This is a genomic window from Pelomicrobium sp. P1, from assembly GCF_052805615.1.
Map to the genome: position 1 here is coordinate 55,915 of NZ_JBRBEM010000002.1, position 110,283 is coordinate 166,197.

A 110,283-nucleotide genomic window follows, 5' to 3' on the forward strand; every position below is an offset into this window, starting at 1 on the left:
TTGTAGAGCGCCTGGCGCTGGCGCGGCAGAGCGTCCACCTCCTTCTCCACGAAGCCTCGCTCGAGAAACCAGTGGGCCGTGCGGGTGGTGAGGACGAAAAGCTGCTCGAGCCCCGCCCGCCGGGCGCGGGCCTCCACCCTCTTCAGCAAGGCGTCCCCGTAGCCCCGGTTCTGGTAATCCGGGTGCACCGCCAGGCAGGCTAGCTCCCCGGCCTTCTCGTCCGGGAAGGGGTAGAGGGCCGCGCAGCCGACGATCATGCCGTCGTGCTCGGCCACCAGGAAGCGGTCGATCTCCCGCTCCAGAAGCTCCCGCCCCCGCTTGACCAGAATGCCCTCCGCTTCCAGGGGCTCGATCAGCTTGAGCACCCCGCCGATATCGTCGATGGTGGCGCCCCGCAGCGCCTCGATGGGGCCCGCGGTCACCAGGGTCCCGGTGCCCTCGTGGGTGAAGAGCTCCAGCAGGATGGCCCCGTCCACGTGCCGGCTGATCAGGTGGGCGCGCCCCACCCCTTCCCGGCAGGCCCGGACCGCCTCCTCCAGGTGGCCGCGGGTCTCCCCGGCGAGGAGGCCCGGTTTCTTGAGCAGCGCTTCCGCGTCGCTCGCCGTCAGCTCCCGGGCGAGCTCCCCGTCCTCTTTCGGGACCCCGGGGGCGTCCCCGAGGAAGATGAGCTTCTCCGCCTTGAGGGCGATGGCTGACGCGGCGGCCACGTCCTCCATCGCCAGGTTGAACGCCTCCCCGGTGGGGGAGAAGCCGAGGGGCGAGAGCAACACCACTTCGCCGCCGGCGAGGTGGACGGCGATGGCTTCCGCGTCCACTCGCCGCACCTGCCCCGTGTGCAGGAGATCCACCCCGTCGATGACGCCCACGGGCCGGGCGGTCACGAAGTTGCCTCCGGCCACCCGGATGCGGGCCCCGGCGCCAGGGGATTCGGTGGACAGCAGGGCCTCGATCTCCAAGCGCATGCGCCCCACCGCCTCCTTGACGCACTGGAGGGCGAGCTCGTCGGTCACCCGCAGGCCCTGCACGTAGCGGTCCTGGGCGCCCCGCTCCCTCATGCGCGCCTCGATCTGGGGGCGGGCGCCATGCACCAGCACCAGGCGGATGCCCAGGCTCGCGAGCAGGGCGAAGTCATGGGTGAGCTCGACGAACTTCCCGTCCGCCACCGCCTCGCCCCCGAACGCCACCACGAAAGTGCGGCCGCGAAAAGCGTTCACGTAGGGGGCGACCGAACGGAACCAGCGCACGAATTCGGGGGCGGGATGGGGGGCCGCGGCTTTCATCGGTTCTGCTTTCTCGAATTCAATCCCTTGAATTGTAACGGAGACGGCGCCAACGCCGGGTCAACGCCAGTCGCCCCAAAGGGCCTGGATCGCCGAGAGGGCCGCCACCGCCGCGGTCTCCGTGCGCAGCACCCGTGGCCCGAGCCGGACCGGCTGGAAGCCCGCTCCCGCCGCATCCCGCATTTCCTCCTCGGTAAAGCCCCCTTCGGGGCCCACCAGCACCGTCACGGCGTCGGTGGGGGGATCCAGCCGTGCCAGGGGCGCTGGCGCTTCCGGCGCCAGCAGCAGGCGCCACTCCCCCGGGGAAGGCGGTCCCGCCTGCCCGAGCCACGCCCGGAGGGACAGGACCGGGCCGATCTCGGCCAGGCGGTTGCGGCCGCACTGCTCGCAGGCGGCGACCGCCACCCCTTCCCAATGCTCTCGGCGCCGCGCCGCCCGCTCGGGTGCGAGCCGCACGACGCTACGCTGGGCCGCCAGGGGCTGGATCCGGACCGCCCCCAGCTCCACCGCCTTCTGCACCACCCAATCCATTTTTTCCTGGGCGCACAAGGCTTGGGCCAGGGTGAGCGCTAGGGCCGGCGCGGGGGCCGCGGCGCGCCACTCCATCACCTCCACGTGTACTTCCCGGCGGCGGACGGCGGCCACCGCCCCCAGAGCCTCGCCTCCGCGGCCGTCGAACAAGCCCACCCGGTCGCCCACCTTGAGCCGCAGCACCCGGGCCGCGTGGTGGGCGGCGGACGGCGGCAGCGTCACCCGGGCATGGCCCCGGGCGAGGGCCGGGCAATAGAAGCGGGGAAACGCCATCGGGATCAGCAAGAACGGCGCCATGATAAACTAGAAAATAGCCTCAAACCCGGGCCGCGCCCGGCGACTCGAAAGCGAAAACATCCTTGACGAATCGAAGGCGAGCATGGCGGCGACCGAAACCCCGGTATGCAACTTCGGCTGGAAGGCGGTGGACTTCGACCTGCCCGGCGTGGACGGCAAGCGCTACAACCTCTCCTCCGTGCGCGGGCCCAACGGGCTACTGGTCATGTTCATCTGCAACCATTGCCCCTACGTGAAGGCCGTGCGGCCGCGCATCGTGCGTGACTGCCGCGAGCTCAAGCAGTACGGCATCGGCGCGATCGCCATCATGTCCAACGATCCGAGCGAGTATCCCGAGGACTCGTTCGAAAACATGGTGAGGGTGGCGAAGGAGTTCGACTTCCCGTTTCCCTACGTGCTGGACGAGACCCAGGAGGTAGCCCGGGCCTACGGGGCGGTATGCACTCCGGACTTCTTCGGCTTCAACGCCGATCTGGAGCTGCAGTACCGGGGTCGGCTGGACGCTTCGCGCAAGGAAGCGGCGCCCGAGGGCGCCCGCCGGGAGCTGTTCGAGGCCATGGTGCAGATCGCCAAGACCGGCCGAGGGCCGCGGGAGCAGATCCCCAGCATCGGCTGCTCGATCAAGTGGAAACAACGCTGAAGCCCGCGCCGCAAAGCTCCCTGCTCGAGGCAGTCATCGAAGCGGTGCGCGAAGTCGCACGCAAAGAGATCCTTCCCCGCTACCTCAAGGTCGCCCACCAGCGCAAGAACGACGGCAGCCTGTTCACCGAGGCGGATCTCGCTGCCCAGGAGGCCCTCTCCGGGCGCCTCACCCGGCTCCACCCGGCGCCCCTAGTGGGGGAAGAGATGACGGCGGCCCAGCAGAGCGAGCAGTACCTGCTGGGCGCCGAAGGACTGTGGTGCGTGGATCCCATCGACGGCACGTCCAACTTCGTGAAGGGGCTGCCCTACTTCGCCGTGTCGGTGGCGCTGCTCAAGCGCGGGCGGCCGGTGCTGGGGGTGGTCTACGACCCGGTGGCCGAGGAGGCGTTCTACGCCGAGGCCGGCCGGGGCGCGTTCCTGAACGGGGAGCCCCTGCCCATCCGGGAGCCCTCCCCCAGCTTGGCAAGCGCCCTCGCCAGCGTGGACCTGAAGCGCCTGAGCCCCCGCCTCGCCTGCGAGCTGGCGGCCTCGCCCCCCTATATGTCCCAGCGCAACTACGGGGCGAGCACCCTGGAGTGGTGCTACACCGCCGCGGGCCGCTTCGACGTCTACCTGCACGGCGGGCAGAAGCTGTGGGACTACGCCGCCGGCTGCCTCATCCTGGCGGAGGCGGGCGGGGCCATGGGCACCCTCACCCACGACGACTTCTGGGCCGACGACCTGTGGCGCCGATCAGTGGTCGCCGCCCTGGACCAGCGGGTCTTCCGGGAATGGAAGACTTGGCTGCGGCAAAGGCTGTGACGCCCATGCCCCTCGCCTCTTTCCTCCCGGGCCTGGGGCGCGCTTTCCGCCTCCTGCGCGATCCGCCGCTTCCCCTGCTCCGCTCGCCGGCATGAAGATCATCATCCTCGGCGCCGGGCGGGTCGGCGCCTCCGTGGCCGAAAACCTGGTGGGGGAGCGCAACGACATCACCATCGTGGACACGGCGCCGGAGCGGCTCAAGGAGCTCCAGGACCGGCTGGACCTGCGCACCGTGACCGGCAACGCCGCCTACCCTTCCGTGCTGGAGTCCGCCGGCGCCGAGGACGCCGACATGCTGCTCGCCGTGACCCAGAGCGACGAGGTCAACATGGTAGCGTGCAAGATCGCCGCCAGCTTCTTCAACGTGCCCACCCGCATCGCCCGCATCCGCTCCACCGAGTACCTGGCCAAGCCCGAGATCTTCGGACCCGAGCACTTCGGCATCGATAGCCCCATTTGCCCGGAGCAGATCGTGACCGACCACATCCTGCAGCTCGTCGAGATCCCGGAGGCGCTGCAGGTGGTGAACTTCGCCGACGGCAGGGTAAAACTGGTGGCGCTCAAAGCCTTCCGCGGCGGCCCCCTGGTGGGCCACGCGCTGCACGATCTGAGGAAGCACGTCCCCCACGCGGACACCCGTGTGGTGGCCATCTACCGGCAGAACCGACCCATCGTGCCCGAGGGCGACACAGTCATCGAGCCCGGGGACGAAGTGTTTCTGATCGCGGCCAAGGAGAACATCCGCACCGTCATGCGGGAGCTGCGCCAGCTCGACCGGCCAGTGCGCCGGGTGATGATCGCCGGCGGCGGCAACATCGGCACCCGGGTCGCCCGGGCCCTGGAAAAAAGCCACCAGGTGAAGCTGATCGAGCACAACAAGAAGCGCTGCGAGCTGCTGGCCGCCGAGCTGCACGGAACGCTGGTGTTGAACGGCGACGCCACCGACGAGGAGCTGCTGGAAGCGGAGGCGGCGGGAGAGATGGACCTGTTCTGCGCCCTGACCAACGACGACGAGAACAACATCATGGCTTCGCTCCTGGCCAAGCGCATGGGCGCGCGCAAGGCCATTTGCCTGATCAACCGCCCGGCCTACGTGGACCTGGTGCACGGGGGCGAGATCGACATCGCCCTGTCCCCCTCCCAGGTGACCATCGGATCGCTGCTGGCCCACGTGCGCCGGGGCGACGTGGCGGTGGTGCACAGCCTGCGCCGCGGAGCGGCGGAAGCACTGGAGCTGATCGCCCACGGCGACGCGTCCACCTCCAAGGTGGTGGGCCGGGCGGTGGGCGACATTCGGCTCCCCCGGGGTGCCACCATCGGCGCTATCGTGCGCAAGCTGGAGCGGCCCGTGGTGGAGCGCCTGGACGACACCACCGCCGAGGAGCGCAACGAGCAAGTGCTGATCGCCCACCACGACACGGTAATCCACCCGGACGACCACGTGATCCTGTTCGTGCCCAACAAGCGCATGATCCCTAAGATCGAGAAGCTGTTCCAAGTGGGGCTGGGCTTTTTCTAGCCTCCTCGTCCCGGGTCCGACATGAAGCGCCTGCTGCGGGTCCTCCACGCCTTCAGCCTGGTGGCGATGCTGTTCGCCGTCACCATGCTGCTGCCGCTCCTCATCTCCTTCCTCACCCGCGACGGCGCACTCTACATCTACGACCAAGCGGTGCTCGCGACGCTCTCCACGGGCGGCGTCCTGTGGCTCGCCACCCGCCGCGCCCGGGGCGAGGTGGAGGGCCGGGATGGCTTCCTGCTGGTGGCCATGGTTTGGTCGTTGCTGCCGGTGTTTGGGGCACTGCCCCTCATCTTTCATGACCCCTCGATGGGCTTCACCCGGGCCTATTTCGAAGCAGTCTCGGGGCTCACCGCCACCGGCGCCACCGTCATGTCGGGGCTGGACGGGCTTCCCATTTCCATCAACATCTGGCGCGGCCAGATGCAGTGGCTGGGGGGCATCGGCGTGATCGTGCTGGCGGTGGCGATCCTGCCCATGCTGGGCGTGGGCGGGCGGCAACTGCTCAAGGCCGAGATCCCAGGCCCCATGAAGGAGACCAAGCTCACGCCCCGCATCGCCGAGACGGCCAAGGGCCTGTGGCTGGTCTACTTCCTGCTGACGCTCGCCTGCCTGGGCGCCTACTGGGCGGGAGGGATGCCGTTCCTGGACGCCCTCATGCACAGCTTCACCACCATGGGGCTCGCGGGCTTTTCCAACCACGACTCGAGCTTCGGCCACTTCGACTCTCCCCTGTTGGAGGCGATCGCCATCGCCTTCATGCTGATCGCCGGCATCAACTTCGGCTCCCACTTCCTGGCCCTGCGCCGACGCAGCCTCTGGCCCTACGTGGGCGACCCCGAGGCCCGCTGGTTCCTCGCCCTGATGGCGGCGGGGGTGCTAGTGGTGGCCCTGCACCTGTGGCTCTCGGGCACCTACGGCGATTTCCCGACGGCGCTGCGCTACGCCGCCTTCAATACGGTGTCGGTGGCCACCACCACCGGCTACGCCACCGCCGATTTCGGCCAGTGGCCGGCCTTCGCCGGCTTTTTCATGCTGTTCCTGGCGAGCTTCGCCACCTGCTCCGGCTCCACCGGGGGCGGCATCAAGATCATCCGCGCCCGGCTGCTCTACGCCCAGGTCTACCGGGAGTTCGTGCGCCTGGTGCACCCGAACGCCGTCTCGCCGGCGAAGATCGGCCAGACGGTGGTTCCCAACCACATCATCTTCGCGGTGCTGGGATTCTTTTTCATCTTCATTGCCACCCTCACCACCATGACCCTGCTTATGATGGCCAGCGGCCTGGACGAGGTGACCGCCATCTCGGCGGTGGTGGCGACGCTGTGCAACGTCGGCCCCGGCCTGGGCGCGGTGGGGCCGGCGTCCAACTTTTCCGTGCTCAACGACTTCCAGATCTGGCTGGGCAGCATCGCCATGCTGCTCGGCAGGCTGGAGCTCTTCGCCCTGTTCCTCCTGCTCACGCCGGTGTTCTGGCAGCGTTAGGTCGCGCGGAGGTCTCCCCGATGAACCGACTGCTGGTGGTCTCCCGTCTGCTCAGCCTGGTGATCGTCATCTTCGGCCTCACCATGCTGTTTCCGGTATTGGTTTCCTTGATTTACGACGACGACGGCCTTTACGCCTACATCAAGGGACTGTCCATCTGCCTGGTGGCCGGCGGACTGCTTTGGCTCGCCACCCACCGGTACACGCGCGAACTCCAAGTGCGGGACGGCTTCCTGCTGGTGGCCCTGGCGTGGCTCGCGCTGCCCGCCGTCGCGGCCGTTCCCTTCATGCTCCATTTCCCGCAGCTTTCCTTCACCGACGCCTACTTCGAGGCGGTGTCCGGCCTCACCACCACCGGTGCCACCATCTTCGAGGGATTGGACGGTTTCCCGCCCTCCATCAACCTCTGGCGCGGGGAGCTGCAGTGGCTCGGGGGCATGGGCATTCTGGTGCTGGCGGTGGCGATCCTACCCCTGCTCGGCGTCGGCGGCAGCCAGATCTTCAAGGCCGAGACGCCGGGCCCGATGAAGGACACCAAGCTCACGCCGCGGATCACCGAGACCGCCCGCGGCCTGTGGCTGGTGTACTTCATTCTCACCCTGGCGTGCATCGGCGCCTACCGGCTCGCGGGCATGGGGTGGCTGGATGCCGTCATACACGCCTTCACCACCTTGAGCCTGGGCGGCTATTCGACCCACGACGCGAGCTATGGCTTTTTCGCCTCGCCGGCGATCGAGGCGGTCACGATCCTGTTCATGCTGCTCGCCGGCCTGAACTTCGGCAGTCACTTCCTGGCGTTCCGCCGCTTGAGCTTCGCGCCCTACCGGCACGACCCGGAGCTGGGCTGGTATTTCCTGGTGCTGGCGGCAAGTTGCGTCGGGATCGCCCTGTACCTGTGGCTCGCCGGAACCTACGCCGACTTCGCCGCCGCGCTGCGCTATGCCGCCTTCAACACCGTGTCCATCGCCACCACCACCGGTTATGCCAACACCGACTACAACCAGTGGCCGATCTTCGCGTCCTTGTGGATGCTGTTCCTGGCAAGCTTCGTCTCCTGCTCCGGCTCCACCGGCAGCGGGATCAAGATGGCACGAGCGCTGTTGCTGTACAAACAGGTGTTCCGCGAGATGACCCGCATCATTCATCCCCAGGCCGTCGTGCCGGTGAAGCTGGGGGGCAACGTGGTGCCCAACACCGTGATCTACGCCGTGCTGTCCTTCAGCTTCCTGTGGATGGCCTCGGTAGTGGTCATGACCCTGCTTCTCTCCGCCTCCGGGCTGGAGATCGTGAGCGCCTTCACCGCGGTCATCGCCTGCATCACCAACACCGGCCCGGGACTGAACCAGGTGGGGCCCGCCACCAACTATGCTTCCCTTACCGACTTCCAGACCTGGGTGTGCTCCTTCGCCACGGTGCTGGGCCGGCTGGAGCTGTTCACCCTGTTCATCCTCTTGAACCCCGCTTTCTGGCACAAGTAGCGGACCCGCCCCGATCCCGCTACCATTGCCTTGTATGCACCGCACAATCCGGAACGTGTTTTCTGCGCTCGATAAGAAAGGGCCGCGCCCGTGAATCGGGCTTTGCGCCAGGACGCCGCGGACGGCGCCGATTGGCGGCGCCTCTTCGATCCGTTCGGGGTCGTCGAATCTCTAGAAGAAGTTCGGCAGGCCTGGCTGGCCCATCCTGCGGAGCTCGCCGAGGCGCTTGTGGAAGCTGCCCGGGGCTTCGCCGAGGTCAACATCCAAGTGCTCAACCTCGCTGCCTGGACCGGGGGGGGCGGCACCCACGAGGCAGTGGCCGAAGACGAGCGCTTCGCCGACCCGCTCTGGTCCGCGGTGCCGGCGTTCGCCCTTATTCGCGACAACTACCTCCACTTCACCCACTGGCTGGAGGACGCCATCTATCGCACCCCCGGCGTGCCGGCGCGGCAACGGCGCCGGGCGGCGTTCTGGGCCCGCCAGTGGCTGAACGCCATCGCCCCCACCAACTTCCTTCCCACCAACCCGGTGGCCTTGCGCAAGGCCGCCGAGAGCGGAGGCATGAGCCTCGTCCAGGGCTGGCGCAATTTCTTGGACGACCTGCGGGCGGGCGACGTGCAGATGGTGGACCCGAGCGCCTTCCGTGTGGGGGTCAACCTGGCCACCACCCCCGGGGCGGTGGTGTTCCGCAACGCCCTGGTGGAGGTGCTGCACTACCGGGCCACCACCGAGCGGGTGCGGGAAATCCCGGTGCTCATCGTGGCGCCGTGGATCAACAAGTACTACGTCCTGGACTTAAGACCGGAGAACAGCCTGATCCGCCACCTGGTGGACCAGGGCTTCGACGTGTACGCGACGAGCTGGAAGAACCCGGGCCCGGAGCTGGCGGACAGCACGTTCGACGATTACATGATCGATGGGGTGCTGAAGGCGATCGATGTGGCTCGAAGCATTTCCGGCGCCCCCCGGGTCCACGCCGTGGGCTATTGCCTGGGGGGCACGGCCCTCGCCGCCCTCATGGCCTGGCTCCATCGTCGCCACGAAGACAATCCCGGCGAGCACCCGATCGCCCACTGGACCCTGTTCGCCTCCCTGGTGGACTTCTCCCGGCCCGGCGCCATCGAGGTCTTCATCGACGAGGAGAGCGTCGAGTTCCTGGAGCGCCTGATGGCGCACCAGGGAGGCCTGGGGGGCCGGCAGATGGCCTGGTCGTTCCGCATGCTGCGGCCCAACAGCCTCGTCTGGCGCTACGTGGTGCACGGCTATCTCTACGGCGAAAAGCCCCGCCCCCTGGACGTATTGTATTGGAACACCGACACCACCCGGCTGCCCCGCGCCATGCACAGCTTCTACCTGCGAGAGTTCTACCTGGCCAACAAGCTGGCCCAGAAGGACGCCCTCGAGCTGGCGGGGCTGCCCATCGATCTGGGACGCATCCGGCAACCCCTCTACTGCGTAGGTTGCGAAGAGGATCACATCGTGCCCTGGAAGGCGGCCTTCGAGGTCTGCCGCCTGGTTTCCGGGCCGGTGCGCTTCACCCTTTCCAGCTCGGGACACATCCTCGGCATCGTCAATCCTCCCGTGGAGCCGTCGAAGCGCCATTACTGGACCGGGGAGGCCGCCGGGGAAGCGCGGGCCGAAGAGTGGCGCCAGCGCCAGAAGCGTCTGCCCGGCACCTGGTGGCAGGATTGGATTCCCTGGCTCGCCGAGGAATGCGGCCCCCTCAAGGCGCCGCCTCCCCTCGCCACGGCAGAATACCCCCAGCTCGCCGAGGCCCCGGGCGACTACGTGCTGGAACCCTAGCGGCTCACGCAAGTCCGCCCCCCAGGGCGCGGGCAGCAGCGCAAATTGTGGCGTTCCGGCCAGGGGACTACAATAATCGCATGGGGTCCATCAATCTCACTCACCACTTCCTGATCGCCATGCCCAACATGGCGGATCCGTTTTTTTCGCGGACCCTGACCTACATCTGCGAGCACAACGAGCAGGGGGCCCTGGGGCTGGTGGTCAACCGCCCCATCGATATGACCCTGGAAGCGTTGTTCGAGCAGATCAGCGTGCCTCTCGCCCGGGAGGATCTGCGCGCAGTCCCGGTGCACTTCGGCGGGCCGGTGCAGATGGACCGGGGTTTCGTCCTCCATCGTCCGGTGGGCGAGTGGCAGTCCACCATGCCGGTGCAGGACGACATCGGGCTCACCACGTCCAAGGACATCCTCCAGGCGGTGGGACGGGGCGAAGGGCCCCGCAGCCTCCTGGTGACCCTAGGCTACGCCGGCTGGGCGCCCGGGCAACTGGAGCAGGAGATTTCCCAGAACGCCTGGCTCACGGTGCGGGCCCAACCCAGCGTCATTTTCGACCTACCCCCCGAAGAACGCCTGCCGGCAGCCATGGAGCTGCTGGGCATCGATTTCGCCAGGCTCTCCGACGACGCCGGGCACGCCTAAGGCGATGCATCCGGAGCGGGGCACCGTTCTGGCCTTCGATTTCGGCGCGAAGCGCGTCGGCGTGGCCGTGGGCGACGCGGCCCTCAAGCTCGCCCATCCCCTCACCGTCATCCATGGGGAGGGCAGCGCCCGCCGCTTTCAGGCCATCGCCGCCCTGGTGCGGGAATGGTGCCCGGTGCTGCTGGTGGTGGGAGCCCCCGTGCGGGAGGACGGCACCGCCCACCCCATGGGAGAGCGCTGCCGGCGCTTCGCCCGGCGGCTCGCCGGGCGCTTCCGGCTCCCGGTGGTGGTGGTGGACGAGCGGCTCACCTCCTGGTCGGCCGAAGAGGCCCTGATCCGGGCGGGCGCCTCCCCCGGAAAGCGGCGGGCTCTGCTGGACGCCGCCGCGGCTCAGACCATCCTGGAAAGCTACTTCGCCGAGCCGCATCTCGCCAAAAAACCTTGATAGAATCGGCCCTTTCCCGGCGAGCGAGACAGGGCCCCATGGGGATCACCCAGCTTCCCGAAGTCGGCGAGCTTCTGGCGCGGCTCGAAGCGGCCATGCGCGCCGAGGTGAGCGAGAACACCGCCCTGGTGGGCATCCACACCGGCGGCGTGTGGGTGGCCGAGCGGCTGCACGCGGCCCTCGGCATCCGTTTCCCCCTGGGCACCCTGGACGTGTCCTTCTACCGGGACGACTACGAGCAGCGGGGACTGCACCGGGAAGTGAAGCGCTCCTCCATTCCCTTCGAGGTGGAAGGGCGGGACCTCATCCTGGTGGACGACGTGCTATACACGGGGCGCACCATCCGCGCCGCCATGAACGAGCTGTTCGACTACGGCCGGCCGGCCCGCATTCGCCTCGCCGCCCTCCTCGACCGGGGCGGGCGGGAGCTGCCCATCTGCCCTCAGTTCGTCGGCGCCCAGGTCGCCCCCGCCCAGGACGAGCTGATCGCCTTGATCCGCACCGAGAACGGCGAGCTGCGCCTCGCTATCGAGCCCAGGCAGTAAAGGAGTACGGGCGGCCCCTTCAAGCGCCCCTTGGTCAATGGGCGGGGTTGCCCTAAAATCTCGCAACCGCCGCCCGCGCCCATGCAGCCCAACCCCCAGCTCAACCACGAGGGTGCGCTCCAGCACCTGCTCACCATCGAAGGGCTGCCCGCTTCCATTCTCACCCACATCCTGGACACCGCCGACTCCTTCGTCGGCGTGACCGAGCGGGAAGTGAAGAAGGTGCCCCTGCTGCGGGGCAAGGCCATCTTCAACCTGTTCTTCGAGCCTTCTACCCGCACCCGCACCACCTTCGAGATCGCCGCCAAGCGGCTGTCGGCGGACGTGGTCAACCTGCACATCGCCGTCTCCTCCCAGACCAAGGGGGAGACGTTGCTGGACACGGTGGACAACCTCTCGGCCATGCAGGCGGACATGTTCGTCGTGCGCCACGCCCAGAGCGGCGCCGCCCACCTGATCGCCCGGCACGTGAAACCCGGCATCCACGTGATCAACGCCGGCGACGGGCGCCACGCCCACCCCACCCAGGCGCTCCTGGACATGTACACCATCCGCCACTACAAGAAGGACTTCCGCGCCCTGCGGGTGGCGATCGTGGGGGACGTGCTCCACTCCCGGGTGGCCCGCTCCCAGATCCACGCCCTCACCACCCTGGGGGTGGCGGAAGTGCGGGTGGTGGGCCCCCGCACCCTCATTCCGACCCTGGTGGAGCGCATGGGGGTGCGGGTGTACCACGACATGCGCGAAGGGCTGCGGGACGTGGACGTGGTGATGATGCTCCGGCTCCAGAACGAGCGCATGCACGGCTCGTTCCTGCCGAGCCCCCAGGAGTATTTCAAGCACTGGGGCCTCACCCACGATAAGCTCAAGCTGGCGAAACCCGACGCCATCGTGATGCACCCGGGGCCCCTCAACCGGGGCGTGGAAATCGACTCCAGCGTGGCCGACGGCCCCCAGTCGGTCATCTTGCCTCAGGTCACCTTCGGCATCGCGGTGCGCATGGCGGTCATGAGCATCCTGGCGGGGAACTAGGACGGATGGACCGCAGGGGCACGGAGCCTCCAGAGGAAAAGAAGATTCTTGAAGAAATTTTTCCGCGCTCCTGGGGCTGACGGGTCATGAAGATTCACGTCAAAGGCGGCCGCCTGATCGACCCGGCGAGCGGCGTCGACCGGATCGCCGACCTCTACGTCGCCGCGGGCCGGGTGGCCGCCGTGGGGGAGGTCCCGGAAGGCTTCCATGCGAACCGGGTGATCGACGCCGCGGGTCTCATCGTGTGTCCGGGGCTGGTGGACCTCTCGGCCCGGTTGCGGGAGCCGGGGTACGAATACAAGGCGACCCTGGAGTCGGAGATGCAGGCGGCCATCGCCGGCGGCGTCACCAGCCTGGCCTGCCCCCCCGACACCGATCCGCCCCTGGACGAGCCGGGGCTGGTGGAGATGCTCAAGCACCGGGCCCGGCTGCTCAACCAGGCCCACGTCTATCCCATCGGCGCCCTCACAGTGGGGCTCGCGGGCGAGCGGCTCACCGAGATGTCCCAGCTCGCCGAGGCGGGATGCGTCGCCTTTTCCCAGGCGGACGTGCCCATCGTCGACACCCTGGTGCTCATGCGGGCGATGCAGTACGCGGCCACCTTCGGCTTCAGCGTCTGGCTACAGCCCCAGGATCCGTTCCTCGCCCGGGCGGGCGTGGCCCACGACGGGGAAGTGGCGACCCGGCTGGGGCTGCCCCCCGTGCCCGCCTGCGCCGAGGTGATCGACCTGGAGCGCATCCTGCTCCTCGCGCGCGAAACCGGCGCCCGGGTGCACCTGTGCCGGGTCTCCCACGCCGAGACCCTGCGGCGCATCGCCGCGGCCCGCGCCGAGGGACTTCCCGTCACTTGCGACGTCTCCATCCATCACCTGCACCTGTGCGAGATCGACCTGGGCTTTTTCGACTCCAACTGCCGGCTGAACCCGCCCCTGCGCAGCCTGCGGGACCGGGACGCCCTGCGGGAGGCGCTGGCGAGCGGGGTGGTGGACGCGGTCTGCTCCGACCATACGCCGGTGGACGACGACGCGAAGCAGTTTCCCTTCGCCGAAGCGGCCCCAGGGGCGACGGGGCTGGAGCTGCTCCTGCCCCTCACCCTCAAATGGGCCGAGGAGGCGCGGGTGCCCCTGATGCGGGCGCTTGCCCGCCTCACCCGGGACCCGGCGCGGATCCTGGGCATCGACGCGGGGACCCTGCGTCCCGGCGCTGTCGCCGACGTGTGCATCTTCGATCCCAAGGCGTCCTGGGTGGTGGAACCCGGGGCTCTCCACAGCCAGGGCAGGAACACCCCGTTCCTGGGGCTGGAGCTTTCCGGCCGCACCCGCTACACCCTGGTGGCCGGAAACGTGGTCTACGCGGCTTGAACGACCGGCCAATGGTTGGTGAGCCATCGGCCGCGGGCTCGAAAAGTGGCGCTATTCGGCAACAAGAAAACGCCCGCTAAATCAATCCCTCCTTCCCGGGCCGCCGATCCCTGTTGCATGCCGGCGACACGCGAGCGCCCTGATCCTCGGGCGGCCCGCCCGTCCGGCGCCTCGCTCGACTTTAACTCATTCATTTCAATAAAAAATAATCGTCCTGGCACGGATGTCGCTCAAGGCTGGGCGTGAACCGGAGCGGTTCACCTTTCCTCCCCCAATCCAACGCGAACGTTCAGGAGGTATCCATGCCATCGAAAGAAGCGTCCCTGAAGCGAACCCTGCCCCCCGTGCTGCTCGCCCTCGCCATCGCCGGCATGGGCGCGGCTTATGCCGGCCCCACGGCCCAGGGCAAGGGCACCGTCTCCATTGAAAACCAGGGCGCGGGCCAGGAAACCCCGCCCGATTGCAAGAAGAATCCCGAGGACCCGCGGTGCAAGGAAAAGAAATAACCCATTAACCCGTCGCCGTCGGAGGACAACGCAACCGCGGCTTTTCTCCTTCCTTCCTCCTCTCGTTGTCCTCCCTGAGTTGGGCGTGGTCTTTTCGGCCACGCCTTTTTTATCCCGCCCGCGGGCCGAGGCGCGGGACCGGACGCCCGGGCGGCCTCGGCTACAATACGCCTGTTCCGAGAAATCCTGAACCCGCCCATGCCCACCGAAACGAATCCGCTCCTCGATTTTTCAGGCCTGCCCCGCTTTCCCGAGATCCGGCCGGAACACGTGGCCCCCGCCGTTGCGCAGGTGCTGGCCCAAGGCCGTGCCGTCATCGGGCGCGTGGAACAATCGGCGGAGCCCCCCACCTGGGAAACCGTGGTGCAGCCCCTGGAGGACGCCAACGAGCGGGTCTCCCGGGCCTGGGGGCCGGTGGCCCACCTCAACGCCGTGATGAACACGCCGGCGCTGCGGGAGGCCTATAACGCGAACCTCCCCAGGATCACCCAGTACTACGCGGAGCTCGGCCAGAACCGGGTCCTGTTCGAGAAATACAAGGCGATCCAGGCTTCCCCCGCCTTCCAGCGCCTGACCCGGTCCCAGCGGCGGGTGATCGAGAACGAGATCAGGGACTTCCGCTTGGGGGGCGCCGAGCTGCCGGAGGCGAGCCGCGCCCGCTTCCTGGAAATCCAGGAGCGGCTCGCCCAGCTCCAATCCCGGTTTTCGGACAACCTGTTGGATGCCACCAACGCCTTCGCCTATTACGCCTCGGAGGAGGAGGTGGCGGGCATCCCGACCGACGCGCTGGAAGCGGCCCAGGAGGCCGCCCGGCAGGAGGGCAAGCCCGGCTGGAAGTTCACCCTGCACATGCCCTCCTACCTGCCGGTCATGCAATACGCGGACCATCGCCCCTTGCGAGAAGCCATGTACCGGGCCTACGTCACCCGGGCGAGCGACCTGGGGCCGGAGGCGCTGGACAACACGCCGCTCATCCGGGAGATCCTCAAGCTGCGCGCCGAGGAAGCGCGGCTTCTGGGTTTCGCCAGCTACGCGGAGCTGTCGCTCCAGACCAAGATGGCCCGTTCGCCCGGGGAAGTGCTCGACTTCCTCCATGAGCTAGCGGCCAAGGCCAAACCCTACGCCGAAAGGGATCTTGCCGAGCTGCAAGAATTCGCCGCCCGGGAGTTGAAGCTCCCGCGCCTGGAGGCGTGGGATCTCGCCTACGCCAGCGAGAAACTGCGGCTTGCCCGCTACGCCTTCTCGGAGCAGGAAGTGAAGCAGTATTTCCCCGAGACCCGGGTGCTGCCCGGCCTGTTCCGCCTGGTGGAAACCCTCTTCGGCGTGCGCATCGAGAGGGCACAAGCCCCGGTGTGGCATCCCGACGTCAAGTTCTTCCGCATCCTCTCCGAGTCCGGGGAGCTCGTGGGCCAGTTCTACGCCGACCTGTACGCCCGGCCCTCGAAACGGGGCGGCGCCTGGATGGACGACGCCATCACCCGCCGGCGCCTGCCCTCCGGCTTGCAGGCGCCCGCGGCCTACCTCACCTGCAACTTTTCCGCGCCCCAGGGCGGCCGCCCCGCTCTTCTCACCCATGACGAAGTCATCACCCTGTTCCACGAGTTCGGCCACGGGCTGCACCACCTCCTCACCCGGGTAGACGAGCTGGCGGTAGCCGGAATCAACGGGGTGGAGTGGGACGCGGTGGAGCTGCCATCCCAGTTCATGGAAAACTTCTGCTGGGAGTGGGAGGTGGTCGCCCCCATGAGCGGCCACGTGGACACGGGGGAGCCCCTGCCCCGGTCGCTCTTCGACAAGATGCGCGCGGCGCGCAATTTCCAGGCGGGCATGCAGACCGTGCGGCAACTGGAGTTCGCCCTGTTCGACATGCGCTTGCACCACGGCTTCGACCCGGAGCGGGGGGACTTCATGGAGCTTCTGGACGAGGTGCGCGCGCGCGTGGCGGTGGTGTTCCCTCCGGCGTACAACCGCTTCCCCCACGGCTTTTCCCATATCTTCGCCGGGGGCTACGCGGCGGGCTACTACAGCTACAAGTGGGCCGAGGTGCTGTCCGCCGACGCCTACAGCCTGTTCGAGGAGCACGGGGTGCTCTCCCAGGAAATCGGCCGCCGCTTCCGGGATGAGATCCTGGCCGTGGGGGGAAGCCGCCCGGCGCTGGAATCCTTCGTCGCGTTCCGCGGCCGGGAGCCCCGCATCGAAGCGCTGCTGCGCCACAGTGGTATGATCGCCGAGACCGCCTGAGGCTGCGCCGGGCGGTACGAAGGGAGGCAACCCATGGGTAAGGTTATCCTGGCCGTCCTGCTCCTCGCGGCGGGCGCGGCCGCGGCCCAGCAAACCCTCTACCGCTGGGTAGACAAGGAGGGACGGGTGCATTACACCGACACGCCGCCCCCGGCGGAGGCCCAGCAGAAGGAGCGGAAGAAAATGGGGGGCGGCGCCGGAGCGGCGGCGCTCCCCTTCGCCGTGCGCCAGGCGGCGAGCCGCTACCCGGTCACCCTCTATGCCGGCGATTGCGGCGAGGCCTGCGACCAGGCCCGGCGCCTGCTGAACGAGCGGGGCATTCCCTACACCGAGAGGGACGGACGGCTCCCGGCCGAGCAGGCGGAGTTGAAGAAGCTCGCGGGGGCGGCCGAGGTGCCCGTGCTGAAAGTGGGCGGCCAGGTGCTCAAGGGTTTCGAAGCGTCCCAGTGGCACCTCACCCTGGATGCGGCAGGCTATCCGCGGGAGCTCCCCGCAGCCCTGCGCCCCCGCCCCGTCAAGCCGGCGATGCCCCAGGGCGAGCCCGCGCCGGAGCCGGCGCAACCCCCGGCGGCCGAAGCGGCCCCGGCGGAAGCAAGCCCCGCCGGCCGGGGCCCGGCGGGCCTAAGATAATTCCCGCGGCGCTTTTCCGTCAGCGGCGGCACACCGCCCGCAGCTCGGCCAGCTCGGTGCGCAGGCTCCTGAGCTCGGCGAGGATCTGCCGCTGTTCCTCCCGGATCGCGGCGTGGGCCCGTTCCTGAGAGAAATAGAGCTCCCGCTGCAGCTCCGCGTCGCTGATGGCCTCCCGCAAGGGCGCTTTTTCGCCGAAGCCGCCTCGCGGCCCGCCGAAGAACAGGAGCCCGAGGACGGCGCAGGCGATGAGGATGGATCCTTTCATGGGCGTATCCTTTCTTGGGTCTTTAGCCACAAATGAGAAAATTCGACTTATTCGTGAAAGTCCGTGCCCTTCCGTGGCTTGCCGCAGGGTGCGTGAAGCGCAGCGAAACGCACCGATTCAACCGCCGGGAAAACGGTGCGCCAAGGTGCACCTGCGCGCACTCTACCAGGTATGCGATTTTGAGGTCGTGCTGAGCCCGTGCGCCTCGCCACCTGGAACGTGAACTCCCTCAAGGTGCGCCTGCCCCAGTTGCTGGAATGGCTCGCGCGCCAGCGCCCCGACGTGGTGTGCCTGCAGGAAACCAAGCTCGAGGACGCGGCCTTTCCCCGGGACGAGATCGCCCAGGCGGGCTACGCCGCCCGCTTCGCCGGCCAGAAGACGTACAACGGAGTGGCGATCCTCTCCCGCAACGAGCCCCAGGCGGTGAGCGTGGGCGTCCCGGGCTTCCAGGACGAGCAGAAGCGCCTGATCGCGGCGACCGTCGACGGGGTGCGGGTGGTATGCGTGTACGTGCCCAACGGCCAGAGCGTGGGCTCGGATAAGTACGACTACAAGCTGCGCTGGATGGGGGCCTTGACCGCCTGGCTCAAGGACGAGCTCGGACGCCACCCCCAGCTCGCGGTGCTGGGGGACTTCAACGTAGCGCCCGAGGAAGCCGACGTCCACGACCCCCGGCTCTGGGAGGGGCAGGTCCTGTTCAGCGGCCCGGAGCGGGAGGCGTTCAAAAAGCTCCTCGCCGTGGGCCTCGTGGACAGCTTTCGCCTCTTCCCCCAGCCCGAGAAATCCTTCACCTGGTGGGACTACCGGATGAACGCCTTCAAGCGCAACCTGGGCCTGCGCATCGACCACATCCTGCTCTCGCGAGTCCTCGCCCGGCGCTGCACGGGCTGCTCCATCGACCTGGAGCCCCGGCGCGAGGCCCGGCCCTCGGACCACGCGCCGGTAATCGCCGAGCTGGCCGACTGACCCGATGGACACTCTGACCCACGCCCTCTCCGGCGCCCTGATCGCCCGGGCCACGGAGCCCCGCAGGGGCGAGTTCGTCGCCGCCAAGGGTTGGCGGCGAGGGATGGCGGGCTTTCTGGCGGCTGCCTTCCCCGATGTGGATTTTGTCCTGAGCTACGTCTCTCCGGTCGCCTATCTGCTGGGCCATCGGGGCGTCACCCACTCGGTCCTGCTGTTGCCCCTGTGGGCCCTGCTGCTCTCCTGGCTCTTCGCCCGGCTCGATTCCACAGGGGCAACCTGGCGCGCCTACTACGGGGTATGCGCCCTGGCGATCGGCATCCACATCGCGGGCGACCTGATCACCTCCTTCGGCACCATGATCTTCGCCCCGTTGTCCGAGACCCGCTGGGCCCTGGGCACCACCTTCGTCATCGATCCCTGGTTCACCGCTCTCATCGCCATCGCCCTCCTCGCCGGCGCCGCCCGACCCCGGACGCGGACGCCGGCCGTGGCCGGGCTCGCCCTCCTGGCGGCCTACGTGGGCCTACAGGCCCTGCTCAAGCAACAGGCGATGGAACTGGGCGAGGCGTATGCGCGCGCCCATGGTCTTGCCCAAGCCCGGGTGAGCGCCCTGCCTCGTCCGGTGTCGCCATTCAACTGGATGCTGATCGTGGACGAGGGCGACCGCTACCGCCACGCCTCCATCAACCTGTGGAGGCGCGACGCGCTTCCGGTGGATCCGGGGGCAGGGCTCCTGCGTCGGCTGGACGCCGCCCACCGTCCTCCCGCTTCGGCGCAGTGGCAGGTCACGCCCCGCTTCGGGGCCGACCCCGGGACTGCGGCCCTGGCGCAGGAGGCGTGGCGCCAGCCTCCCCTCGCGTTCTTCCGCTGGTTCGCCGCTTACCCCGCGTTGCTCTGGATAGAGCAGGGCAATCCCTCCACCTGCGTATGGTTTTACGACCTGCGCTTTTACCTGCCAGGGCGCGAAAGCCTGCCGTTTCGCTTCGGCGTGTGCCGGGAAGGCCCGGATCGCCCGTGGCGGCCCTTCCAGCTTACCGAAGCGGGCCCGCAGGCGCTCTCTCGGCCCGGGCTTTTCCCCGGAAAACGGGAATAAACCTCGCAAATGGCCGGAGAGGCATCAGCCTTCTCGGGGCCCACCGGCGATGCGCGTCACTTGGCCAGGGGAGAGGTGGCTAGACTCGTCCCCGGCCCCGCGCGCGGCAGGGGTGCTACGGTCGCGGACCAGCCAATACCCGGCGCTCAAGGTGAGCACTGCCGCCGCCAAGGCGGCGATGGTGCCGGCGCTGGTCTGCTGGATGTCGAGAATGATGAACTTGCGCGCTAACGCCATCAGGGCGATGAGGAACACCGTCTTCGCCTGGATGATGCTCTCGCCCCGCTGGGCCATTTTGAGGATGGAATGCTTGAACTCCAAGGCGATCAGTAGCGTCATGATCTGCCCGAAGATCGACTGGAAGATCTTGTATTCCAGCAGCTCGGAAGCGCCCCTCACCACCAGAAGCACGATCTCCTTGGTGAGCTCCACCAGAGCCACCACAATGATCACGGATATGAGAAACGTGAGGGTGAGAGCGACCGCCTGCTCGAATTTGTCGTAAACGCCCAGCAGGGACCACTGCCGCTTAAGCTCCTGCCACTCCGCCTTCCATTCCATTTTCATCGGCGCGATTTTGGCTCAGCAGATCTCGATCTTCTTGGGAGAAGCGTTGCCCGCCTTCGGCAAACGCACCGTGAGCACTCCGTTCCTGAAGCTAGCCTCGGCCCGCTCGGCGTCCACGTGACGGGGCAGCGGGATGGACCGCTCGAAGCAGCCGTAGGCCCGCTCCATGACGTGGTAGTGGACTCCCAAGGTATCCCGGTCGAAGCGCTTCTCGCCCCTCACTACCAGGATGTTGTCTTCCACGACCACCGAGCAATCCTCCTTCTCCAACCCCGGCAGCTCGAGGCGCACCACGATCTCCTGGTCGCGCTCGATCACCTCTCCGGCGAGCAGCCCCCAGCGCGGATAAGCCACCGGCAGCTCCTCCTCGGTGCCACTCTCCTTGGAGCGGGAGAACTGAGTGAGGGCGTTGCCGCATCGGGATAAAAGCTCCCGCCAGCCCTCCGCCAAATTCTCCCAGGCTCGCCCCAGCGTCTCGCCGATCTCCTTGCCCACCCGCTTGATCTGGTCGAGCATCGCGTATCCCCTCCTTTCGTTTCGGTCAATGAACTATTTCCGGCGCCCGCGCCGGCTGGGTCTCTTTTCCGCCCTTCAGCTGGGCCTGGATCGCCTGCAGATCCTCCTCCAGGAGCGTCTCCTTTTCCAGCAGGAGCCGCGCGCCCTGCTCCAGCGTCTGGCGTTCCCGGGTGAGGATGTCCACCGCCCGGTCGAAGGCTTTCTTCACGATGGCGCGCACCGCGCAATCGATCTCCCGGGCGGTCTCCTCGCTGTAGGTGCGCTCCTGGAACGGAACCGCCGATGGCCCGCCCAGCAAGCCTCTGCGCTCCTCCTCGTAGGCCACGTGCCCGAGCTTCTCATCCATGCCGTAGCGCATGACGATGGAGCGGGCAATGTCGGTCACCTTGGCCAGGTCGTCCGCGGCGCCGGTGGAGTAATGGCCGTAGACGATGGTCTCGGCGGCGCGGCCGCCCAGCAGCACCGCCATCTTGTTCTCCAGCTCCTCCCGGGTCATGAGGAAGCGGTCCTCGGTGGGCCGCTGGATGGTGTAGCCCAGGGCGCCGATGCCCCGGGGAATGATGGAGACCTTGTGCACTGGGTCGGTGCCGGGCAGGGACATGGCCACCAGGGCGTGGCCCATCTCGTGATAGGCCACCACCTCCCGCTCCTTGGGGCTCAAGACCCGGTTGCGCTTCTCCAGTCCCGCCACGATGCGCTCCACCGCGTTGGTGAAATCCTCCAGGGTGACCGTCTCCGCCCCCCGGCGCGTGGCCAGCAGCGCCGCCTCGTTCACCAGGTTGGCCAGGTCGGCGCCCGAGAAACCCGGAGTGAGGGCAGCGACTTTCTCTAGATCCACCGACGGGTCCAGGCGGATCTTGCGGGTATGCACCTTGAGGATCTGCACCCGGCCCCGCTTGTCCGGCCGGTCCACCAGCACCTGCCGGTCGAAACGCCCGGCGCGCAAAAGCGCCGGATCCAGGATCTCAGGCCGGTTGGTAGCCGCCAGGATCACCAGCCCGGAGGAGGGATCGAAGCCGTCCATCTCCACCAGGAGCTGGTTGAGGGTCTGCTCCTTCTCGTCGTGGCCGCCCCAGGGATAGGCGCCCCGGGCGCGCCCCAGGGCGTCCAGCTCGTCGATAAAGATGATGGCCGGCGCCTTCTGGCGCGCCTGCTCGAAGAGATCCCGCACCCGGGCCGCGCCCACGCCCACGAACATCTCGACGAACTCGGAGCCGCTGATGGAGAAGAAGGGCACCCCCGCCTCCCCCGCCACCGCCCGGGCCAGCAGCGTCTTTCCGGTGCCGGGCGGTCCCACCAGCAGCACTCCCTTGGGGATGCGGGCCCCGAGGCGGCCGTAGCGCTTGGGATCCTTGAGGAACTCCACCACCTCCTTGAGCTCTTCCTTGGCCTCGTCCACCCCGGCCACGTCCTCGAACGTGACCCCGGTCTGGCGCTCCACGTACACCTTGGCCTTGCTCTTGCCGATGGAGAGGAAGCCGCCGCCCAACCCCTGTTTTTCGGCGAACTTCCTGATCAGGAACATCCACAGGGCGAAAAACACCACCGCCGGCACCACCCAGGAGAGCAAATCCCGCAGGAAGGTGCTCTGCACCACGCCGGTGTAGGTGACCCCGTACTTCTGCAGCTCGTTTGCCAGCGTCGGATCGACCCGGGTGGTCACGAACTGGGTACGGCCGTCGGGCAAGGGCTCCCGCAGCTTCCCATGGATGTAGTCCTGGGCGATGGCGATCTCCCGCACCCTGCCGTCGGCCAGCAGCTTTTGGAACTCGCTGTAGGGAATGGGTTCCACCGTGCGCCAGGTGGTGTACAGGTCGTGCAGGAGGATGACGGCGAACGCCGCGAGGATGAAGTACCAGATGCTGAACTGGGTCTGCTTTTCCATGGACCGCCTCCCGGCCGGTGCCGTGCAAGGTCATTGATGACTTTCATTTATTAGCGGCGCGGGGGGCGGATTTCAAGCCGGCGGCTTCCCCGGCACGAAAGATTTTCGCCCTCGGCACCGGCAACGGTCGAAAAAAGTATTTTTAAATCAAATGAATAATAAAAACTTCACAGATTGTTAGATTTGCCTTCTCTCCGCCGCTATGCCATAAACGAAACGCTCCCCCTCGTACGGCAACGTTTCGTCCAGTCCTATGCAACGCGATGATCCCGCCGCCCTCGGCCCCGCTGATTCCGGTCCCTCGATCACGCCCCTCCTGATCGGCGCATCGCCCCCGTTTCTGGAAGTGGTGCGCCTCGTGCGCAAGCTCGCCGCGTGCGACGCCACGGTGCTTATCCAGGGCGAGACCGGTACCGGCAAGGAATTGATCGCCCGTGCTATCCATTATCTCAGCGCTCGGCGCGATTACCCATTCATCCCGGTCAACTGCGGCGCCATCCCCGACAACCTGCTGGAGAACGAGTTCTTCGGCCACGCCCGCGGCGCGTTCACCGACGCCAAGGAGAACCAAGCCGGACTGGTGGCCAACGCCGAGGGCGGCACGCTGTTTCTCGACGAGATCGAGTGTCTGTCGCCCAAGGGCCAGGTGGTGCTGCTTCGGTTTCTCCAGGACCAGGTATACCGGCCGCTGGGCGCGCGCCAGAGCGTCGCCGGCAACGTGCGCATCATCGCCGCCAGCAACGCCGACGTGATCCAACTGGTGAAGGGCGGCAGCTTCCGCCAGGACCTCATCTATCGACTGGCGATCCTGTCCGTCACCGTCCCGCCGCTGCGGGAGCGCCTGGGGGACGCGATCCTGCTGGCCAATCATTTCATTCGCCGTTTCGCCCGCCAGTACGGCCGGCCGGAGAAGACCCTCGACCCGGCGTCCGTGGACCTGCTCACCCGCCACCCGTGGCCAGGCAACGTGCGGGAGCTGGAAAACCTGATCCATCGGGAGTTCCTGCTGGCCGACGGCCCGCAGCTCAGCATCAACCCTGCGGCCCTGGGCCTCGCGCCATCGCGAGATGCTCCGGCGCTTCCGATGCCCGTACGTTTCGACCTGGGCTTTCGCCAGGCCAAAGAGCGGGTGATCGCCGAATTCGAGCGGGCGTTCCTGATGCAGGCGCTGGCCAAGAGTCGCGGCAACGTGTCCGCCGCCGCCCGCCTGGTAGGCAAGGAGCGCCGCGCCTTCGGCAAGTTGCTCAAAAAGCACGGCATCGATCGCGCCCAATACATCCAGGGCGCGGCCGGCTGAGCGCCCGAGCGCTTCTTTTTTCCTCCATCTCCTCTGAGGCATGCGCCATCCCCGAATCGATCGGGGGTGGCGCCTTTTTCAGCCCTGGCTTCTCCCAAGGGCCTGGCAGAATGCAGGATCCGAACCGCTTGGCGGTACAAACGGGACTCGGAGCCCCTTTCACCGATCCTGCGATCCCTCTCCACTTCAAGCCTCATTCCAGGGGCGTCTAGGTGAAATACCCGGGTAAGGCCCGCGGGTCTGCTCCGCCCCATGACGGGTCGCTCCGGCCAAAAGCGCAAACGGCTTGATGCAGCATCGAAACGGCCCGCGTCGACCCGGGGCGATGGGTCAATCGAGCGGCAGCGGCCCGGCCAGGCTTCATACAGGCGATGCAATTTCAGCGAGTTAGCGATATCCAGGCCGGTGGAACACCGCTTGCTAGCGCCAGGCTTCAAAAGGATGTGCACGACGCCCATGCCTGCATGGTACCCCCGTGACCCCAGGATCGCCGCGGTTGCGGACGCGCTCCGCCGTTACCTCGAATCACACCCCAATGCATCCGACAGCCTGGAGGGGGTGATGCGCTGGTGGCTGGCGAGCGAGCGCATCGAAGCGTCGCAAGCCATGGTGCGCAGCGCTCTCGCACACCTCGTCGAGGATGAAGTGGTGGAGGTGCGGGTCCTGTCCGACGGCACCCGGGTGTATTTGGCGGGCGCCCGCGCCAGGTTTTCGCGCCCATAGGAGATACCGCCATGTCTCAACTCCGCGTTCAGCTCAGCTCCCGCACCGGAAAATCCTTCGCTGGCCATCGGGTCGTGGCTTCGTTTGCTCAGCTCGTGACGATCGACGCAGAATCCGCTCCGCGCGAAGTCCCCGGTGAAGCGTCCAAGGCGGTGGAAGACAGCGGCCTTGCGCTGATCGAGCTGCCCGGCAAAGACACCCTTTCCCGCGATCAGAAAATCACCTTGAGCGTGATGGCGCCCGACGGGCAGGTGCTGGCCCGCGAGGCGACGACCGTTGACGCGGTCAACAGGGAAGAACCGGTTTCGATCAGAGTTGAGCCCAAGGAATTCTTTCCCGTCGAACCCAATACGGACCTGGCATTCGTCAAACCGGCCCGAATCCGGGGCTTTCTGGTCGATCCTTCGGGCCGCAACCGGGTCGGCAACCGGCAGGTGGTTCTCTGGGCCCGCCGCATGGGCGCAGGCCCGGAAGAGCCGATGGAGATCGTCGGCGTCGCCCGGTCAGACAGCCGGGGTTACTTTTCCGCGCCGTTTCCCCTCGGGCGCTTCAGCGCCGCCGCCGGCACGGTCAGCGACTCGCAGCCAATCCCCGTGCGTTTGAACGAGGACGGCACCTTTCCCGATCGCATCGTGCTGGGGGTGGAGCTGCCGGAGGCCGCGGCAGGGGACGGCGAGCGTGCCGACGCCGCGGAGGTGCCGCGCAATCCCGATCCCGAGGACCTGGTCAACTCCTCCACGTTCAGCACGGACGCGGGCCATTGCGTGGACATCACCCGGCCCAATCGGGTGCTGGAAGAGTTCGACTTCTACACGGTGGTGCGCACCACCGAACCGACCATTCGCGGCCTGACCGTCAAGGAGCCGCCCAAGATCGGGCTGAACGACATCCTGCGCATTCTGGACCCGAAGATTCTTCAGTTCGCCCTGCGGGTGGAGCCCCAGGCGCTGCTCTCGACGACCGGCCCGGCGGCTGGCGCAGCCGAGCGGCAGCCGCGCTTCATCGCGGGTTTTCCCAACCCTTCGGGCCTCCGCGAGGAAAGCGCCATGTCCGCACGGATCTTCGCCGAAGTCCGGCCCGAGCTCGAGCATCTCTCCGAGGTGCTTGGCTTGTCCGCGCTGCGCATGGCGCGAGCGCGGCCCGCGGCGGACTCGGGCGCCGCGGCTGCTCTTCCCGCGGAGGAGATCCGCATCGAGGCGGATGTGGCGAAGACGCTGATCCGCGACCCGGACGGCTTTTCCCTGATGCGCCTCGCCCAGGCCGAGCTCGTGACCCGCAAGAACGACCTCGTCCGGCTCCTGGACGTGTTGCGCCGGTTTCAGCCGGCGCGGGGCGAGCTCCACTGCGCGAACCCGGTGGACTGGGACGACGAGCCGACGTTCTACCAGGCGTGCACCGTTGCCCACGGCCACATCCTGCACTTCAAGCAGGAGTGGGTGGCGGACGGCTATTCCCTCGGCGATCTGCTCTACAGCCTGCCGCTGGCGCCGTGCCAGAAGAAGCAGATCGCGGTGATCGACTGGGATCGGCGCGAGACGGCGGCCCGGCGCGAATCCCTGGAAGAACAGGAGTTTCTGAGCGCGCAGCTTTCCCGCGATCGGGATATTTCGGAAATGGCCAACGCCATGGTGCGGGAAAGCTTGTCCGGCGGCTCCGAGGCCAGCGCCAGCAGCTTCGGGGGCGGGTTGGGCATCGGCGCCATTATCGGACCGGTGGGCGGCCTGTTGGGCATCGGCGGCGGCACGAGCGGCGCCAGCTCGTCGGCATGGCAAAACGCCTCGCGCACCACCGCCGCCAGCTCGCTGCAGCAGCTCCGGGATCGCGTATCGCAAGCCGCCACCGCGGTGCGCAGCCAGCGCTCCACCGTGATCCAGACGGTACGCCAAGGGGAAACCATGCGCGTGCAGACGGAGGTGGTGGCCAACCACAACCACTGCCACGCCATCACCATCGAGTACTTCGAGGTGCTGCGGCACTTCCTGGTGCGCAACAAGCTGGTGGACGTGCAGGAGTGCCTGCTGGTGCCGCTGCTCATGTCGCGCTTCGACTCGGCCAAGGCGCGGCGCTGGCGCGAGCCTTTGTCCCGGTATTTGCGCGATCGCCGCCTGGCACGCGGCTTCGACGCGCTGCAGCGGATCGCCGACAACTACGTCGGCAGCGACATGCCGGTGGGCAGCTACGCCGAGGAAGACCTGATCTACCTCGACGGCTGGCTGAGGATCCAGTTCCGGATCCAGCGCCCGCGTGACAACAACGACGGTAGCTTCCTGGAGGCTTCCTGGCAGCCCCTCGCCTGGCTGGGCATCACTCCCCAGGAGTGGTGGAAGAGTTACCTCGAAGGCCAGCAACAGCGCGACCGTATCTTTGCCGAGGTGCTCGGGCCGCGCATCGCCGAAGAGATCAGCAACGGGCTGCGCCTGTACGCGATCGACCACGACGATCATCAGACTCTGCTGCCGATTGACGCCACTCTGGTGTCCGACTTCCGCAACGATCAGCCGCTTTACGTGTCGCTACGCTTGAACGCCTCTCTGCCGCCGCTGCGGCGGGATCGCATCAAGTTCATCAAGGTCGACACCACCGTCGACACCAAGGCGGGACCCCGCAACATCGACACCCTCTTGCCCACCGGGTCGAAGGTCATCGTGCATTCCGGCCAGATGGGCTACCGCACCCGCCACATCGCCCACGACCTTTTCAACCAGTCGCGCATCCTCAACGACCTCTCCGGCACCGACGGCGTGCTTATTTTCTGCCCCCTGGCGCGACCAGAGCTGCGGCGTCCGCGGGAGGAGGACAAGGAATACGCTAATTCGCTGCTCAAGCACCTGAACGACCACCTGGAGTACTACCACCGCGCCATCTGGTGGAGCGTGGACCCGCAGCGCCGCTACATGCTGCTGGACGGCTTCATCGCCCCCAACAGCGGCGGCCGCAGCGTCGCCTCGGTGGTAGAGAACCGCCTGATCGGCATCATCGGCAACTGCCTGGTGATGCCGGTGGCGCGAGGATTCCACCTCGATCCCACGTTCAAGCAGGACGTGGACAATCCGATCGACCTGCTGGGCCACTACCAGCCCGCGACACCGATCCCGCCCCTGCGCATCGCTGTGCCCACCAAGGGCGTGTTCGCGGAATCCGTCATGGGCGCGTGCAATTCCTGCGAGAAGAAGGACGAATCCCGCTTCTGGCGCTGGGAGGAGTCGCCCTGCCCGGGCGAGCCTACGCCCATCCAGCCCGTCAGCACCGAGACGCGGCGGGCGGTGCCGCCGGACCTCACCGCCAAGGAATTCCCGGCCCCGATCGTGGCGTTCCAGAATGTGCCCGCTGCGCCGGAACCGCAAGGTTTCGGCACCCTGCTGCAGCTGCTGTCCAATCCGAACCTGTTCCGCGACGTGACCGGCCTCACCGAGAACCAGCGCAACGCCCTGGCGGCGCTCCAGGCCGCGCTCGGCACCGCCCAGTTTTTCGGCGGCAAGGCCGCGGATCTGGCCCTGCAGGCGAACATGAACAAGGACATCGACAAGGCACTCGACAAGATCAACGAGCAGCATGCGGCCGGCGCGATCAACGATCAGCAGCGGGCCCAGCTCACCGAGGCCGCGCTGCGCAGCATGATCGGCGGCGGGACCCAGACGCCCGCCGAGCCCATGACCACCGGCCAGGTGGAGAGCCTGACCAACACTGCCGGGGCGAACCAGGCCGCCGTGCGAGTGCAACGTCCCGGCGGAGACACGGTGGACATCGATGCCCGGCCAGAGCCGGCGGCAGAGGATCGCCCCGCTCGTCCCGTCATCATCCTGCCGCCGGCGATCAATTCGCCGGACGCCCGCGCCTTCTTCCCGTCGAGGCAGGACAAGTCTGGCGTGACCACCCTACGGGCGGAAGTGCGCAACGCCCCCGCCGGCGCCACGTTCCGCTGGTCCCGGCCCGATCCGACCACCCTTACCATCGATGCCCCCAACAGCGCCCAGACCCTGGTGCGCGGGGTCAAGCCCGGTCTCACCGAGCTGGACTTCATCGTTCACGAGAGCGGCGGCAGCCCGCTGGCCAGCGTAAAAATGCGCCTGAGCGTTCCCCAGTTCGTCACCGTCAACGACGAGGCGGCCGCCTTCTACGCGGTGCTGACGGGCTGGAGCCTGCTGCATGTGAAGAGCGAGATCCTGCGGGAGGCGAAAGCGGTGTGCGACCATCTCCTGCGCACCTGCAACGTCCGCACCATCTGGTTGATGGCGCCGTTTTCGGAAACTCTGCCCGGCCATATCCCCGCCGCCCATGTGACCGCCCTTACCATCCGCGGCGAATCGCCGCCGGGAACGCTCCTCTACGGCCGAACCAATCCCGGCGCCGCCGGTAACGGCGGTGCGTCGGTATTCAACGAGACCATCGACATCTTCCCAGGTGCCTTCGACGAATCCGGGCCGTCCGGCCCGTTTGCGATCGAGGTGGATACGGAGACCCAGGCCCTCGCCATCGAGCTCGCCAGCCGGACCGCCAGCGATCCCGCGCTGACGCAGTTCGCCATCAAGGTGTTCGGCCGCTTGATCGGCGAGACCATGGCCCACGAGATCGTCCATAGCCTGTTGTGGGCGGACATTCATCCGACGTTCCACAACGACCCGCCGATCCCCAATGACTTGATGAACGCGGGCAGCGAGCGCAGCTTCCGGCAGCGCACCGGCCTGGAGGACACCGCCCATACCAGCCCGGTCGATCCCGCCAACTTCATCGACCATGGCATCGCCGCGATCGGCGGACTGCAGGCGGCGAACCAGGGGCTGGTCGATGCCCGATTCCCCGTCCCGCCGAGCTTCACGTGACGGGAGGCCGGCCTGCCGGCCTCCCGCGCGCCGCCGAGCGGCTGCACCTCACCTCCCAGACCCTCAGCGGCCAGATCGGCGAGCTCGAACGCGCCCTGGGAACCGACCTGTTCCGGCGCGCCGGCAGGCGCCTCGAGCTCACTGCGGCGGGGCAGCTGGCCCTGTCCCACGCCGACGAGATCTTTCAAATTGGCAACGAGCTGGAGGAGTTGCTGCGCAACCGTTCCGGAAGCGGCGAACTGCCGTTTCGCGTTGGCGTGGCGGACGTGATTCCCAAATCCATCGCCTACCGGCTGCTCGCGCCGGCAATGACGCTCGCCGAACCTGTGCGCCTCATCTGTCACGAAGACAAGCTGGAGCGGCTTTTCGCTGAGCTGGCCATTCACAAGCTCGACCTGGTGATCGCCGATCGGTCATTGCCTTCCGAGTTGGGGGTGAAAGGCTATAGTCACGCGTTGGGACGCTGCGCCCTCGCTTTCTATGCGGTGCCGGAGCTGGCGGCGCGCTATCGTGGGGATTTTCCGCGGTCCCTGAACGCAGCGCCCTTGCTGATCCCGGGCGGCAGCGCGGCGGTGCGGGGACCCCTGGGGCGCTGGTTCAGCGAACGCGGGATCCAGCCGCGCATCGTCGGGGAGTTCGACGACACGGCCTTGATGAAAGCATTCGGGCAGGCGGGTGCCGGCGTTTTCCCCGCACCCGAGGTGATCGCCGGGGAAGTCCAGCACCAGTACGGCGTCGAAGTCGTCGGCCGAGCTGAGGAAGTCGCCGTCAGGTACTATGCCATCTCGGTTGAGCGCCGACTCACGCATCCCGCCGTGGTGGCCGTCAGCCAGGCGGCAAAGCAGGAGTTGTTCGCAGAGAGTCCTTTTCCATAGTACGGCGCCTCCCTCATCCGGGTCAGGCTGGAAAAGGTGGACTTGGGCAGCGATGGTCCAGGCGAAAAAACGAGCACGAGTGTCGTGAGTTGGCAAGATCACCCTCACCCAGCCCGGGCCAGCAACGTCTGCATGGCCTGCTCCTTGGTATCGAATATGTTTTCCTTGCCCAGCAAGGCAATCAGACCGCCGGCCTCGAACACCTCGCGCACCTGCTTCTTGAGGCTGCTGAATGCAAGGCTCACGCCCCCTTGCCGCAGACTCTGCGCCAGCTCGCGGATTTTCTCCTCGCCGGAGGCGTCGATCCGGTTGATGCCGCTGCCGATGATCAGAATGGTATGGGCCTTGGGGAAGCGGGCGCGGGCTTCCAGCACAATGTCCTCGAAATAAGCCACGCTGGCGAACACCAGCGATCCGTCGAAGCGGATCGGCACCACGCACTCGCTTACCGGCTTCAGACCGTGGGCTTCGATGCCCGCGAGCACGCCGTCCGGCCGGCGCCCCAGGATCTCCGCGCGCGGCTTCATGATCTTGACAAGATAGGCGAGCACAGTAAGGACGATGCCGACCAGGATTCCGTTGGCGATGGCGGGGGCCATCGCCAACGTGGCCGCGAAAGCCACCAGGCCGATCACGGCGTCGCCGCGCTCCACCCGCCAGGCATGCACCAAAGGCTTCACCCGGATCAGGCCAAATACCGCCAGCATCACGATCACGGCCAGCACCGCCTCAGGCAGGTGATAGACGAATGGCGTCAGCCACAGCAGCACCGCCACAACGGCCAGCGCGCTGATGATCGCGAATAGCCCGCTACGGGCGCCGGCCCGCGCGGCCAACGCCGAGCGCGAGAACGAGCCGCTAACGGTGTAGGCGCTGAAAAAGCTGCCGACGATATTCGCCAGCCCCTGGCCGATCAGCTCCTGGTTAACGTCCACGCGCTGCCCGGTCCTGGCGGCGATCGCCTTGGAAATCGAGGTCGCTTCCATGAACCCGATCAGCGCCATCACGAACGCCGCGGGCATAAGGGTAAGCAGCGCATCCCAGTGAATCTCGGGCATCTGGAAGGCGGGTAGGCCCGACGGGACTCTGCCGACCACTGTCCCGCCCGCAGAAAAAACGATCCGCCCCTCCTTCGTTCCGGAAAAGCGCCAGCGTCGCCCGTCGGACACGACGCCGGGAGGAAGATGTCCTTCGCGGTAGAACAACGCCGCGCCACCGGTGTCTTGGGAGCGGTTCATGACCATGGCGTGCAGCTGGACTCGGTGGCGATTGTTGCGCTGCTTGAGGTATTCGGCCTGCGCGCGCAGCGCTTCGATCTCCCCGCTGAGCAGCGCGATGCGTGCCTCGCGTTCCGCGCTCTCCTGCTGCGCCTGCAGGGCGCGCAGCTCCGCACCCTTGCGGGCGACAGCGGCCGCAAGCGACTCGAGCCCCGCCGTGGTCTCGAGGTAGGTCTTGATCCGCCGCGCCGCCTCCGGGTCAGCCACGGCCTCAAGTGGCACCTCGAGCCGCTGCTCGTAATCGGTTGCGGCGCTGACAGCGGTACACGCGACCACGGCCAGCAGCACCGCTGGTAACCGCGGGACAAGCCGCTCGAGTCCCCGGATGAGCACGAAGGCGCCGAGGGCGAACAGCAGTGTGGGCAGGTGGGTCTGGGGCAGCTGCATCACTACCGCCCAGAGGTCGGACAGGTAGGAATCGCTGCGCGGAAAAGGAACACCGATGAGCTTGTTGAGTTGGGACAAGCCGATGATGAGCGCGGCCGCGTTGGTGAAGCCCACCAGCACCGGGCTCGAGACGAGATTGACTAGGACCCCAAGACGGGCCAAGCCGAGCGCCACACGCAGCACCCCCACCATCAGCGCCAACAGGATGGATAGCTCGATAAATGTCGGGCTGCCGGGGCTGGCCAACGGAATCAACGCCGCGGCGGACATCAGCGAAAGCATGGCGGTCGGGCCAGTATGCAGCTGGTTGCTCGAGCCCCAGAGGGAAGCCATCACGACGGGCACGAAGGAGGCGTACAAGCCATAGATCACGGGCAGCCCGGCGAGCTGAGCGTAGGCCATGGACTGCGGCACCAGCACCAGAGCCACCGTGACGCCAGCGGCCAGGTCGGCGCGCAGCGTCTCGCGCGTCAAAGGAAACCATCTCAAAAAAGGAAACAGCGTCAAGAGCACAGGCATACTTTCATGTCATTGTCGCAGCCCGGCGCCGGGTGCCACGGCCGGACGATGCGGCCCGCCTTGCGGAACCTCGATCGTACAGACGCATGGGCGGGCGGCCGGGCGTAAGGCATAAAGGGAGACCGGCGCAGCGTCCTCGCCGAGGAGATCGCTTCCCACCCTGGCCGAAGGAAGGCGCGATCAGTACAATGGAAGGCGCTTGGCCTGCCGAGACCGGTGGACCATCCGTTCGCGAACGACCTCGAAACCGATGATCAAGGCTGTTGTCACCGACATCGAAGGCACGACTTCGGCCTTTTCCTTCGTGACCGAAGCACTCTATCCCTACGCGCAAAAGCACTTGCCCGAATTCGTGCGCGCCCACGCCCGGGATCCGGAGGTACAACGCCAGCTCGCCGAGATCGGGCGCATCGTGGGCAAGGCGCTCTCCGTCGACGAGGCCATCGCGCAGCTCCTCGCCTGGATGGACGAAGATCGAAAGATCACTCCCCTCAAGACGCTGCAGGGGCTGGTCTGGGAGCGTGGTTTCGCCAGCGGCGAGTTGCGCGCTCATCTCTATGCGGACGTGGCACCGCAACTCAAGGCCTGGAAGGCGAACGGCATTCACCTGTACGTCTTCTCCTCCGGCTCGATCAAGGCCCAGCAGCTCATCTTCGCTCACACGCCGTACGGCGACCTCACGCCGCTTTTCTCCGGCTTCTTCGACACCACGACCGGGCCCAAGACCGAGCCGGATTCCTATCGAACCATCGCCCGCGTCATCGGCGAACCTCCCCACGCCATCCTGTTCCTCTCCGACGCCAAGCGCGAGCTCGATGCCGCGCGCCGCGCCGGGTTGCGCACCATCTGCCTGGTACGGCAAGGCATGGCCGAGCACGGTGTCGCGCATCGCAAAGCCAGGAACTTCCACGCCATAGACGCCGCCATCCGCCCTTGATCTCCGCTCCTCAAGAGTCCCGCACCTCGGCGCGAGGGGCGCCCACGCGGTCCCAGATCCCGCTCAAAAGCGCTATCCCGTGCGCGCCGTGACGCATGGCGGTCTCCAGCAGTTCGAGTCGCATGCCGCCGAGCGCGTAAACCGGCAGCGGGTACCCGTGCACCAGGCGAGTGAACTTTGTCCAGCCCAGCCCCGGTTCTTCCGGGTGGGTCGCCGTGGGCAGCACCGGTGACAACGTCACGAAATCGGCGCCGAGCGCCGCCGCTCGAGCAAGTTGCCGCGCATCGTGGCACGAAGCGGCCCACAGCCGGGTGCCGGGTGGCACGGACAGGCGCATGAGTCGGTCCGCCTGCAGGTGCACGCCATCGGCGCCCACTTTGCGGGCAAGCGTTTCGTCGCCATTGACAAGCACCCTGGCGCCGTACCGACGGGCCACCGTCACCACGCGGCGTGCGAACTGGGCGAGCTGCTCGGGCGCTATGCCGGTCTCGCGCACCTGGATCAGGCGCAGCCCCCCCTCGAGCGCCTGCTCAAGGCGCGCCATGAACTCGGCCACGCCGTACTTGCCGGCGTTCGTGATGGCGTACACTGGCGGCAGGCGCAGGGCTTTCAGCAACTTTTCGTTCGCCGGCAGCAGCGGTCCGACGCTCGGAGCTTGCGGGTCCTCCCAGGATATCCGTTGCCCCTCGCGCCCGTGCGGCGTGCCGTGCCAGCCGAGCACCCGGAAGAAATGCAGCCGCACGCGCTTGTCCGGATAGGCGTGCTCGTAGGTCAGCCACGGGTAGGCAGCGTCAAGCTCCACCCCGAGTTCCTCGCGCAGCTCACGCGCGAGCGCCTGCTCCGCCCGTTCGCCCGCGTCGAACTTGCCGCCCGGAAGCTCCCAGTAGCCGGCCGAGACTTTGCCGCGCGGCCGCTCGGCGAGCAGCACGCGACCGTCGCTGCGTTGCACGACGGCGACGGCAACGTCGATGACGGGCAGGCGTGCGGCGGCGCTCATGGGCCGGACAATGCCAGCCCCTTGACCGCCTCCAAGTCGGCGCTCAGCCGGCCAAAGGTGCGGACGGCATCGCTATCGCGGCTGGTCTGCGGAAGCAACTCCTTCATATCGACCAGCGGCACGAGGGCATTCCTCGCTCAGCGAGGTCCGCCCTCGCCTCCTCAACTTGCAGGGCAACGGACTGTCCACCCTTGCCCGGCGAAGCCAAAACACAGCCTCTGGCCTCCTGCAGGACAAATTCCTTGAAAGCCTCGGCGACAAGCGAAAAGCGCTTGCCCTGCCGGTGGATCAGGTACCAGGAGCGGTGCAAGGGCATGGAGACGACATCGAGCACAATCAGCCGCCCGACCTCGATCTCCAAAGTGACGCTGTGGATGGGGACGATTGCCAAGCCGAGCCCGGCCTGCACGCCGCGCTTGATGGCCTCGTTGCTGTTGACTGCCATGCTGGCCGAAACCGCGATCCCTTGCCGCGCGAAGAAATGCTCGATCGCCTCGCGCGTCTCCGAACCCTGTTCGTACGTCAGGAAAGGCTCCTGCACCAGTCTGGACAAGGGCACCGCGCGCTCCCGCGACAAGGGGTGATCCGGCGGCGCGATCGGCACCAGTGGATCCTCCAAGAACGGCTCGGCGACGAGATCGTCCCCCTCCGGAGGCACGCTCATGATCGCCATGTCGCAAGCATTATCCGCAAGCTGGGCCAACAGCATTTCCCGGCTGGCCACGTTCAAGGTGACGGAAAAGCCCTCCCAACGGCGTCGGAAAGCGGCGAGCAGTATCGGCACGAAGTACTTGGCTGCTCCGCCGATCGCGAGCTTAAGCTGGCCGCCTTTGGATTCCTTGAGTCTATCCAGCACGGTCTCGGCTTCGGCGAGCTGCAAATTGATGTGCCGACAATAGCGATACAGTTCCTGGCCTGCCTCGGTCAGATAGATGCGTTTGCCGAGTTGCTCGAAAAGCGCAATGCCGAGATTTTCCTCAAGCTGTTTGATCTGGATCGAAACCGCCGCCTGCGTCACGCCGAGCTCTTTGGCTGCACGCGTAAAATTCAGCTGCCTGGCAACCGTCTCGAAAATAGTAAGCTGTCTCAGCGTCGCATTCTTCATCCTCCGTCCCCTTGGCGGCGTGGCCTCGCAGCTTGCGGTCACTCGATCTGCAGGGCCTGGTATGCGGCAAGGTTGTTCCTTGCCCCCGTCGCGCGCGAACGTAGAGCGTTAGTCGGGCCAGATTCGCTCCGGATGCAAGTTGTCCCAAGGTTGGTCGAGGCTCGGCGGCGGAGACTGGTCTGATTGACGGGCGAAGCGGTACGCTGACGTCGATCCCGGCTTCGGTCCGGCCTCCTCCGCCGTAGGCGCCTGCGGACGCTTGGCCTGGTGCACGTCTTCGGCTCCTTGGCCGGCAATGCCTTTTTTCGTCATACGTTCGACACCTCCTCGAGGACGGCTTCTAATCTCGTCCGCCGGCACGCTGCTGCCGAACACAAAGCGACCATCGCAAACACTTTTTTCCTCTCATCCCTCGCTGCTAGACCCCGCGAGCTCGCTTGCCCGCCGCGCGAAGGCCAGGTCCTGGGTTCCTATCGCCGCGCCATTGCGGGCGTGAACCGTGACGTTGGCGTAGGTCGTTCCGAAGCTGATATCCGGATAGTAGCCCATCTCCTCGGACAGCGCCGCGAGGCGGTCCAGGAATGCCCGCGTTTCGCGGTAGCCGCTGAATTGGAAACGGCGAAACAGGTAGGGCGGGCGGTCATTGCGCGTCCAACCCTCCGGCAGGTTCATGTCTTCAGGCACGGTGTTCGCCTCCGTTTCACAGATTTCAGCAGGATCGCCCTATGCCCGCTTGACGCCAAGCGCCGTGAGCTGGCGTTCGAGCTCTTGGTAATGATCCTCTTCGTCCTCTAGGATGCGGGCGAAGACCTGGCGATTCTCGTCGTCTCCAATGCGCTCGCAAAACCAGCGCGCCTCACCGTAAAGACGGATGGCTTCAGCCTCGGTGGCGAGCCCGAGGCGCAGCATTTCCTCGTGGCTGCGCCCGACGCCCGGAGCGCGCAGCTCGCCAGCGCGCGGTGTCACGCCCAGCGCCAGCAATCGCCGGATAAACGTCTCCGCGTGGCAGAGCTCCTCCTTCACGTCCTGGCGCAACTCTGCGGCCAGTTGCTGCATGCCCCAGCTCTCGGCTTGCGCCGCCTGCAGCACGTACTGCTGAGCGGCGCTGAACTCATGGATCACCGCCCGCTGCAGGTAGCCGATCACTCGCGGGTGACCCTTCACTTGGCTGACTTCCCACCAATCATCGCCGTATGCCGCCGCGTCCTATCCTCAAGGCGATCCTGGCCGCGCGACGCGCCCTCGCCAAAGCGTCAGCTCTGGGTCTTGGTGATGTCGCTGTCACGCCCGCCGCCGCTGTCCGTGGGACGCGTCGGTAGAATCTGCTCCACTTCTGGATGGGGGCGGGCGATGATGTGCGCCGCCGCCAGCCCGTCACCCACGCGCTCGCAGGCATCCGCACCCGCACGCACCGCCGCGTTGACCGCACCCGTCTCGCCGCGCACCATCACCGTCACATAACCTCCACCGACAAACTGCCGCGCAATCAAACGCACCTCAGAGGCCTTGGTCATGGCGTCCGCCGCCTCAATCGCCGGCACCAGTCCCCGCGTCTCAATCATCCCCAACGCAATGCCCATCTTCTCTGACCGCTCTGTTGCCATGCTGATGTCTCCGTCGAAGATCGAAATGAAATCAAGATCCGTGCTCCGTGAGCTCCCAGCGCAACCTGCAAGGCCGCAGCCTCAGGAGCGCCATTCCTCTTCGCTCCAGTGATCGATGATCCCGCCGATTGTGAGATCGGTCGTAATGTTTGGGTTACCTGCGGCGTAGCGTGCCGCCGAGATTCCGATCGTGATCACCCAATCGCCAGGCTTGCAGCCGATCGGATCGAGCGCCACGCTTAAGTTCCCTTTGTAATCTTCCACCACCCGTAAGGACTTGGCGTACAGCGTGCCCAGGCGCTTGGTCGTGACCAGGTCACGGACGACGCGCTGAATCTCCATGGCTAATTGTTTCCTTCCTCAGTCTCTTCCCAGTAGTCGATAATGCCGACGATGGTGAAATCGCTGGGGTAGTCTTTGCTGCCCGCAGCATCGCGCGCCGCTGAGCTCCCGACGCAAATCACCCAATCGCCGGGCTTGCAGCCCACTGGGTCGACCGCGACCTGCTTGCCGCCGCCGCGCTCCTTCACCACCAGGAGCCTCCGGTTCTCAAGCCCGCCGATGCGGCTGGTTGCCACCAGCGTCTTTTCCACTCTGCAAATTTTCATGACCTCGCCTCCATGCTGTCGCAGCCACAGGCGCAATGATCTTCCGCTGCACCGTTCGGCCCGCCCACGTCCTCGAGGCGGCTCGCCACGGCACTATCCTTGACCGTCACGAAGGTGTAGAGCAATCCCTCGCGTACCAGTTGCGCATAGCGTTCTCGGATCGCGGCTTCCAGGCGCTGGCCACGCTTGACCGCGCGCTCGCGGGATCCGGGCACCTTCGCGTCGTAGCGGAAATGGACGATCACCGGGATCGGCAGCCCGCGCGCCACGTTCAATTTCGTGAAGATTTTGATCCCGATGTCCAGGTCCGAAGCGCCCTCTTCGACAGTGTCCATCTGCGCCTGATAGGCGAGGTTGCGCATCTGCACGTCGTCGAAGCTGTCGCCGACCGTAATGAAGCGCTCGGTATGCCCCAGATCGGTATAGCGCCCGTTGTGATAAGCGCGCACGTACTCGATCTGCGCCATGTTGTTTTTGAGCAGATACGCGCAAAACCAACGCATGCCCTCTGTCGCGGCATCATCGGAGGGTACGCCGGCGCACTCCGCGACCGCCAGGCGGATCGCCTCCTTCGCCGCCTCGCGCTCCAGCGCGCGCGTCGCTTCGTAGAGCCGGGCGTTGTCCACATAGCGTTCAAGGCTCATCCGATCTTCGGCATCCGGAACGTGAACGCGTATCGCGTCGGTATCGGTATCCACGCCGACGAGCAGCGTGGCCACCGAGGCTCCGCAGCAAAAGCTGTTCTCGATCGCCTTGCGGAAAGCATCGAGCCGTTCGAGCAGCGCGCCCGCGGCCCTGCGCTCGTCGCTGCCGTGTGCGGCGCAACCCTCGTGGTTCGGATCCGAGCCGCTGGTGTGGTACACGCCGATTTTGAGATAGCGCGTTGGCTCGTCGGCCCGGTTGGGCACCCCCTCGCGGTGACGGCGCAGCTCGACTTCCGCCCAATGGCGCATGCTTTCCTCGATGTCGAACATGCTGCCGGCGTACGACTTGCGGTGCACCACGACGGCTGGCGGCACGCGTAGAATGTAGTCCACGACCCCGCTCAGGCGCCCGTCCGCGCACGGCGTGATATCGATCGCATGAAAGCCCCATCTGCGGATGAGCGCATCGGCCGGCTCGCCCTCGTTATGATTCGCCAGACTGCGGTCGAAGTTCCGTTCCGCCAGCGTCCTGAAGGTGCAAAAGACCGCATAGGCATAGAGGCGGCGCATGTCGAGCGGCGCTGTCCAACTCGCCACGAGCCACGCTTGCGGCAACGTAAACCCGAGCCGCTGCAGGGCCAACGATTGGGCGCGCTCGGCAAAACCATCCTGCCACTGCATGGCCGCGATCTCCTTGAGCGCGGGTTCGATCGCTTCGAACGCGGCGACAATCTCGGCTTCGCGCTCGAGCAAGCAGCGGTTGTGGGTCGCGTCGTGCAGCGGATGCGCGCCCATGCCCGGCGACTGCGCAGCGAACCGCAGCACCGGCGCTCTGCCGAACAGGGCATAGTACGGATCGGTCACGGCGCGTGGCAGCGTGCCGTGACCGATCGCGCCACCGAACGCTTCGCGCAGCCGCCGGACGTGCCTTGCCCTCGAGCCCATGAAGCGCTCGTGCCGGCTTCACAACATGGGCTTCTCGGGCAGAATATGCTCCACTTCTGGATGGGGGCGGGCGATGATGTGCGCCGCCGCCAGCCCGTCACCCACGCGCTCGCAGGCATCCGCACCCGCACGCACCGCCGCGTTGACCGCACCCGTCTCGCCGCGCACCATCACCGTCACATAACCTCCACCGACAAACTGCCGCGCAATCAAACGCACCTCAGAGGCCTTGGTCATGGCGTCCGCCGCCTCAATCGCCGGCACCAGTCCCCGCGTCTCAATCATCCCCAACGCAATGCCCATCTTCTCTGACCGCTCTGTTGCCATGGTTTCAACTCCTAACGCTCAGTGAAAAAAAGACGCTACCGATACCCTAAAAACGCAACGCCTGTCCCGTTCATCCCTGAGCACCGCCCGACAGCGTGACCCGGGCAGACGCCTTGGGCGACTGGCCGACCATGCCAGTGACCAGAACCCTGGACGGCTCGTGCCGGGCCTTGCCCTTGAAGATTCCTGCGCTTGCGAACGCGTGAGGCTTGCCAGCGCGTTCGCTTGGGTTGCGCTCGGCGGCAATGTAGCCCTCGGTGCCCGTGACGCGGGGGTTCGTCCGCCAGGCGTCTCCGGTGATCGGGAACCCTTCGCTCTTGCCCTCGCCCGTGATGCGCGGTCTTTTCTCCTCCCCCGCACCGCTGCCGGCACCGTAGCCACGGGTCCGGAAATGGAACTCCTGATTGCCCGTGATCTTGCCCTCGCCGAGCGAGAACGAGCCGGTAATGCGCGGCGTGTCGGTCTTCATCTTAGCGACGGCCACGCTCGCGCGCAGTTGCGCCTCGCGCTGCGGGGAGCGGACGCTGAAGCGGGCATCGATGCGTTCGATGACGTTGCCCTGTTCATCGTCCTCCACATCGAGCTGATAGTACGGTGTGCCGGTGAGAGCGCGCTTGGCGCCGCGGCCGGTGCCGGTAACCTTCTCCGTGTGCTCCGGTTTATCGCCCGTCACGCGATGACCAGTCGCGTAGGCCGCATCGATACGGCGCGCCGCGGCTTCAATGTCGCTCAGCTCGCAGTACACCTCATATTGACCCGGGCCGACGTACGGCGTGCCGGTGACCGGCGCGCAAGCGCCAGGCTCGTCGCCCGTCACACGGGGGTTGTGCTCGACCTCGACCCCAGTCACGCGCTGCCGGCGCCAGGTCTCCGAGACAGTCACCTTGGCTCCGGTCACCGGGTCGGGACGTTCGTCATCCCTGGCACCGTCCATGCCCGACCTCGACATCCCACTGGCAGGCGTGGCTTCGCACAGCGATTGCCTTTCCGCCGGCATCAGGTATTGATCGCCGGTGATATGTCGGCAGGAGCCGGGTTCGTTGCCCGTGACCCGGATGCTGCGGCCGACCGCTGTGCCGGAAATGGCGTTACCGCCTTCGGTCAGTTCGATCGCCCGTTCGCGCACGCGTTCGCGCGAGCCGATGGTCTTAATCGAGCGTCCTAGGTTGGTGCCGAATACCGAATGACCGTGCGGGTCGTGCATGCGCTGGAACTGCGCGGCGACGTACGCGCCTTGCTCCGGGCGCTGGATCAGATCGTCCGCTAGCTCCTGGTCTGCTTCGCCCGTGATGCGAATCGCCGGGTTCGACTCGTCTCCCGTGATCTTCACCTGACTGCGAACCTGGGTGCCGGTCACCACCAGGCCGCCAGCAGTGCGCGCGGCGCCGACTTTCACGCCGCCCGTGCGCGGAGTGTAGCCCGTCTCGGTGCCGATATACTGCGTACCGGTCACCGGCAGCGCTGCGCCAGGCTCGTCTCCGGTCACGTTGACGCCGCGGCCGATGCGGATGCCGGTGACACGCTGTTGGCCATAGGTCGTCGTATCCGCCACCTTGGGAGGATACTTGATCGGCTCCCGGCTGCGCGGCCGTCCGCTTGGGCGCGCCGGGGGCGCGTTGCCTCGGCCGTTCCTGGCGCGCTCGGCGCGCAGTGCACGCGCAATATCGCGACAGGAGCCGTCAGTGCAGAGCGCGCTCGCTGGTTCGGCGACGGGCCTGTTTTCGACCGGCACGGCAACAGCGCCGACCATGGATTGCCACTGCTTCAGTCCTTCCTTGCCACGGCTCAGGCTTTGGCGGCGTGCGATGGACAGCGCGCGGCCGGTGAGTGCCTCGCTCCGCGTCGAGCCGGGGCCTGCAGTGGATACGGCAGAGTATTCGACCCGGGGCGTGCTCGGCGCGGTGGTCACCGTCTCCGGAGCGTGCGGCAGCCCATGCGCCGGCAGGATCGCCGCAGCACGCTCTCCGGTGCGGATGCGCTCCCGCGGCGGTGGCAACGCCGTCTTGCCTTGGGCAAGCGCCGCGCGGCGGGCGCGCGAGGCATCGCGCCCGGTGAGCTCGCCAGTCGCCGCCATCGTCGCTGTCATCGTTTGCTGCATGTCTTCACCCTCTGATTTGCAGCCTCAGGTGCGGCGCGTGCATTCAGCGGCCGCCACGATACACGATGAACGCCATCCCCTGACTCTGGGTGTAGTTGTCGTAGCCGATCAGGCGCACCAGATGCCCCGGGTTGGCGCGGTGGCAGGACTCGAGCTCGGCCATGATGCGCTCCACCGACGTTTCGCCGAAAAACGGCAGCTTCCAGAGGTACCAGTAGTGCGAAAACGCCTTCTCGGGCTCCGTATGCTCGATCGCCGGATTCCAGCCCTGGTTGACAAGGTACTGGATCTGCTTGCGGATCTTGTCCGGCGTCATGGGGGGTAAGTAGGAGAAGGTCTCGCCCCTGCGCTCGGTCGGTTTGTACGGTTGAATCTCAGGCATACGCTCTCACCTCGTCTCGATAGTTACGAACGACCCGTCGCGCATTTACGCGGCCGCATCGAGCTTGTCCACGACGTCGAATTCGAATTTGATTTCTTTCCAGGTTTCCATCGCCATCTTGAGCTCGGGGCTCGCCTGCGCCGCCTCGGTGAGGATTTCCTTGCCTTCGCGCTCGACCTGCCGTCCTTGGTTGCGGGCCTCGACGCATGCCTCCAGAGCCACGCGGTTAGCATGTGCGCCAGCGGCGTTGCCCCATGGATGGCCGAGCGTGCCTCCGCCGAACTGAAGCACGGCGTCATCGCCGAAGATGCTGACGAGCGCTGGCATATGCCAGACATGAATGCCGCCCGAAGCCACCGGCATGACCCCCGGCATGGAACCCCAGTCCTGATCGAAGAATATCCCGCGGCGCCGGTCTTCTGGAATGAAAGACTCGCGCATGATGTCGATCCAGCCAAGCGTAGCCTGGCGGTCGCCCTCGAGCTTGCCCACTACGGTACCCGCATGCAGGTGGTCACCGCCGGAGAGCCGCAGACATTTCGCAAGCACTCGGAAGTGAATCCCGTGATGCGGATTACGGTCGATTACGGCGTGCATCGCGCGGTGGATGTGAAGCAGCATTCCATTTTCGCGGCACCAGTTGGCGAGTCCCGTGTTCGCCGTGAAGCCTGCGGTCAGGAAGTCGTGCATGATGATCGGCGCCCCCAGCTCCTTGGCGAATTCCGCGCGCTTGTACATCTCCTCGGGCGTCGGGGCGGTAACGTTCAAATAGTGACCCTTGCGCTCGCCGGTCTCGGCTTCGGCCTTTTGCACCGCCTCCATCACGAACTCGAAGCGCTGACGCCAGCGCATGAAGGGCTGCGAGTTGATGTTCTCGTCGTCTTTGGTGAAGTCGAGCCCTCCGCGCAAGCACTCGTAGACGGCACGGCCATAGTTTTTGGCCGATAGACCGAGCTTCGGTTTGATCGTGCAGCCGAGGAGCGGACGGCCGTACTTATTCAGCCGGTCACGCTCGACCTGGATACCGTTGGGGGGCCCACCGCACGTCTTGACGTAAGCGATGGGAAAACGGACGTCTTCGAGGCGCAGACTGCGGATAGCCTTGAAGCCGAAGACGTTGCCGACGAGCGAAGTCAAGACGTTGACCACCGATCCTTCCTCGAACAGATCGATCGGATAGGCCACGAATGCGTAGAACGCGCTGGGGTCTCCCGGCACCGGCTCGATCTTGTAGGCCCGGCCCTTGTAGTAATCGAGGTCGGTCAAGAGGTCGGTCCAGACCGTAGTCCAAGTGCCGGTCGAAGATTCGGCGGCGACAGCCGCGGCGGCCTCCTCGGGTGGGACGCCCGGCTGGGCCACCACCTTGAAGCAAGCGAGCAGATCGGTATCCAGCGGCACGTAATCCGGGGTCCAGTAGGCTTTGCGATACTCTTTAACACCGGCTTGATAGGTTTTTTCAGCCATGGATCGACTCCTGCAATTGTCAAACCGCCACGTCGCCCTGCTTCGCAGGCAGGTGCGCGCGTAACGCCATTCCAGTGGCGCAACCCGTGCCATGCGCGTTCGGGCGTATTTCCAGGCGCGGCGTCCGCCCTACTCGTTCGCAACAGAATAGTGACGACGCGCGAGATAGAAAAATAAATCTTTGCAATCTCATTCATAGACTTCCATCTATGGATCAAGACGCATCGGACGGCTACGACTCCAGACGCTGCACCGCCTTCGCACCCGCCGACGCCGCGATCGCCGGCCATGGCGTCGCGCTAACGGTTATAGAATTCGCGCCGGTTAATCGGCGTTCAAAGGCCAGGATCGGTGCAGCCCCCCCCAGCCTGAGCGGGAGCTAACTACGGGAGTGCCGACACTGCCGATCCGCATCGGTTATCGCGTGGCATCCTATAGATAAAAATAAATTTAATGAATCACGAATATTTATTTCATCCCCCCACGCCAGCGCCATAGGATTAACGGGATTCATGATAGCGGTGAGCCATCATGTTCGGATTGTCCAACATTCTGATTCCACCGATTTTGTTCTTTGCGCTCGGCTTTTTTGCCAGAGTGATCCGATCGGATTTGCGTTTTCCACCCGACCTGGCCAAGGCGCTGTCCGTCTACCTGCTCGTGGCCATCGGTATCCACGGAGGAAACGAGCTCGTACGCGTGGATCTCTTGACGGCGCTGAACGCGGTTCTCTGGGCGATCGTGCTCGGGCTAACGCTTCCGGTCATCGGCTACGCAGTGCTGATCGCCACGCGCAAAGTCGACGCGCTCAATGCCGCGGCCATCGCTGCGCACTACGGCTCAGTGAGCGCCGGCACGTTTTTGACAGCGATCGCGTACCTGGAAAGCAGCGGTATCAAGTACGAGAGTTATCCTGTCATTATGCTTGCGGTGATGGAATCCCCCGCCATCGTCGTCGGATTGCTGCTGGCGGGCTGGTCCCGGCACCGGCTGGGTATCGTGCTCAGCGACGGAAGCGTGGCCGCCAACGGTAATCATATGGGCGCGATCCTGCGCGAGGCTTTCACGAACGGCAGCGTCGTGTTGTTGGTGGGATCCATGCTGATCGGCGCCATTGCGACACCCAAGGCTTTGGAAGCGATCAAACCTTTCGTGAACGAGATCTTTATGGGCGTTTTGTGCTTGTTCTTGCTAGAGATGGGTCTGGAGGCGGCACGCCGTATCGAGGATTTCCGCCGCGTGGGGCTTTTGCTGGTGGCCTTCGGCATTCTCATGCCTCTGTTCGGCGCACTGATAGGGGTGCTGGTCGGCCACGCGGCGCTCGGCTTCAGCGTCGGCGGAACGACCTTGGTGGCCGTGCTGGCGGCGAGCGCCTCCTACATCGCGGTACCTCCTGCCATGCGCTTGGCAGTGCCTGAAGCCAACCCTTCGCTCTACCTCACGCTCTCGCTCGGCGTGACTTTTCCCTTTAACGTCATTTTCGGCATACCGCTCTATTACTACCTTGCCACTGTGGTGGCAGGGAGTTAGGCTATCGATATGCAAAAATCGACTTTAACGCTCTTCCCCGCTTGGGAAAGTGCGGAGCAGGATGGTGGGGAAAATCCAACGGGCGGTCGCCCGCTCCTCCAACGCCCCTCTCGCAGAGGCAGGGAAGTCAGAAAAGCCGTTTCGCTTACAACACGGTGCTGCGAGAATGAACCATGAAGCCCATAGAATACAAAAGACCGCTGGAATACAAGAAACTGCTTACCATCATCGCCGCCCGCGAGCTCGAAAAGATGATCATCGAGGCCGCCCGTCGGCGCGGCGTAGGCGGCTACACGGTGGTACAGGCGAGCGGGGCCGGCGCCTCTGGCATCCAGTCGGGGATGCTCGATAGCGACTCGAACATCCTCATCTACATCATCCTCTCAGAAGCGCGTCTCCTGTCCGTCCTTGAAGACTTAGATGAAATGATCCGCCGCGGCCACCGGCTCAAGGCGATCGTGTCGGACATCGCCATCCTGCCGCGCAAACCCGCGGGCGGTCCGCTCGGCTAGCCGACAGAACCCGGCGGAGGAAATGATTGGAAGTTCCATAGGTATAATTGCCACTCCTTTAATGCTTGGCCTCCTTGCCCCGGTCTTCGTCGCAGCAGTCTGCCAAGGCTTCCCATGCCCGCTCACCGCTCCAACCCGTCATCCGGGCGACGCCCGCGACCAAGGAGCCCAGAACCGGAATGCCGTGCCGTGAGTGATGTCGGATCATTGTCAGGGCAGACTCCGGGCCGGGCAGTCGGAACTGCGGCGCGCGCAAGGCCGGCGGGCTATCTCGCGCGCCATTCCACGCTGCGGCAACTGCAGGTGTTCGAAGCCGTTGCTCGCCTCGGCAGCTTCACGCGCGCGGCCGAGGAGCTGTTTCTGGCGCAGCCGACGGTGTCAATGCAGCTCAAGAAGCTCACGGATACGATCGGACTGCCGCTGCTCGAGCAAGTGGGGATACGCATCCAGCTGACCGACACCGGGCGCGAGGTGTATGCGGCCTGCCAGGAGGTGCTCGGGGCATTGGCCAACCTCGAGATGAAGCTCGCGGACATCAAGGGGCTTAAGCGTGGCTACCTGCGCCTTGCCGTTATCACCTCCGCCAAGTATCTTGCGCCGCATCTTCTAGGCCGGTTCTGTCGGCTTTACCCGGGCGTAGAGGTGTCGCTCAAGGTCACCAACCGCGAGCGCCTGCTGGAGCGGATCGCCAACCACGGCGACGACCTGTACATCCTGGGGCAGCCGCCGCAGGGGTTGGAAGTCGAGGCCTATCCGCTGATTCCGAACCCGCTGGTCGTGATGGCCGCCCGCAGTCATTCGCTGGTCAACGTGGCCAACATCCCCCTCAAGCGGCTGCTCGAAGAGCCTTTCATCATGCGCGAACCCGGTTCAGGCACGAGGGATGCCCTCCTGCGCCTATTCGAGACCAAAGGTCTCCCGGCGCCGGTCGCACGCATGGAGTTCGGCAGCAACGAAGCCATCAAGCAGGCGATCGTGGCCGGGTTGGGTATCTCCGTGCTGTCTCTGCATTCGCTGGTCCTGGAAGGCACGTCCGGGCCGATCGCCATCCTGGACGTTCAGGGATTTCCCATTCAGCGGCACTGGTACGTCGTGTATCCGAAGGGAAGAAAGCCATCCGTCGTCGCCCAAGCCTTCCTGGAATTCGTCAAGCAGGAGGGGCGGCATATCGCGGAGAACCTGGACAAGGAAATGGAGAAGATCCGGCGGTTGCGGTCTACCAAACCCAGGAAAAGAGAAAAGCCGCTCGCCAAGGACAATTGACGCTGGTCCGCTCCCTCTTCACATCCAGCCGCCAAGACATAGCAATGAAAGATCAAACCCTGGAACCGCATAAGCCGCAGTTTCCCTCCGCACCCCATCAGGCGCGCAAGGCCGCCAGCGTCGATGAAGCGCTGGCGGCTGCGCAGGAATTGAAGCCCATGGTCGGGGTCGTGCGACGGCTCGCCCGCGAGCGACGCGCCGCTCTAGCCCGGCGAGGCAAGATGGCGTTGCCGCCGGAAGAACGCTAAGGCGCAGTGAACGGCCCCGGACCTGCGCCACTGGACACCAGCCAGCGCAAAGCAGGCCCCTCAATGGCCATAGCCCAGCCACCGCACGAGCCTGGTCGAAAGCACCACAGCTAGTAGGGCCAGCGCCCAGGTACCCAGATTCAAGGGAAAAGGGAAGCTGATGCGCGCTCGATCCTTCTCCAGGCCACACTTGATCGCCCCGTGCCGCCCACTGGGCCACCATCCCGGCGGTCCAGCGCACCCGCTCCGCGAGGCCGCCGAAGGCCCGGCGCCGCCGGAAGAGATCGCCGATGCCGTGGACGATCCCGCTGGCGGAGAGCCTGAGGATCGCCTCGGCCACGGTGGCGGCATCGAGCTCCGCGGCGTCGAACAGGGCGTCGTATTCGGTGAAGCGGAACTCGGGCCGAATCTCCGGCTGCCAGCGGATCTGCCAGCCCGTGTCCTTCTCCTGATGACCCACCCCGTGGATGCACAACACCCGCAACGTCCGTCCCGCCATCGTCCGCCTCCCTTTGTTCTGCCCGCCGCCCCGCTAAAGAGGCAATGCTCAACAAATAATAGCTGCCGGCAGCCCGGCCGGCGGGGGTTAGCGGGATGGCGTGTCCCGGTCGAGCCCCAGTTCCTGGATCTTGCGGGTGAGGGTGTTGCGCCCGAGCCCGAGGAGCTGGGCGGCTTCAATGCGCCGGCCGCCGGTGTGCTGCAGCGCCTTGAGGATCAGGGCCTTTTCGAACTCGCGCCCGAAATCGTCCATGAGGCCGCTCCTGCCCTGGTCGAGGGCGCTCTGCACCTCGCTCTCCAGCGCCGCGATCCACCCCGACGACAGGCTCGGCGCCGGCTCCCGCCGGAACTCGGGGGGTAGATCGGCGATGTCCACGTTCTGGCCGGGGGCCATCACCGTGAGCCAGTGGCATAGGTTCTCCAGTTGCCGCACGTTACCCGGGAAGTCGAGCCCGGAGAGATACTTCAGCGCCGCCTCCGACAGCCGCTTGGGCTCCACCCCCAGCTCGCGGGCGCTTTTCTGCAGGAAATAGCGGGCGAGCAAGGGAATGTCCTCGCGCCGTTCCCGCAGGGGCGGCAGCCGGAGCCGAATGACGTTCAGGCGGTGGTAGAGGTCTTCGCGGAACAAGCCTTCCTTGACCCGCTGCTCCAGGTCCTGGTGGGTGGCGGCGATGACCCGCACATTGGCCCGGATGGACTGGTGTCCCCCCACCCGGTAAAAATGGCCATCGGAGAGTACCCGCAAGAGGCGCGTCTGCAGGTCCAGCGGCATGTCGCCGATCTCGTCCAGGAAGAGCGTCCCGCCCTCGGCCTGCTCGAAGCGTCCCCGGCGCTGGGTCTGGGCCCCGGTGAAAGCGCCCCGTTCGTGGCCGAAGAGCTCCGACTCCAGCAGATCCTTGGGGATCGCTGCGGTGTTGATGGCGACGAAAGGCCTCGCCGCCCGGGGACTGTGCCGGTGAAGCGCCCGGGCCACCAGCTCCTTGCCGGTGCCGCTCTCGCCGGTGATGAGTACGGTGGCCTGGGAATTGGACAGCCGGCCGATGGCGCGGAAGACCTCCTGCATGGCGGGCGCCTGGCCGAGGATTTCCGGGACCTCGCCGCCTTCTTCCCCTGCTTCCGCCTGGCGCAGGCTCTCCGCTAGGGCCCGGCGGATGAGCTCTACGGCGTGATCCACGTCGAACGGCTTGGGCAGATACTCGAAGGCGCCCCCCTGAAAGGCCGAAACCGCACTCTCCAGATCGGAGTAGGCGGTCATGATGATGACCGGCACCCGGGGCAGGCGCTCCTTGAGTCCTTTCAATAGCTCCAGGCCGGAGCCGCCGGGCATGCGGATGTCGGTCACCACCACGCTGGGGGCGTCGGCCTGCAGGGCCGCTTCCGCTTCCCGGGCGGAGGCAAAGGTCCTGAACTCGATGCCTTCCCGGCCGAGGGCTTTCTCGAACACCCAGCGGATCGAGCGGTCGTCGTCGATGATCCAGACAGGCTTCATGGATCTAGCGCGAAACGCGGTGCGGGGCCCGTCTGCGCCCTCCGCAACTCGCCGTTGTCCTTATGTCAACGTCATGCATTGCGAACGTGGTTCAGCAGCGGCAGCACCAGGGTGAAACAGGTGCGCCCGGGCGCGCTTTCCCACTCGATGGTGCCGTGGTGCTGGGCCACGCAGTGGTGGGCCAGGGCGAGCCCCAGCCCGTGGCCGTCCTCGCGCCCTGATACCAGGGGCAGAAAGAGCTTGTCTCGCAGCGCCTCGGGGATGCCGGGGCCGTCGTCGATGATCTGCACCGTGAGGGCGAGGCGATGGAGCCTCCTCGCCACCGTGACCTGCCGCGCCGCCCGGGTACGCAGGGTGATGGTGCCTTGGCCCTTGAGGGCCTGGGCGGCGTTGCGCACGATGTTGAGCACCGCCTGGATGAGCTGCTCCCGGTCGCCGGTCAGCTCGGGCAGGCTCACGTCGTAGTCCCGCACCACCTGGAGGCCCGAGGGATATTCGGCCAGGATGAGGCTGCGCACCCGCTCCAGCACTTCGTGGACGTTGAGGGGCGCAAAGCGGGGTCCCCGGTTGGGAGCGAGCAGCCGGTCCATCAGCGCCTGGAGCCGGTCCGCTTCCTTGATGATCACCTGGGTGTACTCGTGCAACGCGGGAAGCTCCAGCTCCCGGTCCAGGAGCTGGGCCGCGCCGCGGATGCCCCCCAGGGGATTCTTGATCTCGTGGGCGAGGTTACGGATCAGCACCCGGTTGGCCAGGGTCTGGTTGAGCATGCGCTCCTCCCGGTCGATCTTCAAGTGCTGATCGATCTGCTGGAACTCCAGCAGCACCTGGAGATCCTCGAGTTCCACTGGGGTCACGCTGCAGCTCACGTGCAGCCACCCGTGGGACGGCAGCATGAGGGCCAGATCGTGCTCGATGTAGGTGCTGCGCGCCTTGCGCGCTTGCTCGATCGCCGCCAGCAGTTGCCCGCACTCGGGGAACAGCTCGCCGATCCGGCGCCCCTGGAGCTGCTTGCGGCTCAGGGCGAAAAGGTTCTCGGCGGCGGGATTGGCGTAGCCCACCTGAAGCTCCTCTTCGAGCAGCAGCACGGCGGTGGCGAGGAGGTCGAGGCCCGGAAACGGTGCGGACGACATAGCTTGCAACACGATAGACTGGGTTTAGCAATTTCCACGCCACTCGCAGCGCGGGCGGGGTAAGGCGGCGGGGCGCGACGTCAGCGCGGCAGCAGGGAAAGCTCGTATTGGAGGGCGTTCACGTTCTGCTCGTGCAACCGCACCGCGTCCGCCAGAGCCTGGGGTGCGGAGGCCTGTGCCGACCGAGCTTGTGCAAGCGCCCTGCGGGCCTGATCGAGCAGTCGGGTCTCCGTGGCAAGTTCCTGCTCTAGCACCTGCCGACGCAACGCGTCCCGCTGGCGCTGCTCCTCCCGGGAGATCCGGGGGAAATTGGCCGGGGTAGGCGTCGTCCGGGGAGTTGGCCTGGGGGTTGGCCGGGCCGCGGATGGAGGCGGCAGGGAGGAGCCGGTATCGATGTCCAGCTTGATCGCCCCCTTGCGGGGGATATTGGTGAAGGTGATCCGGCCTTCCTCGTCTACGTACTTGTAGATGTCGGCCTGGGCCGCCCATGGGACGGCCAGCAACCATGCGGCCACCACCCCCCGGCGGATCATTGCCCCTGGCCCTGTTGCGGCTGCGGCGCCGGGCTGGCGCTCGACTGGGCCGCCTCTAGTTCCCGCTTCAAGGCCGCCACGTTGCGCTCGATCTGGGCGACTTCATCGCTCAGTCGCTGGATCTTTTCCTCGTAGCGGGCCACCGCCCGGCCGATGCCGCCGCTGGGCGTGCGGAACGTCTCGGGCCGATTGCGTTCCTCCTCCAGAGTCTTGCGGGCGGCCTCCAGCTTCTTTTCCTCCTCCGCCAGCGCCTCCTGCAACTGGGCGACCCGGGGGTCTATCTTGGGCGACCCGGGCGGTAGCGCCTTGGGCGGCTGGATGGTGGTGAGGGGGGCGAGTTCCAGTTTTTTGGCCCCCGGGATGGGGGTATTGGAGTAGGTGACGCGCCCGTCCTTGTCCACGAGCTTGTAGATCTCGGCCTGCCCGGGGAGCGCCGCCACGGCCAAGACGGCCGCCAGCATCACGGGGGCTCGAAACGGAAGGCGCAGGGCAGGAAGATTCATAATCGACGCGAATGGCGCTTTCTAAGTCTGCGCCGATAAAAGACTAATTTCAAGACGCTCGCCCGGACGGTCCGATCGGCGGCGGAAAGCGGTGGTTGTACGGCATATACTCCCCAGTCCACCCAAAACCGCTCAAAAAAAACCAGGGCGGGGTCTTCCCGCCCTGGTTTGGTGCATTCAGGGTCAAGCGCTGTAGTACATATCGAACTCGATGGGATGGGTAGTCATGCGGAAGCGCTGCACCTCTTCCATCTTGAGGGCGATGTAGGAATCGATGAAGTCGTTGGAGAACACGCCCCCCCGGGTCAGGAACTCCCGGTCGTTGTCCAGGTATTCCAACGCCATTTCCAGGGACGAGCACACGTTGGGAATGGACTTGGCCTCCTCGGGCGGTAGGTCGTACAGGTTCTTGTCGATCGGGTCGCCCGGATGGATCTTGTTCTGCACCCCGTCGAGCCCGGCCATGAGCATGGCGGCGAAGGCCAGGTACGGGTTGGCTGTGGGGTCGGGGAAGCGCACCTCCACCCGCCGCGCCTTGGGGCTCGCCACGTGGGGGATGCGGCATGCGGCCGAGCGGTTGCGGGCCGAGTAAGCCAGGTTGATGGGCGCCTCGAAGTGGGGCACCAGCCGCTTGTAGGAGTTGGTGCCCGGGTTGGTGATGGCGTTGAGCGACCGGGCGTGCTTGATGATGCCGCCGATGTAGTAGAGGGCGAAGTCGGACAGGCCCGCGTAGCCGTTGCCGGCGAAGAGGTTCTGGCCGTCCTTCCAGATGGATTGATGGCAGTGCATGCCGGAGCCGTTGTCCCCCACCACCGGCTTGGGCATGAAGGTGGCGGTCTTGCCGTAGGAGGCGGCGGTCATCCACACCGTGTACTTGAGGATCTGCATCCAGTCGGCGCGCTTGACCAGGGGCGCGAAGCGGGTGCCGATCTCGTTCTGGCCGGCGGCGGCCACCTCGTGGTGGTGCACTTCCACCTCCACCCCCTGCTGCTCCAGCGCCAGGCAGATGGCGTTGCGGATGTCCTGCAGGGTGTCCACCGGGGGCACGGGGAAATAGCCTCCCTTCACCGGGGCGCGGTGGCCCATGTTGCCCCCTTCCGGCTCGTCGCCGGAAGACCAGGGGGCCTCCTCGGAGCGGATCTTCACGAAACAGCCGGACATGTCCACCTTCCAGGAGACCGAGTCAAAGATGAAGAATTCGGGCTCGGGGCCGAAGTAGGCCGTATCCCCCAGGCCGGTGGACTTGAGATAGGCCTCCGCCCGCTTAGCGATGGTGCGTGGGTCCCGGTCGTAGCCCTTCATGTCGGAGGGTTCGATCACGTCGCAGGTGATGTTGAGCGTCGGCTCGTCGGTGAACGGGTCCATGCGCGCGGTGTCGGGATCGGGAAGCAGCAGCATGTCGGAAGCCTGGATCCCCTTCCACCCCGCGATCGAAGAGCCGTCGAAGGCGTGGCCGGTCTCGAATTTCTCTTCGGTGAAGTGCTTGACCGGCACGGAAACGTGCTGCTCTTTGCCGCGGGTATCGGTGAAGCGGAGGTCGACGAACTTGACCTCGTGATCCTTGATCATCTTGAAAACATCGGCTACCGCCATGGTGCTCTCCTCAAGAGGGATGTTGCGAAAAAATCAAAAGGCGACCGGCTGCCCGATATCCGTGCACCGTGAACCATTAACCGTGCGCGACCAACCCGGAGGCCGCCCAGCCGCCTGACCGATGCCCGACCGAATAGCAGGTTCCATGCCATACAGGAAAAGAAATTTTTCATTCTGCCACAACGAAATAAGCCCGCCTAGCGCCTAAGCATGCACCAAAATTGTGCGTACCTGGCACTGCTTGCACCATTACAGTGCATCCAATCGTCGCAGAACGATAGAGCGGAAAAAAGGGTCGTCCCGCAACAAAGCGTCGATCTTCCGCTGCAGGCGGGCCACCCGGTCCGGGTCGCTGCAAAACGTCCGATCCAGATGGATCTCGGCCTCCACTTTCCCGTTCAGGTAATGGAGCACGGTTTTCTGGTTTTTCGGCAGCTCCCCTTCCAGCCGCTCATCCAGATGGCGGAGCAGGGTGGCCCGGTCCGGCAGGTCCAGGCTGGGCCGGACGACGGCATCGTCCTCGGGATCGATATGCACCATGACGTCCAGCACGTTGTGCTGGGCCAGCACCCGGCTTCTGGCCCGCTCGGCGATGTGGTGGCCCTCGGACACGCTGATCCGGGGGTCCACCAGGATATGGGCGTCCACCAGGGCCTGGCCGGCCATGCGGCGGGTGCGCAGCTCGTGCACCCCGCGCACTCCAGGGGTGGAGAGGAGGGTGGCGCGGATCTTGGCCAGCTCCTCTTCCGCAAGCCCCGTGTCCACCAGCTCTTCCAGGGCCCCGTAGCCCAGCCGCCAGCCCATGTGCACGATCATGAACCCCACCACGGCGGCCGCGAGCAGGTCGAGAAACGTGAGCCCGAGCAGGTTTCCCGCCACCCCCACCAGAACCACCAGGGAGGAAGCCGCGTCCGAGCGGGAGTGCCAGGCGTTGGCCGCCAACATCTGGGAGCGCAGCCGCCGGGCCACCGCCATCAGGTAGCGGAAAAGCCCCTCCTTGGCCACCAGGGTTAGGAAGGCGATGGCCAGGGCCGCCGGGTGAACCCGGGCCAGGTTCCCCGGGTCCTGCAGCCGCATCCCCGCGGCCAACATCAGGGCGACGCCCAGCCCCACCAGGAAAATACCCAGCATCAGGGTGGCGGCCGTCTCGATGCGGCGGTGGCCGTAGGGGTGGTCCCGGTCCGCCGCCTTGGCGCCCTGGCGGTTGGCCCACAGCACCAGGAAGTCCGACAGCAGGTCCGACAGGGAATGCAGGCCGTCGGCGATGAGGGCCTGGGACCGGGCGAAAAAGCCGACCACGATCTGCACCACCGTGAGCGTCACGTTGACCGCTATGCTCACCAGGGTGCTGCGGCGGGCGGCCTCGTAACGGGCCAGGTCGCCGGCGACAAAGGGAGAGGCGGCTTCAGGCGGAGCGTTCATCGGGTGATAGAATACACGCCTCCTTTTCTCCAGGATTCCCGTGCTATGACCCCGGAAATTCTCGAACGCGCCCGGGCGCGGGCGCGTCAGATGGGTCTTCCCTACGACGGGGCGCTGACCCCCGCGGAGGCCTATCAGCTCATGACCTCGGACCCGCAGGCGAGGCTGGTGGACGTGCGCACTCAGGCGGAGCTTACCTTCGTGGGCCGCATTCCCGGCGCGGTGGAAATCGAATGGCAGAGCTATCCCAGCATGCAGCTCAATCCCCGCTTCGCCGAGGAACTCGAGCGGCAGGTGGGCAAAGAAGCCCGCGTCATGTTCATCTGCCGCAGCGGCGGCCGCTCCCACCATGCGGCGGCCTTGGCGAAACGGCTGGGCTACGCCCAGTGCTACAACGTGCTGGAGGGCTTCGAGGGGGACCGGGACCCCCAGGGCCACCGCAACACGGTGGGCGGCTGGCGGGTGGCGGGGCTGCCCTGGGTCCAGGGATAGCCAAAGCTTCCAGAAGAGAGGGTGTGTTGAGCGAAGCCTGCCTGCGCCGCACGGGTCGCGGCAGACAGGCGAAACGCACCGGGCAACCGGCTTTTCGAGCGGCGCTCACGCGTACCCCGCGATTCCGAGCGCTTGATCCCTAAGGGATCGCCGTCCAGTCCACGGCGCCCGTCCACCAAGTGGCGAGCACCACGCCGCCGAAGAAGATCCGGTACCAGGCAAACGGCCGGAAGCTGTGCCGGGAGACATAGCCGAGCAGCGCCCGCACGGTGAGCAGCGCCATCACAAAAGCGGAGCCGAAGCCCAGGGCGAAAAGCTCCAGGTCCGCTCCCGAAAGCAAGGCCCAGTTCTTGTAAGTATCGTAGGTCACCGCCGCCAGCATGGTGGGCACGGCGAGGAAAAACGAGAACAAGGTGGCGGCCTCTCGGGTGAGGCCGAAGAGCATGCCGCCGATGATGGTAGCGCCCGAGCGGGAGACCCCGGGAAACATGGCGACGCACTGGGCCAGCCCCACTTTCAACGCGTCGCGCCAGGTCATGTCCTCCACCCGGGCGACGCGCCCCCGGTGATCCCGCCGTTCCACCCAAAGGATCACCAGCCCCCCGACGACCAGCGCCCCCGCCACGGTGAGGGGCGAGAACAAATAGGTTTTGATGATCTTGTAGAACAGCACGCCCAGCACCAGAGCCGGGGCGAAGGCCACCAGCAGGTTCAGCGCGAAGCGCCGCGCGGCGGGATCCGAGCCGAGCCCGGCCGCCACTTTGCGGAAGCGGACCCGGTACTCCCAGCACACGGCGAGAATGGCGCCGAGCTGGATGAAGATGGCGAAGGTCTTGGCCCGCTCCCCGGCGAAGCCGAGCAGATCCTGGGCGACGATCAGATGCCCCGTGCTGGAGACGGGCAGGAACTCGGTCAGACCCTCGACGATGCCGAGGAGGATCGCGTGGATGAGCGGGGAAGTCTCCATGGCCGGGCGCGAAAAACCCGCATGTTAGCACGGCGGCCGGCCTGGCGGGCCGGACGGGCTCAAGGGGCTGGGGCCAATGACAGCTTCCCTTGAGCAGGCTGTGGTCGATGCGGTAAGATTCTTACCAGTATTAAGTCTTACCAAGACGGCTACGGAGGTCAACGTGCGCATTACCAGCAAGGGACAGGTTACGATCCCGCAAGCGATCCGCGAAAAGGCGGGGTTACTTCCCGCTACGGAGGTGGAGTTCGAATACGTACGGGGAAAAGTCATTCTCAAGCCGGCGGGAAAAAGAAAGAGCCGCGGGCAATCGGCCGTGGAGCGGTTGCGGGGGAGCGCGACCAATAGGGCCTGGAAGGGCAAAACCACCGATCAGATCATGGCCTTTCTTCGCGGGGACGAGTGATGCCCGCGGCGGCCTCCGGCAAGGTCTTGGTGGACAGTAACGTGCTGATCGACGTCGTCCAACAGGATCCAACCTGGTTCGACTGGTCGGCAAAGCGCTTGCGGGAGGTCGCGGACGCCGGCCGGGGCGTGATCAATCCCATCATTTATGCCGAGGTGTCTGTCGGCTTCGACACCATCGAGGAGTTCGAAAGCGCCATCGCGCTCTTTAACTTCGAACGCCAGCCTCTACCCTGGCCCGCGGCTTTCCTTGCCGGCAAGGCCTACGTCCTCTACCGGAAGCGGGGCGGCAGAAAAGGCACACCGCTTCCGGACTTTTATGTCGGCGCCCACGCGGCCCTCGGCGGATTGGCCTTGCTCACCCGCGACGCCAGGCGCTACCGCGAATATTTCCCCAGGCTCAAGCTGATCGCACCCCGCTAGCGGTGGGGCGCACTTTCGCGCACCGGAGCGGCGCCCGTCGATGCCTGGTGCGTCTCGGCTATGCGACCCGCGGTCTGCTCGATTTTGAGGCGGCCAGACCTCGCGTCCACCCTGGCCCCCGCCCCCTCAACAAGTGTCGGCGCAACTTACACGGGCCTGCCGAGGGTCTTTCACGACCCACCCTGTCGCTTCGACGCCCTGCCAGACAAAACAAGAACATGCCAGCACCATCGCCAGACTGGAACAATGTTTGCTGTTGACGCGCCGGGCAATCACCAGGAGTTGACATCGTCATGAAAGCGTTCAAAGGTCTTTTCATCCTGTGGGGCTGGGTCATGCTGTTTGCATCCGGCGCCGGTTCCGCCGCGCCTATCGTCTTGCTCGACCTGAACTTCGACGCTGTGCCCGGGCTGGCCAGCCGGACGTCGGTCGTCTCCGGGGAGGCGCTGCTCGCCTGGTTGCCGCCGGGCAGCGCCGCCGGCAGTCCGGAGGAGGGCAGTTGGGTCAACGTCCGCCGCCATGACAACGCCATCGACGGTACGTCCTCCGGCGAAAGCGCCGTTCATTTCGACAATTTTTACACTTCCGGCAACTTCCTGGTGATCGGAGACCAACGTGGCGACTTGCGCGGGAGCGAGGCGGGGACCAGCCAGCTCTTGGTCCCCTTCGGCGTCCCCGCCGGCAGCCGCGCCCTCGCCATTTCCTTCGACTGGGTGTTCGACACCACCGACGACGCCGGCGCCAATGCCGACGACTTCGAGGTGCATCTCCTCGCGGGCGGCGCCGAGCGCGAGCTTCTTTCCATCGGGCGGCCGGAGCACAATGGCGCGACCCGCGGCGTTTTTTCCCTCGTCTTCGGCGAGCTTTATCCGGGAGGGACGGCCAGCCTTCGGCTCCGGCTGACCGAGGGGAGCGGCCACGGCTCCTCCGCAGTGGGTCTGGACAACCTCCGGGTGGTGGCCACCGTCCCGGAAACGGGAACCCTCTCTCTCGTGGCCGCCGGGCTGATGGGCTTGTTCCTCAGGCTTTCCGATAGACCTCGCCGCCGGACTTCACGAACTCCTCGGCCTTCTCCTCCATCCCCTTCCTGAGCGCCTCCTCCTCCGAGAGGCCCACCTGGGCGGCGTAGTCGCGCACGTCCTGGGTGATCTTCATGGAGCAGAAGTGGGGGCCGCACATGGAGCAGAAGTGGGCGAGCTTCGCCCCCTCCTGGGGCAGGGTCTCGTCGTGGAATTCCCGGGCGGTGTCCGGATCCAGAGACAGGTTGAACTGATCCGCCCAGCGGAATTCGAAGCGCGCCTTGGATAGGGCGTTGTCGCGGATCTGGGCGCCGGGATGCCCCTTGGCCAAGTCCGCGGCGTGGGCGGCGATCTTGTAGGCGATGATGCCGTCCTTCACGTCCTTCTTGTTAGGCAGCCCCAGGTGCTCCTTGGGCGTGACGTAGCACAGCATCGCCGTGCCGTACCAGCCGATCATGGCGGCGCCGATCGCGCTCGTGATATGGTCGTAGCCCGGCGCGATGTCGGTGGTGAGGGGGCCCAGGGTGTAGAAGGGCGCTTCGTGGCAATGCTTAAGCTCCAGGTCCATGTTCTCCTTGATGAGCTGCATGGGCACGTGCCCCGGACCCTCGATCATCACCTGGCAGTCGTGCTTCCAGGCGATGCGGGTGAGCTCCCCCAAAGTCTTCAACTCGGCGATCTGGGCCTCGTCGTTGGCGTCGTAGATGGAGCCCGGCCGCAGCCCGTCCCCCAGGGAGAAGGCCACGTCGTAGGCCTTCATGATCTCGCAGATTTCCTCGAAATGGGTGTAGAGGAAGCTCTCCTGGTGATGGGCCAGGCACCACTTGGCCATGATGGAGCCCCCGCGGGAGACGATGCCGGTCAGGCGCCTGGCGGTGAGGGGAATGTAGGCGAGCCGCACCCCGGCGTGGATGGTGAAGTAGTCCACCCCTTGCTCCGCCTGCTCGATCAGGGTGTCGCGGAAGATCTCCCAGGTGAGCTCTTCCGCCTTCCCGTCCACCTTCTCCAGGGCCTGGTAGATGGGCACGGTGCCGATGGGCACGGGGGAGTTGCGGATGATCCATTCCCGCGTCTCGTGGATGTGCTTGCCGGTGGACAGGTCCATCACCGTGTCGGCGCCCCAGCGGATCGCCCAGGTCATCTTGTCCACCTCCTCGCCGATGGAGGAGGTGACCGCCGAGTTGCCGATGTTGGCGTTGATCTTCACCAGGAAGTTGCGGCCGATGATCATGGGCTCCGTTTCCGGGTGATTGACGTTGGCCGGAATGATGGCGCGACCGCGGGCCACCTCGTCCCGCACGAACTCCGGCGTGATCTCCGCGGGGATGGAGGCGCCGAAGGCCTGCCCGCGGTGCTGACGGACGAGCAGCTCCCGCTGCTCCTGGGTGAGGCTCGCGAGGAACTCCTCCCGCCGCAGGTTCTCCCGGATGGCGATGAACTCCATCTCCGGCGTGACGATGCCCCGGCGGGCGTAGTGCATCTGGGTCACGTTCATCCCCGTCTTCGCCCGGCGCGGCTTGCGCTTCAGGTTGAAGCGCAGCTCTGCGAGCTTCGGGTCCTCGAGCCGCGCCCGGCCGTACTGGGAGGTGGGCCCGGGGAGCTCCTCGGTGTCGCCCCGCTCCAGGATCCAGGGCAGCCGCAGGGCAGGGAGGCCATTGCGAATATCCACCGTGACCGCCGGATCGGTGTAAGGGCCGGAGGTGTCGTAGACGAAAATGGGTGGGTTCTTCTCCGCCCCGAAGGAGGCCGGCGTGTCGGACTGGGTGATCTCCCGCATGGGCACCCGGAGGTCGGGCCGAGAGCCCTGCACGTAGACCTTGCGGGAGTTGGGAAACGGCTGCACGGCCGCCTCGTCCACGCGGGCGGTGGCTGCCAGGAACTTGGGATTGGCGCTCATCTGGATTCGCTCCTCAAGTAGTGAAAACCGCTGGCCGGGAGCGAAGGAGAGGGACAGCTACGTTCCCTACGTCGGCATTACCCGGACAGGTTCGAAGGGTTTGTCTCACCCGGCATCGAGACCTTTCGGTGGGTGGCGCTGCTGCCGGATCTGCCCGCCGGTCCCTTGCCAGGACCCCTACGTAGTACAGCCCCAACGCTAGCCCAAAGCGCCGGTCGATTCAAGTGCACGGGTCAAGAGCCGCCAACGCGGCCCCTCGGGTCGCGTGCATCGCGTTGACCGCCGGGGGAAGGAAAGATATATTACCGACCGGTCAGTCATTAAATGAGCGGCCGATGGTCCATCCCGCCGCGGTGAACAAGCCCCGTTGGCAACGCCGCAAAGACGCGCGTCCCGACGAGATCCTGGCCGCCGCCCTGGAGCTTTTCACCCGCCATGGCTACGCCGCCACGCGCCTCGCGGACGTAGCCGCCCGGGCCGGCGTGAGCAAGGGGACCCTCTACCTCTATTTCCCCAACAAGGCCGAGCTGTTCAAGGCCCTGGTGCGCCGGGCCCTGCTGCCCAACTTGGCGGAAGCGGAGGCCCGAGCCGCCCGCTTCTCCGGCAGTAGCCGGGAACTCCTCGACCAGCTCATCGTCCAGTTTGTCCGGGCGGTGGTGGACTCCCCCCTTTCGGGCATCCCCAAGCTGGTGATATCGGAAGCGGGCAATTTCCCCGAGGTCTCTCGGTTCTACTTCGAGGAGGTCATCCAGCGGGCCCAGCGCCTGGTGGAGTCGATCCTCGCCCGGGGCATCCGGCGCGGGGAATTCCGGCGCATCGATACGGCGGCCGCCTGGCGGCTGGTCGTGGCGCCCCTCGTCCTGCAGATCCTGTGGAAGCACACCTTCCAGGCCTACGAGGCGGAACCCGTGCGCTTGGAGCGCTACGTGGCCGCCCACCTGGATCTGCTGTTCCACGGTCTCGCCCGGGAGCTCGCTCCATGACTTCCAGCCTTCGCCTGATGAGCGCCGCCGTCGCCGCCCTGCTCGCCGCCTGCGGGGGAGAGAAGCCCGCCGCCTACCAGGGCTATGTGGAGGGCGAGTACGTCTACGTCGCCTCCTCCCAGGCAGGGACGCTGGTGGAGCTTGCGGTGGACCGGGGCAGCCGGGTCGAGCGCAACGCCCGCCTCTTCGTGCTGGAGCAGGACGCCGAGCAGGCGGCCAGGCGGGAGGCGGCAGAGCGGCTCAAGCAAGCCCGGGCCCGGCTCGCCAACCTCACCAAGGGCCTGAGGCCGGAGGAGTTGGCGGCGATCGAAGCCCAGTACCAGCAGGCGCTCGCCGCCCTCGCCTTCTCCGAAGCCAATTTCCGCCGCCAGGAGAAGCTGATCCGCGACGGCTTCGTGAGCCCCAACACCCTGGACGCGGCCCGCTCCCAGTACGAGCGGGACCGAGCCCGGGCGGCGGAGCTGGAGGCCCAGCGGCGCATCGGGCGGCTACCCGCCCGGCCCGACGAGATCCGGGCCGCGGAAGCCGAAGTAAAGGCCGCCGAGGCGGCCCTGGCCCAGGTGGAGTGGCGCCTCGCCGAGAAGGCGGTGGTGGCGCCGGTCGGCGGCTACGTGGAAGACCGGGTGTTCCTTCCGGGGGAATGGGTGCCCGCCGGCAGCCCCGTGGTCTCCATCCTGCCCCCGGAGAACCTGAAGCTGCGCTTCTTCGTGCCGGAACCCGACCTGCCCAAGATCCGCCTGGGCCAACCGGTCTCGGCCCGCTGCGACGGCTGCTCGGCGGAGATCCCCGCCACGGTCGTTTTCGTCTCCTCCCAGCCGGAGTTCACCCCGCCGGTTATCTTCTCCCGGGAGCGGCGGGAAAAGCTGGTCTTTCGGGTGGAGGCGAAGGTGGCCCCCGAGCACGCGGCGGGGCTCCACCCCGGCCAGCCCGTGGACGTGGAGTTGCGGTGAAGCGGGCGCCTGCACGCCGCTCCCGAAGCGCCAAAACGCGGCAGGGGGGTGTCGAGCCGCGCGGACTGAGCGCGTGCCTTCGCGGTCGTGCCCGCCGCGGGAAAGTTTGGCGCGGCTGGGGAAGCCCTCTCCCCCGGTCCCTCCCCCCAGGGGGAGGGGAGCTTGCTGAAGGTGCTGGTGCTGGCGCTTGCGTCCCCTTCCCTCTCCCCCGGGGGGGAAGGAGCCAGGAGTGAGGGCCAGGTGCGTGGATCGCGCATGGAGAAGACGGCCGGGACGGCTTCTCCACGCGGGGTTTCATCTTGGAGCGAATCGCTGAGCCCTATGCATAACGGCTATGCCATCCACGTGACCGGCCTCACCAAGCGCTTCGGCGGCCGGGCGGTGGTGAAGGGGCTCTCGCTCCAGGTGAGGGAAGGGGAGATCTACGGCTTCCTGGGTCCCAACGGCAGCGGCAAGACCACCTCCATCCGCATGCTGTGCGGGCTCCTCACTCCGGACGAGGGTAGCGGCACCTGCCTGGGCTATGACGTGCTGCGCCAGACCGCCGAGATCAAGCGCCACGTGGGTTACATGACCCAGCGCTTCAGCCTCTACGAAGACCTCACCATCCGGGAAAACCTGGACTTCGTCGCCCGCATGTACGGGATGGCGAACCGCCGCGCCGCCGTGGACCGGGCCCTGGAGGACCTGGGGCTCGCGCAGCGCAGCCGCCAGCTCGCCGGCACCCTTTCGGGCGGATGGAAGCAGCGGCTGGCCCTGGCCGCCTGCATGCTCCACGCACCTCGGCTGCTGCTCCTCGACGAGCCCACGGCCGGCGTGGACCCCAAAGCGCGCCGGGACTTCTGGGAGCAGATCCACCGCCTGGCGGCCCATGGGATCACGGTGCTGGTCTCCACCCACTACATGGACGAAGCGGAGCGCTGTCACCGGCTCGCCTATCTGGCCTATGGGTCGCTGCTAGCCCAGGGCACGCCCTCGGAGTTGGTGGCCGCCTCCGGCCTGACCACCTGGTCGGCGGAAGGCGAGGACGTCTATGCCCTGGCGGAGCGGCTGCGGGGGCTGCCCGGGGTCGCCCAGGTGGTGCCCTTCGGCAACGCGCTGCACGTCTCCGGCACCGACGCTGAGGCGCTCGCGAGAAGCATCGCTCCGCTCCGGGACGATCCGCGCTACCGCTGGAGCTTGACCCAGCCGGGGCTGGAGGACGTGTTCATCCAGCTCATGGAAAGCGCCCGAGACAATTTTTCCCCATGAGCCTGGACGTCTTTTCCTGGTCCCGCTTCACCGCCATCGTGGTGAAGGAGTTCATCCAGATGCGCCGGGATCGGCTCACCTTTGCCATGATGGTGGGCATTCCCTTGATCCAGCTCGCGCTCTTCGGCTTCGCCATCAACACCGACCCCAAGCATCTGCCCACGGCGGTGCTCTCGGCCGACGACAGCCCCTTCGCCCGCGGTTTCCTGGCGAGCCTGGCCAACAGCGGCTACTTCGATCTGGTCCAGCGGGTGAGTAGCGAAGCCGAGGGGCGGCGGCTGCTGGAGACCGGCCGGGTCCAGTTCGTGGTCTCCATCCCCGTAGGCTTCTCCCGCCAGCTTCTGCGGGGCGAGCGGCCCGTCATTCTGGTGGAGGCGGATGCCACCGACCCGGCCGCCACCAGCAACGCCATCGCCGCCCTCTTCGAGCTCAATCGAAGCGCGCTTCAGCCCGACCTCCAGGGCAGCCTCGCTGGCTTGAGGGAGCGGCCGCCGCCCTTCGAGGTGCAGGTGCACCGACGCTACAACCCGGAGGGCGTCACCCAGCACAACATCGTCCCGGGGCTCATGGGGGTGATCCTCACCATGACCATGATCATGATGACGGGGCTCGCCGTCACCCGGGAACGGGAGCGGGGCACCATGGAAAACCTGCTGGCAACGCCAGTCAGACCCCTGGAGGTCACCGTGGGCAAGCTCGTCCCCTATATCCTCATCGCCTACGTGCAGGTAACGTTGATCCTGGCGGCGGCGCGGGTGGTGTTCGGCGTGCCCATCGAGGGGAGCCTGCCCCTGCTCCTCGCCTGCGTGCTGGTCTTCGTGCTGGCCAACCTGTCCGTGGGCATCACCTTCTCTACCCTGGCGCGCAACCAGATGCAGGCGATGCAGATGACCTTCTTCTTTTTCCTGCCCTCCATCCTCCTCTCCGGATTCATGTTCCCGTTCCGCGGCATGCCCGGCTGGGCTCAGGTCCTGGGGGAGGCGCTGCCCCTCACCCACTTCCTGCGGCTGGTGCGGGGCATCATGCTCAAGGGCAACGGCCTGGCGGAGACCGCGCCCCATCTCTGGCCCATGCTGCTGTTCATGGCGGTGGTGATGGCCATCGCCGTGGCCCGCTACCGGCGGACCCTGGACTGATGGCGGGCAAACGGGCCACGGCGCTGAAGCCCGCTGCTGGGGCGGCCCGGTGCGGTGCAGTATAATGGACGTCCTGTCCATGGCCCCGCGCCCTGCGGGGAAAAAAAGCCAAGCGAAGGGAGAACCCAGGTGAACGTGGAGCAAGCCCGCTACAACATGATCGAGCAGCAGATCCGGCCGTGGGAGGTGCTGGACCAGGAAGTGCTCGACTTGCTGTTCCAGGTGCGGCGGGAGGAATTCGTACCGCAACCCTACAAGGCCCTGGCCTTCGCTGACATGGAGATCCCCCTGGGGCACGGGGAAGTCATGCTTGCCCCCAAGCTGGAGGCCCGCATGCTCCAGGAGCTGGGGGTGAAGCCCGGGGACAAGGTCCTTGAGGTGGGCACCGGCAGCGGCTACATGACGGCGCTCCTCGCCCGCCGGGCGCGCCACGTGTACAGCGTGGAGCTCCATCCGGAGCTCAAGGCTTTCGGCGAAAAAAACCTCCAAGCCCACGACATCCGCAACGTGACGGTGGAGCTGGGCGACGCCTCCCGGGGCTGGTCGGTCTATGCGCCCTACGACGCGATCCTGCTGACCGGCTCCGTGCCGGTGCTGCCGGAAGCGTTCCAGCAGAGCCTCGCCATAGGTGGGCGGCTCCTGGCAGTGGTGGGGGAAGAACCTATCATGGAGGCGGTGCTCGTCACCCGCGTGTCCGAAGGGGCCTACCGCACCGATTCCTTGTTCGAGACCTGCATTCCGCCGCTCAGGAACGCCTGGCGGCCCTCGCGCTTTGTTTTTTGACCATGCCTTCGCCGGGCTGGCAGGCCTTCGTTTTTCTCTGGTGCCACCCGGCGTGCGGATCATGGAAGGGAGGAACTTTTTCATGCGACGCGTTCTTCCGGCGCTAGCGCTTCTCCTCCACGCCGGCGCCGCCCAGGCCGAAGACCTGCTCTCCATCTACCGGGAAGCAACGCTCAAGGATGCCCAGTACCAGTCGGCCCGGGCGGCGTTTCAGGCAGCCCAGGAGCTCCTGCCCCAGGGCCGGGCCGGGCTGCTCCCCTCGGCCACCCTCTCAGCCAGCCGCAATTACAACGACGTGGACTCCGGCACCCGAGGCACCCAGAGCTTCTATTCCCGCAACTGGTCCATCACCGCCACCCAGCCCCTCTACCGCAAGCAGAACCTGGTGGTCTACGAGCAGGCCAAAATCCAGGTGCGACAGGCCGAGGCCCAGTTCGGGCAGGCCACCCAGGACTTGATCCTGCGGGTGGCCCGTGCCTACTTCGACGTGCTGCTGGCCCAGGTCAACGTCGAGCTGGCGGAAGCCCAGAAGCGGGCCATCGCCCAGCAACTGGAACAGGCCAAGCGTAACTTCGAGGTGGGCACCGCCACCATCGTGGACACCTACGAAGCCCAGGCGCGCTTCGACCTCACCAGCGCCCAGGAGATCGGCGCCCGCAACGACCTGGAAATCAAGAAGCGGGCGTTGCAGCAGATCATCGGTCGCTATCCCGGGGAGCTCGCCCGGGTGAACACGGAAAAGCTCCAGCTCGCGCCGCCCGCGCCCGCCACCATGGAGGAATGGCTCGCCCTCGCTGAGACCAACAGCCTGGTGCTCAGGATCCAACAGGACGCCTATGAATTCGCCCAACAGGAAGTGGAACGGGCTCGGGCCGGCCATTACCCCACCCTCGACCTGGTAGCCAGCTACTCGGAAGCCCGCAACGCCAGCGTGGGCATCACTGGGGTCGGGCTCGACACCGATTCGGCGGTGGTCGGCGTGCAGCTCTCGGTGCCCCTGTTCCAGGGCTTCGCCACCCAGTCCCAGGTGCGGCAAGCCCTCTCCAACCAGGACAAGGCCCTGCAGGACTTGGACAACGTGCGCCGTACCATCGCCCAGAACGTGCGCCAGGCCTACCTCAACGTCACCAACGGCCTCGCCCGGGTGAAGGCCCTGGAACAGGCCCTGGTCTCCAGCCAGAGCCAGCTCGACTCCACCATCACCGGCCAGGAGGTGGGGGTGCGCACCTTCGTCGACGTGCTGGACGCCCAGCAGCAGCTCTACTCGGCCCGCCGGGACCACTTCCAGGCCCTTTACGATTACATCTTGAGCTCCCTGGAACTGCGCCGCGCGGCCGGCGTGCTCACCGACGAGGACATAGAGGCGGTCAACCGATACCTGCTGCGGTGATCCGGGCGAGGACCCGCTCCACCGCCCCCCGGTGGCGTTGGGCGAAGGCGAGGCCCGCCTCGGCCATGCGACGGCGCTGTGCGGCGTCCGCGAGCAGCGCCGCCACCGCGGCGGCCAGCGCCGCCTCGTCGGCCACCCGCAGCGCCGCCCCTTCCTCCACCGCCTGCCGGGCCGCTTCCTCGAAATTGAAGGTGTGGGGGCCAATCAGCACCGGGACCCCCACGGCGCAGGGCTCGATCAGGTTCTGTCCCCCCAGGGGCGCGAGGCTCCCGCCCACGAACGCCACGTCGCAGGCGGCGTAGTAGGCGAAAAGCTCCCCCATGGAATCCCCCAGCACTATCTGAGTCTCGGGAGCAATGGAGCGCGCTTCGCTGCGGCGTTGGAACTTGAGGCCCCGGCGGGCGATGAGGGCTGCTACCTCGTCGAAGCGCTGGGGGTGGCGAGGCACGATCACGGTCAGAAGCTCGGGAACGGTAAGGCGCGCCACAGCGTCCAGCACTCGCGGCTCCTCGCTTTCCCGCGTGCTGGCGGCGAGAAACACCGGCCGGCGGGGTCCGAACATGGCGCGCAGCGCCCGGCCCCGGGCGAGCTGCGCCGCCGGCGGCGTCAGGTCGAACTTGAGGTTGCCCGCCACTTCCACCCGGCGAGCCCCGAGCCGGGAAAGCCGCTCCGCGTCCGCCTCGGTCTGGGCCAGCACGCCGGTCAATCCCCCCAGCGCCTCGCCGACGAGGTCCGGGAACCGGGCGTAGCGGCGGTAGGAGCGCTCCGAGAGGCGCGCATTCACCAGATACAGGGGAACCCGAGCCTCCCGGCAGCCGGCGATCAGGTTAAACCACAGCTCCGTCTCCATGAGCACGCCCAGCGCGGGACGGAAGTGGGCGAGAAACCGGCGCACGGCGAAGGGATAGTCGTAGGGAAGGTAGGCCTGAAGGACGCGATCGCCGAAGACCTGCCGCCCGGTCTCGCGCCCCGTGGGCGTCATGTGGGTGAGGAGAATCTGGTGACCGGGATACCTCTCCAAAAGGCGCTCCACCAGGGGCGCCGCGGCGCGGGTTTCCCCCACCGACACGGCGTGGATCCAGATCACCGGGCGGCGAGGCACATCCCCGTAGCGGCCGAAGCGCTCGGCCACGTGGTCCAGGTACGCCGGCTGGCGCCGGGCGCGCCACGCGAGCCGCAAGGGAATAAGCGGCAAGGCGAGCCAGAGCAGGGTGGTGTAAGCCCGACGGCCGGCGCTCATGCGGCGCGTATCGATCGGAATGGGTTTTGAACCACGAGCCCGTCGAACTTCCGCCCGTGCTGCAGATCTTCGGTGAACAGATACATCAGAGCGTTCGTATCTAAGAAAGCCCTCACCGCTCATGCAACTCGTCCCGCGTCCATCTGCGGCCGCCGCGACGGGCACGGGATTCGCGAGCGAGCCGCAGCAGGTCGGACACGGCCTGCTGGCGGGCGGATTCCACCCCGGCGTAACCCTCGAGAAACTCGCGAATGAGCGCGTTCACCGAAGTGCCCTGCTCCAGGGCGCGAATCCGCGCTTTTTTTTAAGCAGGTCGTCGCTCAACGTAATGGTGAGATTGGCCATCGCAGGCTTCTTGTTGGATCCGTGTTACACGGAATCAGTGTATCAGGGCCCAGAGCGCATCCAACACTTCCGCCACCTGCGGCGGCCGCCCGGCCCCCCCCACGTTGAGGGCGCGGCTGCCCGCGTACACGCCCGTGAGTCCCGGGTCTGTCGCGCAATAAATGCCCACCACGGGCCGGTCCAGGGCCGCCGCCAGATGGGTGAGCCCGGTGTCCACGCCGATGACGACCCAGGCCCCCGTCAGCACCGCCGCCAATTCCTCCAGATCGAGCCGAGGCGCCGCCACTGCTCCGGGGATTGCGGCGGCGAGCCGTTCCGCCCGCGCCTTTTCCCAAGGGTTTCCGGCGGGAAGCACACTGGTCGCGCCCCGATCCGCGAGGTGCTTTCCCAACTCGACCCACCGGGCTTCGGGCCACAACTTGTCCTCCCGGCTGGTGGCGTGGAGCAGCACCACGTAGCGCCCGGCGTTCAGCCAGGGAAACCGCCGCGCCGGCGCCTGGATGCCGTAGTCGGCGGGCTCGGCGAGGGCGTAGCCGGCGCAGCGGGCCGCGAGCCGGCGGTTGCGCTCCACTGCGTGCAAGCGCCGCTCGACGCGGTGTGTCTCCTCGTAAAAGGCCGCGGCCAGGGGCTCGCGGGCGCTCGCCCGGTGGAAGCCGCAGCGCCGCCCCCGGGCGATGCGCGCGACCAATGCGCTTTTCAACAAGCCCTGGGTATCGATGATCCCGTCATAACGCTCTTCCCGCAGGGCGGCCCACAGCCGGAGAAGCGCCGACCAGGTGGCCGGCGCGAGGGGCCGGCGGCGCCAACGGCGCAGCGCCACGGGGATGACCCGCGAGACCGCAGGATGGAGCTGCGGGATGGCGGCGAAGCCTTCCTCCACCACCCAGTCGATGCGGCAGCCGGGGTATGCGCGGGCCAGATCGGTGGCGACCGGCAGGTTGTGGACCACGTCGCCCAGGGACGACGTCTTGACCAGGAGAAAACGCAAAGAACACCCCAACACGCCCAACCAAGCGGCGGTAGCCTACACGGAATCCCCGGAAAAACCTAGAATTGACCCTGATTCGACACTTTCCCTCGCGACCTTCATGAGCAACCGCGCCGCGGATTGGTTCAGGCAAGCGGAACGGGATCTGGAACAGGCGCTGGCCTCCCAGCGGGACGGGCGTCACGAATGGGCCTGTTTCGCGGCCCAGCAATCCGCCGAAAAGGCCGTCAAGGCCCTGCACCTTCGTTCGGGACAGGAAGCCTGGGGACACGCAGTGGCCCGCCTGCTGAGCGAGCTGCCCAGGCCAGCGCCCGCGGAATTGGTCGAAAAGGGAAAGGTCCTGGACAATTTCTATGTCGCCAGCGGCTGCGCCCATGGCCACCCCGAAGGGGCACCCTTCGAGCACTACGGCTCCATTCAAAGCGATCAGGCCATCGCCTATGCCCGTGAGATCCTTGAGTTCGTCCGTGCTCGCCTGGCCTGATCGGGCGATCGTCGACCATGCGGTCAGAGACTGGGCCGCAGAAGAAGCGAAGCGCCATCCCGGGGTTTTGCGCATCGGCTACTTCGGCTCCTACGCCCGGGGCGACTGGGGCGTGGGCAGCGACGTGGACCTGGGGGCTGTAGTGGAAGACTCGCCGCTCCCCTTCCATGAGCGCGCTGGCCGATGGAATATCCTCGACCTCCCGGTGCCGGCGGAGCTGCTCGTGTACACCCGGCCGGAATGGGAGCGCCTGATGGCATCGCAGTCCCGCTTCGCGCAGCAGCTCGTGCAGGAGACCGTGTGGGTTTTGTGCAAAGACGCCGGATGAGGTCCATGGATCGGGAGGCGTCCGAACGCATCGTTTCCGCCCTGCCTGCGGCCTGCCAGCCGGTGTATGGAGACCGCCTGCGCGCCTTGGCGCGCCACGGCTCGGTCGCTCGCGGCACCATGCGCCCCGATTCGGGCATAGACCTGTCGATCGTCGCAGAGCCGCTGCCGCCCGCTCGCCGTTTTCGCCTCGAAAAATTCGGCGTGGTCGAAAAGGGATGGTCCCGCTGGCTGGACGAGGCGCGGTCATGATCCTCGTCACCGGCGGCGCCGGCTTCATCGGCGCCAACTTCGTCCTTCAGTGGCTGCGCGAGGTGGGCGAGCCCGTGGTCAACCTGGACAAGCTCACCTACGCCGGCAACCTCGGCAACCTGGCTGAGGTGGTTGACGATCCCCGGCACATCTTCGTGCGGGGCGATATCGCCGATCACCGGCTCGTGCGCGAGCTGCTGGGCCAGTACCGGCCGCGCGCCGTGGTGCACTTCGCCGCCGAAAGCCACGTGGACCGCTCGATCCACGGGCCCGAGGACTTCATCCAGACCAACATCGTGGGCACCTTCCGCCTGCTGGACGAAGTGCGGGCCTACTGGGAGGGGCTCAAAGGCGCCGAGCGGGACCGCTTCCGCTTTCTGCACGTGTCCACCGACGAGGTGTACGGCTCCCTGGGACCGGCTGACCCCGCGTTCTCGGAGACGACCCCCTACGCCCCCAACAGCCCGTACTCCGCCTCCAAAGCCGCCTCCGACCACCTGGTGCGCGCCTACCACCACACCTACGGGCTGCCCACCCTCACCACCAACTGCTCCAACAACTACGGCCCTTACCAGTTCCCCGAAAAGCTGATCCCGCTCATGATCCTGAACGGGCTCACCGGGCAACCCCTCCCCGTCTACGGCGACGGGCTCAACGTGCGCGACTGGCTGTACGTGGAAGACCACTGCGCCGCGATCCGCCGGGTGCTGGAGGACGGCCGGGTGGGCGAGACCTACAACATCGGCGGCGAGTGCGAGAAGACCAACATCGACGTGGTGAAAACGATCTGCGCCATCCTCGACGAGCTGCACCCCTCGCGCCGACCCCATTCGGCCCTCATCAAGTACGTCAAGGACCGCCCGGGCCACGACCGGCGCTATGCCATGGACATCCGCAAGATCCGGGCTGAGCTGAACTGGGCACCCACAGAGACCTTCGAGTCCGGCCTCCGGAAAACCATCGACTGGTACATCGCCCACCGGGACTGGGTCGACGGGGTGACCACCGGGGCGTACCGAAGCTGGATCGACCGCAACTACGGCCGCCGCTGACGCGGAAGAAAGGGCGGTAGGCGCCGACCGCGTCAGAAGTCGGGCGCCCCTTCGAGCTGCCCGAAGCGGACCAGCAGAATCTCCTGGATCGTGACCTTGCCGGCGGCGCTTTTCTCGACCAGCATGAGCTGCTGGCTGTCGGGGAGCCCCGCGGGGATCACCATCCGGCCGCCGGGCTTGAGCTGGTTGATCAGGGGTGGCGGGATCAGCTCGGGCGCCGCGGTCACGATCACCTTGTCGAACGGCGCCTTCTCCGGCCAGCCGTAGTAGCCGTTGCCGACTTTGACCTCCACGTTGGCATATCCCGCGCGTTGCAACCGCTGCACGGCCTGGGTGGCGAGCTCTTCGATGATCTCCACGCTGTACACCTTGCGCGCCAGCTCGGCCAGCACCGCCGCCTGGTAGCCGAGCCCGGTGCCGACCTCGAGAACGGTGTCCCCCTCCTGGACCTCGAGCAGATCGGTCATCAGGGCGACGATGAAGGGCTGGGAGATCGTCTTGTCGAAGCCGATGGGCAGGGGGCGGTCGATATAGGCATAGGGCTGAAGCTCGAGCGGGACGAACTCGTGCCGCGGCACTTTGCCCATGACCTCCATGACGCGCCCGTCAAGGAAGTCCTTGCCGATCCGCTCCTTGGCGAAAAAGGTATGGGCGGCGATATCCACCAGCATCTGCTGGCGCAGGGCCGCAAAATCCTCAGCGCTCATGGGTCGACATCGAAACGTTAGAAAATCGGCTGGGCGAAAGATTCCGTCCTGCCTCCAAGGTTAGGCCATTCGCCAGTTTCAGGAAATCCTTCATCACCGCCGCCAGCCGGCGCCTTGGCGAGGCGTCGGGCAGCGGCGAGACAAGTCCCTTTCCGTGGCAGATGGGCGCAAGCAACAGACGCGCCGGACGCGACCGGGACCCCATCCTCATGATTGCAAATGGTGACTTGACGCCCGCGCTCGTCTAGCCCGGATATTTCACGAGGGACTCGGGAGGATGGCGCGGGGCCGGGCAAGAGAGGTTGCGCGCAGCCGACGAAGCCCGTGGTAGAGCCCAGGGGCGAGGAGCACGAGCGAAAGATGGCCGCCCTGCTCCCCGCCGGAACCCGAGCAGCCCGCCGGGACAAATCGGACTTGAAGCCTCAATCACCAAAACATTGCTCCTTTAGCTACTTGGCTTAATCTTGGGGGCGTCTTCGTGAAATATCCGGGCAAGCGTCCTCCAAATGCCTGACGGGCGCTCGGCCCTCTCCTCCCCCGCTGGGGGAGGAGGAAGAGGAGGGGAATGCCCCCTCCCCAAGGGAGAGGAGGACGTACAATGAGCGCTCCCCACGGGCTCCCTCCCCCCGGGGGGAGGGGCCGGGGGAGTGGGCCCCTCAGGCTCCGCATACGCGACCTCGAGGGGAGCCTGATCCACTCGATACTCAAAAGAGCCCGATACCAGAAGCACTCGAACGGACGATCGATCATGAAGGGAATTATCCTTGCCGGCGGCTCCGGCACGCGCCTCTACCCGGTGACCCACGTGGTCTCCAAGCAGTTGCTCCCGATCTACGACAAGCCCATGGTCTACTACCCGCTCAGCACCCTCATGCTGGCGGGCATCCGGGACATCCTGGTGATCTCTACCCCCCAGGACACGCCGCGCTTTCGCGACCTGCTGGGCTCCGGCGCCCAGTGGGGCATGAGCTTCTCCTATGCGGTGCAGCCCGCGCCGGAGGGGCTCGCCCAGGCGTTCGTCATCGGGCGCGATTTCGTGGGACGGGATGCCTGCGCCCTGGTGCTTGGCGACAACATCTTTTACGGCCACGACCTGGCCGCGCTGGTGCAGAAAGCCGCCCGCAAAAGGAGCGGCGCCACGGTCTTCGCCTACCCGGTCCAGGACCCGGAGCGCTACGGCGTGGTGGAGTTCGACGACAACGGACGGGTCCTGAGCCTGGAAGAGAAACCCAAGCAGCCCCGCTCCCGCTACGCGGTGACCGGACTGTACTTCTACGACAACCAGGTATTGGACATCGCCGCCTCCCTCAAGCCCTCGGCCCGCGGCGAGCTGGAGATCACCGACGTCAACAAGCGGTATCTGGAGCAGGGACAATTGGAGGTGATGGTCATGGGCCGGGGCTACGCCTGGCTCGACACCGGCACCCACGAATCCATGCTGGAAGCCGCCCACTTCATCGAGACCATCGAGCGCCGCCAGGGCCTCAAGATCGCCTGCCCCGAGGAAATCGCCTACCGCCTGGGCTACATCAACGCGGGGCAGCTCGAGGCGCTCGCAAAGCCTTTGGCCAAGAACGGCTACGGCCAGTATCTGCTACGCATCCTCAACGAAAGGGTCTTCTGAGTCTTCCGACAAGGTCCGCTCGCAGGTGCCCTCTTCCCTTTGCGGGGGTGCACCCCGGGCCGTGCACGGGCAGCGGTGGGGATGGGCTCCCTCTCCTTCAAGGGGAGGGCTGTGGCGGGAATGGGTCCCGAAGTCCCGCGCCTCCAGCCCGTAGGGTGCGCCTTGGCGCACCGCTTCGGCGCTTCGGGACCTGCCGCCGGTGCGTTTCGTGTCGCTCAACGCACCCCACATGCCCGTACGGTACACTCCCGCGCACCGCCCCCTCGGCGTCTGCAAGTCCTCGCGCATTCCTTCAATGCGCCGCCCTACCCCACGGACGGCATCCCGCGTTTCCTGAAAATGCCTTGCGTGGCATAATCTTAGCGTTCAGTACGAGGGCCACCGATGTTCGACCGCATCACCTTCGACCCCAACATCATGGGCGGCCGCGCCTGCATTCGCGGCATGCGCATCCCCGTGTCGGTCATCGTGCGCGCAATCGCCCATGGAGCGACGTTCGAAGAGATCCTGGAGGGTTATCCGGATCTCGCTCGCGAGGACATCCAGCAAGCCATCGAGTACGCCGCGTGGCTCACGGAAGAACAAGTCCACGTTCCTTGAATGCCATCGCTGCGGTTTCTCGTTGACGCTTGTGTAGACGTGAGACTCGCGCGCTGGCTGCGCGAGCAAGGGTCTGACGCCACCCATTTGCGTGACGAGGGCCTGCAAAGGCTGTCAGACGAAGAAATATTTGCAAAAGCCATCGCGGAAGGGAGGGTCGTCGTCACCCATGACTTGGATTTTGGCGAAATCGGCGCCCTGACCCACGGAAAAATAGCCAGCGTCATCGTTTTCAGGTTGCATAACCCCCGGCTGCCGCAGCTCATCGAACGGCTGTCGTCCGTGCTCTCGGACTCCACGGAGGCGCTAGGACAAGGTGCCGTTGTCATTGTTGAAGACGCCCGACACCGCATTCGCCCGCTACCCATTGGGGCAAAGCTGTAACGAGCATTTCAGCGCAGTTCCCGTAGGGTGCGCTTGAGCGCACCGTCCGTGAAGTTTCGATACTTCGATGGAGGGTGGCGTTTCGCTCCCGCTCAACGCACCCCACATGCCCGTACGGTACACTCCCGCGCACCGCCCCCTCGGCGCCTGCAAGTCCTCGCGCATTCCTTCAATGCGCCGCCCTACCCCACGGACGGCATCCCGCGTTTCCTGAAAATGCCTTGCGTGGCATAATCTTAGCGTTCAGTACGAGGGCCACCGATGTTCGACCGACTTGCCATCCCCCCGACACCACGTGCGACGATGCCTGAGCCATCCATGCGCGAGACCGGCCAATGCCCGTATACGACCTGGAACGGCTAGCGGATGTTGCGAAGCGCTACGGGCTGCGCTTGGTCGTGCTTTACGGCTCGCACGCGAAGCACCACGCGGGACCCGAGAGCGACCTGGACATCGCGGTTCTCGGTTGCCGGGCGGAAGAATTCCTGGACTGTTACACCGATCTGGCGGAGGTATTCCAGCGCTACTCCCTGGACCTGGTCCGCCTGGAGGATGCCGACCCGTTGTTGCGGCAAGAGATCATGCACCAGGGGATCTTGCTCAGGGGCGATCCGGATTCGTTCTACGAGTACCGCGCCTACGCCTATCGCGATTTCATAGATTCGTCGGATCTGTTCGCGTTGGAGGATCTGCTTTTCCGCAAAAAGATGGCTCGAATGAAAGAGAAGCTCTATGGTTCGGCGTGAGTTCGTCCTCCGCAAGCTTCAACTGATCGCCGAGGACCTGGAGCGGCTGGTCAAGTTCAAGGACGAAACGTTGACGTCGCTCACGGGCGATGCCATCAAGCTGGCGGCTGTCGAGCGGCTTCTCGAGCGGATCATCATGCGTGCCATCGATATCAACGAGCATCTCATCAGCGAGCTCGGGACCGGCGAGGGCCGGTCGACCCGTCTTACCTACCGCGATACGTTTCTGCTCCTCGCCGGCTTGGACGTCTATCCGCAGGAATTCGCAGATCGGATCGCACGCAGCGCCGGGCTCCGCAACATCCTGGTGCACGACTACAATGACGCGGACCGGAAAATCGTCCACGCCTCGATCAAGTCGTGCCTTCAGGATTACCATCGGTATGCCGAATACGTGCGCAGTTTCCTGGATCGTCTCCCAGGCTGAACGCTTTGTGCCGCGCAAGACCCGGTATCCCTTACGGCAGGGCGCGCATCAGCGCGTCGCTAAACAGGGAGCTTCGAGCGCGCGGTCCTGCGCTACTTGGACATCGCACCGGTCATACGAGCCGCGACGAAAGAGGCGTTCGCACCGTGACCCTGAACGCCGATCTTGTCCGCCCGCGCAGCGGCGAGATTGAAGAATCGGTCAAGCGCCTTGAACGCATCAAGACGAGCACGCGCGAGCAATTTCTCCTGGACTAGGACGCGCTGTACATCGCCTGTTACCGATTGCTCGTGGCCATAGAGGCCGCCCCATAGCGCTTTGCTATCGCATTTCTTCGAGAAACCTGCATAGAATATGTGGAACGCTTTCGACAGCTTCACGAGGCCGGCATCATTGCGGCACAGCTCGCGGAGCGGCTAAAGCGCATGGCTAGCTTCAGGAAGCTACTGGTGCATATGTACCGGAAAGTTGACTACAACTGCGTTTGCCATGTGCTGTAGGAAAATCTGGCCGATTTGCGCGCGTTTTGTGCGGCGGCCGTTCGTCTCGTTTGACAGCGTTGCGCGAAGCGAATCGAGAGCAAACGCAAGGCCAAAGCTGGCGCGCTTGCCAAAAAAAACGGCAACGGCCTTCTCCGCCCGCTGTTTCCTGAATAAGCGGGCGTCCCGATGAAAATCCTCCCCACCGAAATCCCCGAGGTCCTCCTCATCGAGCCCAAAGTATTCGAGGACGAGCGCGGCTTTTTCTTCGAGAGCTTCAACCAGCGCGCTTTCCGCGAGGCGACCGGCCTCAACCCCGCTTTCGTGCAGGACAACCACTCCCGTTCATTCAAAAACGTCCTGCGCGGGCTGCACTACCAACTCCCGCCCAAAGCCCAGGGAAAGCTGGTGCGCGTGGTGGCCGGGGAAGTCTTCGACGTGGCGGTGGACTTAAGGCGCCGCTCCCCCACCTTCGGCCGCTGGGTGGGCACCCGCCTCTCGGGAGAAAACAAGCGCATGCTGTGGATCCCCGAGGGCTTCGCCCATGGCTTCCTGGTGCTCTCCGAATACGCCGATTTTCTCTACAAAACCACCGACTACTATTCCCCCGAGCACGAGCGCACCCTCGCCTGGAACGATCCCGCGATCGCCATCCGCTGGCCCCTTGAGGACAGGCCCATTCTGTCCGTGAAAGACCGCACCGGCCAGCCTCTGAAAGAGGCAACGCTTTTTGATTGATGGAGCGGAGGAAGAGGCTATTGAGCTTCCCTCGGTTTTTCGTCTTCCAAAGGGCGGGGTTCATGCTACCAATTTTTCCTGATGCTGCTGGCTGATCCAATGCTCCAGGAATTGCACGGGCGAGCGGTAGCCGAGGGTCGAATGCAGCCGCTTCCGGTTGTAGAACACCTCGATGTACTCGAAGCTGGCTGCCTGCATGTCGGCATGGCTGGCGTAGCGAACGCCATGCACCCGCTCGTTCTTGAAGCTGTTGAACCAACTCTCGGTCGGGGCGTTGTCCCAGCAGTTGCCCTTGCGGCTCATCGAGCAGGTCATCCCGTATTCCTGGAGCTTGTCCTGGAAGGCGTGGCTGGCGTACTGACTGCCGCGGTCCGAGTGGTGCAGCAGGCCCGGCGCCGGCCGTCTGCGGAACCAGGCCATGGTCAAGGCGTCGGTGGCAATGTCCGCCGTCATGTGCGGTTTCAGGGACCAGCCGACGATTTCCCGATTGAACAAGTCCATGACGATAGCAAGGTACAGCCAGCCCTCGTCGGTCCACAGGTACGTGATGTCCGACGTCCACACCTGATTCGGCGCCGTCGGCATGAAGTTGCGTTCGAGCCGGTTTTCCGCCACCGGCAAGCCGTGCTTGGAGTCCGTCGTCACCTTGTAGCGCCGCTTGTGGCGTGCCCTGATGCCGTGCTCTCGCATCAGCCGTTCCACCCGCTCTTTGCTGGCCGGGAAGCCGCGTGCCCGCAGTTCCCGCACCATGCGCGGGCTGCCATAAGCGCCTTTGAGTTCGGCATGGATGGCGCGGATCAGTGCCACCATCTGGGGGTCCGACAACCGTCGGCGCTCCGGCGTGCCGCCCCGCTTCCAGGCCCGGTAGCCGCTCACGCTCACCTCCAAGGCAGCGCACAGGTCCACCAGGGCGAACTGCTGCCGATGCGCATCGATCCAGGCGTACTTCACAGCGCATCCTTCGCGAAGTACGCCGCCGCTTTTTTTATGATTTCCAGCTCCCGCTTGAGCCGGAGGTTCTCGGCCCGCAGCCTCGAGAGCTCCATCTCCTCCGGCGTTACCGCCTTGCCGCTGGCCCCGGCGAGCTTACCCGCTGCCGCCGCCTTGACCCAGTTGCGCAAGGTCTGCTCGACCAGCCCCAGTTCCTTGGCCACGGCCGAAAGCGGCTGCCCGCCCTGCACCCGCTTGACCGCCAACTCCTTGAACTCCAGCGTGTATGCCTGCTTCGGGATCTTCTTCATTCTTCCGTCTTCCTCCAGAGTAACGTCATCTTACGTCACCCTTGGAAGACGAAATTCCGGGGGAACCTCAAAGTGTGCAAAATCTGGGGCAATGGTGAAGATATGAAGAAAGAGAACATTACGCCTCGGTTGGACCGCGACCTCATCCGCAAAGCCAAAGCGGTCGACGCGATGAGGAAGACGTCGGTCAGCCCACTGTTAAGCGAAAAGCTCGAGGAGATCGTCCGCTAGGACGAGGAATCCAAACGGGCAAAGCGGACTGCCTTTGCCGATCTCGATCAGGGTTTCCACTTCGGCGGCAGGCAAAGCGCGACGCGCGAGGAATTGCACGAACGATAAAGTATTCCTAAATACTACGAACGTTTTGATCTGGACATACGACCTGGTGCTGGCGCAAAACACAGTGCGGCCGCAGAGCGGCAGGGTGCGCTTTAGCGCACCGCCCTATATTCTCGATTGTTCGACCGAGCTTGTCGGTTTGAGCGAGCCCTTTCCCTTGGGGAAGGGAAACGCGGGCGGTGCGGCAGAGGCCTGCTTCCCGTAGCTCTTCGTCAAGCAGCTATCTAAACCTCGATAGCAAGAAGCAAGAAAAAGCATGGAATGTGTAAAAATATTCCAGACAGGACAAGGAGGTATAATGAAATGCGCTATTTGTAAGCATGGGGAAACAGCGCCGGGATCGGTCACCGTAACTCTACAGCGTGGAGACACAATTGTAATAATGCGAGACGTGCCCGCCGCGGTGTGCCGGAACTGTGGCGATTATTACCTTGACGATGCGGTCGCAGCCAAGGTTTATCGAGAGGCCGTGGCGCGCCGCACTGAGGTCGAGATACTTCGCTACGCGGCATAGAATTAGGCCGGTTCTTAAGGGTTACATAACCGGGATCTGGGAATGCTCTCCCCAGCGGAAGGCGCCAAGGGCAAAGCGGGCATCCCGCGGATCCCCCTCTCCCGTCGAGAGAGGGCTTGGATGGAAGACTGGCGAGAGCACCCTCTTGTCGCAAAGTGACGCAAAGCTCAGAAAGTGATCCGCCGTGATCGGGTACCGCGAAGCATTTGAACGAATCATCGCCGCGCTCCCTGCCGCTTGCGAAGCAGTCTACGGTAGCCGGCTGGTGAGCCTCGCCGTCTACGGCTCGGTCGCGCGCGGCACCATGCGTCCGGATTCCGACATCGACCTGTTGATCGTCGCCAAGCCTTTGCCCCCGGGACGCATGGAGCAGGTAGCGGAGTTCGAGGCGGCGGAACGCCTGCTGGCTCCCGCGCTCGCACAAGCGCGCGGGCGGGGCGTCCATACCTTCTTCTCGCCGGTATTCAAGACCCCCGAGGAGCTGCGCCAGGGCAGCTTTCTTTTTCTGGACATGACCGACCAGGCGCGCATCCTCGTCGACCGCGGCGGCGTGCTGCGCGCCTATCTTGACGACCTCGCCGCCCGCCTCAAGACCATGGGCGCACGACGGGTCTACAAAGGCGGCGGCTACTATTGGGTGCTCAAGCCGGACTACAAACCCGGGGACCGCATCGAGCTATGACGACCGACGAGCTGGCGGCCGCTTATTTCGAGAAAGCGCGCAAACGCATCCGGGTACTCGAGGTGCTCCTGGAGCAGGAGGCGTACTCCGACGTCGTGCGGGAGGCGCAAGAACTCGTGGAGCTGGCGCTCAAGGGCATGTTGCGCTGGGTGGGCATCGACCCGCCGAAATGGCACGATGTGGGACCCATTCTGTTGGAAAACCAAGACTTTTTCGCTCCCGAGTTCCGCCCGCGCCTCCCCCGGCTCGCGGAGATCTCGCTTGCGCTGCGCAAGGAACGGGAGCTTGCGTTCTATGGCGATCGGGATTTTATACCGACGCGAGTCTACAGCGCCATCCATGGGCAACAGGCATTGTCGGACGCCCGATTCGTGGTGGAGTGCATCGGACTATTCGAATCGCTGCACCGCCCGCAGTCCTCGTAGGGTGCGCTTCAGCGCACCGCCTGAGGCGGCTCCTTGTACCGCTAACGGTGCGTTTCGCTGGTGCTCAACGCACCCTACAAGCTGCTCTGCGCCCACAGGCACCCATCCCCCTCCCGGCCTCCCCCTTGAAGGGGGTGGAGCACAGAGGGTCGTGGGAGTGTCGGGGTGGGGATAGGGCTCCCTCCCCTTCAAGGGGAGGGTTAGGGAGGGGATGGGTCTCCTCCCCTTCAAGGGGACGGAGCGGGGGTTTCGCGGAGCACAGCTCTCTCGCCCGTGGAGCCGGCCCGGCCTGCCTGCCGGGCCCGTGGACGGGTCGGGGTGGGGATGGGGCTCCCTCCCCTTCAAGGGGAGGGTCGGGGTGGGGATGGGTTTGAAGGTTTGACGCTCCGCCTGCCTATACGCTTCACCCCACCCCTCCTCGCCTGGTCGCCCTGTGCTGCAAGCGTGCCAGGAGGCACATCGACCCGGACGTTGGGGTAAAATCCCGCCTCTGTCATCCAGGGAGGCCTGCTTGGCGAAGCCTGGGGCCCGGTAATTTCAGGCCGGCGCCCCGCGGATAGCCGATTCTCCAATATGCACATCCTGATTACGGGCGCCGCGGGATTCATCGGCGCGGCGGTCGCGAAACGACTGCTCGACCGCGGCGACTCGGTCTACGGCATCGACAACCTCAACGCCTACTACGATGTGTCCTTGAAGGAAGCCCGCCTCGCGCGCCTGCGCCCGTACGAGAACTTCGTCTTCCAGAAGCTCGACGTGGCGGACCGGGCGAGCATGGCGGAACTCTTTGCCACCCATCGTTTCGACGGAGCCCTTCACTTGGCCGCCCAGGCGGGTGTTCGCTACTCGGTCGAGCACCCCTATGCCTACGTCGATGCCAACCTCGTCGGCTTCGCCAACGTGCTCGAGGGCTGCCGCCACGGCGGGGTGGGGCACCTCGTCTTCGCCTCCTCCAGCTCGGTGTACGGCGCCAATACCAAGCTCCCGTTCTCCGAACGCGACAACGTCGATCACCCGGTGTCCTTGTATGCAGCGACCAAGAAAGCGAACGAGCTGATGGCCCACAGCTACGCCCACCTGTATGGCCTTAAGTGCACCGGGCTTCGCTTTTTTACAGTCTATGGACCCTGGGGCCGCCCGGACATGGCGCTTTTCAAGTTCACTTCCAAAATTCTGCGTGGCGAACCGATCCAGGTCTTCAACCACGGCCGCATGCGGCGGGACTTTACCTACATCGACGACATCGTGGAAGGCGTCGTCGCCATCATCGATCGGCCGCCTTCGGGCGATCCCACGTGGAGGGGCGATGCGCCCAATCCGGCGAGGAGCTACGCCCCTTACCGGATCTACAACATCGGCAACAGCAAGCCGGTCGACCTCATGCGATACATTGAGGTCCTGGAATCGTGCCTCGGGAAAAAAGCCGAGATAGAGTTCATGCCGATGCAACCGGGGGACGTGCCCGCGACGTTTGCCGACACCACCGCCCTCCATGAAGCGGTCGGGTTCAAGCCGGGCACGGAGATCGAGGTTGGCGTCGCCCGGTTTGTGGACTGGTACCAAAGCTATTACAGGGCGTAGCGTGCCAAGAAAACCCATCCTGCTTGGCTCTGCATCCCCGCGCGACAAGAACACTCACCGGCCGGTTTCCGCCTGTGCTGCCGCTACACCTCGTCCACAGAGTGGATATAGGATCGGAGAAATGTGAAGGGTATTTTGAGACGTGGATATCACACTAAAACCTGTTTTGAAATTACCTTAGCAGGATGACAATCCTAGCGAGTTCTCTGAGACAGAAAAAGTTCGCCGCATGGTATTCCCAGTGCACGAGAAGCCGACGTAGCCATTGTAGCCATGCAAAAAAGAGCCCTCATGCTCGATTTTCAGAGCGACCTCAAGCGGTGTGAAATGCCTGCTACAAAGTTTTTGAGATTTTGGCACGAACTATACGATGCTCGATTTATTCTGCGCGAACTAGTTCGACAGCAGCTTATCCTTCGGTATCGGCGAACCGTTTTCGGCTATTTCTGGACGTTATTTAACCCCCTGCTAATGATGTCGGTGACAGCCGTGGTGTTTTCCACCATCTTCAAGATGGATCTGAAGACCTATGCAATCTTCTTATTCGCCGGGATGATCCCATTCACCTATTTTAGCAGTACGGTCACCCAGAGCGGGCAGGCTCTTATCGGGAATGAGGGACTGATTAAGAAGATTTATATCCCAAGGCTGCTCTTCCCTTTAAGTATTGCAATTGCCCTGTTGATTGACAGCACCTTGACCGCGATTGCGCTGTTAATAATCATATTCGTCATCGGCGGTACGCCGACCACTGCACTACTTTTCATTCCGTTGGCGTATTTGTTGTTATTTTTTTTCACCTTCGGTGTAGCGCAGATCATGACAATCTGCACGGTATATTTCCGCGACCTCCAACACGTGGTCGGAGTCTTGATGCAGGCGCTTCTTTTTTTGACTCCAGTTTTCTACAAGCCGGAAGCGTTGACGGGAAAAGTGACATGGATCATCGCACTCAATCCTCTCACGCAATTCGTCGAGTTGTTCCGGCGCCCGATCTACGGTGGCGAGCTCCCGCCGGTAGAAACGATCTCAGCGGCGGTGATCCTTTCTGCCGCGTCGGTAGCTATCGGCCTGTGGTTTTTCCACAAGCACGAGAACACGGTCATATTTAGGCTCTAGAAGCCGTCTCAAAAATACCGAGCAACTATCTGTTCACAATTAAGACGTTTCGTTAACCTTAGCGCATCCTCATAGCTGCGTCAGGAGACATGAGCAAAGGGAGCGAACCGATGGATAAGCAATAGGCGGTGATCGAGCCGCTGTTTCCGGAGCTTAAGCCACGAGAAGACGCTCGAGGCAGGCGGATGAAAGACGCGCGAGCCGTCTTCGACGGAATGCTGTGGATCCTGCCCGCGGGCTCGCGAAGCATCGAGGTGATTACCCTGCATCTTAGCGATCGCAAGCGCAATCGCAGGGTGAACAGCTCTTGCACCGCTACAAGTGTTCTTGGAAGGTTGGGCGCTTGTTCGCCTGGCTCGGCAATTTCCGTCGTGTAGTCCATCGCTGGGAATACTGCGTCGCCAACTTCGCCGGCTTTGTCCGTTTCGACTTCATCGTCATCCTGCTGCGAAACTATTTTTAGGATGGGTTCTAGATAGAGTATGGCGAAAGTTATCGTAGACGATCTGTCGCTCAGGTTTCGTGTGTATCACGAATGGGCAACCTCGGCAAAGGAATATTTTGCGAACCTGTTCCGACGGCGCAAACGCCAAGCATATTCTGATTTTTGGGCGTTGCGAGAAGTCTCTTTTGCTGTCAAGGATGGAGAGCGCGTGGGAATCGTCGGACGTAATGGGGCAGGGAAGAGCACGCTGCTCAAGACAATATGCCGAATCTACGAACCTACCGCCGGAAAAGTGACGGTGAATGGGCGAATTGCGCCACTGCTAGAGATAGGTGCCGGCTTTCATCCTGAGTTTACCGGGCGCGAAAACATTTATTTTAACGGCACCATCCTCGGCTACAGTAAGGAGCAAGTCCGCGCGATCGAAGAAGAAGTTATTAGTTTTGCTGAGCTAGAGGAATTCATAGACACGCCAGTGAAATACTATTCAACGGGCATGTATATGCGGCTTGCGTTTTCGCTCGCTACGGCCGTGCATCCGGATATCCTGGTGCTCGATGAGCTGTTTGCCGGCGGGGATGCAGAGTTCGTAAAGCGAGGCAAGGAGCGGATGTACCGAATGATTGATCGTGCAAGCGTGATGATTCTTGTCTCGCACGACGAAAGCTTGCTCCGCTCCCTGTGCAGCCGCTTTATCTGGCTTGATCACGGGCGGATCGTCGCGGACGGTAATGTGAGCGTGCTCGATCGCTATATGAATGCCTGAATGGATACGGGACTACACTGGGCACGGCGGCTTTACCGGCGGCATCTTGCGCGCTATGGCTGGGCGCGGAGGCTGAAAGGGATCGTCGTTAAGGCCTGGGTTAAGGCCTGGTTCTGGTATTTGCATGTCCGCCATGTGATGACATGGCGGGTTCGGTATAAAGCACACCTTGTAAAGCTCGCCCTGGCACAGCGCGCCTTCATTCGTTCTCAGACCTTCGCAAGAATTACCAACCGTCCGTTATCTGGAAGTACGGTATTTTTCTCGCTGCAACCTCTCGCATTATATCGGCAATCTGCCTACTCGAGGGTTTTTACCTTGGCACCAGCTGAATCCGTGGAGCTACGAATGCCTTACGTGTATCCAGCATCGTACCGGGATCGCTTTCACCGCCAATCCTGGCGGACAGCGATTCCGGCAGTCGAGGCGGTGGAAATTTCAGGGGCTGAAGTTATGGGGCGATGCGAGTTCGTGTTCACGCCGCAGGGTGCCATTCATCATGATTTGTATGATTTTCGGGTGCACCTCGCTGGAGAAGAGATGCACGGCCTGGTGAGTATCGAGACCAAGAATGGGCTATTGGTGCGCTATGTCAAAGGCTGCGCAAACGCCGAGGTTGAGGGAGCGATTCCCCTACTCGGTTGGCCAGCCGCGAACTATGTGCATTGGCTGACCGAATATCTGCCTAAGCTCGCGCTCGTGGACGAGATCCCCGAGCTGGCTGATCTTCCCTTGGTTGTCGACGCCAATCTGCACCCTAACATCCTCGAATCCCTGCGTCTCTGCAACGTTCATAATCGCATGTTAATCACCCTTTCGCCTGGCGAGGTCTTGCGGCTGAAACGCGCGATTTTCATAACGCCGACGGCGTATGTGCCTTTTGATCACCGGTCCGCTGCCGAGGTGGAGCGAACCGGCATAACCCCTGACCGAGCAGTCTTTGTTCCGCGCGCAGTTCATGCATTACGCACCAAACTATTATCGGCCCTAACGGAAAGAACTGATGCGGGCGCACGCAGACTGTTCCTTCGGCGAAACTCGCATTTCCGACAAATGAAAAACGCTGAAGAAGTTGAAAGTCTGTTGCGCGCGCGCGGCTTCTGGGTCGTCGAGCCAGAACGCTTATCGTTCGCGGAGCAAGTGAAGCTTGTAGCCACAGCGGAGATAATCGTAGCCCAGGCGGGTGCTGCGCTCGGCAATATGCTTTTCGCACCTCAGGGATGCCATATCGTCATCTTGTCCACTTGGTCGCCATACAGCAACTATTACTATTTCTCCAATCTGGCTTCCATCCTGCAACAACATTGCTTTTACGTCTTGTGTGATGTTGACGGGCAGGAGGAAGGAATACATCCTGCGCACCGCAGCTCAGTTGTGGATATACAGCTTCTGGAGGGGGTGATCCGTCAATGACGCGCAAAGTTTCGTTTAACGATTTGACATATGATAAGTTTCGCGAATTGGCGAGACGACAAGACCTCAGCCGCCACGAAAAGGTCGGATTCCCAGATGAGTATCGTGAAGGCAAGGAAGAATGCATTTTCGCCGACGTGCGACGCAAACTGAAAGCCTTGAGCGATAATCAGAAAACCATCCTTGAGATCGGGCCAGGGTGCAGCAAGCTGCCATTGATGTTGATCGCATTGTGCGAGGAACGCAGTCACCAGCTGCACTTCGTTGACAGCCAGGAAATGCTTGACCAATTGCCGAACAGGGCTTGCATACACAAGTGGCCAGGTCGCTATCCAGGGGAGGTCGGACCTTTATTTGCACAGTTCGAGGGTAAAGTTGATGCGGTTATCGCATATAGCGTGATCCAGTATGTATTCCTCGAAGGCAACTTGTGGGATTTTCTCGATCGCAGCTTGGCGCTGCTCGCAGAGGGCGGGGAGCTTCTATTGGGTGACATTCCCAATATCACAATGAGAAAGCGTTTCTTTTCCAGTACCGCCGGTGTTGAGTGTCACCGGCGCTTCACCGGACGAAGCGAGCCACCCGAGGTGCCCTTCAACAGGCTAGAACCCGGCCAGATGGACGACTCGGTCGTGTTTGCCATGCTAGCCCGCGCACGCGCGCAAGGCTTCCATGCATGGGTACTGCCCCAGGCTGACGATCTTCCCATGGCCAATCGTCGTGAAGACATTTTGATACGGAGGCCATGATGAGCATGAAACCACGCAAACTCGTCATCGTGGGCGATTCAGCGTTCGCTGAAATTGCCAGGGAATACTTCGACGTTGATACGGATTACGAGGTGGTATCTTTCACCGTGGAGTCCGGACATTTAAAGCGAAACACGTTTCAGGGTTTGCCTGTTGTATCCTTCGAACAGGTGGAACGCCTATACCCGCCCAGTGATCATGACATCTTTGTCGCGATCACTTACACCCAGCTCAACCGTCTACGAACACGCCTTGCGCGCGCTGCAAAAGACAAGGGTTACCGCCTCGCCACCTACATCAGTCCGCGGGCCTTCGTCTGGCGCAATGTCGAGGTGGGAGAACATTGTTTTATATTCGAAGATAACACGGTGCAACCATTTGTCAGGATCGGGAATAATGTGGTGCTTTGGAGCGGCAATCACATCGGGCATCATTCTGTGATCAAAGATAATTGCTTCATCGCCTCCCATGTAGTGATTTCCGGTTTCTGCGAAATCGGGGAAAACAGTTTCCTCGGTGTGAACAGTACGGTCGCTAACAATCTCACGCTCGGCCGCGACAATTGGATAGGACCGGGTATCACCATCAGCCGATCCACGGAGCCCGGTGCGTTGTTCGGCGCGCCTGAATGCCTTCCGTCCAAGGTTTCTTCCTTGCGGTTTTTTAAGATCAAGGAGTGACAGCTGTGCAATGGCGCAAGCTGGGTCTCGTCTACCGGCCCGATGGCAGCCAGCCTTGGGCGAAATCGCATGCCATGGTTCCAACTCCCGTGCGCCTCAGTAAATCGGTGGTGCGGGTGTTTATCACGCTCTGCGATGAACGAGGTATTGGACGCCCTGGGTACGTCGACGTTTCGGCGGAGAATCCGACCCGAGTCATCGACGTCGCTCGTACACCGCTTCTCGACATTGGTGAGCCCGGCACTTTCGACGAAAACGGCGTGCTTGTGTGTTCCGTCGTCAGCGAGGGGGGCGGGCGATGGAAAATGTACTATGTCGGTTTCGAGCTCGGCACTAAAATTCGTTATCGACTGCTCACCGGGCTCGCCCAGAGCACCGATAATGGACAAACCTTCCAGCGTGTCAGCCGAGTCCCCGCGCTGGAGCGCAGCGACAGCGAGCTGTACTTTCGAGGTGGACCCTGCTGCCTGCTTGAAGATGGCCGTTATCGCCTCTGGTACGTAGCGGGTAGCCAGTGGGTTGACATTGGCGGCAAACCGATGCCCGTCTATGACATTCGCTACGCGGAGTCCAGAGATGGCATCCATTGGCCAGCGGAGGGGTCAGTGCAAATTGCGGTCACCCAACCGGATGAACATGGTTTCGGCCGGCCTTATGTCATCCCAAAACATGGTGGCGGGTATCGCATGTTTTATTCGGTGCGACGCAAGTCGTTGCGTGCTTACCGGCTCGGCTACGCAGAATCCGCCGATGGAAGGACATGGCGACGCATGGACGACCGACTCAATCTGGATGTCACATCCGGAAGTTTCGATTCGGAGGCGATCATGTACGCCGCGCCCATCGAGATCGATGGCAGATTATACGTTTTTTACAACGGCAACGATTTCGGACGGGATGGCTTTGCGGTCGCCGTCCTTGAGCAGGAATGAGCCTTCTGCTGCGTCTTTACCAATCCTCTGATGAGGCCGCGTGGGATGCTTTTTGCGCCCTAGCCCACCAGGCGACCTTTCTTCATACGCGCCGTTTTCTTTCCTACCATGGAAACCGTTTCCAGGATCTTTCCCTCATCCTCGAGGACTGTGGGCGGTGGGTCGGATTGTTTCCAGCGGCGCTTCATCCCGAGGACGCCCGTTGCGTGGTGAGCCACCCCGGAATTACCTATGGTGGACTCTTGCACGCAGGCTCGCTGCGAGGCGAGCGAGCTATTGAGGCCTTTGCCGCGATTCGGGACTATTTTGCCGCGCATGGCTATTCCAGGCTCGTGTACAAGGCTGTGCCAACGTTCTATCACACTACTCCAGCCCAGGATGACCTCTATGCCCTGTTCAGACTTGGGGCTACCCGTGTTCGGTGCGACTTGAGCTGCGCCATCGATCTTGCTCGTCGCCTTCCACCCAGTGAACGGCGAAGGCGGGGACAAAGGAAAGCATTACGCAGCGGCGTTGAGATCCGCGAGGGCTCGGGATTTCTACCAGCGTTGTGGGAAGTGGTGATGGATAACCTGCAGCGCAAGCACCGTGTCTCCCCGGTGCACACCGTAGCTGAAATCACACTGCTAGCGGAGCGTTTCCCCGATAACATCCGCTGCGTTGTAGCGCTTTGCGCCGGGGAGCTCGTCGCAGGTACCGTGATTTTTTCCACGATGTTGGCGGATCATGCTCAATACATCGCCTCCAGCGAAAGAGGATACGAAGTCGCCGCGCTCGATGCCGTGTTCGAGCATTGCATCGCCAATGCGATCAACAACGGCAAGCGCTGGTTCGACTTCGGGATCAGCACCGAAAACAGCGGCCTCGTCCTGAATGAGGGACTTTACCGCTTCAAGTCGGAATTTGGTGGCGGGGGCGTCATCCATGAGTTTTTCGAATTGGCATGGTAGGGCACTATTGTGTCGATCAAGGACTGCCGAATCATCGAGCTGCCAAAGATCCAGGATAACCGTGGAAATTTAACGTTCATCGAAGGCGGCCGTCATGTCCCCTTCGAGATTAAACGCGTCTACTACTTGTATGACGTTCCTGGCGGTGCAAGCCGAGCTGGTCATGGACACAGGAAACTGCGCCAATTGATGATCGCGATGTCTGGCAGTTTCGACGTGACCCTAGACGACGGAAGAGAAAGGAAATTGTTTCATCTGAACCGCTCTTACTATGGACTTTACATCCCGCCGATGCTCTGGCGCGATCTTGATAACTTCTCTTCTGGTGCGGTTTGTATGGTGCTCGCTTCGGATTATTACGACGAGGGCGATTACTTCCGGGACTATGATGAATTTCTGCGCGCTGTCCGCGAAGCAGCCTCATGAGGATACCCTTTCTAGACTTGAAAGCGATTCACCAATCCGTAAGGCCAGAGCTCGAGGCTGCCTTCCGGCGCGTAGTCGACTCAGGCTGGTTCGTCCTCGGGCCCGAGCTCGAAGCCTTTGAGGCCGAATTCGCAGCGTACTGCAGAGTAAGGTATTGCATCGGCGTTGGTAATGGCCTAGAGGCTCTGTACCTGATCTTGCGCGCCCATGGTATCGGCCCGGGCGATGAGGTGATTGTGCCCGCGAACACTTTCATCGCGACCTGGCTCGCTGTCTCACAATGCGGTGCAACACCTGTCCCTGTCGAACCTGATCCGTCGACCTACAATATCGATGCAGCGCGAATCGATGCGGCAATCACACAACGGACGCGCGCCATCATGCCGGTGCATCTCTATGGTCAGCCCGCAGACATGGATGCGATTATCGCTATTGCTGCGAAGCACGGACTCGCCGTCATTGAGGATGCAGCGCAAGCGCAAGGCGCACGCTACAAGGGCCGTCCTACGGGATCGCTCGGTCATGCCGCAGGGACTAGCTTTTACCCCGGGAAAAATATAGGTGCGCTCGGTGATGGCGGTGCCGTGCTAACTAATGACGCGGAAATCGCAGAAAAGATTCGGCGGCTTCGTAATTACGGTTCTGAGATCAAATACAAGCACGAAATGATCGGTCACAACTCACGCTTGGACGAGCTTCAGGCGGCACTGTTGCGGGTGAAATTGAAAATGCTAGATCAATGGAACCAGCAGCGAAAAGAGATTGCTAAAATTTATTTTTCCCGGCTGGCAGAGCTTTCTATCGACCTTCCCCACGTTCCCAACTGGGCAGATCCAGTTTGGCACCTCTTCGTGATTCGGTCACAGCGACGGCATGCACTCCAATCCTTCCTGGAAGCGCACGGTGTGGGGACGATGATCCACTATCCAACTCCGCCCTACCGACAGCCATGCTACGCCGAGCGAGCATGGGGCGAATTCCGCATTACAGACACGCTTTCATCAGAAATTTTGAGCCTACCGCTTTATCCAGGCATGAGTGAGGAACAAGTGTCTTACGTTGTCGAGACCATCGAAGCATTTGTCAATTCGGCATCTCGTGTTGGATCCGTGTGAGTGTTTTCCGGCAGGATTAGCTCTGTAGTATCTCCTGGGGAGCTTGATGCTGAATGGTGGGAATCTTCTGATAAGCCTTGTCGGTAGGCGGCTTGATAAAATCCGTAGCCAGATCGAGGCTGGCGCCTTGAACTCGGCGCTTGCGGCTATTCAAGATACAGTCGACCGGGTATTTTGTGAACCGTCGGCCGTCGCTAAAGTATTCGGTGCACCAGAATTGGATAGGCTTTGTCAGGCTATTGGGAGGGTAAACCTTAATCGCCTCGGTCTAGGGCAAAGAAATCAGGAAACACGCAATGCAGATGGTCCCGTCGCTTATCTCGCAAGCAGGTTGCAAGCATCGGGCGGCCATACAGCTGCTTTAGTCGATATCATCCGGCTATCTGGTGACCGACAATCAGTTGTTATAGTCTCGGGGACATGCGGCAGGACAGACACGCACGCGTTGAGAAACCGTTTCTCCGATTTACCGATGGTGTCGCTCGAGTTGGCTCCTCGGGGCAGCCATCTTTCCAAGCTCGACTGGATCCAGCGGCGATTGCTCGAGATTCGCCCGCGGACTGTCTGGCTTTTTAATCATCACCAGGACAGCGTCGCCATTGCGGCTGTGCAGCCGAATGAGGGGTACCGCGTATGTTTCTATCATCATGCCGACCACCACCTGTGCCTGGGCCTGCACCTCTCTTATGCCGAGCATTACGATCCGCATCCAATGGGTTTCCACAACTGCCGCAACAGCCTAGGAATTAGCAATAATCGTTATCTTCCACTTGTCGTCAGCGATCAGGGCGACAGACCTCCTGGTCTTGCTTTTCTGGAGAGCGGCCATTTGGTGACTTGTACCGCCGCAAGCTCCAACAAAGTAGAGGTGCCCTATTTTGTTCGATATGTGGATATGGTCCCAGAAATTCTTAGCATCACTCGGGGGCGTCACATACACATTGGCAGGTTAACGCCACTCGCGCGCCGACGAATTAGCAAGGGGCTCCGACATCACAATGTACCTAAGGAGTCGTTCGTCTATATACCTTACGTTCCTAGCGTTTGGCGTGCCCTGCATGAGTATCGGGTCGATCTTTATCTGGCCTCGTTTCCTTACGGCGGTGGTCGTACGCTCCTGGAGGCGATGGGTGCTGGCATTCCGGTAGTTGTCCACAAGCATTGTAGAAGCCGAATGCTTGGCGGATTTGATATGGCGTATGATGGGGCATTCACCTGGCAGACGCGGGAAGAGCTACAGCGTATCCTGGCGTCTTTGGACCGCGATACGCTAGCGCGCCATAGTCGATGGGCACGAGCCCAGTATGAGAAACATCACCGCGACGAGATATTGGTAACAGCGCTGACAGACCATAACAGGTTGGAGGCCCCGCAATTATCAAGGGACTACCAACCAAAGCGGATGAGTCAAGCCCTCGAGAGAGCAGATCCAGCAACATTGCGGCGGTTCGTCTATTGCGTGCTATGTTACGCGTATCGCCGTTGGCAGGCGTGGCAAGGGCGTTGGATTTGATGCCGAGCTAGGCTGGTATAAAAAGATTTGACACATGCGGTCATGTGCTTGGATTCCGCAGTGTGTTTCCGCGTAAAGCGGCACCCTCAGTAATACGGTAGCGGCTTTGATCACAGTCTCCATCGTCAGCCATGGCCATGGCCGAATGGTCGATGCGCTGCTGCGCGACTTGGCTGATTGCCCGCAGGTGAGCCGGGTTATCTTAACGGTTAACGTGTCAGAAGATGAACCTATACCGCCCGGGCCTTTGAGCGGACGGATTACGGTATTACGCAATCTTATACCGAAAGGATTTGGAGCTAACCACAACACCGCGTTTGCGCACTGCGACACGCCATATTACTGCGTTCTGAATCCAGATATACGGTTGGATGGCAATCCTTTTCCAGCACTGCTCGACTGTCTGGAGGCAGACGTCGCCTTGTGTGCCCCGGCGGTTGTGAGGCCGACCGGGGAAGTCGAGGATAGCGCACGGCGGTTTCCTGGTTTTTTGAACTTGTTAGCCAAACTATTAGGCTTAGCCGATGGTCGCTATCATTACGAAAAAAATGGAGAGCTATTCCACCCCGAGTGGGTCGCTGGGATGTTCATGTTGTTTGTTTCGGCGGACTACGCAGCGCTGGGCGGGTTTGACGAGGATTACTTCCTTTATTACGAGGACGTGGATCTTTGTGTTCGCCTATGGCGCTCAGGACGAAAGATTGTGCTTTGCCCTCGGGCACAAGTGATACACGCAGCGCAGCGGGCTAGCCACCACGACTTGCGCCATTTGGCTTGGCACTTAGCTAGCATGCTGCGCTATTTTATCCGGCACTGGGGAAGGTTACCGTCGGTTGGGACCAATTAAGGGAAAAGGTTCTTCTGGTCGACGACCTGATCGCCACCGGCGGCACGGCGGAGGCGTCCGTCGCCCTGATCGAGCAGTTGGGCGGGGAGGTCGTGGAGTGCTGCTTCGTGATCGAGCTGCCCGACATCGGCGGCCGCAAGCGGCTGGAGGCCAAGGGGTACAAGGTGTTCGCGTTGTGCGGGTTCGAGGGGGAATGATTATCGCCATTGCACGGTGGCGACGCTATCTGACCTGACCCTTTCCCCTGTCCCCTCTCCCGGCGTGTACACATTGGGGAAAGGGGAGAGGGCTGGTCCGCGTCCTCCACCGCTCGATGCAGCCCACGGAGAAGCTCAGTTGAGCCGCCCGGATCGCCGCGATGTAGCCACCGGGCGCGATAATCACGATTGTCTGTGGAACGCGTGGGGCTGCCCAAGCGCGATGGCGCGCGCCTCGCCTATGACGAATACCGCCGCTGGCCGGAGGAAGCCCGCTACGAGCTCATCGACGGGGTGGCCTACGCCATGGCGCCGACCCTCTCGCGCCGGCATCAAGAAGTGTTGGGAGAACTTTTCCACTAGGTGGCCAACCCCCTCGAAGACCACCCCTGCCGGACCTTGGCAAGCAAGTCCAAAGCGGTAGCAAGCGTTCACTCCGAGAAAGCTGGCCATGGTTCAAAGTCTTTTCATCCACTCGGCTGGCTCTTCGCTATGACCCATCCCTCTGGCCTGAGCCGAATGACTGGGGTTCGTTGACACCTATACGATGCGATCTCATGATGATGAGATCACACATCATCCGAAGGTAACCGATGCGAACGACGCTCGATCTCGACCCCGACGTGCTGGCGGCGGCGAAGGAATTGGCGAGGCGGCGCAAGCTTTCCACCGGCCGGGTGATCTCGGAACTGGTGCGCGAGGCCTTGAGCGGACCTCGTCAGGAAGTCAGCGCTTCCCCGACTGAGCAAAGCAGGAGTGGATTTCGGCCTTTTCGGGCAGAAGGCCGGGTGGTGACGGACGAATCGGTGGAGCGCCTGCGCGACGCGGAAGGGATTTGATTGCGTGGATTGCGTGCCCTGTTGGATGTCCATGTGCTCATCGCCTTGCTGGACGCCGCCCACGTGCACCATCGCGCGGCCTCGGCTTGGTTGGAGCGCAACATTCAGCACGGCTGGGCGTCTTGCCCTCTGACGCTGAATGGGTGCATTCGCATCATGGTCCAACCGGCCTATCCGGGCAGATTTACTGCCGCCGAGGTCGAGGCTCGACTCGCGGAAGCCATGGCGGGGCCCCATCACGCTTTTTGGCCAGCCGACGTGAATCCCATGAACGAGGAGTCGATCGATTGGAGGCGAGTTCTTGGCCATCGGCAAGTGACGGACGCATACCTGCTCGCGCTCGCCGTCCGCCACGGCGGGCGGCTAGTCACGTTGGATGCCCGGATCTCCCCTGAGACAGTCACCGGCGCAAGCGATCGGCATTTGGTCGTGGTGAGCTAAGCCTGGGTATTTTGCGAAGACGCCCCTATATCCTTTTGGTATCGAAGACCCATCCCCACCCCGACCCTCCCCTTGAAGGGGAGGGAGCCCCATCCCCACCCCGACCCGTCCACGGCCCGGCAGGCAGGCCGGGTCGGCTCCGCGGGCGAGAGAGCTGTTGCTCCGCGAACCCCCCGCTCCGCCCCTTTGAAGGGGAGGGAGCGATGCGGCAGAGAGCGGCATTTTCAGTCAATGGAAGACCGTCGAGTCACCAGAACCTTCCAGAGAATCGCACCGCCGGGCGATCCGGCTGCTGCGTCTTCCCAGGTCCCCGTGGAACATCCGTAAGGATCCCAGAGAGAAAAACCAACGAAACAGCGCCTTGCATCCCCCTGCGGTTGCGAGGCTTTTGCCATACAATCTGACCGTCCAATTGGTCACTTCTAGCCGCTCCGTATGGAAAAAATTCTGGTGAGTCTGGCCGAAGCCAAGGCCCGCTTGAGCGAATTGAGCGAGTTGGCCGCTGGCGGGGAAGAGGTGGTGATCACCAAACGAGGCAAGCCCATGGTCCGGCTGTCCAAGGTCGAACCGCCGTGCAAGCCGGTGGATCGTCAGCGCCTTCGGCGGCTGACGGCCCAAATGCCTGTGCAAACCGAGAAAGCCGGCGATTTCATCCGCCGCTTGCGCGATGAAGCGCGCTACTGATGCTGTATGTGGACACGAGTGTGCTCGTGGCCGCGTTGACGCACGAGCGCCGAACCGACGAGATGCAGGAATGACTCGCGGCTCAGCCCGCAGGGGAGCCGGCCATCAGCGAGTGGGTCATTACCGAGTTTTCCGCAGCCCTTTCGCTGAAAGTGCGCACTGGGCAGTTGGCGCCCAGCCATCGTGCCGATGCGCCGGCGATATTCGCCGAGCTGGTGGAGGGATCCTTTTCCGTGCTGCCCATCTCCCGCCTGGATTTCCGAACCGCGGCCCGTTTCGCGGATCAACATCTCACTGGCTTGTGCTCGGGCGATGCCTTGCACTTCGCCATCTCAGCCAATCACGGTGCGAAAGCGCGCGCTCGATCGTGCCCTGGTCCAGGCGGCCGGAGCGTTGGGCGTGAGCGCTGCGTTGCTCTGAGCGCTGTTCGGTGCGTTTCGCCTGCCTGTCGTGACCCGGGCGGCGCAGGCAGGGTGCGCTCAACGCACCTTGCCAAAAAAAAGCTTGAGTTAAGCCACAGATGGTCACGGATTTTTATGGATAAAGTGTGGTGCTTTCCATTTCCATTCCATCTGTTCGTGGACATCCGTGTTAATCCGTAGCCAGCAAGGAGACAAGGGGGCGCGCTTGCCGGAGAACTCGAAACCAGCGACGGTTCTCCTCACCGGCGCGACCGGCTTTGTCGGCCAGGCCCTGATTCCGGTGCTCTCTGGGGCGGGATTTGGGATCAGGGCCGCGGTGCGAGGGTCTTTTCCTCCCTCCGGCCGCTTTCCCTGGGAGGAGGGGAGCAGCACAAGAGCCCCAGAGCGGCGGTCGGTCGAACTGATCCGGATCGATGACATCGGGCCGGCGACCCGATGGAACGAGGCGCTCGCTGGCATGGACGCCGTCGTGCATCTCGCCGCGCGGGTGCACGTGATGGCTGAAGCGATGCCCGACGGCCTTGCCGCATACCGCCGGGTGAACGTGGAAGGCACCGAGGGCCTGGCCCTCGCCGCCGCGGCGGCGGGCGTGCGCCGCTTCGTTTTTCTAAGCACCATCAAGGTGAACGGGGAAGCGACGCGGACGCGGCCGTTCACCGAATCCGATCCCCCGGCGCCCCAGGACGCTTACGCCCGCTCCAAGGGGGAGGCGGAACAGGCGCTGCGCCGGATCGGCGCGCAGACGGGGATGGAGGTGGTGATCCTGCGCCCGCCGCTCGTCTACGGCCCCGGCGTGAAGGGGAATTTCCTGAGCTTGTTGAAGATCGTCGCCCGCGGCGTTCCGCTGCCCTTGGGAAGCGTCAAGAACCGCCGCAGCCTGATTTACGTGGGCAACCTGGCGGACGCCATCGTGAAGTGCCTGGAGCATCCGGCCGCCGCGGGGGAGACGTTTCTCGTGCGGGATGCAGAAGACCTGTCCACCCCTGAGCTGGTGCACCGCCTGGCCCGCGCCTTGGGAGTGCAGCCGAGGCTCGTGCCCGTGCCGCCGTCGTGGCTTTCCCTCGGAGGACGGTTGCTCGGCCGCGGACATGCGGTGGACCGGCTGATCGGGTCCCTCTCGGTGGACGACTCCAAGATCCGGCGCATGCTGGGATGGGCGCCGCCGCACAGCCTGGAGGAAGGGCTCGAAGCCACGGCCCGGTGGTTTCTAGACAGCTTTCGGTGAGCGGGGTAGTGAAAGTCCATCGAGCGCGAGGGGCCGCAGGAAATCACCGTCTACGGCCGACCGGTGGCCGTGGTGCTCTCCGAGGCCGACTATGAACGCTTGAACAGCGCTTCCCAGTCCTTGGTGGATTCATGCCTCGCTCGCCGCTCCATGGCCTGGACGACGTCGAGTTCGAGCGCAACCGTAGCCTCACGCGGACAGCGCCGTTTTGCCATTCAGTCAGCACTAAAGTTCTCTCAGCGCCCGGACGCCGCAAGCCCAATGCAAAAGTACCGTTTGTTTCGGCCGTCGGCCGGCATCCCCGTTGTTCCTGAGCGTCCTGTCTTTGGGAGCGGTCCGCAAAGGCATCGAATCGCTCCCCGCCGGCTTTCGCCGGCCAAGGCTCTGGACCGGCCGGAAAGCGAGCTTCCAGCCTTCTTTGCTAGCCGCATCCTCACCGGTGATCTACCAGCAGCCTGTCGGTGGGGCCGCTTGCTCGCCCAAATGGGGCGTGTCGGCTGTCGATAGCTTGTTGCGGCGCGTCCGTCTTGCGCCACAGACTGCGATTGATGAGGCATCGCGCACGCGATCTCGACTATCCAGTCCTCGAGGCGATTGATCCTTGGCAATCGTCCACGAGCGCCGAGTGAGTCTCAGGCGAAGAGCGAGGCACCCAGTTGCTCCCAGGGGTGCGCTGCAGCGCAGCTTGAGGCGAGAGCGATTTTGAAATAAGCCCGGCTTCTCTTGACAGGCGCCTGCCGGGCGACCTATGCCGGCCGGGGAGCTAGGGCCGGGTCCAGTCGGGCGCCTTTAAGCGGTGCGGAGCGCAACGCGCCGGTCAGCTCGGACCGGACGCGGTCTCGGGCGTTGACGGCAAGAGGCCGCCCAACCATAATGTAGTGTTGATTACTACATCATTATCCAACATGAAGACCGTCACTGCTGCCGAGGCCAATCGTCGTTTCTCTGAGCTGCTGCGGGCCGTGGCCGCCGGCGAGACCGTAGAGGTGGTTTCGCGAGGCAGGCCCGTCGCTAGGATTTCGTCGGTCGATGCAAATCGCGCCACCCGGGAAGCTGCACGCATTGCTCTGTTGCGCCGCCTGCGGGCGCGGCGGTCAACCGGCGCCCGGAACTGGCGTCGTGACGAACTCTATGAGAACGACCGATGAGAATCGGCCTGGATACCAACGTACTTGCTTATGCGGAAGGGATCGGGAATGCCTCGGCTCATCGGCGAAGTTTGGAACTGATCGAGCGCCTGCCGCTCGCCGCCGTCCTGATTCCGGCCCAATGCCTGGGTGAGCTTTATCGAGTGCTCACCGGTAAGGCACATAGGACGGCGTCGGTGGCGCGAGCAGCGATTCTGAATTGGGCGGATACGTTTGAGGTCGCGGATTCCACTTGGACGGCGTTCCAGTCCGCGTTTGACCTGAGCGTCAGCCAGCATTTTCAATTTTGGGACGCCCTGATCCTTTCCGTCTGCGCGGAACGCCGCTGCAGGTTACTGCTAAGCGAAGATATGCAGCACGGCTTCACCTGGCAGGGGCTGACCGTGGTCAACCCCTACCGCTTTCCCGATGACCCGCTCTTAGCCCGGGCGACCCAGGCAGTCTAGGTTAAGTTTTGTCGCTCGCCTATCTCGCCCCGCTGCTCGCGCTCGCTCTCTCCTTCGGTACGCTCGCCTGGCTCTTGGGGGGCAGCCACCGCCTCCTGGTGCTCGATCTTCCCAACGAGCGCTCGCTCCATGCGGCGCCCGTGCCCCGCACGGGCGGGCTCGGCCTGCTCGCCGGGATCGTGGTCGGCTGGCTCATCGCGGCGCCGCCCGGCGCGTGGTTGATACTCGCCGGCGCCCTCGTGCTGGCGGGGGTGTCGTTCTTCGACGATCTGCGCGGGCTCCCGGTCCTCGTGCGGCTCTCGGTTCAACTGGCCGTCTCGGGCGCCCTGGTCGCGTGGCATTGGGATGCCTTCCCCGGAGCGGCGTGGGCCGTCGCCGCGGTGCTGGCGATCGCCTGGATGTGCAACCTGTACAACTTCATGGACGGGGCCGATGGCCTCGCCGGCGGCATGGCGGTGGCCGGCTTCGGCGCCTACGCCATCGCCGCGGGGCTCGGCGGCGCGCTGGAGCTTGCCGCCCTGTGCGCCGCCATCACTGCCTCGGCCCTGGCTTTCCTCGCCTTCAACTTCCCGCCCGCGCGCATCTTCATGGGGGACGTGGGCTCGGTGCCCCTGGGCTTTCTCGCCGCCGCCCTGGGCCTGCTGGGCTGGCAGCAGGGGCTATGGCCGGCCTGGTTTCCGGTGCTGGCGTTTTCCCCCTTCGTCGTCGACGCCACGGTGACCCTAGCGCGGCGGGCGCTGCGGGGCGAACGGGTGTGGCAGGCCCACAAGGAGCACTACTATCAGCGAGTGGTGCAGCTCGGCGCGGGGCATCGGGGCACCGCGTTGGGCGAGTACGCCCTGATGCTGGCGGCCGGAGCCTCGGCCCTGGGGCTCATGGCGGCGCCGGCGCCGGTTCAGTGGGCGGGCCTCGGCGTCTGGGTGATCCTCTACGCCGCCGTGATGCTCTGGATCGATCGCCTGTGGCGCAGCCGGTAAGGTCTGCTTCTGGCGTCGCTCGGGCATTCCCATGCCATCCGCTTCGGTGCGTTTCGGCTCCGCTCAACGCACCCTACAACTGTGTGTGGCGCGGTCGAGAGAAACCGCGTTTATCCACCTCGAGTTTCGAGCGCGGCGGGGGGTTTTCGCGAGCCTGCGACGGCGAGCGGCCCGGGCCAATTCGACGGCCCGCGCGTCGTCGGTTACCAGCGTCGCCGAGACCGAGTCGGCGAGCGCGAGGTAAAAACAATCGTAGGCGGGGTGATCGAATTGCCTGGCAAGCTCCAGGGCGCGCGGAGCGAGTGGCGCGGTCTCGACCAGCTTTTCGAACGACAAGGGGAGAGCTTGCACCAGGGCTTCCGCCTGCGCCCACGAGATTTCACCGCGCTGGGCCTTCTTCCACGCCGTGTTGCAGACTTCCGGAACGATGAGATCAGGTGCGATGATGGGCTCAGCCGAAGCGAGCACCGTTCGGGCGGCCATTGAATGCGCTTCCTCGACGAACCATTTGACGGCGACGCTCGCGTCGACCACTCAAGTCATCGATCCCGGTCCTCGCGCACCAGCGCCGTGGAGTCGGTCTGGGCTTTGCGCGGCGTCATGGCGCGGATCCGGTCGGCAAGCGCCAGGCGCTCCTGGGGCCGGGAGCGCGCCGCTTCGGCCAGAATCTCGCGCAATTCCTGCTCCAGCGAATTCCCATGCAGGGCCGCCTTGACCTTCAGCGCCGCGATGGTTTTATCGTCGAGGTTTCTTACGATCACCTGTCCCATGTTGCCCTCATCGTGTGCAATCATTATTGGTAGCATAGCTCATGGTCTGGCGCAATTCCCGGCAGCCCAGGCATTTCGATGCCGCTTCGTTTCGGTGCGCCTCGCTTCGCTCAATGCACCCACAGCCTTGGCGCTTGGGTTCCCCTCTCCCCGCGGGGAGGGGGACAGGGGAGAAGGTCGAAGAGCGATCGAATCTTCCGAATTCGGGGAAGAAGGAAGGGGGTAGGACACGATCGCGGTCGATGGTTCGTCAACCCTTTACCGCAGACGCCATAGTGGTACGCTATGGCGCCGTGATGGCCTGGAACGATTTGCTGTGGCCCGGCTGGAAGAAGCGGTCGCTACGACGCTGCCCCGTTAACCGATGATCAACAACCCAAAGACCGCTCTTGCGATTGCCCACGACGTGGTGGCCTGCGGCGCGGCCTGGGTGCTGGCGTACCTGCTCAGGCTCAACCTGGACCACACCGACCCCCTCTTCGCCGGCGCCTGGAAGACCCTGCCTTGGGTGATCCCGACCCAGGCGGCCGTGTTCCTGGCCTTCGGCCTCTACCGCGGGATCTGGCGCTACGCCAGCCTACCGGATCTCAAGCGCATCGTGCTGGCGGCCTTCGTCGCCACTATGGCGACCGCGCTGGTGCTCAAGCTCCTTCAGGTCCCCGTGGTCGTTCCCCGCTCGGTCTTCATCCTCGATCCGATCCTGCTCGTCATGCTGATGGGGGGAAGCCGGCTCGCCTACCGGACGTGGAAGGAGCGGCGGCTCTTGAGCCTGAACGCTCTCGAGGCCCAGCCAGTGCTGGTGCTGGGTGCCGGCGACGCGGGCGCGAGCCTGGCGAAAGCGCTGGCGAGAAGCGCCGAATGGCGGGTGGTGGGATTCCTGGACGACGATTCGGGCAAACACGGGCGGCAGGTACACGGGCTGCCCGTGCTCGGACCCATCGAATCGCTCGCACGCTACGCCGCCCGCTACGACGTCAAGCACGCGATCGTGGCGCTGCCTTCCGCCTCCCATGCGGTCCGGCGCCGGGCGGTCGAGGTGGCCACCCGCGCGGGCCTGCGTGCGCTGACGGTGCCTTCTTTCGACGACCTGGTGAGCGGGCGCGTCAGCGTCTCCTCGATCCGGCAGGTGGAATTGGACGACCTGCTGGGGCGGGACCCGGTCATGCTGGATGCGGCCGGGCTGCGCGAGTGGCTGAGCGGGCGGACCGTGCTGGTGACCGGCGCGGGGGGCTCCATCGGCGCCGAATTGTGCCGCCAGATCGCCCGTTTCGCTCCGGCCAAGCTGGTCATGCTGGAGCTCAATGAGTTCGCCCTCTACCGGATGGAGCAGGAGTTCGCCGAGCGATTCAAGGACGTGCCCACCGCGTGCCTGATCGGCGACGTGAAAAACCGCCAGCGCATGGAGCAGGTCCTCGACGAGTACCGCCCGGACGTGGTGTTCCACGCCGCAGCGTACAAGCACGTGCCTCTCATGGAGGAGGAAAACGCCTGGGAGGCGGTGCAGAACAACGTCCTCGGCGCCCTGGTGACGGCCGAGACGTGCCGGGACCGGGGAGTCGGCAAGTTCGTCTTCGTCTCCACCGACAAGGCCGTGAACCCGGTCAACGTGATGGGGGCGACCAAGCGCCTCGCCGAGATGGTGTGCCAGGCGCTGCAGAGGCCCTCGCCCCTGACGCCGGTCCCCCCGGGGGAGGGGAAGAAAGGCACGACCCAGTTCGTCATGGTGCGCTTCGGCAACGTGCTGGGCAGCGCGGGGAGCGTGATCCCCAAGTTCAAGGAGCAGATCGCCCGGGGCGGACCGGTGACGGTCACCCACCCGGAGATCACCCGCTACTTCATGTCGATTCCGGAGGCGTGCCAGCTCGTGCTGCAGGCGGGGCTCATGGGAAAGGGCGGGGAAATCTTCGTACTGGACATGGGCGAGCCGGTCAAGATCGTGGACCTCGCCCGGGACCTCATCCGCCTCTCCGGCTTCGCCGAGGACGAAATCAAGATCGAGTTCACGGGCCTGCGCCCCGGGGAGAAGCTGTACGAAGAACCCCTGGCGAGGGAGGAGACCACCTTGCCGACGCCCCACCCGAAGCTGCACATCGCCCGGGCCCGCAGCGTGGATCCGGGCTGGCTCGACGAGCTGCGGGTGTGGCTCATGATTCCTCCCGTGAGCCCGGAAAAACTGCGCTCGGAGCTCGCCCGCTGGGTGCCGGAGTACCGGCCCAACTGCGAGGAGGACGCCGGTGTGGAGCGCGCCCGCGCGTGAAAGCGCCACGCCGCAGCGGGCGTCCCCAAGCGCACCTCGAAACAAGCGGGTCGGGATCGCCTTGATGGGACGAATGTGACCATGGTAATATGACCATGGTCAGATTGAATGCTTCATGGGAAAAGTCGTCTCGAAGTCCAAGTTCAAGCCCAGGGCCCTTGAGCTGTTTCGCGAGGTTCAGGAAACGGGGGAGGAACTCATCATCACCGATCACGGTCGTCCCGTCCTGAAAGTCGTGCCATACACGCCCAAGTCAGACGAGGGGCTCCTGCCGTTGCGCAATTCCGTCCTTAAGTACGAGCAACCCACTGAGCCGGTGGGCCTGGAAGACTGGGAATCGCTCGGGTGATTCTCCTGGACACCCACGCCTGGGTATGGTGGGTGTCGGACCCTCGAGCACTTTCCAGGCAGGCCCGAATGCGGATCGACGAGGCGATAGAACGTTCGGGCGTTTACGTGTCGTGCATAAGCGCCTGGGAGGTCGCGATGCTCGTCTCACGGGATCGCCTCAAACTCACCATGGCCGTGGAAGAATGGATCGGCAGATGCGAGGCGTTGCCGCAACTGAAATTCGTCCCGGTCAGCAACGCGATCGCCGTGCGCTCGGTTCAACTGCCCGGTAGTTTTCACGCGGATCTGGCCGACCGCATTATCGTGGCCACCGCGCTCACCCTGGGCGCAACGGTCATTACGAAGGACGCTAGAATCCGTCGATATCCTCATGTCCGGTCCACGTGGTAGGCGCAGGGCGTTGGCACTGAATCCCAGGTCGGACCGCAGCGTTACCGAGGGGTTTTCCGGGGTGGGCGCTCCATGACATCGGCAGAGCTGCCACCTGGGCGTATCCGCTGGCAAGACCGCGCCGAGACCGCCGCCCGATGGACGGCACTGGCGCTGGGCCTTTCGATCCCCATTTCCACTGCGCTCGACAACATTCTCCTGCCGCTGGTGATGCTCTTCTGGCTGGCGAGCGGCCGGTTTGCCGAGAAGTGGGCCCTCGTCCGGGGGAACCCAGTCGCGCTGCTGGCGATTCTGCTGTTCGCGTGGCTGGCGCTCGGCATGAGCTACGCCACCGTGCCGTTCGGAGAGCGCCTCGGGATGCTCAATAAGTATCGGGAGCTGCTGCTCATCCCGGTGCTGGTCCCCTTGTTCCGAACGCCACGGGAGCGGGAACTGGCATTGGCTTTCTTCGCCGCCGCCATGGGCATCACGCTGCTCGCGTCCTATGGGATAGCGTTGGAAGCGCTTCCGTCGCTCATCTTGGCCGAAAGCATGCCCGGGAATCCGCTCGTCTTCAAGCGCCAGATCACGCACAACTTCTTCATGGCCTTCGCCGCGTTTCTTTTCGCCGTATGGGCGCTCGAGGCCAGGACGCCGGGCAAGCGCGTGATCTTCTGGGCTGCCGCGCTGCTCGCGGCGGCCAACGTGCTGTTCATGGTCCAGGGGCGCACCGGTTACGTGGTCATGGCCGCGCTCATCGCGCTGCTGTTCTTCGAGCGGCTGCGGCTCAAGGGCGTGATCGCCGCGGCGGTCCTGGTCGGCGTGCTCTTCACCGGCGCCTACGGGGTGTCCCAGAACTTCAAGAGCCGCATCGACCTGGCGGTGCAGGAGGCCATGGCCTGGCGGCCTGACGAGGCGCAGTCGAGCTCCATCGGCTGGCGGCTGGAATACTTGACGAACTCGGTGGCCGTCTTCGTCCGGCATCCGATACTGGGCGTGGGCACCGGTGGCTTCCACCAAGCTTACGCCGAGCAGGTGGCCGGCACCGAGAAGGAACGCACGCACAATCCGCACAACGAGTATCTGATGATCGCGGTGCAGGTGGGCCTGCCCGGCCTCGCGCTGCTTCTGCTGCTCTTCGGCACGCAACTCCACCTGGCCGCCTGGCTCCCCTGCGCGACCGACCGGATCCTGGCGCGGGGCGTCGCCCTCGCCATGGCCATCGGTTGCCTCTTCAATTCGTTCTTGCTGGATCACGCCGAGGGACTGTTCTACGCCTGGGCGAGCGGGATTCTGTTCAGCGCCTTGGGACGGCGCCCGCCGGGCGGTGCAGCGAACGCCGCTCAACAGCCCTGAAGGTGCGTTTCGGCTCCGCTCAACGCACCCTACCGCCTGCTCACGGTTCTGGCTTGACGGGCCCAATCGACAACGCCAGAATGGCCATATGAAAACCACCTCCGTCACGGAAGCCAAGAACCGGCTCAGCGCATTGTTGGAACTCGTAAAACACGGCGAGACGGTCCTGATCATGGACCGCGGCCGCCCAGTGGCGCGCCTGGAGCCCATCAGAGGATCCACAGCCGGTCACGAAGAGGCATGGATCGCCGAGCTGGAACGCGTCGGGATCGTGAGCCGCCCCAAGGCGCCGGTGAGCCGAGAACTTCTCAAGGCGCCGCCGCCTCCTTTGCCCAAGGGACTCAGCGCCCTGCAAGCCTTGCTTGACGAACGCGAACAAAACCCGTGAAGTTCTGGGACAGTTCTGCGGTCATGCCGTTGTTGGTCAAGGAGCGCGCCACGGATTTTGTGACCTCGCTTCTGGAGCGCGATCCTTTGATGGCCGTGTGGTGGGGAACGGAGGTGGAATGCGTCTCCGCCTTGGCGCGGCTGGAACGATCTGGCGTGCCGATCGAGCCGTTGTCCCAGAGTTTCGAGCGCTTGCGGCATCTTGCCTCCGCGTGGATAGAAGTGCGGCCGAGCGAGCTTCTGAGGGAGACGGCGAAACGTCTGTTGCGCGTTCATCCGTTGCGCCCGGCGGATTCGTTGCAATTGGCGGCGGCCGTGACCGTCCTGCGCAGCCGCTCGTCCAACGGTGATTTCGTTTGCCTGGACGCCCGCCTTTGCGCCGCCGCCCACCGGGAGGGCCTGAACATTCTCTCGGTTTGACTCCGGCGCGCCGAACCGATCGTTTCTCTTGCTCCGGCTACATTGACCCTCTCCGTCATCGTCATCACCAAGAACGCCCAGGAGACCTTCGAGCGCTGCCTCGCGTCGGTCGCCTGGGCCGATGAGATCGTGGTGCTGGACTCGGGCAGCCGCGACGCCACGGTGGAGATCGCCCGGCGCTTCACCGACAAGGTCGAGGTCTCTCCCGACTGGCCCGGCTTCGGGCCTCAGAAGAACCGGGCTCTGGCGCGGGCCACCGGCGACTGGGTGTTGTCCCTCGATGCGGACGAGTGGGTGCCGGAAGACCTACGGCAGGAGATCGAGCGAGCCCTTCAGGCTCCCGGCGACCGGGTCGCCTTCCGGATACCGCGGCTGTCCAGCTTCTGCGGCCGCTACATGCGCCATTCGGGCTGGTGGCCGGACTACGTGACGCGGCTTTTCAAGCGCGGAAGCGCCCGTTTCAGCGAGGACCTGGTCCACGAGCGGCTGCTCTGCGACGGCCCGGTGGGCACCTTGAAGCAGCCCCTGCGGCACGAGGCCATCCAAAACCTGGAGGAGATGCTGGAGAAGATGAACGCCTATTCCACCGCAGGAGCGCTCATGGCGCACCAGCGGGGCCGACGGGCGGGCCTGGCCACGGCCGTCGGGCATGGCCTCTGGACCTTCATCCGCACTTACTTTCTTCGGGCAGGCTTTCTGGACGGGAAGGAAGGCTTCATGCTGGCCGTGTGCAACGCGGAAGGCGCGTACTACCGGTATGTCAAGCTCATGTTGCGTACGGACGAGCCGCGATGATGTCCATCGCCGTGATCGTGACCACCTACAACCGGCCCGACGCTCTGGCGGCGGTCTTGGAAGGCTATGCGGCCCAGACCGATCAGGGGTTCGAGATGATCGTGGCCGACGACGGCTCGACCGAGGAAACGCGGCGGTTGGTGGAGGCCTACCGCGCCCGGGCCCCTTTCCCGGTCACCCACGTGTGGCAGGAGGACCGGGGCTTCCGGGCCGCAGCCATCCGCAACCGGGCGTTGGCGGCCACGGAGGCGGTGTACGTGATTTTCACCGATGGCGACTGCATACCGCTGCCGTCCTTCGTGGCACACCACCGGTCGCTCGCCGAGCGCGGCTGGTTCGCCGCGGGAAACCGCGTGTTGCTGTCCGAGGGTTTCACTGCGCGCGTGCTGCGGGAGCGGTTGCCGGTGCACACGTGGCGCTTCGGCCGGTGGTTGCAGGCGTGGCGGCGGGGCGACATCAACCGCCTGGCGCCCCTGATGCCGCTTCCCCTGGGCGGCGCCTGGCGCAAGGGCGCGCCGCGCCGCTGGAAGGGCATCAAAACCTGCAACCTCGCTGCCTGGCGCGATGACCTGCTGCGGGTCAATGGCCTCGACGAGTCCTACTGCGGGTGGGGGCTCGAGGACTCGGACCTGGTGGTGCGGTTGATCCGCTCTGGCATCCGTCATAAAAGCGCCCGCTTCGCCGCGCCGGTGCTGCATCTTTGGCATCGGGAAAATCCGCGGCACACGCTGGAGGAAAACCAGCGTCGGCTGGCGGAAGTGCTGCGTTCGGACCGCGTCGCTGCGGCGGTGGGAATCCACCAGTATTTGCAACCATGATGGCTTTAACGGCCGCGCCATCGGGCCCTCTCGCGTCGCCCCCCTTCCTCAGCGAACAGAGGCGTTTCTTCACCGCCGTGCTCAAGGAGGCGGCAGGGCGGACGCCGGGGTGGCCGCGGGACGCTATCCTCGGTTAGGCCTTCGTGCAGGCGCCGCGCCACGCCCTCGTCGTCGTCACCCGCCGCATCGGCGACGTGCTTCTAGCCACTCCCCTCATCCGTTCCCTGAAGCGCGCCTGGCCCGAGGCGCGGGTCGACGCCCTGGTGTTCCGGGGCACGGAGGGCGTGCTGGCCGCGAACCCCGACCTCCATCGGGTGCTCGCCATCGCCGAACGCCCCGGGGCGGCGGAGCACGCAAAGCTCTATGCCGGGCTCCTGCGGCGCTACGACATCGCCTTATCGGCCCTTACCGGCGACCGGCCGACCTTGTATGCTTTCGCGGCGGGGCGCTGGCGGGCAGGGCTGCTCAATCCCCGCCCCAAGGAGGCGTGGAAACGACGGCTGCTTCACCGCTGGGTGGCCTTCGACGACCTGGATACCCACACGGTGCGGATGAACCTCCAGCTCGCGGCGCTGCTGGAGATCGCCCCGGTCGCGGAGGTGGTGATCGGCTGGACCGCCCGGGACGAGGCGCTCGTGCAGGAGCTGATTCCAGGCGCCGGTTCGGGTCATTACGCGGTCCTGCATCCCTATCCCAAGTTCAACTACAAGAAGTGGCACGCCGCCGGGTGGGCGGAGCTGGCGGCCTGGCTCGACCGGCAGGGGCTGCGTGTCGTGCTGACCGGCAGCGCGGGCGCCGAGGAACAGGCGTACGTCGCGGCCATCGCCGAGAGGCTGCCTGGGGGAACGCTCAACCTGGCGGGGCGCTTGAGCCTCGCCAGGTTGGGGCCCTTGCTCGCCGCCGCCGCCGTCTACGTGGGGCCCGACACCGCCATCACCCACATGGCGGCCGCCGTAGGGGTGCCCACCGTGGCCTTGTTCGGCCCTTCGAACCCGGTCAAGTGGGGGCCGTGGCCCAAGGGTCATCCGGCCGATCGAAACCCGTGGCGGCGGGTCGGAAGCCAGCGGGCGGGAAACGTCTTCCTCCTGCAAGGAATCAAGCACTGCGTGCCCTGCATGCTGGAGGGCTGCGACCGCCACGTGGAAAGCTTCAGCGATTGCCTCCAGGAGCTGCCCGCAAGCCGGGTGATCGAGGCGGTGGAGGCGCTGCTCGCGGAGCGCTCGACGCCTGCCGGGTTTTGACACGATTTCAGTGTAACACTATACTCGTGCACATGAAAAACGTGACCATCACGCTGGACGAAGAAGTGGCCCAGTGGGCTCGGATCTGGGCGGCAAAGCATCACACAAGCGTCTCTCGCCTGGTTGGTGAGATGTTACGCAGGCGGATGCTCGAGGAAGAAGGTTACGAAGCCGCCATGAAACAGTATCTCACCGCCAAACCCGTTCTACTGAAGCGGCAAGGGAAATATCCGTCGAGAGACGAACTGCATGAGCGGCGTTAGTTGTTTTGTCGATACCAACGTCTTAGTGTACTTTCGTGACGCTTCGGAGCCCAAAAAACAAGCCAAAGCTGCCGCGTGGCTCGCAGCGTTGTGGCGAACCAAAGCAGGAAGAATCAGCACTCAGGTTCTAAGCGAATTCTATGTCACGGTCACTCAGCGCCTTAACCCCGGAATGAAGAAAGCGGTGGCAAGGGCCGACGTGCGTAATCTGGCCGTCTGGCATCCGATCCCTGTGGACACCTCTGTCATTGAAGGCGCGTGGACAATCCAGGACCGTCATAAACTCTCGTGGTGGGACGCCTTGATCGTGGCCGCCGCCCAGAAGGCGAATTGTGCGTACCTTTTGAGCGAGGACTTCCAAGACGCTCAAACGTTCGCCGGCGTACGAGTTGTCAATCCCTTCGCACACGAACCAGGGACGGTACTCGACCGCCTTCGGTAAATAAAGTGGTAGATCTCTGATCACCACCGAAAGCCCGGGCGAACCCGGAGAGTGCGTTGAGCTGCGGGCGAAACGCACCGCCGACGGCGCAAGTGACCGCCTCAGGCGCTCGAAGGCTCCAACATTTCGCCGAATTGGATGCGGTAGAGCCGCGCGTATAACCCGCCTGCTGCGAGCAGCGTTTCGTGGGTGCCTGTCTCCGCGATCCGCCCCTGGTCCAGCACCACGATGCGATGGGCCCTCTCGATAGTGGAGAGACGATGGGCGATGACGAAGGTGGTACGGTCCCGCATCAGCGCCTCCAGGGCCGCCTGGACGTGCCGCTCCGACTCGCTGTCGAGGGCGGAGGTAGCCTCGTCCAGGATCAGGATCGGGGCGTTCTTGAGGATCGCCCGGGCGATGGCCAGCCGCTGGCGCTGGCCGCCGGAGAGCTTGACCCCGTTCTCGCCCACCAGGGTCTCCAGCCCGTCGGGGAGCTGGCGGATGAAGTCCATGGCGTGGGCCGCCTCGGCCGCGGCGATGATCTCTTCCCGCGACGCCCGGCTGTTGGCCCCGTAGGCGATGTTGGCGGCGATGGTATCGTTGAACAGCAGCACCTCCTGGGAGACGAGGGCGATGTTGGCCCGCAGGCTCGCGAGCTTGAGCCGCTCGATATCCTGCCCGTCCACCAGGATGCGCCCCCGTTGGGGATGGTAGAAGCGCGGGATAAGATTGACCAGGGTGGTTTTGCCGCTGCCGGACGGGCCCACCAAGGCCACCGTCTCGCCCGGCAGCACCTTGAGGGAAAAGCTTTCCAGCGCGGGCCTCGCCGCCCCTTCGTAGGTGAAGGTGACGCGCTGGAACTCCACCTCGCCGCGGGCGCGCTCCAGCACGATGGTCCCCCTGTCGGGCTCGGGCGGCTGGTCCAGCACGGAAAACACGCTCTGGGCCGCCGCCAGGCCCCGCTGGATGTGCTCGTTCACCTGGGTGAGCCGCTTGATGGGGGCGAGCAGCATGGCCATGGCGGTGACGAAGGAGACGAACCCGCCGACGGTGGTTTCCCCCACGTTGGACTGGAGCGCGGCAATGTAGATCACGCCGGCCAGGATCACCGCCGCCAGCACCTGGGTGATGGGGACCGTCGCGGCCGCCGCCGCGGCGTGCTTCATGGCGAAGCGGCGCACCCGGTTGGCCGTGTCGTGGAAGCGCCGCGCTTCGTACGCCTCGCCGCCGAACACCTTCACCACCCGATGGCATTCGATCGCCTCTTGCACCACCTGGGTCATGTCCCCCATCGCTTCCTGGGTGCCCAGACTCGCCCGCCGCAGCCGCTTGCCGGCCACGTGGATCACCCCGGCGATGGCGGGCCCGACCACCAGCATCAGCAGGGTGAGCTTCCAGTTGAGATAAAGGAGCCAGGCGAGCAGCCCCAGGACCGCCAGCGAGTCCTTGACCATCACGGTCAGGGCATGGGTCGAAGCGGTGGTCACCTGGGCCGCATCGTAGGTCACCCGGGAGATCAGCACGCCGGAGGCCTGGTCGGTGAAAAAGCGCGTCGGTAGCGCCAGCAGCCGGTCGAACATGGCGTTGCGCAGATCCATGACCACCTTGTTGCCCACCCAATGGATGCAATAGTCGCCGAGATAGGAGGCGAGGCCGCGAATCAGGAACACCCCGACGATGGCGAGCGGCACGAGCCGCATCAGGGTTTCGTCCTTTTGGACGAAGCTGCCGTCCAGCAGGGGTTTCATGAGGGCCGGAAGCGCCGGCTCAGTGGCCGCCACGACGATCATGCCCACGATGGCACCGGCGAAGGCCTGCCAGTAAGGCGCCACGTAGCGCAGCAGGCGAAGGTAAAGCCGAGAAGCGCTGGACTGGGGGTCGGACACTAGTGGGTAGCCTTCATGGGAAGCGCCCGGAGCCCGCGAGGACGCGCACCCTCCCATAGCCGGCGGTGCGGGCGGGAATGAAAGAGGCGCAAGTATATACCGGATCGGAGTTCATCCGCGCCTTCCGTCGGGCCCGTCGGACTCCGCCGGGCGGTCTGAACAGCGGGCCGCCCCCACCCGATGCAGACGCCATGGGAAATCGGGCGAAAACATGAAGCGATTTCTCAGAATGTTTTGTTAGCGGTTGATTTTCCGCGTTTTTGCCTCTATATTGCAACTATGGACGCAGAACTCACCGCTCTCGACGAAAAAATCGCTCAACTCGTTGAATTGTGCCAACGTTTGCGCACCCAGAACAGCGAGCTGCGGCAAAAGGTGGCAGCGCTGGAGGACGAGAACAAGCGGTTGCGCGATCGCATGGCGAAAGCCCGGGCCCGGCTCGAGGGGCTGGTGGAGAAGCTGCCCGAAGAGATCTCATGAGCAGCGCC

The 110,283-nt window shown here is 64.7% G+C and carries 121 protein-coding genes and 2 pseudogenes (2 of these 123 cut by a window edge); 86 read left to right on the plus strand and 37 right to left on the minus strand.

Annotation, left to right across the window (positions count from 1 at the left end):
• Positions 1-1,280 carry the 5' portion of an amino-acid N-acetyltransferase gene (gene argA / locus ACUVYZ_RS02355; protein ID WP_439932843.1) on the minus strand. The gene continues 40 nt to the left of window position 1, outside the view, so 1,280 of the gene's 1,320 nt are visible here — the first part of the coding sequence; it begins with the start codon at positions 1,278-1,280; its stop codon lies beyond the left edge, outside the window.
• A 60-nt stretch (positions 1,281-1,340) separates the two neighbouring features.
• Positions 1,341-2,096 carry a 16S rRNA (uracil(1498)-N(3))-methyltransferase gene (locus ACUVYZ_RS02360; RefSeq protein ID WP_439932844.1) on the minus strand — a complete coding sequence of 252 codons (756 nt, stop codon included), beginning with the start codon at positions 2,094-2,096 and terminating at the stop codon, positions 1,341-1,343.
• Between the two features lie 94 nt (positions 2,097-2,190).
• Between ACUVYZ_RS02360 and ACUVYZ_RS02365 the strand changes: the two genes are divergently transcribed.
• The 14 genes from ACUVYZ_RS02365 to ACUVYZ_RS02430 all read left to right on the plus strand — a co-directional run bounded on the left by ACUVYZ_RS02365 (position 2,191) and on the right by ACUVYZ_RS02430 (position 17,231).
• Positions 2,191-2,748 carry a thioredoxin family protein gene (locus ACUVYZ_RS02365; protein ID WP_439932845.1) on the plus strand — a complete coding sequence of 186 codons (558 nt, stop codon included), beginning with the start codon at positions 2,191-2,193 and terminating at the stop codon, positions 2,746-2,748.
• Positions 2,749-2,768: 20 nt separating this feature from the next.
• Positions 2,769-3,551 carry an inositol monophosphatase family protein gene (locus ACUVYZ_RS02370; RefSeq protein WP_439933088.1) on the plus strand — a complete coding sequence of 261 codons (783 nt, stop codon included), beginning with the start codon at positions 2,769-2,771 and terminating at the stop codon, positions 3,549-3,551.
• 91 nt (positions 3,552-3,642) lie between these two features.
• On the plus strand, positions 3,643-5,070 hold the full coding sequence (gene trkA, locus ACUVYZ_RS02375) for a Trk system potassium transporter TrkA (protein WP_439932846.1): 1,428 nt from the start codon (positions 3,643-3,645) through the stop codon (positions 5,068-5,070).
• A 21-nt stretch (positions 5,071-5,091) separates the two neighbouring features.
• Positions 5,092-6,549: a TrkH family potassium uptake protein gene (locus tag ACUVYZ_RS02380; RefSeq protein WP_439932847.1), complete on the plus strand. Its 1,458-nt coding sequence runs from the start codon at positions 5,092-5,094 to the stop codon at positions 6,547-6,549.
• A 20-nt stretch (positions 6,550-6,569) separates the two neighbouring features.
• Positions 6,570-8,027, plus strand: a complete 1,458-nt coding sequence (locus ACUVYZ_RS02385; protein WP_439932848.1) for a TrkH family potassium uptake protein — start codon at positions 6,570-6,572, stop codon at positions 8,025-8,027.
• Between the two features lie 90 nt (positions 8,028-8,117).
• Complete coding sequence (locus tag ACUVYZ_RS02390) at positions 8,118-9,830, plus strand: PHA/PHB synthase family protein (protein ID WP_439932849.1); 1,713 nt, start codon at positions 8,118-8,120, stop codon at positions 9,828-9,830.
• Positions 9,831-9,910: 80 nt separating this feature from the next.
• On the plus strand, positions 9,911-10,471 hold the full coding sequence (locus ACUVYZ_RS02395; RefSeq protein WP_439932850.1) for a YqgE/AlgH family protein: 561 nt from the start codon (positions 9,911-9,913) through the stop codon (positions 10,469-10,471).
• Between the two features lie 4 nt (positions 10,472-10,475).
• Positions 10,476-10,916 (plus strand): Holliday junction resolvase RuvX, encoded by a 441-nt coding sequence (ruvX, locus tag ACUVYZ_RS02400; RefSeq protein ID WP_439932851.1) that lies wholly within the window; start codon positions 10,476-10,478, stop codon positions 10,914-10,916.
• 38 nt (positions 10,917-10,954) lie between these two features.
• Positions 10,955-11,461, plus strand: a complete 507-nt coding sequence (pyrR, locus tag ACUVYZ_RS02405) for a bifunctional pyr operon transcriptional regulator/uracil phosphoribosyltransferase PyrR (protein ID WP_439932852.1) — start codon at positions 10,955-10,957, stop codon at positions 11,459-11,461.
• Positions 11,462-11,542: 81 nt separating this feature from the next.
• Positions 11,543-12,493: an aspartate carbamoyltransferase catalytic subunit gene (locus ACUVYZ_RS02410; RefSeq protein WP_439932853.1), complete on the plus strand. Its 951-nt coding sequence runs from the start codon at positions 11,543-11,545 to the stop codon at positions 12,491-12,493.
• Positions 12,494-12,579: 86 nt separating this feature from the next.
• Positions 12,580-13,854: a dihydroorotase gene (locus ACUVYZ_RS02415; RefSeq protein ID WP_439932854.1), complete on the plus strand. Its 1,275-nt coding sequence runs from the start codon at positions 12,580-12,582 to the stop codon at positions 13,852-13,854.
• Positions 13,855-14,156: 302 nt separating this feature from the next.
• Positions 14,157-14,360 carry a hypothetical protein gene (locus ACUVYZ_RS02420; RefSeq protein ID WP_439932855.1) on the plus strand — a complete coding sequence of 68 codons (204 nt, stop codon included), beginning with the start codon at positions 14,157-14,159 and terminating at the stop codon, positions 14,358-14,360.
• Positions 14,361-14,558: 198 nt separating this feature from the next.
• Positions 14,559-16,601 (plus strand): M3 family metallopeptidase, encoded by a 2,043-nt coding sequence (locus tag ACUVYZ_RS02425; protein WP_439932856.1) that lies wholly within the window; start codon positions 14,559-14,561, stop codon positions 16,599-16,601.
• Positions 16,602-16,634: 33 nt separating this feature from the next.
• Positions 16,635-17,231, plus strand: coding sequence for a glutaredoxin family protein (locus ACUVYZ_RS02430; protein WP_439932857.1), 597 nt, complete (start codon positions 16,635-16,637; stop codon positions 17,229-17,231).
• Positions 17,232-17,250: 19 nt separating this feature from the next.
• Here ACUVYZ_RS02430 and ACUVYZ_RS02435 read toward each other — a convergent pair whose 3' ends face one another.
• Positions 17,251-17,496, minus strand: a complete 246-nt coding sequence (locus tag ACUVYZ_RS02435; protein ID WP_439932858.1) for a hypothetical protein — start codon at positions 17,494-17,496, stop codon at positions 17,251-17,253.
• A gap of 198 nt (positions 17,497-17,694) precedes the next feature.
• On the opposite strand from ACUVYZ_RS02435, the gene xth reads away from it, so the two are divergent.
• Together xth and ACUVYZ_RS02445 are read left to right on the plus strand one after the other, a co-directional pair.
• Entirely contained in the window at positions 17,695-18,462 is a 768-nt protein-coding gene (xth, locus tag ACUVYZ_RS02440; protein ID WP_439932859.1) for an exodeoxyribonuclease III, read from the plus strand.
• Between the two features lie 4 nt (positions 18,463-18,466).
• Positions 18,467-19,555: a metal-dependent hydrolase gene (locus ACUVYZ_RS02445; RefSeq protein ID WP_439932860.1), complete on the plus strand. Its 1,089-nt coding sequence runs from the start codon at positions 18,467-18,469 to the stop codon at positions 19,553-19,555.
• Positions 19,556-19,579: 24 nt separating this feature from the next.
• Here the strand turns inward: ACUVYZ_RS02445 and ACUVYZ_RS02450 are convergent, their stop codons facing one another.
• Genes ACUVYZ_RS02450 through ftsH form a run of 3 tightly spaced genes read right to left on the minus strand, consistent with a single transcriptional unit; the run spans position 19,580 to position 22,523 of the window.
• Positions 19,580-20,122 (minus strand): phosphate-starvation-inducible PsiE family protein, encoded by a 543-nt coding sequence (locus ACUVYZ_RS02450; protein ID WP_439932861.1) that lies wholly within the window; start codon positions 20,120-20,122, stop codon positions 19,580-19,582.
• A gap of 15 nt (positions 20,123-20,137) precedes the next feature.
• A complete protein-coding gene (locus ACUVYZ_RS02455) occupies positions 20,138-20,638 on the minus strand; it encodes an Hsp20/alpha crystallin family protein (RefSeq protein ID WP_439932862.1) in 501 nt (166 codons plus the stop codon).
• A 25-nt stretch (positions 20,639-20,663) separates the two neighbouring features.
• Entirely contained in the window at positions 20,664-22,523 is a 1,860-nt protein-coding gene (ftsH, locus tag ACUVYZ_RS02460) for an ATP-dependent zinc metalloprotease FtsH (protein ID WP_439932863.1), read from the minus strand.
• A gap of 253 nt (positions 22,524-22,776) precedes the next feature.
• Between ftsH and ACUVYZ_RS02465 the strand changes: the two genes are divergently transcribed.
• The 4 genes from ACUVYZ_RS02465 (at position 22,777) to ACUVYZ_RS02480 (ending at position 30,238) form a co-directional block, all read left to right on the plus strand.
• A complete protein-coding gene (locus tag ACUVYZ_RS02465) occupies positions 22,777-23,820 on the plus strand; it encodes a sigma-54 interaction domain-containing protein (protein WP_439932864.1) in 1,044 nt (347 codons plus the stop codon).
• A 456-nt stretch (positions 23,821-24,276) separates the two neighbouring features.
• A complete protein-coding gene (locus tag ACUVYZ_RS02470; RefSeq protein WP_439932865.1) occupies positions 24,277-24,543 on the plus strand; it encodes a hypothetical protein in 267 nt (88 codons plus the stop codon).
• Between the two features lie 11 nt (positions 24,544-24,554).
• Complete coding sequence (locus ACUVYZ_RS02475) at positions 24,555-29,363, plus strand: hypothetical protein (protein WP_439932866.1); 4,809 nt, start codon at positions 24,555-24,557, stop codon at positions 29,361-29,363.
• Positions 29,360-30,238, plus strand: coding sequence for a transcriptional activator NhaR (locus ACUVYZ_RS02480; RefSeq protein ID WP_439932867.1), 879 nt, complete (start codon positions 29,360-29,362; stop codon positions 30,236-30,238). The genes ACUVYZ_RS02475 and ACUVYZ_RS02480 overlap by 4 nt, the downstream gene beginning before the upstream one ends.
• 104 nt (positions 30,239-30,342) lie before the next feature.
• On the opposite strand, the gene ACUVYZ_RS02485 is transcribed toward ACUVYZ_RS02480, so the two are convergent.
• Positions 30,343-32,421 (minus strand): SulP family inorganic anion transporter, encoded by a 2,079-nt coding sequence (locus ACUVYZ_RS02485; RefSeq protein WP_439932868.1) that lies wholly within the window; start codon positions 32,419-32,421, stop codon positions 30,343-30,345.
• A gap of 250 nt (positions 32,422-32,671) precedes the next feature.
• Between ACUVYZ_RS02485 and mtnC the strand changes: the two genes are divergently transcribed.
• Positions 32,672-33,358 (plus strand): acireductone synthase, encoded by a 687-nt coding sequence (gene mtnC / locus ACUVYZ_RS02490; protein ID WP_439932869.1) that lies wholly within the window; start codon positions 32,672-32,674, stop codon positions 33,356-33,358.
• Positions 33,359-33,368: 10 nt separating this feature from the next.
• Here the strand turns inward: mtnC and ACUVYZ_RS02495 are convergent, their stop codons facing one another.
• From ACUVYZ_RS02495 to ACUVYZ_RS02555, 13 genes are all read right to left on the minus strand, one after another.
• A complete protein-coding gene (locus ACUVYZ_RS02495) occupies positions 33,369-34,355 on the minus strand; it encodes a Nudix family hydrolase (protein WP_439932870.1) in 987 nt (328 codons plus the stop codon).
• Positions 34,352-34,477: a hypothetical protein gene (locus ACUVYZ_RS02500; RefSeq protein ID WP_439932871.1), complete on the minus strand. Its 126-nt coding sequence runs from the start codon at positions 34,475-34,477 to the stop codon at positions 34,352-34,354. The genes ACUVYZ_RS02495 and ACUVYZ_RS02500 overlap by 4 nt, the downstream gene beginning before the upstream one ends.
• A complete protein-coding gene (locus ACUVYZ_RS02505) occupies positions 34,459-35,460 on the minus strand; it encodes a LysR family transcriptional regulator (protein WP_439932872.1) in 1,002 nt (333 codons plus the stop codon). Before ACUVYZ_RS02505 ends, ACUVYZ_RS02500 begins: the two co-directional genes overlap by 19 nt.
• 405 nt (positions 35,461-35,865) lie before the next feature.
• On the minus strand, positions 35,866-36,144 hold the full coding sequence (locus ACUVYZ_RS02510) for a 4a-hydroxytetrahydrobiopterin dehydratase (RefSeq protein ID WP_439932873.1): 279 nt from the start codon (positions 36,142-36,144) through the stop codon (positions 35,866-35,868).
• A 39-nt stretch (positions 36,145-36,183) separates the two neighbouring features.
• Positions 36,184-36,624 carry a ferritin-like domain-containing protein gene (locus ACUVYZ_RS02515; RefSeq protein ID WP_439932874.1) on the minus strand — a complete coding sequence of 147 codons (441 nt, stop codon included), beginning with the start codon at positions 36,622-36,624 and terminating at the stop codon, positions 36,184-36,186.
• An 89-nt stretch (positions 36,625-36,713) separates the two neighbouring features.
• Positions 36,714-37,064 (minus strand): BMC domain-containing protein, encoded by a 351-nt coding sequence (locus tag ACUVYZ_RS02520; RefSeq protein ID WP_439932875.1) that lies wholly within the window; start codon positions 37,062-37,064, stop codon positions 36,714-36,716.
• A gap of 81 nt (positions 37,065-37,145) precedes the next feature.
• Positions 37,146-37,406, minus strand: a complete 261-nt coding sequence (locus tag ACUVYZ_RS02525; RefSeq protein ID WP_147800589.1) for a carboxysome peptide B — start codon at positions 37,404-37,406, stop codon at positions 37,146-37,148.
• 2 nt (positions 37,407-37,408) lie between these two features.
• Complete coding sequence (locus ACUVYZ_RS02530) at positions 37,409-37,672, minus strand: carboxysome peptide A (RefSeq protein ID WP_439932876.1); 264 nt, start codon at positions 37,670-37,672, stop codon at positions 37,409-37,411.
• Positions 37,669-39,261: a carboxysome shell carbonic anhydrase gene (locus ACUVYZ_RS02535; protein WP_439932877.1), complete on the minus strand. Its 1,593-nt coding sequence runs from the start codon at positions 39,259-39,261 to the stop codon at positions 37,669-37,671. Before ACUVYZ_RS02535 ends, ACUVYZ_RS02530 begins: the two co-directional genes overlap by 4 nt.
• An 18-nt stretch (positions 39,262-39,279) precedes the next feature.
• Positions 39,280-39,588 (minus strand): BMC domain-containing protein, encoded by a 309-nt coding sequence (locus ACUVYZ_RS02540; protein WP_439932878.1) that lies wholly within the window; start codon positions 39,586-39,588, stop codon positions 39,280-39,282.
• A 70-nt stretch (positions 39,589-39,658) separates the two neighbouring features.
• Positions 39,659-41,686 (minus strand): CsoS2 family carboxysome shell protein, encoded by a 2,028-nt coding sequence (locus ACUVYZ_RS02545; protein WP_439932879.1) that lies wholly within the window; start codon positions 41,684-41,686, stop codon positions 39,659-39,661.
• A 43-nt stretch (positions 41,687-41,729) separates the two neighbouring features.
• A complete protein-coding gene (locus ACUVYZ_RS02550) occupies positions 41,730-42,068 on the minus strand; it encodes a ribulose bisphosphate carboxylase small subunit (protein WP_439932880.1) in 339 nt (112 codons plus the stop codon).
• A gap of 45 nt (positions 42,069-42,113) precedes the next feature.
• Positions 42,114-43,532, minus strand: a complete 1,419-nt coding sequence (locus tag ACUVYZ_RS02555; protein WP_439932881.1) for a form I ribulose bisphosphate carboxylase large subunit — start codon at positions 43,530-43,532, stop codon at positions 42,114-42,116.
• Positions 43,533-44,063: 531 nt separating this feature from the next.
• On the opposite strand from ACUVYZ_RS02555, the gene ACUVYZ_RS02560 reads away from it, so the two are divergent.
• The 4 genes from ACUVYZ_RS02560 to ACUVYZ_RS02575 all read left to right on the plus strand — a co-directional run bounded on the left by ACUVYZ_RS02560 (position 44,064) and on the right by ACUVYZ_RS02575 (position 47,085).
• Positions 44,064-45,062: a sodium-dependent bicarbonate transport family permease gene (locus tag ACUVYZ_RS02560; protein ID WP_439932882.1), complete on the plus strand. Its 999-nt coding sequence runs from the start codon at positions 44,064-44,066 to the stop codon at positions 45,060-45,062.
• Positions 45,063-45,235: 173 nt separating this feature from the next.
• Positions 45,236-45,574 carry a DUF190 domain-containing protein gene (locus tag ACUVYZ_RS02565; protein WP_439932883.1) on the plus strand — a complete coding sequence of 113 codons (339 nt, stop codon included), beginning with the start codon at positions 45,236-45,238 and terminating at the stop codon, positions 45,572-45,574.
• 207 nt (positions 45,575-45,781) lie between these two features.
• Positions 45,782-46,837: a LysR family transcriptional regulator gene (locus ACUVYZ_RS02570; protein WP_439933089.1), complete on the plus strand. Its 1,056-nt coding sequence runs from the start codon at positions 45,782-45,784 to the stop codon at positions 46,835-46,837.
• A 44-nt stretch (positions 46,838-46,881) separates the two neighbouring features.
• A complete protein-coding gene (locus ACUVYZ_RS02575) occupies positions 46,882-47,085 on the plus strand; it encodes a hypothetical protein (protein WP_439932884.1) in 204 nt (67 codons plus the stop codon).
• 586 nt (positions 47,086-47,671) lie between these two features.
• On the opposite strand, the gene ntrC is transcribed toward ACUVYZ_RS02575, so the two are convergent.
• From ntrC to ACUVYZ_RS02605, 6 genes are all read right to left on the minus strand, one after another.
• On the minus strand, positions 47,672-49,072 hold the full coding sequence (ntrC, locus tag ACUVYZ_RS02580) for a nitrogen regulation protein NR(I) (protein WP_439932885.1): 1,401 nt from the start codon (positions 49,070-49,072) through the stop codon (positions 47,672-47,674).
• Positions 49,073-49,143: 71 nt separating this feature from the next.
• On the minus strand, positions 49,144-50,202 hold the full coding sequence (glnL, locus tag ACUVYZ_RS02585) for a nitrogen regulation protein NR(II) (protein WP_439933090.1): 1,059 nt from the start codon (positions 50,200-50,202) through the stop codon (positions 49,144-49,146).
• An 80-nt stretch (positions 50,203-50,282) separates the two neighbouring features.
• On the minus strand, positions 50,283-50,735 hold the full coding sequence (locus ACUVYZ_RS02590) for a DUF4124 domain-containing protein (RefSeq protein ID WP_439932886.1): 453 nt from the start codon (positions 50,733-50,735) through the stop codon (positions 50,283-50,285).
• Complete coding sequence (locus tag ACUVYZ_RS02595; protein ID WP_439932887.1) at positions 50,732-51,238, minus strand: DUF4124 domain-containing protein; 507 nt, start codon at positions 51,236-51,238, stop codon at positions 50,732-50,734. Before ACUVYZ_RS02595 ends, ACUVYZ_RS02590 begins: the two co-directional genes overlap by 4 nt.
• Before the next feature lie 183 nt (positions 51,239-51,421).
• Entirely contained in the window at positions 51,422-52,831 is a 1,410-nt protein-coding gene (glnA, locus tag ACUVYZ_RS02600) for a type I glutamate--ammonia ligase (RefSeq protein ID WP_439932888.1), read from the minus strand.
• A 249-nt stretch (positions 52,832-53,080) separates the two neighbouring features.
• Entirely contained in the window at positions 53,081-54,253 is a 1,173-nt protein-coding gene (locus ACUVYZ_RS02605) for a cation diffusion facilitator family transporter (protein WP_439932889.1), read from the minus strand.
• A gap of 45 nt (positions 54,254-54,298) precedes the next feature.
• Here ACUVYZ_RS02605 and ACUVYZ_RS02610 point away from each other — a divergent pair, with 45 nt between their 5' ends.
• Positions 54,299-54,745, plus strand: coding sequence for a rhodanese-like domain-containing protein (locus ACUVYZ_RS02610; RefSeq protein WP_439932890.1), 447 nt, complete (start codon positions 54,299-54,301; stop codon positions 54,743-54,745).
• Positions 54,746-54,884: 139 nt separating this feature from the next.
• Here ACUVYZ_RS02610 and ACUVYZ_RS02615 read toward each other — a convergent pair whose 3' ends face one another.
• Positions 54,885-55,712, minus strand: coding sequence for an undecaprenyl-diphosphate phosphatase (locus tag ACUVYZ_RS02615; RefSeq protein ID WP_439932891.1), 828 nt, complete (start codon positions 55,710-55,712; stop codon positions 54,885-54,887).
• A 76-nt stretch (positions 55,713-55,788) separates the two neighbouring features.
• Between ACUVYZ_RS02615 and ACUVYZ_RS02620 the strand changes: the two genes are divergently transcribed.
• From ACUVYZ_RS02620 to ACUVYZ_RS02630, 3 genes are all read left to right on the plus strand, one after another.
• The gene (locus ACUVYZ_RS02620; RefSeq protein ID WP_439932892.1) at positions 55,789-56,118 is read left to right on the plus strand and encodes an AbrB/MazE/SpoVT family DNA-binding domain-containing protein; all 330 of its coding nucleotides are present in this window, start codon (positions 55,789-55,791) and stop codon (positions 56,116-56,118) included.
• Positions 56,118-56,540: a type II toxin-antitoxin system VapC family toxin gene (locus tag ACUVYZ_RS02625; RefSeq protein ID WP_439932893.1), complete on the plus strand. Its 423-nt coding sequence runs from the start codon at positions 56,118-56,120 to the stop codon at positions 56,538-56,540. Before ACUVYZ_RS02620 ends, ACUVYZ_RS02625 begins: the two co-directional genes overlap by 1 nt.
• Before the next feature lie 293 nt (positions 56,541-56,833).
• Positions 56,834-57,631: a hypothetical protein gene (locus ACUVYZ_RS02630; RefSeq protein WP_439932894.1), complete on the plus strand. Its 798-nt coding sequence runs from the start codon at positions 56,834-56,836 to the stop codon at positions 57,629-57,631.
• Here ACUVYZ_RS02630 and thiC read toward each other — a convergent pair.
• A complete protein-coding gene (gene thiC / locus ACUVYZ_RS02635; protein ID WP_439932895.1) occupies positions 57,561-59,456 on the minus strand; it encodes a phosphomethylpyrimidine synthase ThiC in 1,896 nt (631 codons plus the stop codon). The genes ACUVYZ_RS02630 and thiC overlap by 71 nt on opposite strands.
• 335 nt (positions 59,457-59,791) lie before the next feature.
• Here thiC and ACUVYZ_RS02640 point away from each other — a divergent pair, with 335 nt between their 5' ends.
• The 6 genes from ACUVYZ_RS02640 (at position 59,792) to ACUVYZ_RS02665 (ending at position 65,949) form a co-directional block, all read left to right on the plus strand.
• Complete coding sequence (locus ACUVYZ_RS02640) at positions 59,792-60,439, plus strand: TetR/AcrR family transcriptional regulator (protein WP_439932896.1); 648 nt, start codon at positions 59,792-59,794, stop codon at positions 60,437-60,439.
• Positions 60,436-61,389, plus strand: coding sequence for an HlyD family secretion protein (locus ACUVYZ_RS02645; protein ID WP_439932897.1), 954 nt, complete (start codon positions 60,436-60,438; stop codon positions 61,387-61,389). Before ACUVYZ_RS02640 ends, ACUVYZ_RS02645 begins: the two co-directional genes overlap by 4 nt.
• A 321-nt stretch (positions 61,390-61,710) precedes the next feature.
• Positions 61,711-62,640, plus strand: coding sequence for an ABC transporter ATP-binding protein (locus ACUVYZ_RS02650; RefSeq protein ID WP_439932898.1), 930 nt, complete (start codon positions 61,711-61,713; stop codon positions 62,638-62,640).
• On the plus strand, positions 62,637-63,776 hold the full coding sequence (locus ACUVYZ_RS02655; RefSeq protein WP_439932899.1) for an ABC transporter permease: 1,140 nt from the start codon (positions 62,637-62,639) through the stop codon (positions 63,774-63,776). The genes ACUVYZ_RS02650 and ACUVYZ_RS02655 overlap by 4 nt, the downstream gene beginning before the upstream one ends.
• Before the next feature lie 129 nt (positions 63,777-63,905).
• Positions 63,906-64,559, plus strand: a complete 654-nt coding sequence (locus ACUVYZ_RS02660; protein WP_439932900.1) for a protein-L-isoaspartate O-methyltransferase family protein — start codon at positions 63,906-63,908, stop codon at positions 64,557-64,559.
• Positions 64,560-64,641: 82 nt separating this feature from the next.
• Positions 64,642-65,949, plus strand: a complete 1,308-nt coding sequence (locus tag ACUVYZ_RS02665) for a TolC family outer membrane protein (protein WP_439932901.1) — start codon at positions 64,642-64,644, stop codon at positions 65,947-65,949.
• Here ACUVYZ_RS02665 and waaA read toward each other — a convergent pair.
• The 3 genes from waaA to waaC form a co-directional block, all read right to left on the minus strand.
• The gene (waaA, locus tag ACUVYZ_RS02670; protein WP_439932902.1) at positions 65,927-67,189 is read right to left on the minus strand and encodes a lipid IV(A) 3-deoxy-D-manno-octulosonic acid transferase; all 1,263 of its coding nucleotides are present in this window, start codon (positions 67,187-67,189) and stop codon (positions 65,927-65,929) included. The genes ACUVYZ_RS02665 and waaA overlap by 23 nt on opposite strands.
• A gap of 112 nt (positions 67,190-67,301) precedes the next feature.
• Positions 67,302-67,454: a hypothetical protein gene (locus ACUVYZ_RS02675; RefSeq protein ID WP_205617066.1), complete on the minus strand. Its 153-nt coding sequence runs from the start codon at positions 67,452-67,454 to the stop codon at positions 67,302-67,304.
• A 114-nt stretch (positions 67,455-67,568) separates the two neighbouring features.
• Complete coding sequence (gene waaC / locus ACUVYZ_RS02680; protein WP_439932903.1) at positions 67,569-68,522, minus strand: lipopolysaccharide heptosyltransferase I; 954 nt, start codon at positions 68,520-68,522, stop codon at positions 67,569-67,571.
• A gap of 100 nt (positions 68,523-68,622) precedes the next feature.
• Here waaC and ACUVYZ_RS02685 point away from each other — a divergent pair, with 100 nt between their 5' ends.
• The 4 genes from ACUVYZ_RS02685 to rfbB are packed head-to-tail and all read left to right on the plus strand — an operon-like array spanning position 68,623 to position 70,637.
• Positions 68,623-69,006 carry a HEPN domain-containing protein gene (locus tag ACUVYZ_RS02685; protein WP_439933091.1) on the plus strand — a complete coding sequence of 128 codons (384 nt, stop codon included), beginning with the start codon at positions 68,623-68,625 and terminating at the stop codon, positions 69,004-69,006.
• Positions 68,990-69,334 (plus strand): nucleotidyltransferase domain-containing protein, encoded by a 345-nt coding sequence (locus tag ACUVYZ_RS02690; RefSeq protein ID WP_439932904.1) that lies wholly within the window; start codon positions 68,990-68,992, stop codon positions 69,332-69,334. Before ACUVYZ_RS02685 ends, ACUVYZ_RS02690 begins: the two co-directional genes overlap by 17 nt.
• Positions 69,335-69,339: 5 nt before the next feature.
• A complete protein-coding gene (locus ACUVYZ_RS02695; protein WP_439932905.1) occupies positions 69,340-69,585 on the plus strand; it encodes a nucleotidyltransferase domain-containing protein in 246 nt (81 codons plus the stop codon).
• Positions 69,582-70,637, plus strand: coding sequence for a dTDP-glucose 4,6-dehydratase (gene rfbB / locus ACUVYZ_RS02700; protein WP_439932906.1), 1,056 nt, complete (start codon positions 69,582-69,584; stop codon positions 70,635-70,637). Before ACUVYZ_RS02695 ends, rfbB begins: the two co-directional genes overlap by 4 nt.
• A gap of 32 nt (positions 70,638-70,669) precedes the next feature.
• On the opposite strand, the gene ACUVYZ_RS02705 is transcribed toward rfbB, so the two are convergent.
• Complete coding sequence (locus ACUVYZ_RS02705; protein WP_439932907.1) at positions 70,670-71,344, minus strand: protein-L-isoaspartate(D-aspartate) O-methyltransferase; 675 nt, start codon at positions 71,342-71,344, stop codon at positions 70,670-70,672.
• Between the two features lie 748 nt (positions 71,345-72,092).
• Here ACUVYZ_RS02705 and rfbA point away from each other — a divergent pair.
• From rfbA to hepT, 5 genes are all read left to right on the plus strand, one after another.
• Entirely contained in the window at positions 72,093-72,968 is an 876-nt protein-coding gene (gene rfbA / locus ACUVYZ_RS02710; protein ID WP_439932908.1) for a glucose-1-phosphate thymidylyltransferase RfbA, read from the plus strand.
• Positions 72,969-73,352: 384 nt separating this feature from the next.
• Positions 73,353-73,568 carry a DUF433 domain-containing protein gene (locus ACUVYZ_RS02715; RefSeq protein ID WP_439932909.1) on the plus strand — a complete coding sequence of 72 codons (216 nt, stop codon included), beginning with the start codon at positions 73,353-73,355 and terminating at the stop codon, positions 73,566-73,568.
• Positions 73,569-73,952 carry a DUF5615 family PIN-like protein gene (locus ACUVYZ_RS02720; protein ID WP_439932910.1) on the plus strand — a complete coding sequence of 128 codons (384 nt, stop codon included), beginning with the start codon at positions 73,569-73,571 and terminating at the stop codon, positions 73,950-73,952.
• Positions 73,953-74,287: 335 nt separating this feature from the next.
• A complete protein-coding gene (gene mntA / locus ACUVYZ_RS02725) occupies positions 74,288-74,698 on the plus strand; it encodes a type VII toxin-antitoxin system MntA family adenylyltransferase antitoxin (protein ID WP_439932911.1) in 411 nt (136 codons plus the stop codon).
• The gene (gene hepT, locus ACUVYZ_RS02730; RefSeq protein WP_439932912.1) at positions 74,685-75,125 is read left to right on the plus strand and encodes a type VII toxin-antitoxin system HepT family RNase toxin; all 441 of its coding nucleotides are present in this window, start codon (positions 74,685-74,687) and stop codon (positions 75,123-75,125) included. Before mntA ends, hepT begins: the two co-directional genes overlap by 14 nt.
• 92 nt (positions 75,126-75,217) lie before the next feature.
• On the opposite strand, the gene ACUVYZ_RS02735 is transcribed toward hepT, so the two are convergent.
• Entirely contained in the window at positions 75,218-75,505 is a 288-nt protein-coding gene (locus ACUVYZ_RS02735) for a hypothetical protein (RefSeq protein ID WP_439933104.1), read from the minus strand.
• Here ACUVYZ_RS02735 and ACUVYZ_RS02740 point away from each other — a divergent pair.
• Positions 75,482-75,625: a HepT-like ribonuclease domain-containing protein gene (locus ACUVYZ_RS02740; protein ID WP_439932913.1), complete on the plus strand. Its 144-nt coding sequence runs from the start codon at positions 75,482-75,484 to the stop codon at positions 75,623-75,625. The genes ACUVYZ_RS02735 and ACUVYZ_RS02740 overlap by 24 nt on opposite strands.
• Before the next feature lie 168 nt (positions 75,626-75,793).
• Positions 75,794-76,342, plus strand: a complete 549-nt coding sequence (rfbC, locus tag ACUVYZ_RS02745; RefSeq protein WP_439932914.1) for a dTDP-4-dehydrorhamnose 3,5-epimerase — start codon at positions 75,794-75,796, stop codon at positions 76,340-76,342.
• Between the two features lie 60 nt (positions 76,343-76,402).
• Here the strand turns inward: rfbC and ACUVYZ_RS02750 are convergent.
• Positions 76,403-77,583 (minus strand): IS3 family transposase gene (locus ACUVYZ_RS02750; RefSeq protein WP_439932915.1). Its coding sequence is split into 2 segments (ribosomal slippage): positions 76,403-77,331 and positions 77,331-77,583, totalling 1,182 coding nucleotides; the frame shifts between segments, so codons are not numbered across the junction.
• Positions 77,584-77,655: 72 nt separating this feature from the next.
• Here ACUVYZ_RS02750 and ACUVYZ_RS02755 point away from each other — a divergent pair.
• The 27 genes and pseudogenes from ACUVYZ_RS02755 to ACUVYZ_RS02885 all read left to right on the plus strand — a co-directional run bounded on the left by ACUVYZ_RS02755 (position 77,656) and on the right by ACUVYZ_RS02885 (position 98,458).
• The gene (locus ACUVYZ_RS02755) at positions 77,656-77,814 is read left to right on the plus strand and encodes a hypothetical protein (RefSeq protein WP_439932916.1); all 159 of its coding nucleotides are present in this window, start codon (positions 77,656-77,658) and stop codon (positions 77,812-77,814) included.
• Positions 77,815-78,220: 406 nt separating this feature from the next.
• Complete coding sequence (locus tag ACUVYZ_RS02760; RefSeq protein ID WP_439932917.1) at positions 78,221-78,436, plus strand: type II toxin-antitoxin system MqsA family antitoxin; 216 nt, start codon at positions 78,221-78,223, stop codon at positions 78,434-78,436.
• A gap of 184 nt (positions 78,437-78,620) precedes the next feature.
• The gene (locus ACUVYZ_RS02765; protein WP_439932918.1) at positions 78,621-79,118 is read left to right on the plus strand and encodes a nucleotidyltransferase domain-containing protein; all 498 of its coding nucleotides are present in this window, start codon (positions 78,621-78,623) and stop codon (positions 79,116-79,118) included.
• A complete protein-coding gene (locus ACUVYZ_RS02770; protein WP_439932919.1) occupies positions 79,115-79,543 on the plus strand; it encodes a HEPN domain-containing protein in 429 nt (142 codons plus the stop codon). The genes ACUVYZ_RS02765 and ACUVYZ_RS02770 overlap by 4 nt, the downstream gene beginning before the upstream one ends.
• A 573-nt stretch (positions 79,544-80,116) precedes the next feature.
• The gene (locus ACUVYZ_RS02775) at positions 80,117-81,124 is read left to right on the plus strand and encodes an NAD-dependent epimerase (protein WP_439932920.1); all 1,008 of its coding nucleotides are present in this window, start codon (positions 80,117-80,119) and stop codon (positions 81,122-81,124) included.
• Positions 81,125-81,415: 291 nt separating this feature from the next.
• Positions 81,416-82,243: an ABC transporter permease gene (locus ACUVYZ_RS02780; protein ID WP_439932921.1), complete on the plus strand. Its 828-nt coding sequence runs from the start codon at positions 81,416-81,418 to the stop codon at positions 82,241-82,243.
• Between the two features lie 482 nt (positions 82,244-82,725).
• Positions 82,726-83,454 (plus strand): ABC transporter ATP-binding protein, encoded by a 729-nt coding sequence (locus ACUVYZ_RS02785; RefSeq protein WP_439932922.1) that lies wholly within the window; start codon positions 82,726-82,728, stop codon positions 83,452-83,454.
• On the plus strand, positions 83,455-84,867 hold the full coding sequence (locus tag ACUVYZ_RS02790) for a glycosyltransferase family 61 protein (RefSeq protein WP_439932923.1): 1,413 nt from the start codon (positions 83,455-83,457) through the stop codon (positions 84,865-84,867).
• A complete protein-coding gene (locus ACUVYZ_RS02795; protein ID WP_439932924.1) occupies positions 84,864-85,616 on the plus strand; it encodes an SAM-dependent methyltransferase in 753 nt (250 codons plus the stop codon). Before ACUVYZ_RS02790 ends, ACUVYZ_RS02795 begins: the two co-directional genes overlap by 4 nt.
• Positions 85,613-86,296 (plus strand): acetyltransferase, encoded by a 684-nt coding sequence (locus ACUVYZ_RS02800; RefSeq protein WP_439932925.1) that lies wholly within the window; start codon positions 85,613-85,615, stop codon positions 86,294-86,296. The genes ACUVYZ_RS02795 and ACUVYZ_RS02800 overlap by 4 nt, the downstream gene beginning before the upstream one ends.
• Before the next feature lie 5 nt (positions 86,297-86,301).
• On the plus strand, positions 86,302-87,228 hold the full coding sequence (locus ACUVYZ_RS02805) for a hypothetical protein (RefSeq protein ID WP_439932926.1): 927 nt from the start codon (positions 86,302-86,304) through the stop codon (positions 87,226-87,228).
• Positions 87,225-88,178: a GNAT family N-acetyltransferase gene (locus ACUVYZ_RS02810; RefSeq protein WP_439932927.1), complete on the plus strand. Its 954-nt coding sequence runs from the start codon at positions 87,225-87,227 to the stop codon at positions 88,176-88,178. Before ACUVYZ_RS02805 ends, ACUVYZ_RS02810 begins: the two co-directional genes overlap by 4 nt.
• 9 nt (positions 88,179-88,187) lie before the next feature.
• Positions 88,188-88,604 carry a sugar 3,4-ketoisomerase gene (locus tag ACUVYZ_RS02815; RefSeq protein ID WP_439932928.1) on the plus strand — a complete coding sequence of 139 codons (417 nt, stop codon included), beginning with the start codon at positions 88,188-88,190 and terminating at the stop codon, positions 88,602-88,604.
• Positions 88,601-89,719, plus strand: a complete 1,119-nt coding sequence (locus ACUVYZ_RS02820; protein ID WP_439932929.1) for a DegT/DnrJ/EryC1/StrS family aminotransferase — start codon at positions 88,601-88,603, stop codon at positions 89,717-89,719. Before ACUVYZ_RS02815 ends, ACUVYZ_RS02820 begins: the two co-directional genes overlap by 4 nt.
• 127 nt (positions 89,720-89,846) lie before the next feature.
• On the plus strand, positions 89,847-91,232 hold the full coding sequence (locus ACUVYZ_RS02825) for a hypothetical protein (protein ID WP_446033024.1): 1,386 nt from the start codon (positions 89,847-89,849) through the stop codon (positions 91,230-91,232).
• Positions 91,233-91,377: 145 nt separating this feature from the next.
• Complete coding sequence (locus ACUVYZ_RS02830) at positions 91,378-92,079, plus strand: glycosyltransferase family 2 protein (protein WP_446033025.1); 702 nt, start codon at positions 91,378-91,380, stop codon at positions 92,077-92,079.
• Positions 92,073-92,276: pseudogene (locus ACUVYZ_RS02835) on the plus strand (phosphoribosyltransferase family protein); the annotation flags it as partial. The gene ACUVYZ_RS02830 and the pseudogene ACUVYZ_RS02835, both read left to right, overlap by 7 nt.
• 189 nt (positions 92,277-92,465) lie before the next feature.
• Positions 92,466-92,639, plus strand: a complete 174-nt coding sequence (locus ACUVYZ_RS02840) for a hypothetical protein (protein WP_439932932.1) — start codon at positions 92,466-92,468, stop codon at positions 92,637-92,639.
• Between the two features lie 230 nt (positions 92,640-92,869).
• Positions 92,870-93,115: a ribbon-helix-helix domain-containing protein gene (locus ACUVYZ_RS02845; RefSeq protein WP_439932933.1), complete on the plus strand. Its 246-nt coding sequence runs from the start codon at positions 92,870-92,872 to the stop codon at positions 93,113-93,115.
• A 21-nt stretch (positions 93,116-93,136) separates the two neighbouring features.
• Positions 93,137-93,556 carry a TA system VapC family ribonuclease toxin gene (locus ACUVYZ_RS02850; RefSeq protein WP_439933092.1) on the plus strand — a complete coding sequence of 140 codons (420 nt, stop codon included), beginning with the start codon at positions 93,137-93,139 and terminating at the stop codon, positions 93,554-93,556.
• 435 nt (positions 93,557-93,991) lie between these two features.
• On the plus strand, positions 93,992-94,240 hold the full coding sequence (locus tag ACUVYZ_RS02855; RefSeq protein ID WP_439932934.1) for a type II toxin-antitoxin system Phd/YefM family antitoxin: 249 nt from the start codon (positions 93,992-93,994) through the stop codon (positions 94,238-94,240).
• Positions 94,240-94,660 (plus strand): annotated as a pseudogene (locus ACUVYZ_RS02860) (type II toxin-antitoxin system VapC family toxin). The gene ACUVYZ_RS02855 and the pseudogene ACUVYZ_RS02860 overlap by 1 nt, the downstream one beginning before the upstream one ends.
• Positions 94,661-94,828: 168 nt before the next feature.
• Positions 94,829-95,887 carry a UDP-glucose 4-epimerase family protein gene (locus ACUVYZ_RS02865; RefSeq protein WP_439932935.1) on the plus strand — a complete coding sequence of 353 codons (1,059 nt, stop codon included), beginning with the start codon at positions 94,829-94,831 and terminating at the stop codon, positions 95,885-95,887.
• 42 nt (positions 95,888-95,929) lie between these two features.
• On the plus strand, positions 95,930-96,394 hold the full coding sequence (locus ACUVYZ_RS02870) for a hypothetical protein (protein ID WP_439933093.1): 465 nt from the start codon (positions 95,930-95,932) through the stop codon (positions 96,392-96,394).
• A gap of 398 nt (positions 96,395-96,792) precedes the next feature.
• Positions 96,793-97,035: a type II toxin-antitoxin system Phd/YefM family antitoxin gene (locus ACUVYZ_RS02875; protein WP_439932936.1), complete on the plus strand. Its 243-nt coding sequence runs from the start codon at positions 96,793-96,795 to the stop codon at positions 97,033-97,035.
• Positions 97,032-97,481: a PIN domain-containing protein gene (locus tag ACUVYZ_RS02880; RefSeq protein WP_439932937.1), complete on the plus strand. Its 450-nt coding sequence runs from the start codon at positions 97,032-97,034 to the stop codon at positions 97,479-97,481. The genes ACUVYZ_RS02875 and ACUVYZ_RS02880 overlap by 4 nt, the downstream gene beginning before the upstream one ends.
• An 8-nt stretch (positions 97,482-97,489) precedes the next feature.
• Positions 97,490-98,458 carry an MraY family glycosyltransferase gene (locus tag ACUVYZ_RS02885; RefSeq protein WP_439932938.1) on the plus strand — a complete coding sequence of 323 codons (969 nt, stop codon included), beginning with the start codon at positions 97,490-97,492 and terminating at the stop codon, positions 98,456-98,458.
• A gap of 63 nt (positions 98,459-98,521) precedes the next feature.
• Here the strand turns inward: ACUVYZ_RS02885 and ACUVYZ_RS02890 are convergent, their stop codons facing one another.
• Together ACUVYZ_RS02890 and ACUVYZ_RS02895 are read right to left on the minus strand one after the other, a co-directional pair.
• Positions 98,522-98,992, minus strand: coding sequence for a type II toxin-antitoxin system VapC family toxin (locus ACUVYZ_RS02890; protein ID WP_439932939.1), 471 nt, complete (start codon positions 98,990-98,992; stop codon positions 98,522-98,524).
• 5 nt (positions 98,993-98,997) lie between these two features.
• Positions 98,998-99,228 carry a FitA-like ribbon-helix-helix domain-containing protein gene (locus tag ACUVYZ_RS02895; RefSeq protein WP_439932940.1) on the minus strand — a complete coding sequence of 77 codons (231 nt, stop codon included), beginning with the start codon at positions 99,226-99,228 and terminating at the stop codon, positions 98,998-99,000.
• A gap of 364 nt (positions 99,229-99,592) precedes the next feature.
• Between ACUVYZ_RS02895 and ACUVYZ_RS02900 the strand changes: the two genes are divergently transcribed.
• From ACUVYZ_RS02900 to ACUVYZ_RS02950, 11 genes are all read left to right on the plus strand, one after another.
• Positions 99,593-101,485, plus strand: coding sequence for a polysaccharide biosynthesis protein (locus ACUVYZ_RS02900; RefSeq protein ID WP_439932941.1), 1,893 nt, complete (start codon positions 99,593-99,595; stop codon positions 101,483-101,485).
• Between the two features lie 115 nt (positions 101,486-101,600).
• On the plus strand, positions 101,601-101,834 hold the full coding sequence (locus ACUVYZ_RS02905; RefSeq protein ID WP_439932942.1) for a type II toxin-antitoxin system Phd/YefM family antitoxin: 234 nt from the start codon (positions 101,601-101,603) through the stop codon (positions 101,832-101,834).
• Entirely contained in the window at positions 101,831-102,226 is a 396-nt protein-coding gene (locus ACUVYZ_RS02910) for a type II toxin-antitoxin system VapC family toxin (RefSeq protein WP_439932943.1), read from the plus strand. Before ACUVYZ_RS02905 ends, ACUVYZ_RS02910 begins: the two co-directional genes overlap by 4 nt.
• 72 nt (positions 102,227-102,298) lie before the next feature.
• Positions 102,299-103,561: an O-antigen ligase family protein gene (locus ACUVYZ_RS02915; protein ID WP_439932944.1), complete on the plus strand. Its 1,263-nt coding sequence runs from the start codon at positions 102,299-102,301 to the stop codon at positions 103,559-103,561.
• Between the two features lie 88 nt (positions 103,562-103,649).
• The gene (locus ACUVYZ_RS02920; protein WP_439932945.1) at positions 103,650-103,949 is read left to right on the plus strand and encodes a type II toxin-antitoxin system Phd/YefM family antitoxin; all 300 of its coding nucleotides are present in this window, start codon (positions 103,650-103,652) and stop codon (positions 103,947-103,949) included.
• Positions 103,946-104,368, plus strand: coding sequence for a type II toxin-antitoxin system VapC family toxin (locus tag ACUVYZ_RS02925; protein ID WP_147798495.1), 423 nt, complete (start codon positions 103,946-103,948; stop codon positions 104,366-104,368). The genes ACUVYZ_RS02920 and ACUVYZ_RS02925 overlap by 4 nt, the downstream gene beginning before the upstream one ends.
• A 42-nt stretch (positions 104,369-104,410) precedes the next feature.
• Positions 104,411-105,163 carry a glycosyltransferase family 2 protein gene (locus ACUVYZ_RS02930; protein ID WP_439932946.1) on the plus strand — a complete coding sequence of 251 codons (753 nt, stop codon included), beginning with the start codon at positions 104,411-104,413 and terminating at the stop codon, positions 105,161-105,163.
• The gene (locus tag ACUVYZ_RS02935; protein WP_439932947.1) at positions 105,160-105,981 is read left to right on the plus strand and encodes a glycosyltransferase family 2 protein; all 822 of its coding nucleotides are present in this window, start codon (positions 105,160-105,162) and stop codon (positions 105,979-105,981) included. Before ACUVYZ_RS02930 ends, ACUVYZ_RS02935 begins: the two co-directional genes overlap by 4 nt.
• A 143-nt stretch (positions 105,982-106,124) precedes the next feature.
• The gene (locus ACUVYZ_RS02940) at positions 106,125-107,222 is read left to right on the plus strand and encodes a glycosyltransferase family 9 protein (RefSeq protein WP_439932948.1); all 1,098 of its coding nucleotides are present in this window, start codon (positions 106,125-106,127) and stop codon (positions 107,220-107,222) included.
• Between the two features lie 32 nt (positions 107,223-107,254).
• Positions 107,255-107,485, plus strand: coding sequence for a DUF6364 family protein (locus tag ACUVYZ_RS02945; protein WP_147798491.1), 231 nt, complete (start codon positions 107,255-107,257; stop codon positions 107,483-107,485).
• Positions 107,472-107,927: a PIN domain-containing protein gene (locus tag ACUVYZ_RS02950; protein WP_439932949.1), complete on the plus strand. Its 456-nt coding sequence runs from the start codon at positions 107,472-107,474 to the stop codon at positions 107,925-107,927. Before ACUVYZ_RS02945 ends, ACUVYZ_RS02950 begins: the two co-directional genes overlap by 14 nt.
• 101 nt (positions 107,928-108,028) lie before the next feature.
• Here the strand turns inward: ACUVYZ_RS02950 and msbA are convergent, their stop codons facing one another.
• Positions 108,029-109,795, minus strand: coding sequence for a lipid A export permease/ATP-binding protein MsbA (gene msbA / locus ACUVYZ_RS02955; RefSeq protein WP_439932950.1), 1,767 nt, complete (start codon positions 109,793-109,795; stop codon positions 108,029-108,031).
• A gap of 180 nt (positions 109,796-109,975) precedes the next feature.
• Between msbA and zapB the strand changes: the two genes are divergently transcribed.
• Entirely contained in the window at positions 109,976-110,275 is a 300-nt protein-coding gene (gene zapB / locus ACUVYZ_RS02960) for a cell division protein ZapB (protein WP_439932951.1), read from the plus strand.
• Positions 110,272-110,283: the start of a cell division protein ZapA gene (locus ACUVYZ_RS02965; protein WP_439932952.1), read on the plus strand. The gene runs 303 nt beyond the window's last position; only the first 12 of its 315 coding nucleotides appear in the window; the start codon lies at positions 110,272-110,274; its stop codon lies off the right edge, out of view. Before zapB ends, ACUVYZ_RS02965 begins: the two co-directional genes overlap by 4 nt.

Coding starts and splice junctions, on each gene's coding strand:
- ACUVYZ_RS02365 (WP_439932845.1), top strand. CDS start 2,191: ATGGCGGCGACCGAAACCCCGGTATGCAACTTCGGCTGGAAGGCGGTG.
- trkA (WP_439932846.1), top strand. CDS start 3,643: ATGAAGATCATCATCCTCGGCGCCGGGCGGGTCGGCGCCTCCGTGGCC.
- ACUVYZ_RS02380 (WP_439932847.1), top strand. CDS start 5,092: ATGAAGCGCCTGCTGCGGGTCCTCCACGCCTTCAGCCTGGTGGCGATG.
- ACUVYZ_RS02385 (WP_439932848.1), top strand. CDS start 6,570: ATGAACCGACTGCTGGTGGTCTCCCGTCTGCTCAGCCTGGTGATCGTC.
- ACUVYZ_RS02395 (WP_439932850.1), top strand. CDS start 9,911: ATGGGGTCCATCAATCTCACTCACCACTTCCTGATCGCCATGCCCAAC.
- ruvX (WP_439932851.1), top strand. CDS start 10,476: ATGCATCCGGAGCGGGGCACCGTTCTGGCCTTCGATTTCGGCGCGAAG.
- pyrR (WP_439932852.1), top strand. CDS start 10,955: ATGGGGATCACCCAGCTTCCCGAAGTCGGCGAGCTTCTGGCGCGGCTC.
- ACUVYZ_RS02410 (WP_439932853.1), top strand. CDS start 11,543: ATGCAGCCCAACCCCCAGCTCAACCACGAGGGTGCGCTCCAGCACCTG.
- ACUVYZ_RS02415 (WP_439932854.1), top strand. CDS start 12,580: ATGAAGATTCACGTCAAAGGCGGCCGCCTGATCGACCCGGCGAGCGGC.
- ACUVYZ_RS02420 (WP_439932855.1), top strand. CDS start 14,157: ATGCCATCGAAAGAAGCGTCCCTGAAGCGAACCCTGCCCCCCGTGCTG.
- ACUVYZ_RS02425 (WP_439932856.1), top strand. CDS start 14,559: ATGCCCACCGAAACGAATCCGCTCCTCGATTTTTCAGGCCTGCCCCGC.
- ACUVYZ_RS02430 (WP_439932857.1), top strand. CDS start 16,635: ATGGGTAAGGTTATCCTGGCCGTCCTGCTCCTCGCGGCGGGCGCGGCC.
- ACUVYZ_RS02435 (WP_439932858.1), bottom strand. CDS start 17,496: ATGAAAGGATCCATCCTCATCGCCTGCGCCGTCCTCGGGCTCCTGTTC.
- ACUVYZ_RS02445 (WP_439932860.1), top strand. CDS start 18,467: ATGGACACTCTGACCCACGCCCTCTCCGGCGCCCTGATCGCCCGGGCC.
- ACUVYZ_RS02450 (WP_439932861.1), bottom strand. CDS start 20,122: ATGAAAATGGAATGGAAGGCGGAGTGGCAGGAGCTTAAGCGGCAGTGG.
- ACUVYZ_RS02455 (WP_439932862.1), bottom strand. CDS start 20,638: ATGCTCGACCAGATCAAGCGGGTGGGCAAGGAGATCGGCGAGACGCTG.
- ftsH (WP_439932863.1), bottom strand. CDS start 22,523: ATGGAAAAGCAGACCCAGTTCAGCATCTGGTACTTCATCCTCGCGGCG.
- ACUVYZ_RS02465 (WP_439932864.1), top strand. CDS start 22,777: ATGCAACGCGATGATCCCGCCGCCCTCGGCCCCGCTGATTCCGGTCCC.
- ACUVYZ_RS02470 (WP_439932865.1), top strand. CDS start 24,277: ATGCCTGCATGGTACCCCCGTGACCCCAGGATCGCCGCGGTTGCGGAC.
- ACUVYZ_RS02475 (WP_439932866.1), top strand. CDS start 24,555: ATGTCTCAACTCCGCGTTCAGCTCAGCTCCCGCACCGGAAAATCCTTC.
- ACUVYZ_RS02485 (WP_439932868.1), bottom strand. CDS start 32,421: ATGCCTGTGCTCTTGACGCTGTTTCCTTTTTTGAGATGGTTTCCTTTG.
- mtnC (WP_439932869.1), top strand. CDS start 32,672: ATGATCAAGGCTGTTGTCACCGACATCGAAGGCACGACTTCGGCCTTT.
- ACUVYZ_RS02495 (WP_439932870.1), bottom strand. CDS start 34,355: ATGAGCGCCGCCGCACGCCTGCCCGTCATCGACGTTGCCGTCGCCGTC.
- ACUVYZ_RS02505 (WP_439932872.1), bottom strand. CDS start 35,460: ATGAAGAATGCGACGCTGAGACAGCTTACTATTTTCGAGACGGTTGCC.
- ACUVYZ_RS02520 (WP_439932875.1), bottom strand. CDS start 37,064: ATGGCAACAGAGCGGTCAGAGAAGATGGGCATTGCGTTGGGGATGATT.
- ACUVYZ_RS02525 (WP_147800589.1), bottom strand. CDS start 37,406: ATGGAGATTCAGCGCGTCGTCCGTGACCTGGTCACGACCAAGCGCCTG.
- ACUVYZ_RS02530 (WP_439932876.1), bottom strand. CDS start 37,672: ATGAAAATTTGCAGAGTGGAAAAGACGCTGGTGGCAACCAGCCGCATC.
- ACUVYZ_RS02535 (WP_439932877.1), bottom strand. CDS start 39,261: ATGGGCTCGAGGGCAAGGCACGTCCGGCGGCTGCGCGAAGCGTTCGGT.
- ACUVYZ_RS02540 (WP_439932878.1), bottom strand. CDS start 39,588: ATGGCAACAGAGCGGTCAGAGAAGATGGGCATTGCGTTGGGGATGATT.
- ACUVYZ_RS02545 (WP_439932879.1), bottom strand. CDS start 41,686: ATGCAGCAAACGATGACAGCGACGATGGCGGCGACTGGCGAGCTCACC.
- ACUVYZ_RS02550 (WP_439932880.1), bottom strand. CDS start 42,068: ATGCCTGAGATTCAACCGTACAAACCGACCGAGCGCAGGGGCGAGACC.
- ACUVYZ_RS02555 (WP_439932881.1), bottom strand. CDS start 43,532: ATGGCTGAAAAAACCTATCAAGCCGGTGTTAAAGAGTATCGCAAAGCC.
- ACUVYZ_RS02560 (WP_439932882.1), top strand. CDS start 44,064: ATGTTCGGATTGTCCAACATTCTGATTCCACCGATTTTGTTCTTTGCG.
- ACUVYZ_RS02565 (WP_439932883.1), top strand. CDS start 45,236: ATGAAGCCCATAGAATACAAAAGACCGCTGGAATACAAGAAACTGCTT.
- ACUVYZ_RS02575 (WP_439932884.1), top strand. CDS start 46,882: ATGAAAGATCAAACCCTGGAACCGCATAAGCCGCAGTTTCCCTCCGCA.
- ntrC (WP_439932885.1), bottom strand. CDS start 49,072: ATGAAGCCTGTCTGGATCATCGACGACGACCGCTCGATCCGCTGGGTG.
- glnL (WP_439933090.1), bottom strand. CDS start 50,202: ATGTCGTCCGCACCGTTTCCGGGCCTCGACCTCCTCGCCACCGCCGTG.
- ACUVYZ_RS02590 (WP_439932886.1), bottom strand. CDS start 50,735: ATGATCCGCCGGGGGGTGGTGGCCGCATGGTTGCTGGCCGTCCCATGG.
- ACUVYZ_RS02595 (WP_439932887.1), bottom strand. CDS start 51,238: ATGAATCTTCCTGCCCTGCGCCTTCCGTTTCGAGCCCCCGTGATGCTG.
- glnA (WP_439932888.1), bottom strand. CDS start 52,831: ATGGCGGTAGCCGATGTTTTCAAGATGATCAAGGATCACGAGGTCAAG.
- ACUVYZ_RS02605 (WP_439932889.1), bottom strand. CDS start 54,253: ATGAACGCTCCGCCTGAAGCCGCCTCTCCCTTTGTCGCCGGCGACCTG.
- ACUVYZ_RS02610 (WP_439932890.1), top strand. CDS start 54,299: ATGACCCCGGAAATTCTCGAACGCGCCCGGGCGCGGGCGCGTCAGATG.
- ACUVYZ_RS02615 (WP_439932891.1), bottom strand. CDS start 55,712: ATGGAGACTTCCCCGCTCATCCACGCGATCCTCCTCGGCATCGTCGAG.
- ACUVYZ_RS02620 (WP_439932892.1), top strand. CDS start 55,789: ATGACAGCTTCCCTTGAGCAGGCTGTGGTCGATGCGGTAAGATTCTTA.
- ACUVYZ_RS02625 (WP_439932893.1), top strand. CDS start 56,118: ATGCCCGCGGCGGCCTCCGGCAAGGTCTTGGTGGACAGTAACGTGCTG.
- ACUVYZ_RS02630 (WP_439932894.1), top strand. CDS start 56,834: ATGAAAGCGTTCAAAGGTCTTTTCATCCTGTGGGGCTGGGTCATGCTG.
- thiC (WP_439932895.1), bottom strand. CDS start 59,456: ATGAGCGCCAATCCCAAGTTCCTGGCAGCCACCGCCCGCGTGGACGAG.
- ACUVYZ_RS02640 (WP_439932896.1), top strand. CDS start 59,792: ATGGTCCATCCCGCCGCGGTGAACAAGCCCCGTTGGCAACGCCGCAAA.
- ACUVYZ_RS02645 (WP_439932897.1), top strand. CDS start 60,436: ATGACTTCCAGCCTTCGCCTGATGAGCGCCGCCGTCGCCGCCCTGCTC.
- ACUVYZ_RS02650 (WP_439932898.1), top strand. CDS start 61,711: ATGCATAACGGCTATGCCATCCACGTGACCGGCCTCACCAAGCGCTTC.
- ACUVYZ_RS02655 (WP_439932899.1), top strand. CDS start 62,637: ATGAGCCTGGACGTCTTTTCCTGGTCCCGCTTCACCGCCATCGTGGTG.
- ACUVYZ_RS02665 (WP_439932901.1), top strand. CDS start 64,642: ATGCGACGCGTTCTTCCGGCGCTAGCGCTTCTCCTCCACGCCGGCGCC.
- waaA (WP_439932902.1), bottom strand. CDS start 67,189: ATGAGCGCCGGCCGTCGGGCTTACACCACCCTGCTCTGGCTCGCCTTG.
- ACUVYZ_RS02685 (WP_439933091.1), top strand. CDS start 68,623: ATGAGCAACCGCGCCGCGGATTGGTTCAGGCAAGCGGAACGGGATCTG.
- ACUVYZ_RS02695 (WP_439932905.1), top strand. CDS start 69,340: ATGGATCGGGAGGCGTCCGAACGCATCGTTTCCGCCCTGCCTGCGGCC.
- rfbB (WP_439932906.1), top strand. CDS start 69,582: ATGATCCTCGTCACCGGCGGCGCCGGCTTCATCGGCGCCAACTTCGTC.
- ACUVYZ_RS02705 (WP_439932907.1), bottom strand. CDS start 71,344: ATGAGCGCTGAGGATTTTGCGGCCCTGCGCCAGCAGATGCTGGTGGAT.
- rfbA (WP_439932908.1), top strand. CDS start 72,093: ATGAAGGGAATTATCCTTGCCGGCGGCTCCGGCACGCGCCTCTACCCG.
- ACUVYZ_RS02715 (WP_439932909.1), top strand. CDS start 73,353: ATGTTCGACCGCATCACCTTCGACCCCAACATCATGGGCGGCCGCGCC.
- ACUVYZ_RS02720 (WP_439932910.1), top strand. CDS start 73,569: ATGCCATCGCTGCGGTTTCTCGTTGACGCTTGTGTAGACGTGAGACTC.
- mntA (WP_439932911.1), top strand. CDS start 74,288: ATGCCCGTATACGACCTGGAACGGCTAGCGGATGTTGCGAAGCGCTAC.
- hepT (WP_439932912.1), top strand. CDS start 74,685: ATGGTTCGGCGTGAGTTCGTCCTCCGCAAGCTTCAACTGATCGCCGAG.
- rfbC (WP_439932914.1), top strand. CDS start 75,794: ATGAAAATCCTCCCCACCGAAATCCCCGAGGTCCTCCTCATCGAGCCC.
- ACUVYZ_RS02760 (WP_439932917.1), top strand. CDS start 78,221: ATGAAATGCGCTATTTGTAAGCATGGGGAAACAGCGCCGGGATCGGTC.
- ACUVYZ_RS02770 (WP_439932919.1), top strand. CDS start 79,115: ATGACGACCGACGAGCTGGCGGCCGCTTATTTCGAGAAAGCGCGCAAA.
- ACUVYZ_RS02775 (WP_439932920.1), top strand. CDS start 80,117: ATGCACATCCTGATTACGGGCGCCGCGGGATTCATCGGCGCGGCGGTC.
- ACUVYZ_RS02780 (WP_439932921.1), top strand. CDS start 81,416: ATGCTCGATTTTCAGAGCGACCTCAAGCGGTGTGAAATGCCTGCTACA.
- ACUVYZ_RS02785 (WP_439932922.1), top strand. CDS start 82,726: ATGGCGAAAGTTATCGTAGACGATCTGTCGCTCAGGTTTCGTGTGTAT.
- ACUVYZ_RS02790 (WP_439932923.1), top strand. CDS start 83,455: ATGGATACGGGACTACACTGGGCACGGCGGCTTTACCGGCGGCATCTT.
- ACUVYZ_RS02795 (WP_439932924.1), top strand. CDS start 84,864: ATGACGCGCAAAGTTTCGTTTAACGATTTGACATATGATAAGTTTCGC.
- ACUVYZ_RS02800 (WP_439932925.1), top strand. CDS start 85,613: ATGATGAGCATGAAACCACGCAAACTCGTCATCGTGGGCGATTCAGCG.
- ACUVYZ_RS02810 (WP_439932927.1), top strand. CDS start 87,225: ATGAGCCTTCTGCTGCGTCTTTACCAATCCTCTGATGAGGCCGCGTGG.
- ACUVYZ_RS02820 (WP_439932929.1), top strand. CDS start 88,601: ATGAGGATACCCTTTCTAGACTTGAAAGCGATTCACCAATCCGTAAGG.
- ACUVYZ_RS02830 (WP_446033025.1), top strand. CDS start 91,378: ATGGTCGATGCGCTGCTGCGCGACTTGGCTGATTGCCCGCAGGTGAGC.
- ACUVYZ_RS02845 (WP_439932933.1), top strand. CDS start 92,870: ATGCGAACGACGCTCGATCTCGACCCCGACGTGCTGGCGGCGGCGAAG.
- ACUVYZ_RS02855 (WP_439932934.1), top strand. CDS start 93,992: ATGGAAAAAATTCTGGTGAGTCTGGCCGAAGCCAAGGCCCGCTTGAGC.
- ACUVYZ_RS02875 (WP_439932936.1), top strand. CDS start 96,793: ATGAAGACCGTCACTGCTGCCGAGGCCAATCGTCGTTTCTCTGAGCTG.
- ACUVYZ_RS02880 (WP_439932937.1), top strand. CDS start 97,032: ATGAGAATCGGCCTGGATACCAACGTACTTGCTTATGCGGAAGGGATC.
- ACUVYZ_RS02895 (WP_439932940.1), bottom strand. CDS start 99,228: ATGGGACAGGTGATCGTAAGAAACCTCGACGATAAAACCATCGCGGCG.
- ACUVYZ_RS02900 (WP_439932941.1), top strand. CDS start 99,593: ATGATCAACAACCCAAAGACCGCTCTTGCGATTGCCCACGACGTGGTG.
- ACUVYZ_RS02905 (WP_439932942.1), top strand. CDS start 101,601: ATGGGAAAAGTCGTCTCGAAGTCCAAGTTCAAGCCCAGGGCCCTTGAG.
- ACUVYZ_RS02915 (WP_439932944.1), top strand. CDS start 102,299: ATGACATCGGCAGAGCTGCCACCTGGGCGTATCCGCTGGCAAGACCGC.
- ACUVYZ_RS02920 (WP_439932945.1), top strand. CDS start 103,650: ATGAAAACCACCTCCGTCACGGAAGCCAAGAACCGGCTCAGCGCATTG.
- ACUVYZ_RS02935 (WP_439932947.1), top strand. CDS start 105,160: ATGATGTCCATCGCCGTGATCGTGACCACCTACAACCGGCCCGACGCT.
- ACUVYZ_RS02945 (WP_147798491.1), top strand. CDS start 107,255: ATGAAAAACGTGACCATCACGCTGGACGAAGAAGTGGCCCAGTGGGCT.
- ACUVYZ_RS02950 (WP_439932949.1), top strand. CDS start 107,472: ATGAGCGGCGTTAGTTGTTTTGTCGATACCAACGTCTTAGTGTACTTT.
- zapB (WP_439932951.1), top strand. CDS start 109,976: ATGCAGACGCCATGGGAAATCGGGCGAAAACATGAAGCGATTTCTCAG.